The sequence below is a fragment of the Massilia sp. METH4 genome (genome assembly GCF_037094685.1).
Taxonomy (GTDB): Bacteria; Pseudomonadota; Gammaproteobacteria; order Burkholderiales; family Burkholderiaceae_D; genus Rugamonas.
The window spans coordinates 2,448,241-2,561,636 of record NZ_CP146614.1 but is presented as its reverse complement, the minus strand read 5'-3'; the positions used below and the strand labels follow the sequence as shown (position 1 = coordinate 2,561,636).

General features: G+C 66.0%; 97 protein-coding genes and 1 tRNA gene (2 of these 98 only partly in view). 43 read left to right on the top strand and 55 right to left on the bottom strand.

Annotated features, from left to right (window positions below; translation table 11 throughout):
* Positions 1 to 1,631: the 3' portion of a family 1 glycosylhydrolase gene (locus V6Z91_RS11345; RefSeq protein ID WP_338770448.1), read on the top strand. It extends 622 nt beyond the left edge of the window; only the last 1,631 of its 2,253 coding nucleotides appear in the window; the start codon falls outside the window, past its left edge; its stop codon occupies positions 1,629 to 1,631.
* 84 nt (positions 1,632 to 1,715) lie between these two features.
* Here the strand turns inward: V6Z91_RS11345 and V6Z91_RS11340 are convergent, their stop codons facing one another.
* The 3 genes from V6Z91_RS11340 to V6Z91_RS11330 form a co-directional block, all read right to left on the bottom strand.
* The gene (locus V6Z91_RS11340; RefSeq protein ID WP_338770445.1) at positions 1,716 to 3,551 is read right to left on the bottom strand and encodes a hypothetical protein; all 1,836 of its coding nucleotides are present in this window, start codon (positions 3,549 to 3,551) and stop codon (positions 1,716 to 1,718) included.
* A gap of 11 nt (positions 3,552 to 3,562) precedes the next feature.
* Positions 3,563 to 4,531 (bottom strand): glycosyltransferase family 2 protein, encoded by a 969-nt coding sequence (locus V6Z91_RS11335; RefSeq protein WP_338770443.1) that lies wholly within the window; start codon positions 4,529 to 4,531, stop codon positions 3,563 to 3,565.
* A gap of 84 nt (positions 4,532 to 4,615) precedes the next feature.
* On the bottom strand, positions 4,616 to 6,580 hold the full coding sequence (locus tag V6Z91_RS11330) for a PAS domain S-box protein (RefSeq protein WP_338770441.1): 1,965 nt from the start codon (positions 6,578 to 6,580) through the stop codon (positions 4,616 to 4,618).
* A 130-nt stretch (positions 6,581 to 6,710) separates the two neighbouring features.
* On the opposite strand from V6Z91_RS11330, the gene V6Z91_RS11325 reads away from it, so the two are divergent.
* A complete protein-coding gene (locus V6Z91_RS11325) occupies positions 6,711 to 7,721 on the top strand; it encodes a hypothetical protein (RefSeq protein ID WP_338770437.1) in 1,011 nt (336 codons plus the stop codon).
* 16 nt (positions 7,722 to 7,737) lie between these two features.
* Here V6Z91_RS11325 and V6Z91_RS11320 read toward each other — a convergent pair whose 3' ends face one another.
* On the bottom strand, positions 7,738 to 8,481 hold the full coding sequence (locus V6Z91_RS11320) for a YoaK family protein (protein ID WP_338770434.1): 744 nt from the start codon (positions 8,479 to 8,481) through the stop codon (positions 7,738 to 7,740).
* 132 nt (positions 8,482 to 8,613) lie between these two features.
* Here V6Z91_RS11320 and V6Z91_RS11315 point away from each other — a divergent pair.
* A tRNA-Phe gene (locus tag V6Z91_RS11315) sits at positions 8,614 to 8,689 on the top strand.
* Positions 8,690 to 8,758: 69 nt separating this feature from the next.
* Here the strand turns inward: V6Z91_RS11315 and V6Z91_RS11310 are convergent.
* The 6 genes from V6Z91_RS11310 to V6Z91_RS11285 all read right to left on the bottom strand — a co-directional run bounded on the left by V6Z91_RS11310 (position 8,759) and on the right by V6Z91_RS11285 (position 13,862).
* Positions 8,759 to 9,310 carry a hypothetical protein gene (locus V6Z91_RS11310; RefSeq protein WP_338770431.1) on the bottom strand — a complete coding sequence of 184 codons (552 nt, stop codon included), beginning with the start codon at positions 9,308 to 9,310 and terminating at the stop codon, positions 8,759 to 8,761.
* Positions 9,311 to 9,447: 137 nt separating this feature from the next.
* Entirely contained in the window at positions 9,448 to 10,122 is a 675-nt protein-coding gene (locus V6Z91_RS11305) for a PEP-CTERM sorting domain-containing protein (protein ID WP_338770428.1), read from the bottom strand.
* A 122-nt stretch (positions 10,123 to 10,244) separates the two neighbouring features.
* Positions 10,245 to 11,198: an MYG1 family protein gene (locus V6Z91_RS11300; protein ID WP_338770426.1), complete on the bottom strand. Its 954-nt coding sequence runs from the start codon at positions 11,196 to 11,198 to the stop codon at positions 10,245 to 10,247.
* A gap of 119 nt (positions 11,199 to 11,317) precedes the next feature.
* Positions 11,318 to 11,746, bottom strand: a complete 429-nt coding sequence (locus V6Z91_RS11295; protein ID WP_338770424.1) for a NirD/YgiW/YdeI family stress tolerance protein — start codon at positions 11,744 to 11,746, stop codon at positions 11,318 to 11,320.
* Positions 11,747 to 11,830: 84 nt separating this feature from the next.
* Positions 11,831 to 13,207 (bottom strand): ATP-binding protein, encoded by a 1,377-nt coding sequence (locus V6Z91_RS11290; RefSeq protein WP_338770422.1) that lies wholly within the window; start codon positions 13,205 to 13,207, stop codon positions 11,831 to 11,833.
* Entirely contained in the window at positions 13,197 to 13,862 is a 666-nt protein-coding gene (locus V6Z91_RS11285; protein WP_338770421.1) for a response regulator transcription factor, read from the bottom strand. Before V6Z91_RS11285 ends, V6Z91_RS11290 begins: the two co-directional genes overlap by 11 nt.
* Before the next feature lie 349 nt (positions 13,863 to 14,211).
* Between V6Z91_RS11285 and hpaI the strand changes: the two genes are divergently transcribed.
* From hpaI to V6Z91_RS11270, 3 genes are read left to right on the top strand one after another with little or no spacing between them, the layout of a single operon-like run.
* On the top strand, positions 14,212 to 14,982 hold the full coding sequence (gene hpaI, locus V6Z91_RS11280) for a 4-hydroxy-2-oxoheptanedioate aldolase (RefSeq protein ID WP_338770418.1): 771 nt from the start codon (positions 14,212 to 14,214) through the stop codon (positions 14,980 to 14,982).
* A gap of 26 nt (positions 14,983 to 15,008) precedes the next feature.
* On the top strand, positions 15,009 to 15,905 hold the full coding sequence (locus V6Z91_RS11275; RefSeq protein WP_338770416.1) for a 2-hydroxy-3-oxopropionate reductase: 897 nt from the start codon (positions 15,009 to 15,011) through the stop codon (positions 15,903 to 15,905).
* On the top strand, positions 15,902 to 17,173 hold the full coding sequence (locus tag V6Z91_RS11270; RefSeq protein ID WP_338770414.1) for a glycerate kinase: 1,272 nt from the start codon (positions 15,902 to 15,904) through the stop codon (positions 17,171 to 17,173). Before V6Z91_RS11275 ends, V6Z91_RS11270 begins: the two co-directional genes overlap by 4 nt.
* 18 nt (positions 17,174 to 17,191) lie before the next feature.
* On the opposite strand, the gene V6Z91_RS11265 is transcribed toward V6Z91_RS11270, so the two are convergent.
* Both V6Z91_RS11265 and V6Z91_RS11260 read right to left on the bottom strand, forming a co-directional pair.
* Positions 17,192 to 18,514 carry a GGDEF domain-containing protein gene (locus V6Z91_RS11265; RefSeq protein WP_338770412.1) on the bottom strand — a complete coding sequence of 441 codons (1,323 nt, stop codon included), beginning with the start codon at positions 18,512 to 18,514 and terminating at the stop codon, positions 17,192 to 17,194.
* A gap of 79 nt (positions 18,515 to 18,593) precedes the next feature.
* Complete coding sequence (locus tag V6Z91_RS11260; RefSeq protein WP_338770409.1) at positions 18,594 to 18,803, bottom strand: DUF2945 domain-containing protein; 210 nt, start codon at positions 18,801 to 18,803, stop codon at positions 18,594 to 18,596.
* Between the two features lie 141 nt (positions 18,804 to 18,944).
* Here V6Z91_RS11260 and V6Z91_RS11255 point away from each other — a divergent pair, with 141 nt between their 5' ends.
* Positions 18,945 to 19,832, top strand: a complete 888-nt coding sequence (locus tag V6Z91_RS11255; protein WP_338770407.1) for a UV damage endonuclease UvsE — start codon at positions 18,945 to 18,947, stop codon at positions 19,830 to 19,832.
* A 3-nt stretch (positions 19,833 to 19,835) separates the two neighbouring features.
* Here the strand turns inward: V6Z91_RS11255 and V6Z91_RS11250 are convergent, their stop codons facing one another.
* The 3 genes from V6Z91_RS11250 to pepN all read right to left on the bottom strand — a co-directional run bounded on the left by V6Z91_RS11250 (position 19,836) and on the right by pepN (position 24,399).
* Entirely contained in the window at positions 19,836 to 20,048 is a 213-nt protein-coding gene (locus V6Z91_RS11250) for a hypothetical protein (RefSeq protein WP_338770405.1), read from the bottom strand.
* A gap of 241 nt (positions 20,049 to 20,289) precedes the next feature.
* A complete protein-coding gene (locus tag V6Z91_RS11245; RefSeq protein ID WP_338770403.1) occupies positions 20,290 to 21,552 on the bottom strand; it encodes a hypothetical protein in 1,263 nt (420 codons plus the stop codon).
* A 255-nt stretch (positions 21,553 to 21,807) separates the two neighbouring features.
* Complete coding sequence (pepN, locus tag V6Z91_RS11240; protein ID WP_338770401.1) at positions 21,808 to 24,399, bottom strand: aminopeptidase N; 2,592 nt, start codon at positions 24,397 to 24,399, stop codon at positions 21,808 to 21,810.
* Positions 24,400 to 24,553: 154 nt separating this feature from the next.
* On the opposite strand from pepN, the gene V6Z91_RS11235 reads away from it, so the two are divergent.
* Both V6Z91_RS11235 and V6Z91_RS11230 read left to right on the top strand, forming a co-directional pair.
* Positions 24,554 to 25,009 carry a GNAT family N-acetyltransferase gene (locus V6Z91_RS11235; protein WP_338770398.1) on the top strand — a complete coding sequence of 152 codons (456 nt, stop codon included), beginning with the start codon at positions 24,554 to 24,556 and terminating at the stop codon, positions 25,007 to 25,009.
* Positions 25,006 to 25,374, top strand: coding sequence for a nucleotide pyrophosphohydrolase (locus V6Z91_RS11230; protein WP_338770395.1), 369 nt, complete (start codon positions 25,006 to 25,008; stop codon positions 25,372 to 25,374). The genes V6Z91_RS11235 and V6Z91_RS11230 overlap by 4 nt, the downstream gene beginning before the upstream one ends.
* Before the next feature lie 58 nt (positions 25,375 to 25,432).
* Here V6Z91_RS11230 and V6Z91_RS11225 read toward each other — a convergent pair whose 3' ends face one another.
* Genes V6Z91_RS11225 through tssF form a run of 6 tightly spaced genes read right to left on the bottom strand, consistent with a single transcriptional unit; the run spans position 25,433 to position 34,024 of the window.
* Positions 25,433 to 25,690, bottom strand: coding sequence for a PAAR domain-containing protein (locus V6Z91_RS11225; protein WP_338770393.1), 258 nt, complete (start codon positions 25,688 to 25,690; stop codon positions 25,433 to 25,435).
* Positions 25,687 to 26,841: a T6SS immunity protein Tli4 family protein gene (locus V6Z91_RS11220; RefSeq protein ID WP_338770390.1), complete on the bottom strand. Its 1,155-nt coding sequence runs from the start codon at positions 26,839 to 26,841 to the stop codon at positions 25,687 to 25,689. Before V6Z91_RS11220 ends, V6Z91_RS11225 begins: the two co-directional genes overlap by 4 nt.
* The gene (locus tag V6Z91_RS11215) at positions 26,795 to 28,621 is read right to left on the bottom strand and encodes a hypothetical protein (RefSeq protein WP_338770388.1); all 1,827 of its coding nucleotides are present in this window, start codon (positions 28,619 to 28,621) and stop codon (positions 26,795 to 26,797) included. Before V6Z91_RS11215 ends, V6Z91_RS11220 begins: the two co-directional genes overlap by 47 nt.
* Positions 28,618 to 31,227, bottom strand: a complete 2,610-nt coding sequence (gene tssI, locus V6Z91_RS11210) for a type VI secretion system tip protein TssI/VgrG (RefSeq protein WP_338770386.1) — start codon at positions 31,225 to 31,227, stop codon at positions 28,618 to 28,620. The genes V6Z91_RS11215 and tssI overlap by 4 nt, the downstream gene beginning before the upstream one ends.
* Positions 31,224 to 32,243 carry a type VI secretion system baseplate subunit TssG gene (gene tssG, locus V6Z91_RS11205; RefSeq protein ID WP_338770384.1) on the bottom strand — a complete coding sequence of 340 codons (1,020 nt, stop codon included), beginning with the start codon at positions 32,241 to 32,243 and terminating at the stop codon, positions 31,224 to 31,226. The genes tssI and tssG overlap by 4 nt, the downstream gene beginning before the upstream one ends.
* Positions 32,207 to 34,024, bottom strand: coding sequence for a type VI secretion system baseplate subunit TssF (gene tssF, locus V6Z91_RS11200; protein WP_338770381.1), 1,818 nt, complete (start codon positions 34,022 to 34,024; stop codon positions 32,207 to 32,209). Before tssF ends, tssG begins: the two co-directional genes overlap by 37 nt.
* Before the next feature lie 126 nt (positions 34,025 to 34,150).
* Between tssF and tssK the strand changes: the two genes are divergently transcribed.
* Complete coding sequence (gene tssK / locus V6Z91_RS11195) at positions 34,151 to 35,485, top strand: type VI secretion system baseplate subunit TssK (protein ID WP_338770378.1); 1,335 nt, start codon at positions 34,151 to 34,153, stop codon at positions 35,483 to 35,485.
* Positions 35,486 to 35,488: 3 nt separating this feature from the next.
* Here tssK and V6Z91_RS11190 read toward each other — a convergent pair whose 3' ends face one another.
* From V6Z91_RS11190 to V6Z91_RS11155, 8 genes are all read right to left on the bottom strand, one after another.
* Positions 35,489 to 36,316: an alpha/beta hydrolase gene (locus tag V6Z91_RS11190; protein WP_338770375.1), complete on the bottom strand. Its 828-nt coding sequence runs from the start codon at positions 36,314 to 36,316 to the stop codon at positions 35,489 to 35,491.
* Positions 36,317 to 36,380: 64 nt separating this feature from the next.
* Positions 36,381 to 38,852, bottom strand: coding sequence for a TonB-dependent receptor (locus V6Z91_RS11185; protein WP_338770372.1), 2,472 nt, complete (start codon positions 38,850 to 38,852; stop codon positions 36,381 to 36,383).
* Positions 38,853 to 38,984: 132 nt separating this feature from the next.
* The gene (locus tag V6Z91_RS11180; RefSeq protein WP_338770370.1) at positions 38,985 to 39,473 is read right to left on the bottom strand and encodes a RidA family protein; all 489 of its coding nucleotides are present in this window, start codon (positions 39,471 to 39,473) and stop codon (positions 38,985 to 38,987) included.
* 12 nt (positions 39,474 to 39,485) lie between these two features.
* Positions 39,486 to 39,887, bottom strand: a complete 402-nt coding sequence (locus tag V6Z91_RS11175; RefSeq protein WP_338770367.1) for a cytochrome c — start codon at positions 39,885 to 39,887, stop codon at positions 39,486 to 39,488.
* Positions 39,884 to 41,473 carry a flavin monoamine oxidase family protein gene (locus tag V6Z91_RS11170; protein WP_338770364.1) on the bottom strand — a complete coding sequence of 530 codons (1,590 nt, stop codon included), beginning with the start codon at positions 41,471 to 41,473 and terminating at the stop codon, positions 39,884 to 39,886. Before V6Z91_RS11170 ends, V6Z91_RS11175 begins: the two co-directional genes overlap by 4 nt.
* 426 nt (positions 41,474 to 41,899) lie before the next feature.
* Positions 41,900 to 42,358 (bottom strand): hypothetical protein, encoded by a 459-nt coding sequence (locus tag V6Z91_RS11165; RefSeq protein ID WP_338770361.1) that lies wholly within the window; start codon positions 42,356 to 42,358, stop codon positions 41,900 to 41,902.
* 320 nt (positions 42,359 to 42,678) lie between these two features.
* Entirely contained in the window at positions 42,679 to 44,442 is a 1,764-nt protein-coding gene (locus tag V6Z91_RS11160) for a hypothetical protein (RefSeq protein ID WP_338770358.1), read from the bottom strand.
* A gap of 207 nt (positions 44,443 to 44,649) precedes the next feature.
* A complete protein-coding gene (locus V6Z91_RS11155; RefSeq protein ID WP_338770355.1) occupies positions 44,650 to 46,848 on the bottom strand; it encodes a DEAD/DEAH box helicase in 2,199 nt (732 codons plus the stop codon).
* Positions 46,849 to 47,048: 200 nt separating this feature from the next.
* Here V6Z91_RS11155 and V6Z91_RS11150 point away from each other — a divergent pair, with 200 nt between their 5' ends.
* Complete coding sequence (locus V6Z91_RS11150; protein ID WP_338770354.1) at positions 47,049 to 48,050, top strand: alpha/beta hydrolase; 1,002 nt, start codon at positions 47,049 to 47,051, stop codon at positions 48,048 to 48,050.
* Between the two features lie 114 nt (positions 48,051 to 48,164).
* Here the strand turns inward: V6Z91_RS11150 and V6Z91_RS11145 are convergent, their stop codons facing one another.
* A complete protein-coding gene (locus V6Z91_RS11145) occupies positions 48,165 to 50,975 on the bottom strand; it encodes an EAL domain-containing protein (protein WP_338770351.1) in 2,811 nt (936 codons plus the stop codon).
* A 207-nt stretch (positions 50,976 to 51,182) separates the two neighbouring features.
* On the opposite strand from V6Z91_RS11145, the gene V6Z91_RS11140 reads away from it, so the two are divergent.
* Positions 51,183 to 51,878, top strand: coding sequence for a dienelactone hydrolase family protein (locus tag V6Z91_RS11140; protein ID WP_338770349.1), 696 nt, complete (start codon positions 51,183 to 51,185; stop codon positions 51,876 to 51,878).
* A gap of 69 nt (positions 51,879 to 51,947) precedes the next feature.
* Positions 51,948 to 52,394, top strand: a complete 447-nt coding sequence (locus tag V6Z91_RS11135; RefSeq protein ID WP_338770347.1) for a thioesterase family protein — start codon at positions 51,948 to 51,950, stop codon at positions 52,392 to 52,394.
* Between the two features lie 100 nt (positions 52,395 to 52,494).
* Here the strand turns inward: V6Z91_RS11135 and V6Z91_RS11130 are convergent, their stop codons facing one another.
* Positions 52,495 to 52,989, bottom strand: coding sequence for a DUF3016 domain-containing protein (locus V6Z91_RS11130; RefSeq protein ID WP_338770344.1), 495 nt, complete (start codon positions 52,987 to 52,989; stop codon positions 52,495 to 52,497).
* A 421-nt stretch (positions 52,990 to 53,410) separates the two neighbouring features.
* Here V6Z91_RS11130 and V6Z91_RS11125 point away from each other — a divergent pair, with 421 nt between their 5' ends.
* Positions 53,411 to 54,160: a DNA-formamidopyrimidine glycosylase family protein gene (locus V6Z91_RS11125; RefSeq protein ID WP_338770342.1), complete on the top strand. Its 750-nt coding sequence runs from the start codon at positions 53,411 to 53,413 to the stop codon at positions 54,158 to 54,160.
* Positions 54,161 to 54,302: 142 nt separating this feature from the next.
* Complete coding sequence (locus V6Z91_RS11120) at positions 54,303 to 55,802, top strand: HD domain-containing phosphohydrolase (RefSeq protein WP_338770340.1); 1,500 nt, start codon at positions 54,303 to 54,305, stop codon at positions 55,800 to 55,802.
* 160 nt (positions 55,803 to 55,962) lie between these two features.
* Here the strand turns inward: V6Z91_RS11120 and V6Z91_RS11115 are convergent, their stop codons facing one another.
* Together V6Z91_RS11115 and V6Z91_RS11110 are read right to left on the bottom strand one after the other, a co-directional pair.
* Complete coding sequence (locus V6Z91_RS11115; RefSeq protein WP_338770338.1) at positions 55,963 to 57,375, bottom strand: GAF domain-containing sensor histidine kinase; 1,413 nt, start codon at positions 57,373 to 57,375, stop codon at positions 55,963 to 55,965.
* A 95-nt stretch (positions 57,376 to 57,470) separates the two neighbouring features.
* The gene (locus V6Z91_RS11110) at positions 57,471 to 57,992 is read right to left on the bottom strand and encodes a hypothetical protein (RefSeq protein ID WP_338770337.1); all 522 of its coding nucleotides are present in this window, start codon (positions 57,990 to 57,992) and stop codon (positions 57,471 to 57,473) included.
* Positions 57,993 to 58,198: 206 nt separating this feature from the next.
* Between V6Z91_RS11110 and V6Z91_RS11105 the strand changes: the two genes are divergently transcribed.
* Positions 58,199 to 59,281, top strand: a complete 1,083-nt coding sequence (locus tag V6Z91_RS11105; protein ID WP_338770335.1) for a porin — start codon at positions 58,199 to 58,201, stop codon at positions 59,279 to 59,281.
* A gap of 253 nt (positions 59,282 to 59,534) precedes the next feature.
* Positions 59,535 to 59,924, top strand: coding sequence for a hypothetical protein (locus V6Z91_RS11100; protein WP_338770333.1), 390 nt, complete (start codon positions 59,535 to 59,537; stop codon positions 59,922 to 59,924).
* A gap of 51 nt (positions 59,925 to 59,975) precedes the next feature.
* Here the strand turns inward: V6Z91_RS11100 and queC are convergent, their stop codons facing one another.
* Entirely contained in the window at positions 59,976 to 60,686 is a 711-nt protein-coding gene (gene queC, locus V6Z91_RS11095; protein ID WP_338770331.1) for a 7-cyano-7-deazaguanine synthase QueC, read from the bottom strand.
* A gap of 118 nt (positions 60,687 to 60,804) precedes the next feature.
* Between queC and V6Z91_RS11090 the strand changes: the two genes are divergently transcribed.
* On the top strand, positions 60,805 to 62,586 hold the full coding sequence (locus tag V6Z91_RS11090) for an autotransporter assembly complex family protein (RefSeq protein ID WP_338770329.1): 1,782 nt from the start codon (positions 60,805 to 60,807) through the stop codon (positions 62,584 to 62,586).
* Positions 62,586 to 67,046: a translocation/assembly module TamB domain-containing protein gene (locus tag V6Z91_RS11085; RefSeq protein WP_338770328.1), complete on the top strand. Its 4,461-nt coding sequence runs from the start codon at positions 62,586 to 62,588 to the stop codon at positions 67,044 to 67,046. Before V6Z91_RS11090 ends, V6Z91_RS11085 begins: the two co-directional genes overlap by 1 nt.
* 168 nt (positions 67,047 to 67,214) lie before the next feature.
* Here V6Z91_RS11085 and V6Z91_RS11080 read toward each other — a convergent pair whose 3' ends face one another.
* Complete coding sequence (locus tag V6Z91_RS11080) at positions 67,215 to 67,388, bottom strand: hypothetical protein (RefSeq protein ID WP_338770326.1); 174 nt, start codon at positions 67,386 to 67,388, stop codon at positions 67,215 to 67,217.
* A 91-nt stretch (positions 67,389 to 67,479) separates the two neighbouring features.
* Between V6Z91_RS11080 and V6Z91_RS11075 the strand changes: the two genes are divergently transcribed.
* Both V6Z91_RS11075 and V6Z91_RS11070 read left to right on the top strand, forming a co-directional pair.
* Positions 67,480 to 68,004 (top strand): hypothetical protein, encoded by a 525-nt coding sequence (locus tag V6Z91_RS11075; protein ID WP_338770324.1) that lies wholly within the window; start codon positions 67,480 to 67,482, stop codon positions 68,002 to 68,004.
* A complete protein-coding gene (locus V6Z91_RS11070) occupies positions 68,001 to 68,933 on the top strand; it encodes a hypothetical protein (protein WP_338770322.1) in 933 nt (310 codons plus the stop codon). Before V6Z91_RS11075 ends, V6Z91_RS11070 begins: the two co-directional genes overlap by 4 nt.
* Positions 68,934 to 68,948: 15 nt before the next feature.
* On the opposite strand, the gene V6Z91_RS11065 is transcribed toward V6Z91_RS11070, so the two are convergent.
* On the bottom strand, positions 68,949 to 69,893 hold the full coding sequence (locus tag V6Z91_RS11065; protein ID WP_338770320.1) for a TIGR01777 family oxidoreductase: 945 nt from the start codon (positions 69,891 to 69,893) through the stop codon (positions 68,949 to 68,951).
* Positions 69,894 to 70,184: 291 nt separating this feature from the next.
* Here V6Z91_RS11065 and V6Z91_RS11060 point away from each other — a divergent pair, with 291 nt between their 5' ends.
* From V6Z91_RS11060 to crtB, 5 genes are read left to right on the top strand one after another with little or no spacing between them, the layout of a single operon-like run.
* Positions 70,185 to 71,195 (top strand): polyprenyl synthetase family protein, encoded by a 1,011-nt coding sequence (locus tag V6Z91_RS11060; protein WP_338770317.1) that lies wholly within the window; start codon positions 70,185 to 70,187, stop codon positions 71,193 to 71,195.
* 17 nt (positions 71,196 to 71,212) lie between these two features.
* Positions 71,213 to 72,502, top strand: a complete 1,290-nt coding sequence (locus V6Z91_RS11055) for a nucleotide disphospho-sugar-binding domain-containing protein (protein WP_338770314.1) — start codon at positions 71,213 to 71,215, stop codon at positions 72,500 to 72,502.
* Positions 72,499 to 73,692, top strand: a complete 1,194-nt coding sequence (gene crtY, locus V6Z91_RS11050; RefSeq protein WP_338770313.1) for a lycopene beta-cyclase CrtY — start codon at positions 72,499 to 72,501, stop codon at positions 73,690 to 73,692. Before V6Z91_RS11055 ends, crtY begins: the two co-directional genes overlap by 4 nt.
* Positions 73,689 to 75,179 carry a phytoene desaturase gene (locus V6Z91_RS11045; protein WP_338770312.1) on the top strand — a complete coding sequence of 497 codons (1,491 nt, stop codon included), beginning with the start codon at positions 73,689 to 73,691 and terminating at the stop codon, positions 75,177 to 75,179. The genes crtY and V6Z91_RS11045 overlap by 4 nt, the downstream gene beginning before the upstream one ends.
* Positions 75,176 to 76,144 carry a 15-cis-phytoene synthase CrtB gene (gene crtB, locus V6Z91_RS11040; protein ID WP_338770309.1) on the top strand — a complete coding sequence of 323 codons (969 nt, stop codon included), beginning with the start codon at positions 75,176 to 75,178 and terminating at the stop codon, positions 76,142 to 76,144. The genes V6Z91_RS11045 and crtB overlap by 4 nt, the downstream gene beginning before the upstream one ends.
* On the opposite strand, the gene V6Z91_RS11035 is transcribed toward crtB, so the two are convergent.
* Positions 76,041 to 76,574 (bottom strand): sterol desaturase family protein, encoded by a 534-nt coding sequence (locus tag V6Z91_RS11035; RefSeq protein WP_338770308.1) that lies wholly within the window; start codon positions 76,572 to 76,574, stop codon positions 76,041 to 76,043. The genes crtB and V6Z91_RS11035 overlap by 104 nt on opposite strands.
* Before the next feature lie 95 nt (positions 76,575 to 76,669).
* On the opposite strand from V6Z91_RS11035, the gene V6Z91_RS11030 reads away from it, so the two are divergent.
* On the top strand, positions 76,670 to 77,098 hold the full coding sequence (locus V6Z91_RS11030; RefSeq protein ID WP_338770307.1) for a DUF2141 domain-containing protein: 429 nt from the start codon (positions 76,670 to 76,672) through the stop codon (positions 77,096 to 77,098).
* On the opposite strand, the gene V6Z91_RS11025 is transcribed toward V6Z91_RS11030, so the two are convergent.
* The gene (locus V6Z91_RS11025; protein WP_338770305.1) at positions 77,085 to 78,002 is read right to left on the bottom strand and encodes a LysR substrate-binding domain-containing protein; all 918 of its coding nucleotides are present in this window, start codon (positions 78,000 to 78,002) and stop codon (positions 77,085 to 77,087) included. The genes V6Z91_RS11030 and V6Z91_RS11025 overlap by 14 nt on opposite strands.
* Positions 78,003 to 78,162: 160 nt before the next feature.
* Between V6Z91_RS11025 and V6Z91_RS11020 the strand changes: the two genes are divergently transcribed.
* Positions 78,163 to 78,966 (top strand): aminotransferase class IV family protein, encoded by an 804-nt coding sequence (locus V6Z91_RS11020; protein WP_338770304.1) that lies wholly within the window; start codon positions 78,163 to 78,165, stop codon positions 78,964 to 78,966.
* A gap of 393 nt (positions 78,967 to 79,359) precedes the next feature.
* On the opposite strand, the gene V6Z91_RS11015 is transcribed toward V6Z91_RS11020, so the two are convergent.
* The 5 genes from V6Z91_RS11015 to V6Z91_RS10995 form a co-directional block, all read right to left on the bottom strand.
* A complete protein-coding gene (locus V6Z91_RS11015; protein WP_338770303.1) occupies positions 79,360 to 82,191 on the bottom strand; it encodes an ATP-binding protein in 2,832 nt (943 codons plus the stop codon).
* A 3-nt stretch (positions 82,192 to 82,194) separates the two neighbouring features.
* Entirely contained in the window at positions 82,195 to 82,977 is a 783-nt protein-coding gene (locus V6Z91_RS11010) for a hypothetical protein (protein ID WP_338770301.1), read from the bottom strand.
* 3 nt (positions 82,978 to 82,980) lie between these two features.
* Complete coding sequence (locus V6Z91_RS11005) at positions 82,981 to 84,354, bottom strand: hypothetical protein (RefSeq protein ID WP_338770300.1); 1,374 nt, start codon at positions 84,352 to 84,354, stop codon at positions 82,981 to 82,983.
* A gap of 205 nt (positions 84,355 to 84,559) precedes the next feature.
* Complete coding sequence (locus V6Z91_RS11000; protein ID WP_338770299.1) at positions 84,560 to 85,303, bottom strand: DUF3108 domain-containing protein; 744 nt, start codon at positions 85,301 to 85,303, stop codon at positions 84,560 to 84,562.
* Positions 85,304 to 85,314: 11 nt separating this feature from the next.
* Positions 85,315 to 86,466 carry a DUF3108 domain-containing protein gene (locus V6Z91_RS10995; RefSeq protein WP_338770298.1) on the bottom strand — a complete coding sequence of 384 codons (1,152 nt, stop codon included), beginning with the start codon at positions 86,464 to 86,466 and terminating at the stop codon, positions 85,315 to 85,317.
* Positions 86,467 to 86,562: 96 nt separating this feature from the next.
* On the opposite strand from V6Z91_RS10995, the gene V6Z91_RS10990 reads away from it, so the two are divergent.
* Complete coding sequence (locus V6Z91_RS10990) at positions 86,563 to 87,297, top strand: PhaM family polyhydroxyalkanoate granule multifunctional regulatory protein (RefSeq protein WP_338770297.1); 735 nt, start codon at positions 86,563 to 86,565, stop codon at positions 87,295 to 87,297.
* A gap of 6 nt (positions 87,298 to 87,303) precedes the next feature.
* Here the strand turns inward: V6Z91_RS10990 and V6Z91_RS10985 are convergent, their stop codons facing one another.
* The 4 genes from V6Z91_RS10985 to V6Z91_RS10970 form a co-directional block, all read right to left on the bottom strand.
* Positions 87,304 to 89,016, bottom strand: a complete 1,713-nt coding sequence (locus V6Z91_RS10985) for a response regulator (protein WP_338770296.1) — start codon at positions 89,014 to 89,016, stop codon at positions 87,304 to 87,306.
* A 4-nt stretch (positions 89,017 to 89,020) separates the two neighbouring features.
* Positions 89,021 to 89,716 carry a HAMP domain-containing sensor histidine kinase gene (locus V6Z91_RS10980; protein ID WP_338770294.1) on the bottom strand — a complete coding sequence of 232 codons (696 nt, stop codon included), beginning with the start codon at positions 89,714 to 89,716 and terminating at the stop codon, positions 89,021 to 89,023.
* Between the two features lie 80 nt (positions 89,717 to 89,796).
* Positions 89,797 to 91,449: an FAD-dependent 5-carboxymethylaminomethyl-2-thiouridine(34) oxidoreductase MnmC gene (gene mnmC / locus V6Z91_RS10975; RefSeq protein WP_338770292.1), complete on the bottom strand. Its 1,653-nt coding sequence runs from the start codon at positions 91,447 to 91,449 to the stop codon at positions 89,797 to 89,799.
* Positions 91,442 to 92,023 (bottom strand): DNA-3-methyladenine glycosylase I, encoded by a 582-nt coding sequence (locus V6Z91_RS10970; protein WP_338770290.1) that lies wholly within the window; start codon positions 92,021 to 92,023, stop codon positions 91,442 to 91,444. The genes mnmC and V6Z91_RS10970 overlap by 8 nt, the downstream gene beginning before the upstream one ends.
* Before the next feature lie 88 nt (positions 92,024 to 92,111).
* On the opposite strand from V6Z91_RS10970, the gene V6Z91_RS10965 reads away from it, so the two are divergent.
* On the top strand, positions 92,112 to 92,585 hold the full coding sequence (locus V6Z91_RS10965) for an OsmC family protein (protein WP_338770288.1): 474 nt from the start codon (positions 92,112 to 92,114) through the stop codon (positions 92,583 to 92,585).
* Positions 92,586 to 92,642: 57 nt separating this feature from the next.
* Here the strand turns inward: V6Z91_RS10965 and V6Z91_RS10960 are convergent, their stop codons facing one another.
* Both V6Z91_RS10960 and V6Z91_RS10955 read right to left on the bottom strand, forming a co-directional pair.
* Entirely contained in the window at positions 92,643 to 93,335 is a 693-nt protein-coding gene (locus V6Z91_RS10960; protein ID WP_338770286.1) for a DUF4142 domain-containing protein, read from the bottom strand.
* Between the two features lie 268 nt (positions 93,336 to 93,603).
* Positions 93,604 to 94,152 carry a helix-turn-helix domain-containing protein gene (locus V6Z91_RS10955; protein ID WP_338770285.1) on the bottom strand — a complete coding sequence of 183 codons (549 nt, stop codon included), beginning with the start codon at positions 94,150 to 94,152 and terminating at the stop codon, positions 93,604 to 93,606.
* Between the two features lie 244 nt (positions 94,153 to 94,396).
* Between V6Z91_RS10955 and V6Z91_RS10950 the strand changes: the two genes are divergently transcribed.
* From V6Z91_RS10950 to V6Z91_RS10940, 3 genes are all read left to right on the top strand, one after another.
* Entirely contained in the window at positions 94,397 to 95,194 is a 798-nt protein-coding gene (locus V6Z91_RS10950) for a response regulator (RefSeq protein WP_338770283.1), read from the top strand.
* A 118-nt stretch (positions 95,195 to 95,312) separates the two neighbouring features.
* On the top strand, positions 95,313 to 95,696 hold the full coding sequence (locus V6Z91_RS10945; RefSeq protein WP_338770281.1) for a BlaI/MecI/CopY family transcriptional regulator: 384 nt from the start codon (positions 95,313 to 95,315) through the stop codon (positions 95,694 to 95,696).
* Positions 95,693 to 96,994 carry a M56 family metallopeptidase gene (locus V6Z91_RS10940; RefSeq protein ID WP_338770280.1) on the top strand — a complete coding sequence of 434 codons (1,302 nt, stop codon included), beginning with the start codon at positions 95,693 to 95,695 and terminating at the stop codon, positions 96,992 to 96,994. Before V6Z91_RS10945 ends, V6Z91_RS10940 begins: the two co-directional genes overlap by 4 nt.
* Before the next feature lie 18 nt (positions 96,995 to 97,012).
* Here the strand turns inward: V6Z91_RS10940 and pnuC are convergent, their stop codons facing one another.
* Together pnuC and V6Z91_RS10930 are read right to left on the bottom strand one after the other, a co-directional pair.
* The gene (gene pnuC / locus V6Z91_RS10935) at positions 97,013 to 97,579 is read right to left on the bottom strand and encodes a nicotinamide riboside transporter PnuC (RefSeq protein ID WP_338770279.1); all 567 of its coding nucleotides are present in this window, start codon (positions 97,577 to 97,579) and stop codon (positions 97,013 to 97,015) included.
* A 68-nt stretch (positions 97,580 to 97,647) separates the two neighbouring features.
* Entirely contained in the window at positions 97,648 to 99,144 is a 1,497-nt protein-coding gene (locus V6Z91_RS10930) for a tetratricopeptide repeat protein (RefSeq protein WP_338770278.1), read from the bottom strand.
* A 298-nt stretch (positions 99,145 to 99,442) separates the two neighbouring features.
* Here V6Z91_RS10930 and V6Z91_RS10925 point away from each other — a divergent pair, with 298 nt between their 5' ends.
* Positions 99,443 to 100,603, top strand: a complete 1,161-nt coding sequence (locus tag V6Z91_RS10925; RefSeq protein WP_338770277.1) for a S8 family serine peptidase — start codon at positions 99,443 to 99,445, stop codon at positions 100,601 to 100,603.
* A gap of 78 nt (positions 100,604 to 100,681) precedes the next feature.
* On the top strand, positions 100,682 to 101,278 hold the full coding sequence (locus tag V6Z91_RS10920; protein WP_338770276.1) for an O-methyltransferase: 597 nt from the start codon (positions 100,682 to 100,684) through the stop codon (positions 101,276 to 101,278).
* 169 nt (positions 101,279 to 101,447) lie between these two features.
* On the opposite strand, the gene ligK is transcribed toward V6Z91_RS10920, so the two are convergent.
* Genes ligK through V6Z91_RS10905 form a run of 3 tightly spaced genes read right to left on the bottom strand, consistent with a single transcriptional unit; the run spans position 101,448 to position 104,293 of the window.
* The gene (gene ligK, locus V6Z91_RS10915) at positions 101,448 to 102,131 is read right to left on the bottom strand and encodes a 4-carboxy-4-hydroxy-2-oxoadipate aldolase/oxaloacetate decarboxylase (protein ID WP_338771805.1); all 684 of its coding nucleotides are present in this window, start codon (positions 102,129 to 102,131) and stop codon (positions 101,448 to 101,450) included.
* Between the two features lie 16 nt (positions 102,132 to 102,147).
* Entirely contained in the window at positions 102,148 to 103,173 is a 1,026-nt protein-coding gene (locus tag V6Z91_RS10910; RefSeq protein ID WP_338771802.1) for an amidohydrolase family protein, read from the bottom strand.
* Between the two features lie 28 nt (positions 103,174 to 103,201).
* Entirely contained in the window at positions 103,202 to 104,293 is a 1,092-nt protein-coding gene (locus tag V6Z91_RS10905; RefSeq protein WP_338770275.1) for a 4-oxalomesaconate tautomerase, read from the bottom strand.
* Positions 104,294 to 104,409: 116 nt separating this feature from the next.
* Between V6Z91_RS10905 and V6Z91_RS10900 the strand changes: the two genes are divergently transcribed.
* The 5 genes from V6Z91_RS10900 to V6Z91_RS10880 all read left to right on the top strand — a co-directional run bounded on the left by V6Z91_RS10900 (position 104,410) and on the right by V6Z91_RS10880 (position 110,183).
* Entirely contained in the window at positions 104,410 to 105,636 is a 1,227-nt protein-coding gene (locus V6Z91_RS10900; RefSeq protein ID WP_338770274.1) for a LysR family transcriptional regulator, read from the top strand.
* A gap of 210 nt (positions 105,637 to 105,846) precedes the next feature.
* Positions 105,847 to 107,178, top strand: a complete 1,332-nt coding sequence (locus V6Z91_RS10895; RefSeq protein WP_338770273.1) for an aromatic acid/H+ symport family MFS transporter — start codon at positions 105,847 to 105,849, stop codon at positions 107,176 to 107,178.
* Between the two features lie 22 nt (positions 107,179 to 107,200).
* Positions 107,201 to 108,511, top strand: coding sequence for a gallate dioxygenase (locus V6Z91_RS10890; RefSeq protein WP_338770272.1), 1,311 nt, complete (start codon positions 107,201 to 107,203; stop codon positions 108,509 to 108,511).
* 118 nt (positions 108,512 to 108,629) lie between these two features.
* Complete coding sequence (locus V6Z91_RS10885; protein WP_338770271.1) at positions 108,630 to 109,724, top strand: porin; 1,095 nt, start codon at positions 108,630 to 108,632, stop codon at positions 109,722 to 109,724.
* A gap of 252 nt (positions 109,725 to 109,976) precedes the next feature.
* Positions 109,977 to 110,183, top strand: coding sequence for a hypothetical protein (locus V6Z91_RS10880; RefSeq protein ID WP_338770270.1), 207 nt, complete (start codon positions 109,977 to 109,979; stop codon positions 110,181 to 110,183).
* 8 nt (positions 110,184 to 110,191) lie between these two features.
* Here the strand turns inward: V6Z91_RS10880 and V6Z91_RS10875 are convergent, their stop codons facing one another.
* A complete protein-coding gene (locus tag V6Z91_RS10875; RefSeq protein ID WP_338770269.1) occupies positions 110,192 to 110,914 on the bottom strand; it encodes a siderophore-interacting protein in 723 nt (240 codons plus the stop codon).
* Positions 110,915 to 111,114: 200 nt separating this feature from the next.
* Between V6Z91_RS10875 and V6Z91_RS10870 the strand changes: the two genes are divergently transcribed.
* The 3 genes in view from V6Z91_RS10870 to V6Z91_RS10860 are tightly spaced (each overlapping or abutting the next) and all read left to right on the top strand, a layout consistent with a single transcriptional unit that may run on beyond the window.
* A complete protein-coding gene (locus V6Z91_RS10870) occupies positions 111,115 to 111,444 on the top strand; it encodes an iron transporter (RefSeq protein WP_338770268.1) in 330 nt (109 codons plus the stop codon).
* A complete protein-coding gene (locus V6Z91_RS10865; protein ID WP_338770267.1) occupies positions 111,441 to 113,066 on the top strand; it encodes a PepSY-associated TM helix domain-containing protein in 1,626 nt (541 codons plus the stop codon). Before V6Z91_RS10870 ends, V6Z91_RS10865 begins: the two co-directional genes overlap by 4 nt.
* A protein-coding gene (locus V6Z91_RS10860) for a DUF3325 domain-containing protein (protein ID WP_338770266.1) crosses the window boundary here: on the top strand, positions 113,063 to 113,396 show its 5' portion. It continues 29 nt past the right edge of the window; 334 of the gene's 363 nt are visible here — the first part of the coding sequence; the start codon lies at positions 113,063 to 113,065; the stop codon falls past the right edge of the window. Before V6Z91_RS10865 ends, V6Z91_RS10860 begins: the two co-directional genes overlap by 4 nt.

Sequence of the window (113,396 nt, the reverse complement as noted above, 5' to 3'; positions counted from 1 at the left end):
GGGCGGACTTCTACAATGAGCGCCGCTGGCTGGCGTGGGACCTGCTGTGCGGCATGGTCGATGAAGACCACGAGCTGTTCAAGTATTTCCTCAAGAGCGGCATCAGCGCGGAGGAAGTGCTGTGGTTCCGCGACAACCCCTGCCCGCCGGACGTGATGGGCCTGAACTACTACGTGACGAGCGAACGCTGGCTCGACCACCGGGGCGAGCGCTATCCGGCCCAGTACGTGGGCCCGCACGGCTTCGCCGACATCGAGACGGCGCGCGCCCTGGCCACGCCCACACCGGGTATCGGCCCCCTGCTGGAAGAAACGTGGGAGCGCTACGGCCTGCCGATGGCGGTGACGGAAGCGCACATCGACGCCAACCGCGAAGACCAGCTGCGCTGGCTGCTGGAGGTGTGGAATGCCGCGCACGACGTGCGCCGCAAGGGGGCGGACATGCGCGCCGTCACCGTATGGTCGCTGCTCGGCTCCTATGACTGGAATTGCCTGGTGACGGAATGCCGCGGCTATTACGAGAACGGCGCCTACGACCTGCGCTCGCCCGAGCCGCGCCCCACGGCGCTGGCGCGCCTGATGCGCGAACTGGCGAGCGGCCGCGCGCCCTCCTCGCCCGTGCTGCAAGGCCTGGGCTGGTGGCGCCGGCCCGGCCGCTTCCTGTGCCCGCCGGTGGCCACCAGCGCCACCGTGGCCGCGCTGCCGGCCGAACGCCACCAGGCCAACCGCCCCGTGCAGCCCATCCTGATCAGCGGCGCCACCGGCACGCTGGGCAGCGCCTTCGCCCGCATCTGCGAGGAGCGCAACCTGGCCTTCAAGGTGCTCACGCGGCAGGAAATGGATATCGCCGATCCCGCCTCGGTGGAAGCGGCGATCCGCCAGCACCGACCATGGGCGATCATCAACGCCGGCGGCTACGTGCGCGTGCACGATGCCGAGCAGGAGAGCGACCGCTGCCTGCGCGAGAATGCGCACGGCCCGGTGGTGCTGGCCAACGCCTGCGCGCGCCACGATATCCGCCTGCTGACCTTCTCCAGCGACCTCGTGTTCGACGGTTCGAAGGGCACGGCGTACGTGGAAAGCGACCCGGTGGCGCCGCTGAACGTGTATGGCCAGAGCAAGGCCGAGGCGGAACGCCGCGTGCTGGCGGTGAACCCCGACGTGCTGATGGTGCGCACCAGCGCCTTCTTCGGCCCGTGGGACCGCCACAACTTCGTCACGCTGGCGTTGCAGGCATTGCAGGAAGGCCGCAGCTTCACCGCCGCGAGCGACCTGGTGGTATCGCCCACCTACGTGCCCGACCTGGTGCAGACCTGCCTGGACCTGTTGATCGACGACGAGTGCGGCATCTGGCACCTGTCCAACGGCGAGGCCGTGTCGTGGGCCGACCTGGCGCGGCGCGTCTGCGCGCTGGCGGGGCTGGATGAATCGCTGGTCGACGCGCAGCCGGCCACCGCTCTGGAAGGCCAGGCGCCGCAGCCGCGCTACTCGGCCTTAAGCAGCGAACGGGGCAACCTGATGCCCACGCTGGACGATGCGCTGCAACGCTACCTGAAGGCGGTGGAGGAAGTACGCCGCGAGGGCGATACGCATGTCGGCGCAGCCCAGGCGGCGCATTACGGCAGCAGCTGATCGCACCGGCGCGCCACGTCGGCGCACCAACGAAAAACGCCCGGCTGGATTCCAGCCGGGCGTTTTTTCATGGGTTGCGCGCGCTCAGCGCACCGGTTGCCGCGCGCCCAGGGTGCACAGCAGGTAAGGCATCGGCTCGTCGCCCACCCAGGCGTTGAACGGCGTGCAGGTCTCGCGCCGCACGGGCAAGCCGTAGGCCGCCAGGGTCTGCGCGGTGCGCTCCACGATGGCGACATTCTGCGCGGCCAGGTCCATCCGGTGGGCCGGTTGCAGTTCCAGCACGCAGTGCTTGCCGGCGGGGACCTGCTCGCGCGGCGCCAGTTGCATCTTCATGCGTACCCGTTGCGTGAGCCATTGCAGCGCGGCGCAGCCCCGTTCCCCCGACGTCAAGCCCAGCATGTCGGCCAGCGCATTGCGCTCCTCCAGCCGCTGCTGCTGCGGGTTTTTCGCGCCAGACACGAGCACGTAATGCGGGCCGGCGCGCTCGTCCATCGCAGCCAGGATGCGGGCGACCCAGGCCGGCGTTTCGGGAAAGCCGCCCGCCAGCGCCATGAAGCGTACCTGCCTGGGGAAGAACTCGGCCATCCAGCCGGACGGCGGATTGCCCTGGGCCGTCACCACCACCGTGCGTTCCGGGTGGACGATGGCCGGCACGTCGGCGCGGAAACTCTTCGCGGCCCAGCCGGCGTGGCCCCAGGTGCCGAACGGGAAGACGACCAGGGTTCCGAGGACCAGCACCCAGCCTGCCATGTGCCGCGCGCGCTGCGCCGGCAGCAAGGCATGGAACAGCACCCAGGCGACCAGCGGCGCGAGCATCTCGATCGGCACCAGGTAACGGTGGATGCTGAACAGCTTCATCCAGGCCAGGAACGCGACGCCGAAGAAGACCAGCAGGAAGCGCTCGCGCCCAGCCGGCACCGCGGCGCGGCGCCACAATACGCGCACCAGCAGTGCGACGGCAAGCAGGTACACCACGGGCCACATCACCTGGCGGAAGAACAGTTCCGAGACGCGCTCGAACTGCACGGTGAACACCAGCGGCCAGGCCAGTGCTTCCCAGAAATTGTGCGGCAGGTGGTGGATGTCGATCACGCCGTTTTCCAGCGCCAGCGGGCTCTTGAAGATGCTGTTGAATTGCGGGAACAGCGGATTGCCGAAGTGGGTCCACATCGTGTGGAACCACCATCCCGCCGTGACCGCGATGCCGCCGAGCACGCCGAGGCCGAACACGAAGGCCAGCCGCAGCCGCCCCCACCACGCGGCCGGCACCGCCAGCAGGGCGGTGCACAAGCCCACGGCATAGGTGGCATTGGTCAGTTTCAGGCCCGTGCCCAGGCCCATCACGAAGCCTGCCGCCAGCGCGAGCGGCAGCGCGCCGCGCGCCATGGCAGCCAGCCGGTCCCATTGCCGCACAAGCAGCAACAGCGCCGACAGCACGAGCAGCGACGTCGTATTGTCGCCCATCGAGTTGCCCAGTTCCGACAGGAAGCCCACCGTGCACAGGCCGGCCAGCGCGAGCAGCAGCGGCACCCGGCAGCCCTCCGCGCCGGGCAGGCGGGGCAACACGGCCCGGCCGATCGCCAGCAGCAACGGGAAATTCAGGCCATGCAGCACGCCCATGATGAAGCCCACCACCGGTCCCGGCAGTGCCTGCGTGAGCAAGTAGTAGGGCACGTCCACCGTGGGATTGAAGTAACTCTGCCACTGGCCGGGAGCCAGGTCGAACCCGATACGTCCGTTCAGTACCGCGAACGGGTTGTACAGGTGGTAGTTGCGCATGTCCCAGCCGTTGTCCTGCCCGAGCAGCACGGACAGCAGGCCGCACAGGAGAGGCACGAGCCACGCGGCGCGGCGCGGCGCCGTGCTCGATTCGAGCGGCGCGCAGCGGCGACCGAACCAGGCTTCCAACCTGGCCAGCATCGAGCGCCCCATCATGCCACCGCGGCGCTGCCGCGCGAGGACGGATTGGGCCGCGCCGCCATCGGCACGGAAAGGTAGGCAAAGCGCTTCTGTTCGATGCGGCCCTTGGTCACCGCATCGAGGATGATGCCGCAGGCCAGCAGGATCACACCGAACAGCATGATGGCCGTGCACAGCAGCGCGGTGGGCAGGCGTGGCACGAGCCCCGTTTCGAGGTACGTCACCGCCAGCGGCGCGGCCATGCCGACCGAGGTCAGCGCGCACAGCACGAAGGCGATGGAATACGTGGCCAGCGGGCGCTCCGACTTGAACAGGCGCAGGATGGTGAGGAGGATGCGCGCGCCGTCGCGCCAGGTGGAGAGCTTGGAGACCGATCCTTCCGGCCGCGACTTGTAGCGCGTTTCCACCTCCGCGACCGGCATGCGCAGTCCCAGGGCGTGCACCGTCAGCTCGGTCTCGATCTCGAACCCGGTGGAGTGGGCGGCGAACGACTTCACATAGCGGCGCGAGAACACGCGGTAGCCGGACAGGATATCGCTGAACGTGCGGCCGAACAGCGCGGCCACGCAACCGGTCAGCAGCCGGTTGCCGAAGCGGTGCCCGAAGCGGTAGGCCTGCTCTTCCTCGGTGACACGGCTGCCCACGACCATGTCCATCCCTTCGGCGAGCAGCTTCTCGACCATGCGTGGCGCGGCCGAAGCGTCGTACGTATCGTCGCCGTCCACCATCACGTAGGCGTCGGCCTCCACATCCGAGAACATGCGGCGCACCACGGAGCCCTTGCCTTGTGCCGTCACGTGGCACACCACGGCGCCGCTGGCACTGGCGATCGCGACGGTGTCGTCCGTGCTGTTGTTATCGAACACATAGATCTGGGCCGTGGGCAACGCCACGCGGAAATCGCGGACGATGGCGGCGATGGTAGTGGCCTCGTTATAACACGGCACCAGGACGGCAACGCGTGGTTGGGACTCGATCATGACAGGCAAAGGCGAGGGCAAAACGGCCATTATAACCAGACAGCTTTTGCCGGAGAGCCCGGCCGGCTCGCCGGCAAAGCCTGATCAGCTCGGCGCACGCAGATGCCGCGCCAGGTCGGCCAGCCGGTATGGCTTGCCGACAAAGTCGAATTCATCCAGGTCCGCCGGCTGGTCCTGCGCCGCCTGCTGCGGGTAGCCGGAAGCGATGATGATCTTCACCTGGGGCCAGCGGCGGCGCACCTCGCGAGCCAGGTCGAGGCCCGTCATCCCATTCGGCATCATCAGGTCGGTGAACAGCACGTCGACGCCCACCTCCGTGCCGTGCTGCTCCAGCAGGCGCAGCGCGGCCACGCCGTCCGGCGCAGTGTGCACTTCATAACCCATCGTTTCGAACAGGTCGCAGGCCACCGCCATCACCAGCTGGTCGTCCTCCACGATCAGCACGCGCTCGGCGTGCGCATTGCCCTCGCCGCCCGATTCGACGACACACTCGTGCGCCGGCAGGAACAGGCTGATCGCCGTGCCCTTGCCCATCTCGGTGCGGATCTGCACGTCGCCGCCCGATTGGGTGATGAAGCCATAGACCTGCGACAGGCCCAGGCCCGTGCCCTTGCCGACCGGCTTGGTGGTGAAGAACGGCTCGAAGGCGCGGGAGACCACTTCCGGCGTCATGCCCGTGCCGGTGTCGCGCACCATCACGCGCACGTAGTCGCCGGCCGGCAGCGTGCCCACCTCCTTGTCGCGCAGTTGCACATTGCGCGTTTCGAGCGTCAGCGAACCGCCGCCGGGCATCGCGTCGCGCGCGTTGACGACGAGGTTCAGCAGCGTGGCCTCGAAGCGGGCTTCGTCGACGAAGATGCTGGCCAGCCGCGGCGCCAGGTCGAACACGAACGACACCTGCGGCCCGCTGGCGCGGCGCAGCACCTGTTCGAAACTGCCGATCAAGGCATTGGCCTGGTGCAGCGCCGCCGACAACGGCTGCTGGCGCGCGAAGGACAGCAATTGCTGCGTGAGCAGCGCGCCGCGGTCGATCGCGCGGCGCATGCTGTTCAGCACCCGCAGCGTGGTGCTGCCCGGGTTTTGCGCATGCAGGATGTCGACACCGGAAGACAGCACGGCCAGCAGGTTGTTGAAGTCGTGCGCCACGCCGCCCGTCAGCTGGCCGATCGCTTCCATCTTCTGGGCCTGGAACAGCGCGTTGCGGGTCTGCTCCAGCGATTCTGCCGTGGCGCGCTGCTCGGTCACATCGCGCGTGATCTTGGCGAAGCCGATCAGGGTGCCGTTCTCGTCGCGGATCGCATCGAGCACGGCGTGGGCAAAGAAGCGCGTGCCGTCGCGGCGCACGCGCCACCCTTCGCTCTCGAAGCGGCCTTCGCGCGCCGCCGTTTCGATCGCCCGTTGCGGCACGCCGGCCTCCCGGTCCTCGTCCGTGAAGAAGCGGCTGAAATGGGTGCCCAGCACTTCTTCCTGCGTGTAGCCCTTGATGCGCTGCGCGCCCACGTTCCAGTTGGTGATCTCCCCCTTCGGCGACAGCATGTAGATCGCGTAATCGGTCACCCCTTGCACCAGCAGGCGGAAATGCTGCTCGCTCTGGCGCAGCGCTTCCTGGGCGGCGCGGCGGTCGGTGATGTCGCGCGTAATCTTCGCAAAGCCGAGCAGCACGCCGTCGGCATTGCGGATCGGGTCGATGACCACGCTGGCCCAGAAGCGCGTGCCGTCGTTGCGCACGCGCCAGCCCTCGCCTTCGAAGCGGCCTTCGTGGCGCGCGGCGTTCAGTGCCCGCTCGGGCAGGCCGGCGGCACGGTCCTCCTCCGTGTAGAAACGGGAGAAGTGCTGGCCCATGATCTCGTGGGCCTTGTACCCCTTGAAACGCTCAGCCCCGGCGTTCCAGCTGCTCACATAACCTTCGGAATCGAGCATGTAGATCGCATAGTCGCTGATGCTCGCCACCAGCAGCTCGTAACGTTGCTGGAAGTCGGGCAAGGCCGGCTTGGTCGTGAAAGGCACGGTCTGGGGCAGCGACGGGCTGTGGTCTGAGTTTTCGCTCATCGTGTCCTTCGCTGAGGATGATTGTCGCGAAATTGTACCGCCAACCGTGCGCGCGCACGGCTCGCCCAGGGCGTACCATCGCCCTGTTCAGGACATGGTCACTTTTATGTTGCAATTTGGTAACATCCTGATGTCAATCGTGCTAATTCCCGCGCTGGCAGCCTTGGCCGGCCCGGCTGCCGCGCAGGCGGAATCGGAGGCCATGCCCCGCGTTTCGGTGACGTCGACGCGCGACCCGGTCGACAAGTCCTACCGCCGCATGGTGCGCGGCATGGACCGCTTCGCGCGCGAGGCGCCGGTCATGGCACCGGGTGCCACATTGCGCTTTCGCCTGCTGCCGCGGCGGCCCGGCACGCACATGGAAGGCATCGAGCTGAAAGTGGTGGGCGACACGCTGAGCCTGCCGGTACCCGTCGCCCCCGACAATGGCTTCACCCTGGAGCGCGACGAGCAGGCCTGGCGCGAGGATGGGGCCCTGGTGGCGAACCGCCGCACGGCCAGCATGACCTGGCGCGCGGACGTGCGCAGCCCCGGCGTAGCCGAGGGCATGCGCCGGCTGGGCGACCTGCGCCTGGAATGCCGGGTGGGCATGGAAGCGGGGCTCGTGTCGAACAACACCCACCTGTTCGCCTGGCTGGGCGACCTGCTGACGAACCCGGACAAAGTGTGCGACGACCCGGACGGCCGCTACCTGTTCTTCACCGAGCGCCCCGTGTTCGCGGTAACGCTGCATGCGCACGGGCGCGCCGTGCCGGCGCCCCTGCGCTTCCTGTACGCCGGGGGCCGCGTGCAATCGCCGGACCTGCCTTACTGCGACTGCGAGGTACTGCTCGACCGCAGCTACCACGCGCCGATCTGGGACCGCGGCTGGCCGGACGACACGCTGCTCTCCTTCGAGTACATGGACGATCCCGCTCCGCCCGGCGCGCCCGCCGTGCCCGGCGTGGAACGGGGCCAGACGCGCGAACAGGTGCAAGCCCTGCTGGGGCCGGGCACCGCGGTGCCGTTCCGCGACGGCCGCGAAGCCTGGCTGTACCCGCGCACCGACGACCGCCGCGCCGAGGGCAAGCCGGAATACCTGGTGCTGTTCGATGCAGGCGGGCGCGTGGTCAAGAGCCGCCTGCGCGCGGGCGACAAGTAAGTTCGAATCCGGCGCGCTAGTTCATGCGCAGCCGGCGGAGGTCGTCCACCACCGGCACGATGGCCAGCAGCACGAGCATCGTTGCGAGCGGCACCGTGGCCGCGTAACCGAGCCGGGCAAAACCCGTGGCCCCCACGATGCCGCCGACGAAGAAGCACAGCGCAAGCATGGCCAGCAGGCACAGCCGGCCGCGGTTCGCCACCACGGGCGGCGCCGCGCCATCGCGGTTCGGATACAGCGCCTTGCCCAGTTCGATGCCGATATCGGTCACCACGCCCGTGATATGCGTGGTGCGGATTTCCGCGTTGGACAGCTTGGTGATCACGGCGTTCTGCAAGCCCATCATGAAGCACAGCAACGTGACCGTGGCGGGCACGATGAGCACCTCGACCGAAGCCAGCCACGTTCCCAGCATGCCGAACGACAGCAGCAGCACCGCTTCGAACAAGAGCGGCAGCGCATAGACGCTGTGCAGCGCGCGCCGGCGCGCATAGTTGACCATCAGCGCGCAGCAGGCGGCGCCGCCAATGAAGGCAAGCAGTGCGGCAAGGCCGGCGGCGGCCAGCTCGAAGGCGCCGGCGGCCGCGTGATCGGCCATTGCCGACACGATGCCGGTCATGTGCGACGTGTACTGGTGCACGGCGACGAAGCCTCCGGCATTGGCGGCACCGGCCACGAACGCCAATACCATGCCGAGCTGCCGGTTGCCGCCGGGCTCGCGCTGGCGGCCGGTGAGGCGGCGGGCATAGTTGATAGGCATCCTGACTCCAGGGCGTGATTGCCCAAATAAAAGTCAAGTTACACCCGCGCCGCTCGGCCGGTCAACGGCTGACGGGCTCACGCACAGGGGACTAGGCAAAGCCGCAACAGGGCTGCTATAATTGCGCGCCTTGGCCTGGTAGCTCAGTTGGTAGAGCAGAGGACTGAAAATCCTTGTGTCGGTGGTTCGATTCCGCCCCGGGCCACCAAGATTCGATAAAAACGCCACCTTCGGGTGGCGTTTTGTTTGCGTGGCCGATTTTTGCGCCGCCGATTGCTCATGTCGGCGGCCGCCCTTCCCCCGCGGTGAGCTTCTCGATCACCTTGACAGCCGTTCCACCGCCGGGCACGAGCGCGCCGGCGAGCTCCGAGTCCATCTCGAACAGCATTTCCCGCGTGGTGATGGATTGCAGCGTGTCCTTGAACCACTGGCCGTTCTCGATCACGTCGCCCGTCAGGCCATCGACTTCGATGACGCCGGCCTTGTCCTCCGTCGTCCAGGTGAATTCGAAGGCGAACACCGGCCGGTAGTACAGGTGCAGCTTGTCGAGGGTGAGCACGTCGTCCTGGAATTCGTGCGCATTGATTTCATCGGCGGACAGCGTTTGGCCTATCCTTTGCAGCAGCATCGGCAGACGCAGTTGCGGCACGATCGCCTCGGGCAGTTCCAGCACCGTTCTTTCCTGCGCCGGGTATTTGCTGATGTACCTGGCCAGCACCCCAGGCTCGAGCTCGCGAAGCAGGCCGTCGAGATAATCCTCGTAGACGATATCGCGGTGCGAGTACTCGACGGCCGGCAGGTTGATGATCCGCCTCTTCCCCTGGTCCACGACATCGGCATCGGATGATTCCTCCGCGAGCCGCCAGCGAATGCGCGGCGGTCGGAATGCTACTGTGCTTTCCGCGCCGCCGGCATCACGGATCCGGCAGTTTCGATGCCCCATCGACGGCGGCCTGCGGACGCAGGTCAGGCCTTGTGCCGCTTCGCGTGCACGCCCAGGCCCAGCAGGCCCAGGCCCATCATGAGCCACGCCGATGGCTCCGGCACCGGCGTCACGGCGGTGACATCGAGATTATCCAGCGTGACCATGCCCCACGCGTTCGGCGTGATACGGGCGATCTCGACTGCGCGCAGATCGGTAAAACCGGCAAAGTCGAAGTGGTTCAGCGATGCACCGGAACCGTACGTCGCGCTGTTCGGCAGATCGTCCAGCGTGACGGTAGTGCTGATGGTCGTGCCATCGGCCTTGTAGCCGATGACGGCAAAGGAAGCCTCGGCTGCTTCGCCAAACCCCTCATGCGTGTTGCCCAGATCGAACGCGTTCAGCGAGAACGGATTGCCGTCCGCACGGCGCACGGCCAGCACGGGGGAGGCGATCAGATGGTCGGTGCCGTCGAAGGCGCAGTTGACGCGCGAGCCACCGCAGAACACCATCGTGTTCATCTCCCCCGCATACCAGTGGCCTTCGGCAGTGAACGTGTACCCCTGGTAGACGGAGCTGTCGCGGAAATAGGTATACACGCCACTGACAACGTGGCTGGCGCCGGCCAAGTCGGTTCCCGCGGTGCCATCGAACGTCACGACCTCGGCCTGTGCGGCCGCCGCAAGGGACAGCGTGGATGCGAGCGCTAACTTAACCAATGGTGATTTGAACATGCATTTCTCTCGGTTATTGTGGGCCTTCGATTATAGCCAAGAGATTTGCCAAAAAGACATGCCTTTTTGGCATGCAATATCAATCGTGGTAGCCCTGCAACGTCGCGCTACCGTTGCCCCGAGTCGACCGCCTCCAGCGCCAGCCTCGCCATCGACAGCGCCCCGTCGAACGACCTCGCCGCCGCGATAAACCGCCCGTTGTGGCAGAACGTTGCATCCGGCACGCCGGTCACGGCCGCCAGCTCCGCATCGCGCAGGCCCGCCCAGGCCGCCGGCAGGTCTGCCCGGGCCGTGAAGTTCTCGGGGCTCACGGGCACCGTGTGCAGCATGTAGCGCTTCTCGGATTGATTGTGGCTCAGTACAAACAGCACTTTGGGCATTTCCCTGCGCACCACCTGCGTCCACGGCAGCGCGCTGTTACGCAGGAACAACAGGCGCCCCCCTTCCAGCACTTCGGAGTCGCGCACCTGGTCCACGGCCAGCATGGCGCCGACGCGGTACTTGACGGCATTGACGAGGATGTCGGTCAGGATGCCCATCGCGCGGCGGAACTGCTCGAGCCGGTAGGCTTCGGCGGCCTCGCCGTAGCCCAGCCTTTCCTCGTCCAGCCAGTTCGGGTTGTAGCCGGAGATCACGGCCGACAGCCCGTAGCCGCCGGGCGCGTTCTTGGCCGCGCCCACGTCCGACAGGTCCAGGTATTGCACGATGTCGGCATCGATCGCGTAGGCGATCTCGCGCGCCGTATCGTCCGGCAGGCGCTGGCCCGTGTGGCTGGCCGCCAGCGCGCTCACGCAGCGGGCGCCGTATTCACGCCACACCAGCCCTGCGCTGGCGTACGGCACGCCGGTCTGCCGTGCGCCGTCGAACCCCTTCTGGTGATGATCGAAGCGGCCGGTGGCCGGGTTCCAGATGCCGCCGACGTCGATGGCGAAGTCGGCCGCCTCGATCGTGGCCGGATCGCGCGTGCGGACCAGTTGCGCATCGGGAAACAGGACGAACAGGACGGCCACGGCCCACGCGTCGTCCGCGTGGAACTTGCCGTTGTGGGTGACGATCACCATGACGATCTCCGGGAAGGTAGCGGATCGGGTACTGCTCTCGCCAGATGATACCGGCTTCGCCGGCCTCCGCCCCGTCCCGGAGTGCCGGATCCCCGGCCTGGCCGCCTTGCTCGGCGACCTTACTTGCCGACGACCTTCAGCTGGTCCACGTCCAGCTTCGATTCGCCGATCAGTTCCTTGTCGAATTCGCCGACAAGCTCGACTTCGTTCGTGTGGTCGACCTTCACGCCGGCCGGGAAGCGCTTGTCGTCGATCTCCACGGTGATCTTGCCGCTGGCGTCGGCGAATTCGTACTCCTCGTCGCCCTTGTGGCTCAGCAGCTTGCCTTTCAGGCGCACGCGCTGGTCGTCCTTGCCGTTGGCCAGCAAGTCCTTCGCCGTCATCAGCGGCACGCTCGACGGGCCGGTATAGCCGCCCGGTGCCGCCTTCGCTTCGGCTGCGGGCGCGGCGGCGGCCGAGGGGCCGGAATAGCCGCCGGTCTGGGCGACGGCGACGGCCGACACGGCCAGCACGGCGGTGATGCAGGAAAGTTGGATAAAGCGTTTCATGGTCTGTCCTCCAATGTGGTTGAGTGGAAGCCGCCAACGGTGGCGGGCATGGACGCATTACATCGACGGCACATTAATGGGATCTTAAAGTCCCATCTCAAGGGGCTGCTCCGGAAACTCCAGCGTCACCCCGAGCCCGCGCCCATCGAGCCCGCCACCGAACGCCAGCGTGGCGCCATGCAGGTCGGCGATGCGCCGCACGATCGACAGGCCAAGGCCGCTGCCGCCCTGCCCCTGTCCCAGCACACGGAAGAAGCGCTCGGTCAAGCGGTCCATGGCGGCGGCATCGACGCCCGGCCCGTTGTCGCGCACGGCGATGCGGGCCCACCCGCCGACACGTACCGCTTCGACTTCGACACGGCTGCCGTCCGGGCAATAGCGCAAGGCATTGTCGACCAGGTTGCGCAAGGCGATCTCCAGCATCTGGGGGTTCGCGTCCACCACATCGAGCGTGCAGCGCATCGTCAACGTGATGCCGCGCTGCGCGGCAATCGGCGCGTGCGTGGCTTGCAGCTGCTCCAGCAGCGGCACCAGCGCCACGCCCTGGCGCGCCAGCTGTTCGCGCGACAGCGGGTCCATGCGGGCGAGCGTGAGCAGGCTGTCCACCAGCGCCGTCACCCGCCCGATATCGTCGCGCAACTTGCGGAACGGGCCGGCCAGGTCGGGGTGCTGGCGCTGCAGCAGTTGCACGTGCATGTGCAGGCCGGCCAGCGGCGTGCGCAATTCATGCGCCGCGTCCGCCGTGAAGCGGCGCTCCGCCTGCAGCGCCGTGTCCAGGCGCCCGAGCACGCCGTTCAGCGCCTGCACGATCGGCAGCAATTCGCGCGGTTGGCCGTCTATGGGCACCAGCGCGAGGTCTTGCGGCGTCTTGGCGGCGATGGCGGAGGCGGTGCGCCCCAGCGGTTGCAGTACGCGCCCGGTCAACAGCCAACACACCAGCGCCAGCAGCACGAGGATCCCGAGCACGGGCAGCCACAGGTGCTCGGCCAGCTCCTCCAGGATATCGAAGCGTTTCGACTGCTTCTGGCCCACCTGCACTTCCACACCGCGCCGCGCGTCGCGCACCACGAACACACGCCAGGCGTCGCCATCCACCTCGGCGTCGGCAAAGCCGTCGTCATCGTCGAAGCCGGCCATGAAGGGCCGCGCCGGCGCGCCGCCGGTGCGCTGGATCACGCGACCATCGACCACGACCTGGTACTGCATGTCCACCTTGTGCTCCCGCGCATCGCGCGGCCCCTGCTGCGCCAGCAAACCGCGCTCGGCCCAGTCGGTGGTGGCGGCCATCAGCATGTAGCCGGATTCCTCCAGCGCATCGTCGAACACCTCCTCCGTTTCCTGCCAGGCGATCAGCGTGACGGTGCCCAGGCTGGCCAGCCAAAGCACGGTGGTCGCGGCCACGATCGCCGCCAGCAGCCGGCGCCGCAGCGACCATGAGGGACGCGGCGCTTCAGTCGCCATCGTTCTTCAGCCGGTAGCCCAGGCCCCGCACCGTCACGATGCTGTCGCTGCCCAGCTTCTTGCGCAGGTTGTGGATATACACCTCGATGGCGTTGCTTTCCACTTCGTCGCCCCAGCCGTACAGGGTTTCCTCGATCTGGGCGCGCGTGACGATGCTGTTCCGGCGCAGCAGCAGCGCATACAGCACGTGGTATTCGCGGGCCGTTAGCGCCACCGGCTGGCCGGCCAGCGTGGCTTGCCGGGTGTCGAGGTTGATCGCGATATCGCCGTGCGCCAGCTGGTTGCTGACCTGGTCGGCGCCACGCCGCACGGCGGCGCGGATGCGTGCCGACATCTCTTCGAGCTCGAACGGCTTGACCAGGTAATCGTCCGCGCCCAGGTCCAGCCCCTCTACCCGGTCCGCCAGCGCATTGAAGGCGGTGATCAGGATGACGGGCACGCGGTTGCCTTCCGCGCGCAGCCTGGCGAGCAGCGCGTCGCCGGAAAGACCCGGCAAGCCGCGATCGAGCAGCACGCAATCGTAGCGGTGGGTCATGAGCGCGGTTTGCGCGGAATCGCCGCGTTGCACCCAGTCGACCGCGTGCCGGTCCAGGCGCAGCCAGGACTGGATGGTTTCGCCAAGCGAGGTGTCGTCTTCGACCAGCAGGATGCGCATGGGAACCTTAACGTGAAATGGCAGCAAGTATGCCGGAAGTGACGACACTGCGACGGCAAGGTGAAGGGGATCTTAAGTGCGCCAACCCGGGCGGAAGCGTAAAAACGGGCTCGACGCTTTGAGCCAGCTCAAATTACCATTAAATTAAGTTGTATGACGTCGTACAAATAAATGCTATCTTAGCGGTAAGGCAACAGCGGAGCTATCGGTACGTTACGCCATGACCCGCTTAGTCGTTGCTTATTAAGCATCTTATGTCTTATAGATGACTCACCAAGCGCATTTCCACACATCAAGTCGTACGACGTCCACTATATAAGTCCTGAAACGTCCTTCATCGGAGGTAGACATGAACGTGCCCGTGAATCCCTTTAAACAAGCGCTGCGCAACCGGCGGATGCAGCTCGGCCTGTGGTCGGGCCTGTCCAGCCACGTGACGGTCGAGGTGTTGGCCAACGCCGGCTTCGACTGGCTGCTGATCGATACCGAGCATTCCCCCAATGAGTTGCCGATGGTGCACGCGCAATTGCAGGCCGTGGCACGCGGCGCCACGCACCCGATCGTGCGCCCCACGTGGAACGACACCGTCGTCATCAAGCGCCTGCTCGATATCGGCGCGCAGACGCTGCTGATCCCGTTCGTGGAAAACGCGGATGAAGCGCGCCAGGCGGTGGCGGCCACCCGCTATCCGCCGCTGGGCGTACGCGGCTATGCCGCCGCGGCGCGCGCCTCGGACTTCGGCCGCATCAAGGATTACCCGCATGCCTGCGAGGAGCAGCTGTGCGTGCTGGTGCAGGTGGAAACGCCTGCGGCGCTCGCCAATATCGAGGCGATTGCCGAAGTCGACGGCGTGGACGGCATCTTCATCGGGCCGGGCGACCTGGCGGCCAGCATGGGCCACATCGGCCAGATCGGCCACCCGGACGTGGTAACCGCCATCGACGATGCGCTGGCCCGCATTCGCGCCAGCGGAAAACCGGCCGGCATTCTCGCCTCCGACGAAAAGCTGGCGCGCCACTGGATCGAAGTGGGCGTGGACTTCATCGCCGTCGGCAGCGACACGGGGCTGCTGGCGCGCGGCGCCGAGCAACTGGCGGCCAAGTTCAGGAACGCCGCCTGACCCCACTACACTACAGAGGAGAAAATATGAGCAAAGTCGGATTCATTGGCCTGGGCATCATGGGAACGCCGATGGCGGGCCACCTGCTGCGCGGCGGCCATGATCTGTTCGTGCATGACGTGAAACCCGTGCCGGCCGAACTGGTGGAAGCGGGCGCGCAAGTGCGCAATTCCGGGCGCGAGGTGGCCCAGGAAGCCGAGATCGTGATCGTGATGGTGCCGGACACGCCGCACGTGGCCGCCGTGCTGTTCGACGAAGGCGGCGTGGCCGAGGGCCTGGCGGCCGGCAAGGTGGTGGTGGACATGAGCTCGATCTCGCCGATCGAGACGAAGCAGTTCGCCGCACGCATCAACGCGCTCGATTGCGATTACCTGGACGCGCCGGTCTCGGGCGGCGAGGTGGGCGCGCGCGCCGCCAGCCTGACGATCATGGTGGGCGGCACGCACGAAGCGTTCGAGCGCGTCAAACCCCTGTTCGAGCTGATGGGCAAGAACATCACGCTGGTGGGCGGCAACGGCGATGGGCAGACGACCAAGGTGGCCAACCAGATCATCGTGGCGCTCAATATCGAGGCGGTGGGCGAGGCGCTGCTGTTCGCCGCGCGCATGGGCGCCGATGCCGGCAAGGTGCGCCAGGCGCTGATGGGTGGTTTCGCGGCCTCGCGCGTGCTGGAAGTGCACGGCGATCGGATGGTCAAGCGCACCTTCGACCCGGGCTTTCGCATCGAGCTGCACCAGAAGGACTTGAACCTGGCCCTGGCCAGCGCGCGCCAACTGGGGCTCTCGCTGCCGAACACGGCCACCGCGCAACAGCTGTTCAGCGCCTGCGCCGCCCATGGCGGCAAGGGCTGGGACCACTCGGCGCTCGTACGGGCGCTGGAAACGCTGGCCAATTTCCAGATCGGCGACACCGCTGCGCAATGATGGCCGCTTCCGTTCCCCGCGCGCTGTTGCGCGCCATGTTCGATGCCGCCGTGGCGGCGGCGCAACCCGCGCTGTGCCTGCCGCCGCACCTGCCGCCGCCGCCGCGCGGCCGCACGCTGGTGATCGGCGCGGGCAAGGCTTCCGCCGAGATGGCGCGGGTGCTCGAGCGGCATTGGCCGGGCGAGCTTACGGGCCTGGTGGTCACGCGCTACGGCTATGCGGTGCCGTGCGAACGGATCGAGATCGTGGAGGCGGCCCACCCCGTGCCGGATGCGGCGGGCCTCGCCGCCGCGCGTCGCATGCTGGACTGCGTGGCGGGATTGACGGCGGACGACTTGGTGATCTGCCTGATCTCCGGCGGCGGTTCCGCCCTGTTGCCGCTGCCGGCCGAAGGCCTGGCGCTGGCGGACAAGCAGGCGCTCAACACCGCCCTGCTGACCAGCGGCGCCACGATCAGCGAAATGAATTGCGTGCGGCGCCACCTTTCCGCCATCAAGGGCGGCCGGCTGGCGGCGGCCTGCCACCCGGCGCGCGTGCTCACGCTGCTGGTCTCCGATGTGCCGGGCGACGATCCGGCGGACATCGCCAGCGGCCCCACCTGCGCCGATGCCACGACGTGCGAGGATGCGCTGGCCGTGCTGCGGCGCTACGGCATCGAGGTGCCGGCCCACGTGCGGGCCGTGCTGGAAAGCGGCCGCGGAGAATCCGTGAAGCCGGGCGACCCGCGCCTGGCGGGCAGTGAGCTCCGCTTCGTCGCCACGCCGCAGATGGCTTTGGAAGCCGCCGCCGCGGTGGCGGCAAAGGCTGGCGTGCCGGCCCATGTACTGGGCGACGGCATCGAGGGCGAGGCGCGAGAGGTCGGCATCGTGATGGCCGGGATCGCGCGGCAGGTCGCCACGCGGGGGCAGCCGTTCACGCCGCCGTGCATCCTGCTGTCCGGCGGCGAAACGACGGTGACGGTGCGGGGCAAGGGCCGTGGCGGGCGCAACGTGGAATTCCTGCTGTCGCTGGCCGTGGCGTTGAACGGCCTCGAAGGCGTGCATGCGATCGCCTGCGATACCGACGGCGTGGACGGGCAGGAAGAGATCGCCGGCGCTTACGCCGGACCGCGCACGCTCGAGCGCGCGCGCGAACTGGGCATCCGCCCCCGCGACAGCCTGGCCGACAACGATGGCCACGGTTTCTTCCAGTCGCTGGACGACTCGGTGGTATGCGGGCCCACGCTCACCAACGTCAACGACTTCCGGGCGATTCTGGTGGAACGTTAGGAGCCTACGGGCGCCGCATCACTTTCCCATGCGGATCTGGTTGCGGCCGCCCTGCTTCGCCTCGTACAGCATCGCATCGGCGCGCAGGAACATTTCGTTGCCGGTCTTGTATTCCGGGTAGGCCGCGAGGCCGCCGCTGAACGAAAACTGGCGCACGGTGCCGGGCGTGACCTCGAACGCGATCGCGCCGAAAGCCTGGCGGATCGCATCGAGCCGGCGCCAGCCTTCCTCCAGGGCGCAATCCCAGAACACGATCACGAATTCCTCGCCGCCGAAGCGGCTCAGCAAGTCGCGCTCGCCCACGTGCGAGGCCAGCGTGAGCGACAGCCGCTTGATGACGATATCGCCGAAATAATGACCCCAGGTGTCGTTGATGGTCTTGAACTTGTCGATGTCGACCACGCCCAGCGCAAGGGGCCGATTGTCGCGCGCGGCATCGCAGATCAGGTCCTGCGTCTTGCGTTGCAGGCCTACCTTGTTCAACAGGCCCGTGGCCCGGTCCTTGCCGATCAGGTCCTTGCTGACGCGGATCTTGTTGGCGCGGTTGACCAGATGCGCCGTCAGCAGCTCGCGCGTAATTAGCGGCATAATGCCGTCGAAGCCGCTGGCCAGCGCGCGGCGCGTCAGCTCCACGTCGACACGGCGTTGCAGCATCATGATTTCGCGCACGGGGTCGGCCTCGATATTCTTCTTGAGCACGCGCACGATCGCTTCCGTGCGTTCGTATTCGTCGTCGGCGATCAGCACCATATCCGGCTGCTGGTCCTTCACGCGCAGGTGCAGCGTTTGCACGTCGCTATAGCAGATCACCTCGACCCGCTGTTCCAGCAGCGCGGCCGCGTCGATGTGCCCGGCATCGCCCAGGTAGATCAGGCGCATCAGGTCGCCGCGCTTCTTTTGCACGAACAGGTTGAACAGCTTGTCCACCAGCACGTCGTTGGCGATCGGCTTTTCCGCGTAGGCCAGGCAATCGCTGTCCACCAGCCGCTGTTGCAACAGGAAGCGGCCGCCCTGCCGCGCCGATTGCAGGTAGACGTAACTGTGCCCGCCCGGCAGGCGCGCCAGCAATTCGCCGAGCATCAGTGTCTTGCGCGACGATTGCATATCCGACTGCATATTGTGCAGCGCATCCAGGTCGATCACGAACAGGTCGTTCTCGCCAGCCGCCTCCACGGCGCTGGCGAAGGCGCTCAGTTCGCTGAAGAAGGCGATGTCGAAGTCGTACTTGTGGGCGTGCAGCAGCAATTCACCGCGGTTGTCCTTGATGAAAAAGCTCTGCGACAGGAAAAGTACGTGGTTCTTGTAGAGCGTGATAGTGCCGGGTGATGCCGCGCTGGTCATGTCCGTCGGTTGCTTGGTGGGCGATAGGCATCACCTTACACAAGAACCGGATTATCCGTTGCAAAAACGTCCGCGGCGGTCACGCTTTTTTCAACGCGCTGCCCTTGTGCGCCGCTTCGGCCCCGGTCTTGTCGCTGACGACCAGGTATTCCGGGTTGTCCTGCGACGCCGCCACGTGATGCCCCTTGATATCGGTGGGCGACATCAGCTTCTTTTTCACGGTGCCGTGCACGACGCCTTGCGAGGAATGCCACTGCACCTTGTCGCCAGCCTTGAACTCATCCGCCATGATCGATCCTCCGCGATTTGACCAGGACAAGTATTGAATCATGGATTGCCGGTATTTCCCGCACGTTACATCCAGTGGCGCGCCGCCCGCCACGCCGCCTTGGCTAGAATCGCTGGAACGTCAGCCACCATCCATCCGGTCATGCCTCCACACCTCGGCCTCGTCTGCATCACCGTCTCGAATGCCGTGCGCTACCGCACCATTACGCGCAAGCGCCTGCTCGACCAGTCGCTGGACGGCCAGCGCAAACTCCTGGACGACCTGTACCGCAGCAACATCCAGGTCCTGGACAACGCGCTGCGCTATTGCGAGCAAGAAAATATTCGGCTGTACCGCATGCCCTCTTCCCTGTTCCCGTTTTCGGACGAGGACATCGGCCGTGAAGTGCTGGCGCCGTTCGCCGACACGCTCGCGCGCACCGGTGCCCGGGCGCTGGAGCGCGGCATCCGCCTGGTGATGCACCCCGACCAGTTCGTGGTGCTGAGCTCGGATTCAGTTGGCGTGGTGGAAAACAGCATCAAGATCCTGCAAATGCATGCGGACATCATGGATCTGCTGGCCCAGCCGCGCACACCCTGGGCGCTGCTGGAAATCCATGGCGGCAAGGCCGACCGCGCCGACGCGCTGGTGGGCTGCATCGCCCGCCTGCCCGAGGCGATCCGCTGCCGCCTGGGCCTGGAGAACGACGAATATGCGTACAGCGCCAGCGAAATCCACGAGATCTGCCTGCGCAGCGGCGTGCCGATGGTGTTCGATGCCCACCACCACATCGTGCACGAGGGGCTGGACAGCTACGACGATCCGAGCGTGGGCGAAATGCTGGACAAGGCGCGCGGCACCTGGGCCGTGCCCGAGCACCAGCTCGTGCATATCTCGAACGGCCGCACGTCGTTCAACGACCGCCAGCATTCGGACCTGATCACGGTGATGCCATCGTCGTATGCGCGCGCCCCGTGGATCGAGATCGAAGCCAAGGCGAAGGAAGATGCGATCAACGGGCTTGCCGGCTGGCACGCCGCGGCCGGCTGACCTTTATTTCGCCGGTTTTTTCTGCGCGGCGGTGAACAGCGTCTTGGCGTCCTTGTGCGCCTGGTCGACGTTGCGCAGCTTGGCATCCTCGTCGTGCGGCACGAAGAATTCGCTGTCCTGCGCGGCCATCACGATGCGCACGGCTTGCTTTTCGGGCACGTTGTATTTCTCGAAGATCAGCGTGGTGACTTCGTCCAGGTATTCTTCGTAGGTCATTGGAGGCTCCGTTGAAGGCGGCATTGTAGCGGCTCCATGGATCGAAGGCGCTCGCGCCGATGTCTTGCAGAGGATCAGAGGCAAGGCAGGCCATGCATGGGAGTATTGATTTCCTATCGCTAATTTCCGGCGATCAACATGACCAATACTGCTGCCTCGCCTGCCAAGGCGCGATCGACGGCCATGACGCCATGGAGATGTGACCGGACGCCGGCTCTCGCCGGCGTTCTCCTTCGAGCGCTCAGAAATAGATCATCTCCCCTTCCCGCCGCGCCTGCGCCTTCGAGTAGCTGACCCGGTGCGCCACCGCCCCGCTGGGAGTGAGCAATGTGATTTCGCCCCCCTTGTTCGACAACTGCATCGACCCGCGCGGCAAGGTGACGGTGACGGCACCGCGGGCCGGCACGCTGCCGAATTCATCCGGTATCGGCAGCCGGTTCCGGTTTGCATCGCGCAGCACATAGCCTTCCAGCGACACCGCCTGCCCGCCGCCATTGGCGAGCATGACACGCTCGCCGCCAACGTCGTCCCCTTCCGGGTTGACGAGTGCGGCGAGGATGCGCAGCTTGCCCGGCTCGACCGGGTCGGGCGCCGGCCCGGGCGGCGGCGTGACTTCCGAAGCCGGCCCCAGGTAGATCGGATAGAACGTGCGGATATGCTGGTTGTTCTCGCTGCGGAACACCTTCAGTTCATAGCGCGCGCCATTGATGACGGCTTCCTTCGGCGCCCGCGCGCCCAGGTGAGCGCGCACGGTGCCGATGGCCATCAGGCCTTCCACGCTGCAGCCGACGAAGAAGCCGCCGGTGGGCTTCGTCAACGGGCGCAGCACTTTCGCATCGTAGTCCGGCGCCAGCCATTTGTACGAAATGGTGACCGATTCCGGGAACGCTTCCTGGCCATCCTTGTACTGGCCGCGCAGGTAGACGATGCGGTCGTCCGCAAGGCCGGGGAACATGGAACGGGTGCCCTCGCGCTGCACCATGCCATCGTCCAGGTAATACTTGTACCAGAAATGGTAGCCCTGAACTTTCGGCCCCTGCTGCTCGCCGACGAACACGTGCTCGAAGCCGGACAGCGCCGGATCGCCGCCGCCCCGGAAGGTACGGAACCACATCTCCAGCAAGGTCGAGTACCAGCGCGCGCTGCTGATGGCCGTGCCGGTCGCTTCTTCCAGATACTGGCGGGCTACCAGCATGGGCGGGCTGTCCACCACGGCCGTCAGCAGGTCGTGAATTTCTTCCCTCTCCTCGGGGGTCTCCAGCTCGGTATGCTGCTCGTCCAGCGCATAGTTGTCGAACAGCGCCTGCACGAGATCGTAGGTGGTGCGCTTGTGGACCGGCAGGGCGAGATCGAACAGGATGTTCGGGTCTTGCAGCGTTTCGGTGCGGGTCAGCACGCGGATATAGCCATGCTCTTCCTGCCCCGCCTCGCTGGACGATGCCAGCAGGGGGCGGATGCCGCTGCCGGCCTGGTCCGCATCCCAGATCGCCTGGTAGATATTCATTGCAGTCTCCTTACAGTGATCCCTTCCGCTGCCAGCGCGCGGCTTGTTGTAGTACCCGGCCGTGATGGAAGGGAGCGAACCGGCGGGTGGAAGTGATGTGGGAAGGAGCCGGCAACGCCCGGCTGCCGTGGATGGGACTGCCTGTGCCGCCTGAAGGGCTGGCACCCGAAGTGACTTGCAAAAATATATCGCCGCGCCGGGCAAAGCGTCAATCAAAAACGCCGGCTTGCGCCGGCGTCGTGGGGAAGACCGTACTCAGCCGAGCGGCACCGTCATCGCCTTGCGGATGGCCACGCAGCGCGCATCCTCCTGCTGGGTTTCCAGCAGCGCACGGCGCGTGCCGGCCGACAGATCCTTCTGCTGGGCGGCGGCGTCCGCCAGGCGCTGCACGCTTTGCGGCGTGCACGTGGCCGGAATCATCGATTCCGCGAAACTGCGCATGAAGACCGGACCGGCCGTCTTGTCGAGCTCCGGCAGTTGCGTGAGCCGCTGGGCGGCGCTTTGCTCGCTCAGCGAGGCTTGCGCGGACGGGTACAGGTTTTCCATCGCCGTGCGGATGCGCGAGAACGGCAGCTTCGTCTGCGTATCGGCGATCTTCGCCAGCCACTCGGCCTTCACCGCCGGATCGGGCCGCACCACCTGCGCCGCCAGCGCGGCAGCCTGGCCGCTGTCGGACTTGTCGCGCGCGGCTTCCGCGGCGACCAGCTTTTCCACGCCTGGGTAGTTCTGCTCGGAGAGCTGCTTGACGATCGCCCAGCGCACGTCCTGGCTGATGGTCACGCCTTTCGGCACACCACGGTTGTGCAGCATGCCCGCCAGGCGGTCCAGCGCGGGCTTGCTGCCGGCGAAGTCCACGTAGGTGGCCAGCCAGCGGCGGCGGAAGTTTTCATCCTTTGCGTCGAGGATGCCCTGCCACGCCATTTTCTCCAGCGCCCCGACGGTCTTGTTCGTGTACGCGCCATTCGGCGACATCTTCTGCAGGTAACCGATGCCGGCCCGGACATTCGTGAGCACGGTGCCGAGCAGCGCGTAATCCGTCTCGCGCGGCGCGTTGTCCAGGGCCGTTTGCAGGAAGTCGTTCAGCGGCAACTCGCCATCGCGCACGCCATCCCACATGCTCTGCCACAGCATGGCACGCAGCAGCGGTTCCTCGACCTTACTGACGTTCGCGCGCGCCGCGGCGGAAGACCGCCCATCCAGCTTGACCTTGGCATAGCCCCAATCCTCGTAGTTCGGGTAGACCAGGTCCGGGCAGGCAGCGCCGTTCAGTTCCGGCACCGGCGTGCTGGCGCCCTTGTAGGTGACGGCCAGCTTGCGGTCCAGGTTCAGCGCCTTGCCCCCGTTGCGGAACAGCGCCACCTGCACGCGCTGCTCGCGCAGTACCGGATGCTCGGCCGGCGCCGTCTGCGCCAGGCTGAAGGAATCGATCTTGCCGCCCTTGCACGTGTAGTTCGCCGTCACCGTGTTCACGCCGGGCTGGTACAGCCAGTCCTGCGTCCACTGCGACAGATCACGGCCGGCCGCTTCGCCCAGGCTGCCGATGAAGTCGTCGAGCTTCGCGTTCTGGTACTGGTACTTGACGAGGTAATTGTGCACGCCGCGGCGGAAGGTTTCCTCGCCCAGCAGGTGACGCAATTGCTTGAGCGTGGAGGCGCCCTTCGAGTACGTGATCGCATCGATATTGTCGAAGGCGTTGGCGGTGGTGGCCACGGGCACCTCGATCGGGTGCGTGCCCAGCGACTGGTCCTGCCGGTAGGCGGCCGCTTTACCCTGCGTGTAGAAGTACTGCCACGCGTTCTTGAATTCCGTGGACTCGGCGGTACCCAGCGTGCCCATGAACGAGGCAAAGCTCTCGTTCAGCCACAAGCCATTCCACCACTTCATGGTGACGAGATCGCCGAACCACTGGTGAGCCATCTCGTGCATGATGACCGATGCCAGCGAGTGGCGCTGGTCCGTCGTCATCTTGTCCTTGTGGAGGAAGCGGTTTTCGGCAAAGGTGATCGCGCCGGCGTTCTCCATGGCGCCGTACAGGAAATCCGGCACCAGCAGCTGGTCGTATTTCTCGAACTGGTAAGGGATGCCGAAGTACTCGTCGAAGAAGGCCAGACCCTGCTTCGTGAACGTGAACCAATCCTTCGGATCGACCTGCGCAGCCACCGACTGGCGCGCGAACAGCCGCATCGGATACTTCGCGCTGTTGTCTTCCCATATCTTGTACGGCCCGGCGTGCAGCGAGAAGTTATAGGGCGACAGCTTCTTCGTGACGGGGAAGGTCCAGCGCTTGCCGCCGGCTGCATCCTCGACCTTCGCTTCGCGCGTGGTGGACACCACGACCCAGTCGGCCGGCGCGGTGACGTTGACCTGGTAGGTGGCCTTCAGGTCGGGCTGGTCGAACAGGGCGAACATCTGCTGCGCGGCGGCCGGCTCGAAGTGCGAGTAGGTGTACACGCGACCATCGACCGGGTCGATCATGCGGTGCAGGCCCTCGCCGTTCGTGCTGTGCAGCCGCTCGAAACCGACGACGACCGTATTGCGGCCCTGCTTCAGGTCCGCGGCGGCAATCGTGATGAACCAGTTGTTGTATTGCGGCGCGATGGTCTTGCCATTGACGGTGAGCGACTTGACGGTAGCCTTGTTCAGGTCGATCGTCAGCGGCGCCGACGCATCGTTCAGGTCGAAGTTCAGCGTGGTCGTGTTGGCGAAGGTTTCCGCGCCGGTGAGCGTGAAGTCGAGCTGGTAGGCGACGTTCGACACGCGCGCGGAACGCGCTTCGGCATCGGCTTGCGACAGCCACTCCTTTTCCGCGCGGGGCGCGCTGGCGGCCAGCACCACAGGCGCTGCCATCAACATCGAGGAGCCAAGAGTCAGGGCGACGGCTTTCCTTAAAAGCGGTTTCATCATTATCCTTGTGAGATGTCGTGCCCCCAGTCGACCACCGATCGGGCGGCGCGGGGAATGATAACATCGCCATTTCCCTTAAAACATCATCGAATTGTCCATGCAGATCACCTTTGAAACCCCGGACCAGCCGGATGTGCACGCACTGATCGCCGAACTGGATGCCTACCTGTATTCGCTGTATCCGCCTGAGAATGTCTACGCGCTGGACATCGCTTCGCTGCTGGCGCCGAATGTGGCATTCGCTGTGGCACGCGACGCTTCCAACGGCACCGCGCTGGGCTGCGCTGCTGTCGTAGTGACGCCAGAATATGCTGAACTCAAGCGGATGTATGTGCGGCCTGAGGCCCGGGGCCAGGGACTGGCTCGACGGTTGATTTCCGCGCTGGAGGAGAAGGCGCTGGCACAGGGGTGCTCGGTGTGCATGCTGGAGACGGGACCGACGATGCCGGAAGCCCTGGCGCTGTACGAGCGCATGGGGTACAAGCACCGCGGGGCGTTCGGGGAATATCCCGAGGATCCGCTGTCGGTCTTCATGCAGAAGGAGTTGGTGTGAGTTCTTCTTCCTCGCCTCAGGATTCGCTCGAGGAATTGCGCGAATTGACCCGGGCGTTCGCGGCCGAACGGGATTGGGGACAGTTTCATACGCCCAAGAACCTGGTCATGGCGTTGTCCGTGGAGGTGGCGGAGCTGGTCGAGCATTTCCAGTGGCTTCGGACCGGGGCGCTCGATGAACTGGATGAGCGAAAGCTGGAGGGAGTACGGCATGAGATGGCCGATGTGCTGCTGTATCTGGTACAGCTGGCGGATCGTACCGGCGTGGATTTGCGGGCGGCTGCGCTGGAGAAGTTGAGGCTGAATGGGGAGAAGTATCCAGCCTCGAAGGTGCGCGGGGATGCGCGGAAGTATGATGAGTATTGATTTCGTTGAGTTACCGCTCCTTTTGGCTCTTGCTTGCACCGACTGGCTCGTCGCTACGTCATACTAAAGAAGTGATCAGTTTGGCGCCGCACTCGGTCATGTCACCGTCGTACGCATAGGATTTGCCCTTATGTTTTGCGCCCTTGCCGTCGGGCTTGATGGCAAAGGATCCTTTGCACTTCGGGCAGATGGTCATATCACCCTCAAGCGCAGCAGACTTGCCCATCGCAATTGTTGTCGAGGTGGCAGTCAGTACGAGTCCGCCATGGTCCGTCTTGTCGCCAATGCGTATGACGCCGCGGCCTTCGTGCTTCATGGCTTTGCTCCTCGGTCGGTTTTCTCTCCGGGCAGAAAGTAGTAAGACCCTTCTGGCGCGCCCGGTACCTTTACGCGAAATTTTAGGCTAGAGAGTAGTTTGTCCCATAGGGCGACTGCTTCGTCGTCGGTAAGTGAGGCTTTTTCGGCAGCCCCAATCATGTTATTGGCTACCTTCGTGAACATTTGCACACTGAACTCTGGTGGGTAAGCCACGTCCCCAGGTCGACCGACATAGGCCCACTCGAAGTCATGAGTTCCGTCAGCTCGCCTAATCAACGATTCCTCCCCTTTCCAGTGATTTACGTTTCGGGGGCCCTCGCGTAATACTACTCGTGCCGGATAATTACTTCCCTGTTCGTCTTTGGCGTGCTTAATCCTGGAGAGCAAAGACAACTCTTCCCTGATGCGTCCATCAAACTCTTCAGGAGAGTAGTCAGCATATGCATCCTTGTTAGAAGTGATAGAGAACTTAACATCCGGGTAGCTTGGCAGATGCAAACCTATCGCAACAATTTCTTGGTGATCGTATGTGTTTTGTCTAATGAATCCGTGCTCTACGCAGAATCCAGGATCAGCATGGATATCGTGATCAGCAAGAACAATACTCTTCGCCCGTCGAAATTGTCTTTCTAAAAAAAGAACCTCCGATTCACTTTTCGCTTTGGCGGCACTCAGCAGAAAGATATTATTTCCAAGCTCTATATAACTCCGAGAATAGAGGGCTCCATCCCTCTTCGCGTACTTATCCTCATAATAGTCCAGCCGCCAACCCAAGCCATCTCGACCGGGGCCTGAAAATATCACTTCAGCAGTATCGTTGGCACGTCGAATTCTCGCCACATCTTCCAAGACAAGCTGCTCCATTGTGCTTCGACTTGAACTAATCACACTGATCCTTGACGGGAATGACGTTGCGCCCCATACAATTTGAGAAATTTTTGGTATGTAGAAAGCATAACGACCAAAACACGACAGTTTCCTTTCGTTGAATAAGACACTGATCTTTTGCGGTTCCCGATAGATTTTATCCACCATATCCTCCTCAGAAGTAAAAGTAGAGGCAAAGAAAATTGCCAAAACCAATAGCAGAATCAGGCAACTTCTATTTACCCTTCCAATCCGCGGTAAGTGCAATGCTTGCAACAGCATATAGCATCGCGTCCAGCACTTCCTTCTGAGAATAGCTATCTTGGTGCTCATACCCATCGGATTCTCCAGTCCCGTGTACAAACCTCATACCGCCCACCATTCGTGCGGAACGCTCAGCCGGAACTGTTTCGTCTCCGCTGCTACTCGGAGGCTGCAGGGAAAGCGTAAGGATACGGTTACCTGCCTTTACTGTTAGGTTACCCCTGGCATCATCAGATACCGGAACCCAAGTAGTCACCGGGGCCAGGTTTGTTTTTGAGGTATCAAAAAGGTCCTTGTCCATTATTTTGAATACTACCTCACCAAAGCATTGGCGCTTTTTACTATTACAGTAGCTCGCATAGGTTTGAGATGGGTGGAACGTTGAACAGATAGACTCAATAAAATCTATAGCGTTCTCGATCCTCCGGTGAACTTTAGCTATTCCGCCTCCTTCATCTTCCGTGAGCCGAGCTGGGTTAACCCATTTAGGATTAATTAGCCTCCACCAAATTGTCTCTGGCTGCAAATAGACGTACTTCAATGCACTATAATCTTCTTTTGGCCAGCTATCGAGAACATTCCCAGCTCCGTCTACTACTTTCAACCAACCTGTGCCGTACCAAGTACTGGGAAGCAACTCAAGCGGCCCCTGGGCATTCGCCAAAATAGCTGTGGCGTGTTCGCCATTTATGCTGAGGACACGCGCAGCGAACCCGGCCAATATACCGGGCCGGTCCTGAAACCCGAAACGCATTCGCTTATACGTCGCCGCCGCGCCAGATGATGGCATTACATTGTGATAAACGCCGAGTATCTTGAAGACTGAGCTATTCAGTAAATTACCGTATCGCGGATGCAGCAGAGCTCTCGCTACGAGCCCCCCCATACTGTGCGTCACCAAAATTACCTCATTGCATTGAAAGCCACGCTTTTGATAACCTTTGACTAGCCCAGCGATACGCTCAGCGAGAACTCTAGCAGACTCACCATTCCCCTTCAGGAAGTTATATCCCATAGAATGCACTGGATACCAACACTTTGATATAGATTGTATTTGTTCTTCAGTTAGTGCTGCACCATCCTTTGCACCCATAGTGCGTGGATCACCTAGTACCGTCCGCCAAATTTTATTCAATCCTCCTTCGTGCACCATATTATTCAGGTAATGTTCCGCGTGTCGAAGCATTTTTCCATAGGCGCCTCCGAACAATACCTCGCTCCAGCCGCGCCATCGAGCAATCTGCGCTGGACTAGCTGCCTTCCCTTTTGACGAATCAGCCTTACGAGAGAATGACCATGTTCTCCCCAATAGTGGAGGAATGGCGTCCAACCCATCCGGGACATTACGATGACGCATGTCGGATTCAATAGTTTCTTTACCCTGAGGGTCGAACTTCGATTTACTCTCGGTATATCGATAAAGATCAACTTCAGTCTCGTTCGGATCGAAATTCAGCTGGCGCTGGGCAGGTGTAGCGTTCTTGAACCATCCACCTAAACCTGTGCCAGTGACAACATTTGCCTTCCCTCCAGCATCAGTTATCTCATCCGGCCTCCATGCATAGTTTTCTGAACGATTAAGCCGCTCTCGTCGCCCCACGCTCATTCTCAGATTACTGCCCATCACTCCTGGTATAAAGATTACTGGAATTAACTTCTTAGGCGGCAATTTCACATCGTGTCTAGCAATATCACTCGTTAGTGTCATTGACACAGTATACTCAGCCCAACCACCAACACCTTGGGTAAAATCTTCCTGATGATTTCCTCGTTCGTTCAAATTTGACTTTTCATTCATGGTAAATCTCCCTTCCAACGCACAGTGTAGTATTCGATCTCGCAACCTCTTTGAATTCCTGTGCTCCCTTCTATAGAACTCTTTCCCGAGACTACGCCTTCGTCATCTCTTGTTATTTCAAACTCAACGTTAGGCACTGGCTTCCCTTCTGAGTCCAAAAAGTTGACTTCTTGGTCGAACCTGCAGTCCTCCGGTCTTTCGTTGAACGCCTGCGACATGCTCTTCGCCGCCAACGTTTCTAGATTTCCGTTAAATCGCACGGGCGACTCGGTAAAAAACTGTACTGTTTCACCAATTTCCAGGAAATTGTTAAAACCATGCAGCCGCACCCCCTTCTTCCCTCTTATCTCAACCCAGTCCGTATCACTAAGGATTTTTGCCACTTTGTGTGCAATGACTTCCACATTATCGCTTTGCGCTTCAATTTCTATTTTTCCTGCAGCGGCAATAAGCTTCATTCCGGCAGTATGCACAAACAACCGCAGAGTCTTGCCGATACTCGCAAATAAGCCGCCGTTACTTGCAATAGACACATTATTTCCACTGCTGACCGCGACGTCCCTGTCGCTAGCAATATGGGTGCATCCTGCTGACGTAACGGCTAACCCCGCTGGACTGGACAGCACAAGGTGAGGCTGGGTCAGCTTGGAGGAAGCACTACTCTCACCGTGGTGGATAGCACTATTCTGTGAACGAAGCTCTTCAACAGTGTGATCTTGCTGAGATTCTTCTTGTGCACCATAGTGCTGCGAAAGCGAGGCCAACCGCTCTTGATTCTCGGTTGCCCGTCGCAGCCGTTGGATAGTTTCGGACATATCGCTTGCGGAACCAGCAGCGGCTTGTCGTGCGTCGGTACTAAGTAACATGCCCTGTGCAGCCCGCAGTACACCGTGTCCGTCGGAGCGCAATTCGAAGCCATCTCCCCTGTGCTCACCTCGCCCCTCTATTTGCTCAAGCCGATGTATTTTCCCCAAAGACAATTGACTATGTAGATGATCACAGCGCAATTGGGCTTGAATCTCATCTTTTGTGTCGTCGAGTACCAACTGACTACCTCGGGTACCACCTACCTCACGCGAACGCAAGCCCGACAAGGCACGCTGGGCAGATAGTTGCCAGGGCACCTCATGCTCAGCGTTATAGACTACCCCGGTAACAATCGGCCTATCCGGGTTCTCGCCCAAAAACTGCACCACGACCTCCTGCCCAACCCGCGGCAAACCGATTTGCCCGAACTGCCTGCCCGCCATCGGCATCGCCACTCTCACCCATGCGGAACTGTTCTCGTCCCGCTTGCCCTGCCGGTCCCAGTGAAACTGGATCGTGATCCTCCCCAGGCCATCGGTATGGATTTCTTCCCCCTGCGGTCCGGTGACGATCGCGGTTTGCACGCCAGGCGAAGGAGGTGGATTGCTGTGAAAGTGGCGACCCGGCCGCCATGGGACCGTCTTGCGCAGGCAGGTGAAATCATTCCTGTAATATGAAGGCTCGCGCTTGGCCGAATTGAGGTTGTTCCCGGCCCAATGGCGGACGGAGACGATCAGGTATTCCCGCTTGCCGATCGGCTCGCTGAGCATCGCCTGCCGGAAGGGCCAGTTCATCGAACCGCTGTGATGGTCGGCCAGCATGAAGCTGCGGCCGGGTAGTGCGCTGCGGTCGTTGCCCTCCGCCTCGAAGTACTGCGTCATGCGGTCCGCTTCTTCCATCCGGCGCTTCGCCAGCGGTTCGCCGTCCTGCCAGTCGCGATAGCCGTAGGCTCCCGTGTTCTCATAGACGTCGAACGACGGCAAATCACCCTGCCGGTTCATCGACTCGGAGCTGACGGCTTGCGGCATCGGGTTCTTGTAGTCGAAGCTGCCCAGTGCCATGCTGGACGGGCCGACCCGGCGGACGGCCTGCCATTGCCGGATGCCGTCGCTTTCGGCGGAACCCGCGAAAGCGCGATAAGGAATCGTGCCGGGTTCCATATCCCGTGCGCCACATTCGTCGATGGGATCGGCGATCGTGCTGTCGTCGGACAAATGCAGCGTGTGCCCATCCAGGCGGTGCTCATACCAATAATACAAGCCGGCGGCTTCCCAGCGGCGGTGCAGATGGTTGTAGTCCGTCTCGTTGTACTGGTTCATGCAGGTGATCTTCGCGTCTTCCCCCCGCATCTGCGGCTTCCAGTCATGTTCCTTGTAGTGCGCGAATGTCTTTTCAGTCATCTCCAGGACGCTGCAAGCGAGGAACGACACGCAATCCTTGCGCAGCTTCGCGAAAGCCAGCCATGGTTCGAGCACCGCGTAGTAGTACACGAAGCCGCCATCGGTCTTCATGTAGCGGAATTCCGTGATGTAGCCGTTGAAGTGGCGTTCGGTGCCGTTGTCCCGGACCAGAGAGACCGTCATCATCTTTCCGATCATCGACTTCAGCGGAATCGATACATCGTCCGACAACAGTTCCACATCGAAGCGGAAGCTGCGCGACAGCTCTTCCTGCGCGCATAGCGTGTTCACGACCAGGTTGGCTTCAGGCCCGTCATCATTGGGAAAGTGCGACCGCAGCAGCCGGCCCGTCTGCTGCAGGCGGTCGAACGACACCACGGTCGGGGGTATCAGGCTCATTGATCATCTCCATAGAGTTCGGGTTTCAGCAGATAGCGGATTTCGCGTTGGCGGGAGCTACCCGGTGCATCGGCAATGAAAGTGTCCCAACCCAGCCGGCGCCCTTCGCCGGGTTTTGCCGTCAGCACGAGCGGGCGGATGCATTCGGGACCGGGCAGCAGGCAGACTTCGTATTCCACCAGGACTTCGGCCATCACGAGCGCCACCAGCCTGGAGAGCATGCGCGCGCCTTCGCCGCGGGGCAGCAGCCAGTCGAACTGCGCACGCTTCAGGGGCCCGATCACGATGCGCACGCGCTGGTCCAGCCGCCACTGGCGCCGCCCGACCATGGCACCAGCGCCGAGCTTTGGAGTCGGGGTGCCCAGCCTGCTGCGTTGTGAAGGCTTGACGATGTCCCAGCTTCCCACCATCGATTCGACCCGCACCGGCAGTCCCAGCTCGCCGGCCAGGATGCACTCCAGTGTCGCGGCAGAAACGGGGCGGGTCCGCAGCAGCCCGGCATACCACGCCTCCCGTTCGCTGGCGGATTCCTTCCTGCCGCCAAGGGCCTGCAGGCGTACACGCCAGGCATCGCGACCCTGGGTATCGATGACGACCTCCGGTCGGTGCATGGCCCAGGCCTGCCAGAATAAGCTGACCATGCGAGTCGACAGGAAGTCCATGAACGCACGGCCGCCCTTCTCGCCGGATGCCGCCGCGTGCGCACAGCGATCTGTGTCGTGCGCCGGCAGCGTGCCGGAAGTGCCCAGCAGCCCAAAGCAGGTCGGCGTCATGACGACGCGCGGCCCATCCGGCTGCTCCTCGACTCGCAGCGCTTCGATTTCACTGGCGGGGAAAGCCAGGGAAACGCTGTTTTCGAAGCGCAGTGACTTCGTCAAGGCGTCGTCGGTCGGCACACCGCGCCGTGCCAGCCACCGCAAGGTCAGCGTGATCGCGGGAAGAAACCCGAATCGCCAGGGTTCCGCGAAGAGCCGGCCGATCAGGCCGGGCTCGCGCTGCCGTTGCGTCGTTTGCATCGCCAAATCTCCCTCTGATTGCGCTGCGACAGCAGCACCAGTTCCACATAGTTATTGACCTGCACATATAGCCCCAGGAGGTGGTCCATCACCTGCGCGAACAGATGAATGCCGCTGCCGACGAATGCTTCCTCGTCCACCGTGATGTGGACTTCCAGGCCTTTCACCAGCGAGCAGCCGCGCTTGTGCTTGATCCAGGCGGTAGTGATCTCGTGGTCGAGATTCACGATCCCCTCGATCATCCGTCGCGTGACAGGCGACGCAGGAAGGTCATGGAGCGTGAGGAGTTCCTTGAAGGTGGGCAGGCCTTTCGGCACCAGGGCGTGGTGATTCAGCGTCAAGTGGGAAATCAACCGCCAGTGGTTCTGCCCTGCCGCGAAGTGTTGCGTCAGGCTGGGCTTGGCCAGCAGGCGCACCACCGGCCCGCCCACCGCGCCTGGCAATGCAAGGTCGCCACTGGATGCGCCATGACTCAACTGGTGCGGCAGGTCCCGGTTGGTGCACGTGACGTGGACGGACAACGAGCTGCGCTCCACCTTCAACGCCGCCGCGTTGATGTCCACCAGCGCCATGCGCTTTTCATGCCCTGGACTGGTCGCCTCCAGAACTTCGTCGTGGCGCAATATCCAGTGGCGGCCCCGGCCCGACACGCCATGCCCCCTTGCATACAGGGGCGTGAATTCGACAAGGTCGCCGTCCTTCGGTTGCTGGTGCACAGCATCGACTGAATACACCTCGAAAGCCTGCGGGCGGGGTGCGTCAGCCACCAGCGAGTACTCCGCCGCCATGCTGGTGACGGCGACAGGTCGGACTGGCTGCTTGAACAAGTTGACGACCGTGGTGCAGAACAGCCGCAGGTGGGACGCTTGCAGCAAGCGCAACATGCGCGCCGCATTACCGTCCGGTGGCATGCGCGACAGCGCAAGATGCAACGTCACGCTGCGATTGTTCGACGGCAGCACCGTGTGCAGCGCTGCCAGGTCGATATCGAAGAACCGGAACTTGTCGGGGAAGCAGAAGTACTCCGTCAGTATCCGCCATGCGCGGTGTGAGCGGTCGCCGAACGGTATCAGCGCTTCGTCATCCGCGCAGCCAACCGGCAGCAGCGGGCTCTCCGGCAACGGTAGCCAATTGCCCGTCGGTGACTCGATGAATGCACCGGTGACGTGCATGAACAATGTATCGTGCAGGGCCGCGCAGAACGACGGATCGCCATCGGCGAACACGCGCAGCGTGTCCAGCGGTATCTGCGACAGCGCGAGCTTGGAGGACACGGAAGCGATAGTGATCGACAACGAGGCCGTTGCATCCGCTGCCAGCTTCGTACCCGACGGTGCACGGAGCAAAGGTTCGAACTGCGCTGCCGTGATTGCCAGTGGTGCCATTGCCACATCCGTCGCGGTCTGGAACTTGCATCGCGTGCCTTGGACTGGCTGGGATTCAAGGATGGTGCCGCGCTTGATGACGCGCACGCCGGACATCTCTTCCAGCCCCTTGTCCATCAGGGTGAAAGAAGCGATGGCACAGGAGGGAAAGCGTCGCAGGTAGTGCGGAAACAACGAATTGAGCAGCGCTTCGGTAAATTGCGGAAAACCGTCGTCGATCCGCGTGACGATGCGCGCCGCCAGTAGGGCCAACGCCTGCAACAGGCGCTCGAACTGGGCGTCACCGTCGCCTATGCGTAGCCGATCGGCTACACGGGGGAACCTGGCGGCAAATTCGGCGGCATAGCCGCGCAACACCACCAGTTCGCGTTCGAAATAAGGAAGCAAGTCTTTCATGTTCGGGAGCGGTAGTGTCGGGAAGGCTCATTATCGGGAGCTTCTCGACTGGCAAATTGCGCCCGATCAAAGGAATGCCGGTGCGAAACATTCATGCTCTCTCTCATTCTTTGCGAAAGGAGAACCATGAGCATTCCATTGAAATTGTTATGGGGCGAAGGCCTCATCATCGCGCCCCAGCAGATGCAACGGCAGGACCTGTATCACGAGGCGCGGCTCCAACAACTTGCGCAGATGATCAGCCCAAGCCTGTGGGGCGTGCGCAAGGCGGAATGGAATTCGGACATGCTCGGCAACAACATGCTGAAGGCAGAGGAACTGTCCCTGTTGTTCCAGGATGGCGAGATTTTCGATGCGCCGATTTCCGACCCGGCGCCACCGGCCGTGAACCTGGCGGCACTGGACCCCGACGAGCAGGTGTTCACGTTCTATGCCGCCATGCCGTTGCTCAACCAGCATGGTGGAAATGCTGAAAGGTCGGGGCGCTACAGGAGGAAAGATGTCGAAGCCGCCGACCTGTTCACCAGCGACCTGTCGCTCGATGTCGAGTACCTGACAAAGAACGTGACGCTCATCCCCCACACCGAGGCGCGCACCGGCTACATCTCCTTCCCCGTCATCCGCATCAAGCGCTCCCCCACCGGCGGCTTCGAACCCGACCCCACCTTCATGCCCCCGTCGGTCACCCTGGCCACCGCCGCCGGCCTGCCAGGCATGCTCGACGCCCTGCTGGCCAAGCTCAACGCCAAGATCGCGGCGCTGTACGAGCGCCACCGCCTGAACGGCCGCCAGGCGTTCGAGGTGCATGCCGGCGACGCCTCGTCGTTCTGGATGCTGAACGTGATCTGCACGGCGGCGGCGCCGCTCACGCACACGGCGCGCTACCGCCAGCACCACCCGGAAACCGTGTTCGACAAGCTGACGGCGCTGGCCGGCGGGCTGATGACGTTCTCGCCGAAATATGCGCTGTGCGACCTGCCGGCTTACCAGCACGACGATCCAGGCCCCGGCTTCGGGCGGCTCGATGCCATCATCCGCGACCTGATCGATACCGTGATCTCCTCGCGCTACTTCACGGTGCCGCTCACGGCCGATCCGGTGAAGATCACGCACCACCACGGCGTGCTGGACCCGGCGCGCGTGGAGCGACGCACGGAGCTGTGCCTGGCGGTGAGTGCCGACATGCCGGCCCTGGAACTGGTCGCCGCGGTGCCGGTACGCTTCAAGATCGGTTCGCCGGACGACGTGGAACGCCTGATCGGAATCGCCATGCCCGGCGTGGAGCTGGTGCACATGGCGCAGGTGCCCGGCGAGGTGCCGGTCCGGCCGAACACGTACTACTTCTCGCTGACCGCGAAGGGCAACCTGTACGAGAACATGCTGAAGGCGCAGGCCATCACGATTTATGCGCCGGCCGGCATGAAGGGCTTGCGGATGGAGTTGTTCGGCATAGCGCCGTAAGCGTCACTGCAATCCCAGCGCGCGCAGGATCGGGCCATTGACGAGCGGCCAGCACGGCGCACCGGCCGCTACTTCGTCGTAGTGGCCGGCGCCCGGCAGCACGATCACCTCGGCCGTATCGCCGGCCGCGCGGGCACGCCGTGCGTAGGCCTCGGCTACGGACGGTGGCGAGACGATGTCGAGTTCTCCATGGATCAGCACCGTGTGGATCCCGGCCGGCAGCATCTCGGCCGGGGACGTGTCCGCAAACACGTCCGGCCGCCCGGCACTGGGCAAGCCGGCCAATTGCACCGTCTCGCGCTCGCAGCTGGAGCGGATCAATGCCGCCTGGTCGCGCAGGTCGGCCAGGCCGCCCAGGCTGATCACCGTGGGAATGCGCACCGGGTCCGGCACCCAGGCCGGGCTCGATGGCGGCAGCTTGTGGCGCGACGCGGCCCACTGCGCCAGGTGCCCGCCGGCCGAATGGCCGACAGCCACGATGCGCTGCAAATCGATGCGCGGTTCGTCGCGCAGCCGCTCGATGGCCATGGTCACGTCGAGGTACGTGCCGGGATAGCCGCCGCCTTCCTCGTCGTGCCGCCGGTATTCCACGTTCCACACGGCGATACCCTGCGCAATGAGTGCGCCGGCCATGCTGCGCATTTGTGTGATGCCGCCATACTGCGCGGTCCAGCAGCCGCCGTGGACCAGCACCACGCAGGGGAACGGCCCGACGCCGGGCGGCAGGAACAGTTCCACGTATTGCGAGGGCGCGCTGCCGTAGGCGAAGCTCGCGTCGGGCCCGGGGCCGGTCAACGCGAGATAGTCCTGCAAGGTCATCGGAGCGGTCATGGCGTTCAATGATAAAAGGGCAAGCCGCAGTATAGCGCCCTGCCCTTGCCTGCGGCGCCGCGGATCAGTACTTGAAGCTGGCGCGCACGTAGTAGTAGCCGCCGTTGATGCCGAACGGCGAGAACGAGGGGTACTTCGTCACGCCCGCGTTGTCCAGGTTGGCGCGGTACACGGCCATCAGCTCCGGGTTCACCTCGTCCGGGTACTCGTTGAACAGGTTGTTGGCACCTGCCGACAGCGTCCAGTTCGGGGTCAGCTTGTAGCTCACTTCCAGGTCCGTGATCGCGGTGGTGCCGATCTCGTTCTTGTAGTACGTGCCGCCGTTCGGCGATTCCCACGTGTGCGACTTGCCGTAGATCGCTTCGCGCAGGTTCACCGTCCACGCGCCCGAGCGCCACAGCGCGCCGATGTTCACGCGGGTCTTCGGCGACGCGGTTTCCAGGTTCGAGATCGCCGTGCGGTCCAGCAGCGTCTGCGGTTGCAGTTGCGCCGGGGCCTGGTTGATCTTCGTGACGCGCACCTGGTTCCAGTTCGCCGCCAGCGACCAGTCGACACGGCCGTACTGGCCATAGTTGCTGTTCAGCGTGGCCACCAGCTCCAGCCCGCGCGAACGGGTGTTGACGGCGTTGGTGAAGATGTTGATGCCCGTCTCGCTCACGGTCGGGTCGAGGACGTTGCCGTTGGCGAGGATCGCGGCCACCACCGCCGGCGAGTTTACCGCGCCGCCCGAGCCGTAGACCGAGCCGGAACCCACGATGCGGTCGCGGATCTTGATCTGGTACGCGTCCACCGTTACCGACAGATTGTTCGCCGGGTTCAGCACGATGCCCGCCGAGATATTGGTCGATGCTTCCGGCTTCAGGCCATCCACGCCCACCAGTTTCGCGCCCGCCGAATTCGGCGCCAGCTGCACGAAGGCGCTGGTCGGGCCCACGTTGGTGGCCGAGTAGTACGACTCGGCCAGCGTCGGGGCGCGGAAGCCGTTCGAGTACGTGCCGCGCAGCGCGAACATGGGCGTGAAGTCGTAGCGGCTCGTCAGCTTGCCGACCTTGGCGTTGCCGAAGTCGGAGAAGTGTTCATAGCGCGCCGCCAGGTCGACCGTCAGGCCCGCGATCGGGAAGGTGATGAAGTTCGCGTAGATTGCCTTGTTGTTGCGGTCATGCTTGCCGGCGTCCGTCAGCGAGAAGCCGGGGTAGGATTGCGAACCTTCCTTGTAGCGCGAGTATTCGTCGCCGGCCTGGATTTCGTATTCGTCCACGCGGTGCTCGAGACCCATCGCGAACGTCGACGGTTTCGCCCAGCCCATGTCGAATTCGCGGGAGATGTCGACGTTGTTGGTCCACTGGCTGGCGATGAAGGTACCGGCGTGGAAGACGGTCGGCGTGAAGCCGGTATCGCGGTACAGCGACACGTTGGCCGAATCGATCACGCCGATCTCCGCCTTGTCGCGGCCATAGGTGGTCGACAGCTCCCAGTTCCATGCGCCGCCGAACTTGCCGCGGGCGCCGGCAGTGAATGCGTAGTCGATCTCCTTCATCGTTTCCTTCGGGCTGAAGCCGAGCGGGTAGACTTCCGGCAGCCGGTTCGGCATACGGTAGTTCTCGTAGGCGCGCGCTTCCTTCTTGCCCCAGGTGGCGAAGGCATACAGCGACGTGTCGTCGTCGATGTCATAGCCGGCGTTCAGCGCCAGCGTGTTCAGGTGATATTGCGCGTCGCCGGCGATCTTGTTCAGGTGCGGGTAGCCGGGCGCCTGCAGCAGGGGCATCGAGGCGATGTTTTGCGGGGCCGTCACGCGCGGGTCGAGATTGCCGCGGTCGCTGTAACCATGGTAGCGCGACTCGCCCGTCAGGCTGAGGAAGCCCTTGTCGGTCAGCTTGAAGCCGATGTTGGCCGTGCCGTCGCCCGTGTGGCCGCCGCCGTCGACATAGCCGCCGCCATTGACGTTGCCCGACAACCCCTGGTTGTTCGACTTGAGGATGATGTTGACCACGCCGGCGATCGCATCGGTGCCGTACTGCGCGGCCGCACCATCCTGCAGCACTTCGATATGGTCGATCGCGGCCACCGGAATGTAGTTCAGGTCGGCCGCCGCGCCACCCTGGTACGGGCCGCCCAGCACGGCCAGGTTCGAGGTGCCGTGCCGCCGCTTGCCATTCACCAGCACAAGCGTGTTGTTCGGCGACAGGCCGCGCAGCCGGGCCGACAGCGTGAGGTTCGCCGTGTCGCCGCCGAAGGCCTGCGCGGTAAACGACGGGATGTTTTGCGCGATGGCCTGGATCAGGTCCGGCTGGCCGGTACGTTGCAGCGAGCCGGCGTCCAGCACCTGGATCGGCGAGGCGCTGTTTTCCGCTTTCAGGCCGCTGGCGCGGGTGCCGGTGACGATCACGGCGCCCACCGAAACTGGTGCGCCGGCGGCGCCGGCCACGTTTTCCGCTTGCGGTTCGGGCTCCGGTGCGCCGCCCGGCTCGGCGGCGAGCGACAATCCGGTGTGCAGCAGCATCGCGGCAGCGCCCGATGTGATGATGGCCTTGTGCATTGTGATTCCTTTTCTTGTAGTGAAGATGGAAAAACCGGTGCAGCAAAAAACAGGCGAAAAAGGGTCCCCCTGCCGACGCGCATGCCGGCAGTTTCCCCGGGCCCTTCCAGCCCTTACAGCGTATTCAGTGAATTACTTCTTGGCGGCGACCACCTCGATCTCGACCAGCCAGCCGGCGGAGTTCAGCCCCGCCACCTGCATCACCGCGCGAGCCGGCAGGTTCGGTTGCGGGCCGCCGAAGAATTGCGTGTAGCCTTCCATGAAGCCCTTCGTGTCGGCGCGGCCGCCCTTGGCCGGGTCGCCCACCAGGAACACCTGCATCTTCACCACGTCGCCCATCGTCAGGCCCATGCCCTTCAGGATTTCCTCGATCTTCTTCAGCACGCCCACGGTCTGCGTCTTCGTGTCGCCATAGGCGGCGATCGTGTCCGGATTGGCCGACTTGTCGATCATCGGCGGCACCTGGCCGCTGATGAAGTGGATCGTGGCATTCGGCGGAATCGTCACGGCTTGCGCGATCGGGAAGTCCGAGCCGGGGATCTTGTGACGAACGATGTCCTGCGCGCTGGCGGTGACCGCGGCGGCGGCCATCAGCAGGGTGGCGGCGATGTGCTGTTTCATGAAGCCTCTCTTTCAGTGTTTGTTGGACATCTGGCCGGCCGAGAAAGCCTCGGCCGAAATCTCGGTGCGCAGCGCGGCCACGTCCTGTTCGGACAGGGCCGGCGCCGTGTTGCCCCAGCTGGAGCGGGCATATGTGAGCACGGCGGCGATATCGCCGTCGTTGAGGTTCTGCGAAAAGTCGGGCATGCCGCCGCGGCCCCTCAAGAGCACGGTGGCCGGGTCCTTGGCGGGGCCCTGCACGAACGCGCTACCGGCCAGCGCGGGAAACGCGCCGGGAATGCCCTTGCCGGTCGCCTGGTGGCAGGCCGCGCAATTCTTCTGGTACACGGCCTTGCCGTCGGCGGCCGATGCGGGCAGCGGCACCGCGCTGACGAAGCCCGCCAATGCCACCAGGGCAGTGAAGTTGTACGTCATGCCATCGCCCTTTCATGAATGCGGGCCATCTGCTGCCAGGCCGATTCGATCGCCCCGGCCTGCCAGCCGGTGAGGTAGGACAGGTGTTCGCCCGCCAGCAGCACGCGGCCCTCGCCTTCCAGCAGCTTCGGATAGGCGCTCTTGCGGCTTTCGTCGTTCCATTCGGCCCAGCCGCCCAGGTTGTATTGCACGCGGTGCCAGGCCACCGAGAAGGCGCTGTCGAACGAGTCCCGATAGGCCGGGAAGATCTTTTCGCCGGCAGCGAGCGCGAACTCGGCGCGTTCGGCGGGCGTCAGGCCGCTGACTTCGATCGCCGCCGTCTGGTAGTTGTAGTAGCCGAGCACCACACCCTTCTTCTTCTGCCAGCTGGCCGAGGGCAGCGAGATCGTGTTGATGCCCTTCATGTCGGTCAGCACGTGGCCGCCATAGATGTGATCATCCTCCTCCCAGAAGCGGCGCTTCATCTGCAGGCCGATCTTGCCGACCGGCGCGTAGGCCACGGACTTGATGGCGGTCTTGAAACCGTCGGAGAAATCGGTGTCGACCATGCGCAGGGTTGAGAGCGGCATCGTGCACAGGCAGTAGTCGGCCGTGACGATGCCCTCCTTGCCCGTCTTCGTGTCCTTGAACGCGATCGTGACATGGTTCTCGCCGTGGCTGATCTTCTGCACCTCGGCGTTGTAGCGGATGTGGCGGCCCACGCGCTTTTCGAACGCCTTGGCGATGGCATCCATGCCGCCCACCGGCTGGAACATCGTGTTCTGCATCGGGTAATCCTGCACCGCGCTGTACACCTTGCCCACGCCGGATGCCAGCAGGTCGTGGAAAGCGAGCGGATCGGAGAACGAACCGGGACCGGGGGTGACGCCGGCGCCAGGGTTGACGGCAAAGCCGCGGCCGCTGCGGCCCTTGTAACTTAGATCCCCCGCCGCCAGGTGGCCCTCGTGCTTCAGGTAGTCGAGCAGCGCGCGCTGGTCATCGGTCGAGAGGGCCTTGTCGAGCTGGTGGTCCTGCACCGACTTGGCCAGCAGCTCGGCCACATGGCCGCGCATGTCGGCCTTGATCTGCGCGGGGCGCAGCCGCTGCTTCGACAGCGGGCCGCCGTTTTCCAGGTAGACGAAGGCGTGATCGTTATCGTTGACCATCACTTCCAGCGGCACCTCGAACAGCCGCGTGTAGTGCAGCGTGGACTGGTGGTGCAGCGGAATGCGCCACGGGCCGTGGTTGATGTACTGGCCCTTGTCGAACGCGCAGCGTTGCGTTTCGCCGCCCAGCTCCGTGAGCTCGAAGCCGCTCCTCGCCGTCTGGCAGCGGCCGCCGGCGAAGCCACGCGCTTCCAGCACCTGCACGCGATAGCCCAGCTTTGCCATCTCGTAGGCGGCCGTCATGCCGGCCAGGCCGGCGCCCAGGATCACCACCGACTTGCCCTTGCCGCTGCCCGTCAAGGCTGGCGGACCGGACATCGTGGAACCGATGCCCATGCCCCATGCGTTCATCGCGTTCAGCAGCAAGCCCGTACCGCCCACCGCCGCGGCGCGGTAGAGAAAATCGCGCCGCGTTACCGCCTTCATCAACCCTTGCTTCATTGCTGCCCCTTTGTGTTGGTGAACATGCTTGCACATGGGTATCTAAGCAATCGGCGTGCCATTTCTTGTCACGTAAGCACTCTTTTTGACGAGGCGAATGAAGTGGTTTCGGCTTTGCTGGCCTTTCTGGCACGTTGGTGCATGTTGCAGGCTCAGCCCGACACGAGCGCCGAACTTTGTTTGAAAGTCACCGCAGTGTAGAAGTGCTTGCGGTGTCGCAAGGCGCACCAGTGCGACGCACCGGGATGCAAGTTACTCCTTGAAGCAGCGCAGTGCCGCTCGGCGGACCCATGCTCGTTGCCGGGCGAATAGGACGGCGAGCTGGCGCTGCGCCGTGGAGGAATCGCACGCTCACGGCCGTGGCTTCTGCAATATGCGTGGCAGTGGTCGCGTGGAGGAGGTGAGCCGGTCAAGGCCGGCTGGTGCTCACGCCGGCGGCTGGGGGCGCAGGCGGTTCTCGTAGTCGGCCAGCAAGCGCGCCAGCAACGCGTGGTCTGCCTCGGTCATGCTGGCACTCCGATCCGATGCGAGGCCGGCCAGCATATAGTAGTCGTCCTCCGTGTCGATGACGCCACGCTTGAGTACTTTCCGCATGCGCTTGCCTAAGCGGTACCGGAGCTCGCTCAGTGTGGGCAACCCTGCCCCGCGCAGGCGTTCGTCGACCAGCCGCACGAAGTCCGGTGGCCAGTCGTACGACTGCTCGGTGAAGTCGGCAAGCGTCATGCGCAATGCCTTGCGGGCGGCGGCAGGCGACGATGCCTCGATGGACTCGAGAACATGCATGGGGTGCGACTGCGGCGACAGCTTGGCAAAGCGCTCGTGAAAGATCTCGTCGCAGAACCAGGCCAGGACGCGGCGGTCGGTCGAATAATCCTCTGTCACCATGGTCCTCGTATATTCATTTGCATTGACACGGCACGCCTGGCTTGGCGATCGGTTCTCCGAGGAACTCGCGCCGCGCCTCGGCCATCATATGCGAGAGCTCTGTTTTTCCTGACCCTGACCGACATTTCCATGAATCAACATACCTGCCGTCATCGCGAAAGTCAACAACTCAGGAAATATGTCGCAATCATGGATATTGGAGGTTTTTTCGACGCGAAAATGTGCCGATCGTGTTCCATCGCGAGCAGAATTGACTTGCCAATATCAATAAAAAAGCGCGCCGGGCGGCGCGCATCAAGATACAACGAGGGTGAAGGAAATCAGTTCACGAAGCCGGCGACGATGCGTTCGAAGCTGCCGTAGGGCGCGGCCGTTTGAGGGCGCCGCGCCGGCGCTTCGGGGCGGGCGAACGGCTGCGCCGCGATGACGCCGCGCTGCACCGGCTGGCAAGCGTGGAAGCGCATCGGGGCGGCCGGGTCGGGCAGGTAGACGCACTCGGGCTCCTGCTCGTCGCATGCCAGGCGCACGACCCAGCGGCCGCGCTGGCGCGCGCGATCGAACCAGCGCTCCTCCACCGCCTTGGCGCAGGTGTACAGCTGGCCGTTCAGGCTGATGCCCTCCTCGGTCACCAGCGCATCCTGCAGCGGCAGCAGCGCGCAGCGCACCAGGTCTTCCGCATACTGCTTCAGCGCGGCGCCGCGTTCGCGCATGCCCCAATCCCACAGCTGCAGCGGGGCCGCGCCCCTGCCGTCGCCCTGCAGATTGTGTTCGAGGATCGCGTCGATCACCAGGCGGCGCAGCTGGTGGAGTTCCAGCGCCCCGTCGAGCGGCCCCAGTTCGGCCGACAGGGCCGGCGCATCCGCGCGCAGCAGGCCGAAGCGGCGCTCCAGCGCCGTCCGTGCCGGCACCTCGGCCGGGATACCCGTCAGGCAGCGCACGCCGAAATTGTCCTGCAGGGCCCGGCCGCCGTCGCCGCCGCCGGCCAGCGCGCCCGGCACCAGCAGGCGTTCCGGCAGGTGGCGGCACGGCCAATCCTGCGCGGCGATGGCGCGGCCGTGCCGCAAGGCCTGGCGCGGCTTGTCCGCCGCGCAGTTGGCCAGCGCCAGCAAGGCATGGCGCCAGGCGGGCGCCTCCAGGCTGACGTGGAAGCCCGTGACCATGCCGGAAAACATATCGCTGACGAGGTAGATGACGGGCCGGCCGGCCAGCCGGCGCCGGTCGCTGCCCAGCAGTTGCACGTCGGCCCGCACCGCGGCGACCTGGAAAGCGGCACCCGGCCGGCCTTCGGCATCCACCAGCGCATGGGGCGGCAGGGGCAATGGGCGTGGCGTGCCGCGCAGGATGCGGCACTGGTCGAGCCAGTAGCTGAACTGGCCGAAACTGGGCACCGCCTCGCGGGCGGCGCCACGCACCACCTGCAAGGTCTCGGGCAGTACGCGGCGCTCGCTGAAGAACTCGCGCAGCATCGACTCGTACGCGCCGCGGCGCGAGAATCGCGTGCCAGCGTAGGTGGCGGCGGCGACGCGGAACACGCGCCGCATCGGCTCGTCGACATTGATGCCGGGCGAGGCGCCGTCGCGGCGCGGGCGGCCGCGCTTGATGCCGGCCGTGGAGGAGCGCGTCTTGCCGCGCGCGCCGCTGTTCGAGTAGTCCGGCAGCAGTGCATTCGGCGTCTGCCCGCGCTGCCAGTAGCGGCGCAGGTAGCGGTAGATCGTGGGGTGAGACACGCCATGGCGCGCCGTGTAGTCGGCGATCATCTGCCCGCGCCGGCGTGCTTCGTAGATGCCCGGCTCGTCGGCCGTCAGTGCCGAGACGATGGCCCAGGCGCGGTCGCGCAGGGCCAGGTGGCCGGGCTTGACGGCTCCCTGGTCGGCCACGACCAGCCAGGGGTCGTCGGCCATGCGGCGTGCGCGGCCCGAGGCCAGGTCGGCCTCCAGGTCCTGTATCCGCGCGGACTCCACATCGCAGCCCTTGCCATCCATGTCGAACAGCCAGGCCATCGTGCGCGCGGGATCGATCCACAGCACACGCATCGTGCGCCGCCGCGGCGCGTTATATTGAAGTAAATCGTTTCGCAGGAACATCCGGCCTCCCCGTTGAAGAGAAGTAAATACGGATGTCTATGCAATTAGCGGGCCAGCTCAAATATCAGGCATTTCAGCCCTGAAATGCCTGGCGCGGGCGCCTCCGCCGCCCCGCGCGAACGCGGGCGGCATTATCGTGGTGCAAGCACGGCACCGCGGGCGTGCACCAGCCTGACATGGCGCTTACAGCTCCACGCCCATCCCCGATCAGCGCTTCGCCTTCGGCTTGGCGCCCTTGGCGGCCGGCTTCTTCGGCGGCGTGTGCTTGGCTGACAGGGGCGGCATCGCATCGGCCAGGCTGATCTTCAATTGCTGGCCGCCGACCCACACCTTGCCCAGGTGGCGGAAGATCTCGTCCGGCATGCCGTCCGGCATTTCCAGCACCGTGTGGTCGTCGAAGATCTCGATGCGGCCGATGTAGCGCGCTTCCAGCCCGCTTTCGTTGGCGATCGCGCCCACGATATTGGCCGGGGTGGCCTCGTGCTGGCTGCCCACCTCGATGCGGTAGGCGCGCATCGCCAGGCCATCCTGGGCGCGCTTGCGCTCCTTCTTCTTCGGCGCTTCGTCATCGGTCGCGGCTTCGGCCACCACGGCGTCCAGGCCCTTCGGCGCCGCCTCTCGCGCTGGCTTCGGTGCCGCCTCGCGCGCTGGCTTCGGCGCGGCTTTCGCCGGCGCCGGCGCGGCCGCCGGGGCAGCCTCGCCATCGCGGCGGATGCGCAGCGGCCGGCCGGCCACGCGCACCTGGGTCAGCGTATCGAGCACGTCGGCCGGCAGGTCGTCCGGCATGTCGAGCACCGTGTAGTCCTCGAAAATCTCGATGCGGCCGATGAATTTCGAGTCGACGCCGCCCTCGTTGGCGATGGCGCCCACGATATTGCCCGGCTTGACGCCATCCTCGTAGCCCACTTCGATGCGGTAGGTGGCCATGCCCGGCTCCGGCTCGCGATGGATGCGCTCCTTCTTCGGGAAGGCCGGCCGTTCGGCGCGCTCCGGCCGGTCGAACCGGTCGCCGCGCTCGGCACGCGGGCTCCGCTCATCGCGCTGCGGCGCCGCCGGCCGGCCGTCTTCGTGCCAGCCCTTCTCGGCCTTCTTGTCCAGCAGCAGCGGCGTGCCGCCGCGTGCCATCATGGCCAGCGCCGCCGCGATCTCGATCGCCGGCACGTCGTGCTCGCGCTCGTAATCGGCGACCAGCGACAGGAATTGTTCCAGACCGCCGCCGGCCAGCGTTTCCGTGATCTGGTCCTTGAACTTCGCGATCCGAACGTCGTTCACGGCCTGCAGCGTGGGCAATTCCATCTGCTTGATCGGCTGGCGGGTGGCACGCTCGATCGTCTTGAGCAGGTTGCGCTCGCGCGGCGTGATGAACAGGATCGCCTCGCCGCTGCGGCCGGCACGGCCGGTGCGGCCGATGCGGTGGGTGTAGCTCTCGGCGTCATACGGCACGTCGTAGTTCACCACGTGGCTGATGCGCTCCACGTCCAGCCCGCGCGCCGCCACGTCGGTGGCGACCAGGATGTCGATTTTGCCCTCCTTGAGCTGGCCGATGGTGCGCTCGCGCGCGGCCTGCTGCATGTCGCCATTGATCGCCGCGGCCGAGAAACCGCGCGCCTGCAGGCGTTCGGCCAGCTCCTCGGTGCCCAGCTTGGTGCGGGAAAAGATGATCATGCCGTCGAACGGCTCCGCTTCCAGGATGCGCGTGAGCGCATCGAGCTTGTGCATGCCCGACACCAGCCAGTAGCGCTGGCGGATGTTTTCCGAAGTCGTCGTCTTGGCGGCCACCGTGATCTCGGCCGGGTCGCGCAGGTAGGTGTTGGCGATGCGGCGGATCGGCGCCGGCATGGTGGCCGAGAACAGCGCCGTCTGGCGCGATTCCGGCGTCTCCTGCAGGATGCGCTCCACGTCGTCGATGAAGCCCATGCGCAGCATTTCGTCCGCCTCGTCCAGCACCAGCGTCTTCAGCTTCGACAGGTCCAGCGAACCCTTGTCCAGGTGATCGATCACGCGCCCGGGCGTGCCCACCACGACATGCACGCCGCGGCGCAGCGCGGACAGTTGCGGGCCGTAGCTCTGCCCGCCATAGATCGGCAGCACGTGGAAGTTCGGGATGTGCGCGGCATAGCGCTGGAACGCCTCGGCCACCTGGATCGCCAGCTCGCGCGTGGGCGCCAGCACCAGCGCCTGGGGCGCGCTCTGGCGGATGTCGAGACGCGACAGGATGGGCAGCGCGAAGGCGGCCGTCTTGCCGGTGCCGGTCTGCGCCGTGCCCAGCACGTCGCGGTTGGCCAGCAGCGGCGGGATGGTCTGCGCCTGGATCGGGGACGGCGCTTCGTAGCCGACCTCCTTCAGGGCCTTCAGGATCGGGTTGGAGAGTTGCAGGTCGGTGAAAAGTGGAGCTGTGGCAGTCATGGCGGCACTCGCGAGAAGTTATTGTTCGAATCGCCCAATGCGACAGGAAAGGGCGTAGTTTACCCTGTCCGCGCCGCCGTCGCTTCACGAAAGGAAGCACCGGCGCGTCGGCTCGACCGTTTTTCCGCTATATTGGCCGGTTGCCGGCCCCGCCGACGGCAGGGTCGCGCATCCACCCATTCACCTAGCAGGAATCACGCATGACCAAACTGTCGACTTCGATCCTCCTGGCGCTGGCATTCGGCGCAAGCGGCACCGCCGGCGCGGCGGGCGCGGCCTACGGCCCCGAGCTGCAGGGCTTCAAGTATCCATATCCGGTGCAGCACTTCCGTTTCAATTCGCAGGGCCAGACGATGCAGATGGCCTATATGGACGTGAAACCGGCCGGCAAGGGCAACGGGCGGACGGCGGTCCTCATGCATGGCAAGAACTTTTGCGGCGCCACGTGGGAAGGCACCATCGCCGCGCTGACCCAGGCGGGCTGGCGGGTCGTGGTGCCGGACCAGGTGGGCTTTTGCGCGTCGACCAAGCCGCCGCACTACCAGTACAGCTTCCAGCAGCTGGCGGCGAACACGATGGAACTGCTGAAGAAGGTCAATGTCGACAAGGCGGTGCTGGTGGGCCACTCGACGGGCGGCATGCTCGCCACCCGCTTCGCGCTGATGTACCCGCAGAACGTGGCGCACCTGGTGATGGTCAACCCCATCGGCCTGGAGGACTGGAAGCAGCTCGGCGTGCCCTACCGCACGGTGGACCAGTGGTTCGAGCGCGAATTGAAACTCACGGCGGACGGCGTGCGCACCTACGAGAAGAACACGTATTACATGGGCCGCTGGAAGCCCGAGTATGAAAAATGGGTGGACATGCTGGCCGGCCTGAACGCCGGCTCCGGGCAGCGGCTGGTGGCATGGAATTCGGCGCTGATCTACGACATGATCTATACCCAGCCCGTGGTGCACGAATTCCCGCAGCTGAAGGTGCCCGTTACCCTGATGAACGGCGACGGCGACACCACCGCCATCGGCAGCGACATCGCGCCGCCGGAAGTGAAGGCGAAGATCGGCAACTACAAGGTATTGGGCAAGGAGACCGTCAAGCGCATTCCGAACGCGAAGCTCATCGAGTTCCCCGGCATGGGGCATGCGCCGCAGATCGAGGATCCGGCGGGGTTTCACAAGGCGTTGTTGCAGGCGTTGCAGTAAGGGGCCCAAGCGGGCGACTGTCAACGATGCATGTCCGGGAAAACCGGTGTCCGACACCATTTCCCGACGGGAAATGGTGTCGGACACCGATGCTCGGCAGCCAAATGCTGCGATTCACGTCTCCACCCCCAGCGGCGCCCCGCTCCCCGCCGCTATCTGCGCCTCGTTTTCGTCGAGCACCGTGCAGATGGCAGTGGCCGGTACCGGCCGGCTGAAGTAATAGCCCTGCATCTGCGAGCAGCCATGTTCGCGCAGGAAGGACAGCTGGTCCAGCGTTTCCACGCCTTCCGAGATCACCTGCAGGTTCAGGTTGGCCGCCAGCGCGATGATGGTGGTGACGATTGCCGCATCGTCCGGGTCCACCGTCAGGTCGCGCACGAAGGCCTGGTCGATCTTGAGCACGTCTACCGCGAAGCGTTTCAGGTGAGCCAGGCTCGAGTAGCCGGTGCCGAAGTCGTCGATCGCCAGCTTCACCCCCAGCGCCTTCAGGTCGCGCATCACGGCAATGGCATGCTCCACGTCGTTCATCACCGCGCTTTCCGTCAGTTCCAGTTCCAGCGTTGCGGGATCGAGCCCCGTCTCGGCCAGCACGCGCGCCACGCCCTGCACGAAGTCCTGCTCCGCCATCTGCCGGGCCGACACGTTAACGGCCACCCGCAGGTAGGCGCGGCCCTCGCGCTGCCAGTCGACCAGCTGGCGGCAGGCGCATTCCAGCGCCCAGCCCCCCAGCGGCAGGATCATGCCCGTTTCCTCGGCCAGCGGAATGAAGCGACCGGGCGCCACCATGCCCATTTCCGGGTGCTGCCAGCGCACCAGCGCTTCCATGGCCACGATACGGCCGCTGGCGATATCGACCTGTGGCTGGTAGTACAGCACGAACTCGCGGCGCTCCAGCGCACGGCGCATCGCCGTTTCCAGCTGCACGCGCTCGCCCAGCCGTTCGCGCATGGCGGTCGTGTAGAACTGGTAATTGTTGCCGCCCATTTCCTTGGCGCGGAACATGGCGATGTCGGCCCGCTCCATCAGCATGCCGGCGTCGGTGCCGTCGTCCGGGCACACGGCCACGCCGGCGCTGCCGGAGATGAATTGCTCCTTGTCGTCCAGCACCAGCGGCGCGGCCAGCGCGGCCAGCAGGCGCTGCACCTGTTCGGGGCGTGGCTGGCGCTCGCCGGCCTCGGGCAGCAGGGTCAGCGCGAACTCGTCGCCGCCCAGCCGGGCCAGCGAGTCGCGCGGGTGCAGCGCGTCGCGCAGCCGTTCCGCCACCACCTGCAGCAGGCGGTCGCCGCCGCGGTGGCCCACGCGGCTGTTGGCGAACTTGAAGCGGTCCAGGTCCAGCGACACCACCCACAGCGTGTAACCGTCGTGCATCGCCTGGCCGATCGCGCTGTGCAGCCGGTCGTGCAGCAACTGGCGGTTCGGCAGCCCGGTCAGCGCGTCGTGCGTGGACTGGTGGTGCAGCTCCGTCTCGTAGGCCTTCATCGCCGTGATGTCGTAGTGGATCGACACGAAGTGGGTGACCGTACCGCGCTCGTCGCGCACCGGCGATACATAGCTCTCCACCCAGAACAGCGTGCCATCCTTGCGGTAGTTGCGCAGCACAGCGTGGCCATCGCGCTGTTCGCGGACGGCGTTGCGAATCGTTTGCGCGCCCGGCTGGGCGGTATCGTCGCGGTAGAGCAGGCGCGGGCTCTTGCCCAGCACTTCGTCGCGCGTGTAGCCGGTCTGCTGCTCGAACGCCGGGTTGACATACACGATCGGGTTGCCGGCCCCCGCTTCGACGATCATGATCATGTTGGTGGACGATTCGATCGCCCGGTCGCGCAGCAGCAGCGAGCGGTTCGCCTCGGCCAGCTGGGCGGTGCGCTCCTGCACCTGGTCGCGGATCGTGCGGCTGCGCGTGGCCAGCGTGTGCACCCAGGCGGCGCCCAGCAAGGTCATCACCGTACCCAGCGCCAGCGCGGAGAGCGAGGCGAGGTGGTCGGAGAGCCCTACTGTGCCATCCATGTCGGCGACCACGCGCCACGGGCGGCCGGCCACGTCGATCGTCACTTCCACGGGCGCGGGCGGCTTCGGGTACAGCCATGCCAGCGGCGGCGGCACGGCCGGCTGGTCCAGCTCCGGGGGCGGCGTGTAGTAGACGAGGTTTGCCGGTGTACCGCGCGCGTCGGCGTAGACGTGCAGGCCGACGCGCTGCACGCGGCGGTCGCGGGCCTGCAGCGTGTGCTGCAGCCCGTCCGGCTGCAGCACGTGGGCGACCATGGCGGCGGCGTCGAGGGCAACCGACGTTTCGCCCGTCAGCGCGGTGCGCCGCGCGGCCACGCTGTCCAGCGTTGCGCCGAAGCGGTACACGGGCATGGCAACCACCATGCCCGACAACGGCCCGGGCAATTGCGCCAGCGGCGTGAGCGGTCCCGCCGCGGGAACGCCGGTATCGTAGGCGCGCTGCCGGCTGGCCTCGTCGCCGGAGAACATGGTGTCCAGCCCCAGCGCCGACGCATTGGTGCCGAACGGTTCCACATACTCGATCACGCGGTAGCGAGGGCGCCGTGCGGCCGGTTGCAGGCGGTCGCCACGCAGTTCCGTGATCCGGGCACCGGGCAACACCTGGCGCAGGCCAGCCTCGAAGGCATCGCGCTCGGCATCGGTGATGAAGCGCAGATAGCTCACGCCCACCACGAAGGGATAACGCCCGGTCAGGGGTTCGACGAAGCGGCGGAATTCGTCGCGGGTAACGACGGGCTGGCTGACGAACAGCTGGTTCACGCTGCGCAGGCTGTCGATCACATTGTTGATGCCTTCGGACAATGCGAAGACCCGCACGTGCGCGCGTTGCGTGAACGTGAGTACGAGGCGGTCCTGTTCCAGCCGGCTAATGCCGGTGAAGAGCAGCGCCGTCAGGCCAAGCCCACACAGCAATGCCAGCATGGCCGGCGCGTATTGCCGTGCATTCCTGGCCCGCCTGGATACTTGCCTGTCGCTAATTCGGGCCACCTTGAAAACAGGTTGGACGGGGTACAAGAGTAGCACGTATATAGCCGCGAATACGCTCGAGTGTGGCGCGACGCGCAACGTGTTGCCGGCTTATACTGAGCGGCTGATGAATACGAGGCTGACATCTCACAGGAGGATATATTGGACAGCGATACCAGATGGATCGACATACAGGGCGATGACGGCACTTTCCAGGCTTACCAGGCGCTGCCGCGCGGTGGCAAGGGCCCCGGCATCGTGCTGATCCAGGAGATCTTCGGCGTCAACGCGCATATCCGCGGCGTGGCCGAACAGTACGCGGCCGACGGCTACGTAGTGCTGGCGCCCGACCTGTTCTGGCGCCAGGGCGCCCACATCGAGCTGACCTACGACGAGACCGACTGGAAGAAGGCGGTGGCCCTGAAGGGCGCGACGGACACGAACAAGGCGGTGGCCGACGTGGCCGCCACGATCCGCGCGCTGCGCGGCCTGCCGGGCGTGGACAGGGTGGCGTCGATCGGCTATTGCTTCGGCGGCTTGCTGTCCTACCTGACGGCGGCGGCCGGCAACGTGGATGCGGCGGTGGCCTACTACGGCGGCGGCATCCAGAACCAGCTCGACCAGGCCGACAAGGTGACGGCGCCCCTGCTGATGCATTTTGGCGGCAAGGACAGCCATATCCCGAGCGAGGCGGTGAAGAGCATTGCCGAACGCTTCGGCGACCGCGACCACGTGGAAATCCACGTTTACCCCGAGGCCGAGCATGGCTTCAACTGCTCGCATCGCGGCAGCTTCCACCAGCGCTCGGCGGTGGAAGCGCACGGGCATACGCTGCTGTTCCTGTCCGAAAACCTGTGATCCGGCCGGCGGCGCCCGCGCTACAATAGATTTTTCAATCCCGGGCGCCCGGCGCCGGCGCCGTCCACCATGGCCAGACTCAAGCTTTCGTTTCCCGAAGACCAGTTTCTCTATTCGACCCAGATGTCGGTGCGCGTCACCGACATCAACCAGGGCAACCACCTCTCCAACGACTCGATGATCTCCATGATCTCCGAGGCGCGCGCGCGGTTCCTGTACGAATACGGCGTGCGGGAAACGGAAAGCGACGGCAGCGGCATCATCGTCACCGACCTGGCCACCACCTACCGGGCCGAAGCGCATGCGCGCGACCAGCTGCTGTTCGAGGTCGGGGTGATGGACTTCAACAAGTACGGCGGCGACATCATTTTCCGTATCACCCGGCCCGCCGATGGCGCGCTGGTCGCGATGGCCAAATACGGTTTCGTGTTCTTTAATTACCGGCTGAGGGAAGTGGTGCCGATGCCCGACGATTTCCGCGGCAAGTTCCCGCGCGTGAACTGGGTCGACCAATAAGGCCGGCCGGGGCGGCCGGTTGCGGCCGGCCGCCCAAGTCCTACTTCCGGCCCCAATTCCGGCCCTGATTTCGGCGCTGAATTCGGCCCTGATTTCGGCCCTACTTCCGGCTCACCTGCGAGCCCGTGACAGTCTTCTGGAACCAGTCGTCGATCATCTGCTTTTCATAGCGCAGCGCATCGCTGGAAAAGTACCGGTTGATGCGTTGCTGGTACATCATGTTCTTCAGCGAATCCTCGCCGCTGCGAACGACCTGGCCGTTCTGCTCCAGCGTATAGCTGAGCTTCATCGTGGGCCAGTCGGCGCCGCCGCGCATGATGCGGATATCGTCCATGGCCCAGCGGCGCGGCTCTTCCCGGCCCGCCAGGTCGATATCGGTGACGGTGACCTTCAGGTCCTGCCCCGCCGGCAGCTCTTCCGCCAGCTTGTTGAAGTGCCGCGTCAACTCGCGCAAGACCTGGTCGCGGTCCTGCGGTGAACGGGGCATGTCGATGTACTCATCGGGTTTCTCGTAGTTGACCGTGACGCCGGCGCTGGCGGCACCTGCCGTCGCCAGCAGCGCCGCGGCCAACCAGGTGTGTGCTTGCAGTCGCATGATGTGGTCCTTTCGTCGATCAGGCCTTGAATATACTCCGATCGCGGCGTGCGATCGTTTCAGCGGTCACGGCCTTGTAACAGATCGCAACTATGATGCTCGCATCCTGGAATTTGAATAGCAGTCCGTGTCCATTCCTCGGCGACGGGGAGCCCGCGGGCGGCCAGCCCGCAAAACGGAGTCCTGATGCGTCGTGCTCACGGCGCAGATCCTTTGCCGCACCCGGTTCACCCCGTGTGCGGCTTTTTTTTTGCCCGCGAAAGACCTGTTGCAAAAAAACCGGTGACAGGCACCGGGCATCTGGAAACATTTCTCGAAACCCGGTGCCTGTCACCGGTCTTCCGGTCTTCTGTGCGTGTCTTAACTGCTACTGTCCAGCGCTTGCGACACACTGCTCCCGTCACCGCAATGGAGCGTACCCATGCCCGAAGGCCCTTCCCTTGTCATCCTGAAAGAACTGGCGCAGCCATTCGAAGGACGGACGATCGCCGCCGCCCATGGCAACAGCAAGGCCGTGCCCTACGATCAATTGCCCGGCCAGCGCATCGTATCGCTGCGCACCTGGGGCAAGCACTTCCTCATCGAGTTGCCGATCTTTACGATCCGCATCCACTTCCTGATGTTCGGCAGTTACCGGATCGACGAACGCAAGGAGAACAGTCCCGAGCGGCTGGGCCTGGCGTTCGAGGGCGGCGGCGAATTGAATTTTTATACCTGCGCGGTGCAACTGATCGACGGGAACCTCGACAAGGCGTATGAATGGCAGGCCGACGTGATGGCCGATGCCTGGAAACCGGCCGCCGCGCTGAAGAAGCTGCGGGCGATGCCGGATACCCTCGTGTGCGACGCCTTGCTCGACCAGGCCGTGTTCTCTGGCGTGGGCAATATCATCAAGAACGAAGTGCTGTTCCGGTTGAAGATCCATCCGCTGTCGACGGTCGGCGCGCTGCCGGCAACGAAGCTGCGCGAGCTGGTGAAGCAGGCACGGCAATACAGCTTCGAGTTCCTGGAGTGGAAAAAGGCCTTCGTGCTGAAGCAGCACTGGCTCGCGCACACCAAGCGCATTTGCCCGCGCTGCAATATTGCGTTCCACAAGGCGCACCTGGGCAAAACAAAGCGGCGCACCTTCTGGTGCGAGCGGTGCCAGAAACGCTATGGCCCGGTGTTGTAAAGCCGTAGCGCAAAAGTTATTTCCTGTTGTTAATAATCAAATGGGCGCATACAATCGGATCGCCGCCACGAATAAATCAGCACTTCACTGAATGGCGGGCCGCGCTTCGCGTTTCCTATGTGCTCACTTGCGGAACGGTTATATGTCCTTTTTGTCTTCAGCAATGCCCAAGCTGCCGCCCTGGAAAATCCTGCTGGTCGACGACGAACCCGATATCCACGACATCACGAAGCTGACCCTGGCCCGCTTCCGGCTCGATGGCCGCGGCCTGTCCTTCCTGCATGCTTATAGCGGCCAGGAAGCCAAGGTGGTCCTGGCGCGCGAGAGCGATATCGCGCTCGTGTTCCTGGACGTGGTAATGGAGCGCGAGGACAGCGGCCTGGAAGTGGCGCGCTGGATGCGGCAAGACCTGGACAACCAGTTCACCCGCATCGTGCTGCGCACCGGCCAGCCGGGCCAGGCGCCCGAAGAGCGCGTGATCGTCGACTACGACATCAACGACTACAAGGAAAAGACGGAACTCGACCGCACCAAGCTGTTCACCACCACGTTCGCCGCGCTGCGCGCCTACCGCGACATCATGAAGGTGGAGGAAGCGCGCCAGCAGCAGGTGCACTACCGCGAAGGCCTGGAACGGGTGATCGCCGCGTCGACGCATATCTTCAAGCAGCGCAACCTGAAGGACTTCGCCAGCGGCCTGCTGCAGCAGGTGGTGGCGCTGTTGCGCCTGGAGCACAGCATGCTGCTGCGCCTGCGCGGCGCCACCGCGATCGCCGGCGAGGGCGACTTCGAGGTGCTGGCGCAGATCGGCGAGGAAACGCTGCTGACGCCCGGGCTGATCGCGCAATTGCACGCGGCGGAACGCAACCGCATCTCGAAGCTGGAAGGCGATACCTATGTCGGCTACTTCCCGAACCACAGCGGCAAGGCTTCTCTGCTGGTGCTGAAAGGCGTGGACGAGATTTCCGAGATCGACACCAAGCTGCTGGAAATCTTTTGCAGCGACGTGGCAATCGCCTTCGACAATATCCTGCTGAACCAGGAAATCACCGACACCCAGGCCGAGTTGATCATGCGCCTGGGCGACGTGGTGGAATCGCGTTCCAACGAAGCGGGCAACCACGTGCGCCGCATGGCCGAGGTGTGCCAACTGCTGGCCAAGGCGGCAGGCCTGCCGGAGGATGAAACCGCGGTCCTCAAGCACGCCGCGCCGATGCACGACATCGGCAAGATCGCCACGCCAGACGCCGTGCTGCTGAAACCGGGCAAGCTCGATCCCGACGAATGGGAAATCATGAAACAGCACCCGGCCGTGGGTGCCTCGATCCTCGACGGTTCGCAGCGCCCGATCCTGAAGGCGGCCGCCGTGATCGCCCACCAGCACCACGAGAAATACGACGGCACCGGCTACCCGCAAGGCTTGAAGGGCGAGGACATCCACCTGTATGCCCGCATCGTGGCCGTGGCCGACGTGTTCGACGCGCTGATGCACAAGCGCGTGTACAAGGATGCCTGGCCGGTGGACCGCGTGGTCGCCTACCTGCGCGAAGTGGCCGGCAAGCATCTCGATCCGCGCTTCGTCGAACTCCTGATCGCGAATGTGGACGAGGCGCTGGAGATCAATGCGCGCTTGCCGGATTGAGTCTGGCCCCTACCCGGCTGTTGGCACGGGAGAACCGCTGCCGTACACCTTTTCTGGATGAGGCTTGGCCACTACTTGGCTGTTGGCACGGGAAAACCAGTGTCGTACACCATTTCCCTTGGGCATGGTGTACGACACTGCGGCTTTGGTGGCTCTCCGTTTATCCGCGCCGGCGCTGGTCCCGCGGGAACCGCAGCCGGTAGTGCAAGCCCATGCCCGGCGCGCTGCTGACCTTGATCGTGCCGCCCAGCGGGCCCGTCACGAGGTTGTACAGGATGTGCGCGCCCAATCCGGAGCCGCCGCTGCCCCGCTTGGTGGTGAAGAACGGGTCGAACAACTGGGTGAGCAGGCTCTGGTCCATGCCCATGCCGTCGTCGCTGTAGTCGAACGCGACGTGGTCGCCATCGAGGCGGCCGGTGATGCGGATCGTGCCCGGCTGGTCTTCCTCGAAGCCGTGCACCAGCGAGTTCTCGATCATGTTCGTAAGGATCTGCGAGACGGCGCCGGGGAAGCTGTCCAGGTGGATATCGGCCGGGCAATCCAGTTCCACCTTGACCGGCTTGCCCTTCAATTTGGGCTGCAGCGACAGCAGCACCTCGGCCACGTATTTCGCCAGGTTGAAATGGCGGATGTTTTCCGACGACTGGTCCACCGCCACCTGCTTGAAGCTGCGCACCAGGGCGGCGGCGCGCTGGGTGTTCGTCGTCATGATGCGCAGCGACTGGTCCACGGTGTCGAAGAACGCGTTCAAGCCTTCTTCGTCGAGCCGGCCCTCGGCCAGGTCTTCGCGCGTCAGCTTCAGTTCCTGCACGAGGTGCGACGTGGCCGTCACGCAGATGCCCAGCGGGGTATTGATCTCGTGGGCCACGCCGGCCACGAGGCGGCCCAGCGACGCGAGCTTTTCCTGGCGCACCAGTTCCGACTGCGCATCCTGCAACTGCGTCAGCGCCTTGTTCAATGCCTCGTTCTGCCGTTCCAGCGATGCCTTCGCCTGGTCCAGCCGCAGCGTGCGCTCCTGCACGGCGCGCTCGAGCCGATCCATGCTTTGCCGGCCCTGCAGGGCGGACGACACCTGGCTGGCGATCAGCGCGAACAGCGCCTGGTCTTCTTCGCTGTACGTGTGTTCCTTGTCGTAGCTCTGGATCACGATGGCACCCAGCGGCTGGTGGTTCTGGTCCATCAGCGGGCAGCCGATCCAGTGCTCGGCGATCGTACCCTCGCCGAAGGCCGCCACCTTCTGGCGCGAGATGTGTTCGGCCGCCGTCATCACCAGGCAGCGGCGGTTCAGGATCACCCAGGCGGTCGGCGATTCGTCCGGCGACGCCAGGTGCGTCACCTCATCCGGGTCGGGCGGCGTGTCGGCTTCGTCCACGTAGTACACGAAGCGCACCGCGTTCGGCTCGCCGTCGCGGTCGTTGAGCGCCACGTAGAAATTGGCTGCGTACATGATGCGGCCCAGCGCGCCGTGCACGGCGCGCAGGAACTGCACGATATCCGTGCAGCGGGTGGACAGCTGGCCGATTTCCAGCAGCACGGCCTGGACGGCTTCGAGACGGCGGAGGCGTACTTCCATCGGTTTTTCCCAAAAAAGATGCAGTAGGGAAATATAACAGTCCGCCCCGCCAAGGGCCAGTGTGCCGGCGAAAATGCAACAGCCAATTGCGAGGGTTACTGCGGCTTCCGGTAACCACCTTCGATCCAGTCGGTGGCGCTGGCCACGGACAGGCGAAAGTCCGGCCGCGCGCGCACCGAGGCCAGCTCGTCGCCGTATTCATCGATGGCGGTCAGCGTGGCGTATGGCTCGTCTTCATCCGGCGTGATGGCCAGCTTCACGGTGATCGCCGTGCCATCGTCCTGCACCACGCGCACGGATTTGTGCAACCGTGCGTGCAACTGCTGCTCGTGCCGGCGGATCACTTCATTGGCCGTCTTCACCAGGGTGTGGAAGGCGGTGATATCGAGCGGCTTGGGGTTTTTCTTGTCCCGGCCCATCGTCCACGGCCCCACCAGGGCGGGCTCCGGCTCGCCATCCTTGATCATTGCGACGGCCCAGCCATCGTCGTCCTCGTTCTTGATCACGCGGGCGGTCCAGCCCTGGCCCTGCCAGACACGGTCTTCCTGGATCAGCTCGGGCTCGTCATCCTCCTGCACCGCAGGCTCGACGGAGAGCTCCTGCGACACGTGCGGCATTTGCTCCACCGGTGCGTCAACTGGTGCGTCAAACAAGGCTTCAAACGTTGCTTGCTGCGGCTCGATCCGATCTTCCATGGCTCCTCTCTGCAAATTACTGTATGAATAACCAGTACTATACCAGCTCCAGAGGGAAAAATGGGAGCCCCCGGGGCGCCACATATGGGGGATGCCCGTTGCGCCGCGGCCACTGGACAATGGCTGGCATGAAGACAACCACCCTGCCCCGACTCCTCGCGCTGGCTTGCGCCGGCGCCGCGACACCGTTCGCCCATGCCCAGCAGGTGCAGCTCTACGGCCGCCTGAACGTCTCCCTTGAAGCGGCCCGCGCCCCCGGCGCGCAGGTGGAGCGCATGGTCAACAACCGCTCGGTGCTGGGCTTTCGTGGCACCGAAGACCTGGGCGGCGCCGTGAAGGCACTATTCCAGATCGAGGGCACGCTGGCGCCCGACACCGGGGCCGGCGAAGTGGCGCGTCGCGACACCCGCGTTGGCCTGGAGGGCCCGTTCGGTACCCTGTTCGCCGGCCACTGGACCACGGCCTACAACAGGGCCACGTCCAGCCTCGATCCCTTCTACCCCACCACGGCCGGCTACATGAGCATCCTGGCCAACGGCTCGGCATCATCGGCGGACAACGTGAGCGACGTGGCCTCGTTCGACCGCCGGCAGGCCAACAGCGTGCACTGGTGGTCGCCCCGCTGGCAGGGCTGGACGCTTCGGGCCACGCACGGCCTGGCCGAAGAGCGGCCGGGCAATGGCGCGCGGCCATGGCTGCTGTCGCTGGCGCTGGTACGCGATGCTGGGCCCCTCTACGTCGCGCTGGCGCACGAACGCCACCGCGAGTACCACGGCCCCGGCACTGCCGATACCGGCACCAAGGCCGCCGTCGGCTACACCTTCGGCGCCACGCGGCTGGCGCTGATCGGCGAACGCCTGGAGTACGAGCTGCCCGCCAGCCGGCTGGCCCGCAATGCCTTGTTCGTGTCGTTGAGCCACCAGGCCGGCCGGCACGGCCTGCGCGCCAGCCTCGGCAAGGCGAACGACGGCCACGGCGGCGGCACCGTCGGCTTCGTGCGCGGCGGCGCCGACACCGGCGCCGTGCACGCCACGGCCGGCTATGAGTACACGTTCTCGCCGCGCACCACGGTGTACGCCTATCACACGCGGCTGCGCAATGACGATGAGGCGGCGTATGACTTCCCCATCAACGGTGTAGGCGCGCTGGGCGGGCCAGTGACCGGCGCGCACATCTCGGCCACGTCGTTCGGGGTGCGGCACAGCTTCTGAGAATGTTGCAAAAAAAATCTGGTGCCTGTCACCCGGGTCTGGGAAATATTTCAAAAAACCCGGTGCCTGTCACCGGTCTTCGAGAAACATTGCAAAAATCGGGGTGCCTGTCACCGGGTTTGCCACTGGCTTTTGGCGTGGCGGAACGGTGCCGTTCAGCACCCAAAATCGACAGTTCGTCGCTTTCCATCCGCATCTCCCGGCCACGGGACGTACAGTCCAATCATCGCCACACAACATGCCGGAGCCCATCATGAAAAAACTTCTCCTCGTTACCCTCGTCGTGCTGCTGTTCATCGCGACTTGCAACGCCTTCGACCATTCGTGGTGGGGGCCCGATTTCTACGTCAACGTCGATGGCGAGGAATACAATGGGCCGTTCGGCTGGCTGCTGGGCGTGCTGCTGGCTGGTGGCGGCCTGGTGATCGGGGCGGTCGTGATCGTCTGCGTCGCGCTGCTGGTGGGGCTGCTGTTTGCCGGGTTGGGCATGCTGGTCGTCGTCGGCTTGGCCGCGCTGGGCGTGGCGATCGCCGCCGCCCTGTCGCCGCTGCTGCTGCCGCTGGCGATCGTGATCGGCCTCGTGTGGTACTTCAACCGCCGCGGCAAGAGGCGCACGGCGGCCATGAAGGAAGCGGCGGTCTGACCCGCCGGGCGCATGAAGAACAAGGGCCGCGTCAGCGGCCCTTTTCACATTTTACGCCGCCTTCTTCGCAACGTAGTTCTGGTACCCGCGCGCCCGCAGCGCGCAGGCCGGGCATTCGCCGCAGCCATAGCCCCAGTCGTGCAGTTCGCCGCGCTCGCCCTTGTAGCAGGTATGCGTGTCGGCGCGGATCAGGTCCACCAGCGACTGGCCACCGAGGCGCTCGGCCAGCTCCCAGGTTTCGGCCTTGTCCAGCCACATCAGCGGCGTTTCCAGCTTGTTGCGGGTATCCATGCCCAGGTTCAGCGCCACCTGCAAGGCTTTCATCGTGTCGTCGCGGCAGTCCGGGTAGCCGGAGAAATCCGTCTCGCACATGCCGCCCACCAGCACGTTCATGCCACGGCGGTAGGCCAGCGTGGCCGCGACCATCATGAACATCAGGTTGCGGCCGGGGACGAAGGTGTTCGGCAAGCCGTTGGCCTGCATGGTGATTTCGATCTCCTCCGTCATCGCGGTATGCGACAGCTGCGAGATCAAGCCGAGATCGATCATGTGGTCCTCGCCCAGCTTGGCGTCCCAGTCAGGGCGCAATGCGCGCAGCTTCGCCAGCAGTTGCGGCCGCATCGTCAGCTCGATCGCATGGCGCTGGCCATAATCGAAGCCGATCGTTTCGACCCGCTCGTAGCGGTCCAATGCCCAGGCCAGGCAGGTGGTGGAATCCTGCCCTCCGGAGAACAGCACCAGGGCGGCATCGCGTGTCATCATTGCATCCTTCTATAAAAACCAGAAACTTATTAGTACGCCATCTTTTCTACCGATCCGGTAACATCGGCACAACAATTACCGGGGATCTCGAATTTTGGCACAACTCGTCATAAATGTAATGCGGCTGGCCTGCGCGGCGATGCTGGCGGCGCCGCTCGCCCTGTATGCCGCGGAAGGCCTGCAGTACAACGTGCGCATCAATGCCCCAGGCGAACTCGACGATCTGCTGGAAGAAAACCTCGATCTCCTGAAGTACCGCGGCAACCCGCGAACCGACATCGAACAGCTGCGCCGCATGGTGCGCACCGCGCCCGCGCAAGCGAACACGCTGCTCGCCACCGAAGGCTATTACTCGCCTACCGTCAACGTGCGGCTGGACGAAAGCGGAGCCACGCCGCAAGTCACGGTGGACGTGACGCCCGGCGAGCCCGTGCTGGTGGGCGCGGTCGAGATCGTGCTGACCGGCTTCCAGTCCAACCCGGAAAACCCCTTCGACAAGGAAGCGCTGAAGGCCAGCTGGCCGCTGGCCGAGGGCCAGGTGTTCCGGCAGGCGGACTGGGAAGGCGCGAAGCGGGCGCTCCTGCGCGCCGTGGTGCAGACCCGCTACCCGCGCGCGCAGATGACGGAAAGCGTGGCCACCGTGGACCCGGACACGAAGCGGGCGCTGCTGCGCGTGGCGCTGGACAGCGGTCCGGAAATGCGCTTCGGCGACATCCGCATCGAGGGTCTCAAGCGCTATCCGGAATCGATCATCCGCAACCTCAACAGGATCAACCCGGGCGACCTGTACAGCGAAGCGGAATTGCAGGCCTTCCAGTCGCGCCTGCAGGACACCGGCTACTTCTCCTACGTGGAAGTGACGGCGGACCTGAACGCCCTGATCGGCGAACGGCAGGAAGCGCAGGCCGAGCAGAGTGCCGGGGCGCCGCAGCCGGCCACGCTGCCGCCGCTGCCGCTGCTGGTGCACGTGGTCGAAAACAAGCGCAAGAATGCCAGCGTGGGTATCGGCTTTTCCACCAACACGGGCGCCCGCACCTCGGTCAGCTACGACGACCTGGCGATCTGGGGCCTGCGCCTGAAAAGCGCGCTCACGGTGGAACAGAAGAAGCAGAAGGCGAACGGCGACTTCTACTTTCCCACCACGGCGGACGGCTACAACGACAGCTTCGGCGGCGCGCTGGAGCGCAACGACATCGAAGGCGAGATCACCCGCACCGCTTCCGTGTACGCGAAGCGGGCCTGGGGCACGCCGCTGCTGGAGCGCAGCATCTCGGCCGAGTACCTGAACGAGAGCCGCACCATCGAAGGCGCCGAGCCGACCCATGCCATGAGCCTGCCGATCACGTATGCCGTCACGTGGCGCAAGCTGGACAACCTGGTGTTCCCCACCAGGGGCTACGTGCTGAACGCCACGGCCGGCGGCGCGCTGCTGCCCATCCTCACCGACGAAAAATTCATCCGCGTCACGGCGCGCGGCATCACGTATCGCCCGCTCAACGCGCGCAACCTGCTGATCTTCCGCGGCGAGATCGGCGCGCTGCGCTCGGGCAGCAAGGAAGGCGTGCCGGCCACCTACCTGTTCCGCGCCGGTGGCGACAATTCCGTGCGCGGCTATGCCTACCAGGAGCTGGGCGTGCAGGAAGGCGATGCCACCGTGGGCGGCCGCTACCTGGCCACGGCCAGCGCGGAATACCAGTACTGGTTCCGCCCGACCTGGGGCGCCGCCGTGTTCTACGACGCCGGCAACGCCGCCGATTCGCTGTCGGACATCCATCCGAAGTCCGGCTACGGCATCGGCGCCCGCTACAAGAGCCCGGTGGGCCCGATCAATGTCGACGTGGCCTATGGCCACGCGGTACGCAAGGCGCGCCTGCACTTCTCACTTGGATTCACGTTCTGATGGCCGACGATACCAACACCCCCGACAACCCGGCGGGCAACGAAGCGGGCAACGACGCCGGCGGCGAAGCGAACAACGCGCTGCCGCGCAAGGAGCGCCGCTGGCTGCGCCGCACCCTGATCGGCACCGGCATCACCGTCGTCATCCTGGGCGGCGCGATCTGGCTGCTGGGCCGCGAGACGACGCTGCAGCAGATCGCTGAACGCGTGGCGCGCGCCAGTGGCGGCGCGATCACGATCACCGGCGTGACCGGTTCGCTGTACGACCACATGCACATCGGCCGCGTGGTCTACAAGGGCAAGACCAGCACGATCACCGCCGACAATATCGACATCGACTGGTCGCCCCTGCAGTTCTTCTCGTCCGGCATCGAGATCAGCCAGCTGCGCGTGCAGTCGGTGCTGATGCAGACCACGGCGGAAGACGAGGAACCGTTGACGATGCCGGAAAAGATCGCGCCGCCGTTCCGCATTTCGGTGGATGACGCGCAACTGCTCAAGCTGACGATGATCGGCCTGACCGGCACCCGCAACGAAGTGACCGACGTGCGCGCGAGGCTGTACGGCGACAAGACGCAGTGGCAGCTCACCAGCGCCAGCGCCGTTACGCCGGTCGGCCGTCTCGTGGCCGACGGCACGATCGCCGCGCAAAAGCCCTACGCGCTGCAGGCCAAGGCCGCGCTGACCGAGGTGCACATCGCCCCTGGCCAACCCTCCGCACAGCTGGCGGTGGCGGCCACCGGCAATCTGGGCCTGGTGACGCTGGGGATCAAGGGCACCTCGCCGAACGCGAACGGCGACGGCACGGTGACCCTGACGCCCTTCGAGAAAATCCCGCTGCGCGCGGCGGACCTGCGGGCGCGCGGCGTCGATCCCTCGCGCTTCCAGTCGGCGTGGCCGAAGGCCAGCCTGGATTTGCGCGTGAAGGCCGATATCGGCACGCAGCAGCAGGTGAGCGGCGTGCTGGAACTGACCAACACCGCGGCCCCGGGCCCCATCGACCAGCAACTGCTGCCACTGAAGGCCGTCACGGCCCGCCTGGGCGGCAACCTCACCGTGGCCACGCTGGACAACCTCCTGATCGACCTGGGCAACGCCGGCCGCTTCACGGGGGCCGGCCGCATCGAGCGCACCGGGCCGGACGGCGGCATCGAAACGGCCGATATCCGCCTGCACACGGACCGCATCGACCTGCGCGCTATCCACGGCGCGGCGAACACCACGGCGATCGCCGGCGACATCGCGGCGAAGAGCACCGGCAACGTGCAGACCTTCGACGTGGCGCTGGCCGAGAAGAACATGCGGCTGGACGCCCACGCGAACCTGAAGGATACGCTCGTCACCATCGAGCGCGCGCGCCTGCAGGCGGGCCGCGGCAGCATCGGTGTGACGGGCCAGGCCAGCCTGGCGGACGACCGCGCCTTCAAGGCCGCGGCCACGGTCGACCATTTCGATCCGGCCGCGCTGGGCGATTTTCCCAAGGCCGACCTGAACGCGGTGGCGAACGTGGCCGGCAAGCTGGTGCCGGAATTGAACGCCGCCGTGGGTTTCACCATCCGGCCGTCGAAATTCGCCGGGCAGACCCTGTCCGGCAGCGGCAAGCTCAATGCCGACCCGCGCCACCTGAGCGGCATCGTGGCCAATGTGGCGATGGGCCGCAACACGCTCGAGGCGAAGGGCGACTTCGGCCTGCCGGCCGAGAAGCTGGCCTGGAACGTCGATGCCAAGGATCTCGCTGCCCTGCGCAGCGACCTGGCCGGAGCGGTGGCCGCCAGCGGCGTGGCCACCGGCGGCTACGACGCGCCGCGCACGAGCTTCGACGTCGATGCGCGCGGCCTGGGCATGACGGGCGCAAAGGTGCGGGCGCTGGACAGCGTGATCCGCGCCTCCGGCCAGTTCGCGCTCTCTGGCAAGGACAAGTCTCCCGAAGTGGCCGTGTCGGGCAGCGCGCGGCGCGTGAATCCGGCCGCCTTCGCCGCTGGCGCCCCGGCGGGCAACCTGAACGCCACGTTCTCGGGCAACGCCCGGCTGGCCGCCGACTGGCGCGCCAACATGAACCTGGACTTCGCGCCGTCGACGCTGGTCGACGCGCCGCTGACGGGCCATGCGAAACTCACGGCCGACCACCGCCACGTGGACAATGCGGACGTCGACCTGCGCCTGGGTCCGAACAGCGTGCAAGCCAGGGGCGCGTTCGGCGCGCCGGCCGACCGCCTGAACTGGCGGCTCGACGCACCACAGCTCTCCAGCCTCGGCGCCGGATTCGGCGGCGTGCTGCGCGGCACCGGCACGCTGGGCGGCACGATGCAAAAGCCCATGCTGTCCTTCGGCATCGAAGGCAACTCGCTGCGCTTCATGACCCAGCACCAGGTGCGCGCGATCAAGGCCACCGGCACCCTCGGCAACGTCGATGCGCTGGTGGCGGACGTGAACGTGACCGGCTACAGCTCGCCGGCGATCTCGATCGACCGCGCGCGGCTGCAATCCTCCGGCACCGGCGCCGCCCACACGATCGCCCTCTCGGCCGCCAACCCCGACTTCGACGCGGCGCTGCGCATCCGGGGCGGCTGGGCCAACGACACGTGGACCGGCAACATCGACACGCTGCAGAACCGCGGCCGCTTCGCCCTCACCCTGCAAGCCCCGGCACCGCTGACGATCGCCGCGCCGAAGGGCAGCGGCGTGGCGGGCCTGGCCAAGCCGGAGCGCATCGCCCTGTCCACCGCGGTCATCGCCCTGCCGGAAGGCAGCCTGCGCGTGGAAAACCTGGACAAGAACGGCCCGCGCTGGCGCAGCCGCGGCACGGCGGCCGGCGTGCCCGCCACCTACCTGGCGCAACTGTCCAACGCCTGGCGGGGCCGCGTCGTCAGCGACCTCACGCTGGGGGCGAACTGGGGCATCGACATGACGATGCCGGCCACTGCCGCTGGTTCTGCAACGTCTGCTCCCGCGCTGGACGGCTCGGTGCGCGTGTTCCGCGAAAAAGGCGACATCACCGTGACGGGCGGCGCGGCGCCGCTGCCGCTGGGCCTGTCGCAATTGCAGGCCGGCGTGAACGTTTCCGGCAATACGCTGAAGGTGCAGGCCGCCATGGTGGGCACGCGTGCCGGCCGCATCGGCCTCGATGCGACGGCGCAGCTGCGCAACGGCCGCATCCCCGGCGACAGTCCGCTGGCCGTGACGGCGAACCTGGACGTGCCGTCGATCGCGTGGATGTCGCCGCTGGCCGGCATGGAAGGCCTGGAGCTGGAAGGCGCCCTGAAGGCGGCGATCGCCGGCAGCGGCACCGTGGCCAACCCGGCGCTGAACGGCGACGTGACAGGCAACGGCCTGGTGATCAACTGGGCCGACCAGGGCGTGCGCCTGCGTAACGGCCAGCTGCAGGCGCAGGTGGCCGGCGACCGCCTCACGCTGCAGAAGCTGCACCTGGAAGGCCGCACGGGGCGCGCCGATGCGGAAGGGTGGGCGCGGCTGGCCGGCAACGAGATGACGATGAACCTGAAGCTGACGGCAGACAAGCTCGAGGCGCTGTCGCGGCCGGACCGCACGCTCGTACTGTCCGGCTCCAGCGAACTGGTGCGCGATGCCCGGCGCTTCCAGCTGAACGGCAATTTCCGCGCCGACCGGGCCGACATCGAGCTGCCGGACGAGAATTCGCCCACCATCAGCGACGACGTGGTGATCCTCGGCCGCACCAAGCCCACGATCAAGGAAACGGCCCAGTCGATGCCGCTGAACGTGGACCTGGAAGCGGATCTGGGCAACGACTTCCGCCTGAAGGGCAAGGGCCTGGACGCCACGCTGAAGGGTGCCGTGCGCGTGCGCATCGCCGACCGCCGGCCGCCGCGCATCAACGGCAGCATCAGCGTGGCCAACGGCACCTATGCGGCCTACGGCCAGAAACTGGCGATCGAGCGCGGCGTGATCAATTTCACGGGCGCCTACGACAACCCCGGCCTGAACATCCTTGCCGTGCGCAAGCGGCCGGAGGGCACCGAGCTGTCCGACACCAATGTGGAAGCGGGCGTCGAGGTCCGCGGCACCGCGCTGGCGCCGACCGCGCGGCTCGTCTCCACACCATCGGTGCCGGACAGCGAAAAGCTTTCCTGGCTGGTGCTGGGCCACGGCATGGACGATATGCAGGGCAACGAGATGGGCTTGCTGGGCACGGCCGCCGGCGCCCTGTTCGGCGGCAAGGGCGGCGGCAGTTTCGCCAACAAGATCGGGCTGGACGAGCTGGGCGTCTCGCAGGGCAGCGGCAACGCGACGGGGCTGGAAAACACCGTGGTCACGGTGGGCAAGAAGCTGTCCTCGCGCGCCTACCTCGGTTTCGAACAGGGGGCCGGCACCGCCACCTCGCTCGTCAAGCTGCGCTACAAGGTGAACCAGCGCATCACGCTGCAGTTCCAGACGGGCACGAACAATGCGCTCGATGTGCTGTACACGTGGGCGTTCGATTGAGCCCGCGGCAGTGGCGTGCAGGGGTCTGTCCCCGGTAAGGGTGGCATGTCGAGGTTTCCGTTGACGCGTCGAGGGGACTGACCCCGGCTTTTGCAAGTGGCGCGCGAACGCCCGCAAGCACCGGGGGCCAGTTCCCCTGAGCCGCCGGCCGCTGTTGCTGGCCTTCCGTCACTCCGGCTTCCGGTCCGGCACCGGATCCTCCTGCTCCACCGGCGCATCCGGATGATGCGGGTGGTTCGGATGCGGTTCCGGCACGGGTTCGTCGACCGGCACCGGCAGGTCCGGCGCGCGGTGCGCGTGGATTGGCGATCGCCCGTTCAACTCCTCCATGAAACGCTCCATGTTTCCTCCTATGGCTGGAGGGAGCACGGTACCACGCCACCCGGAATCGCGCCGCAGCGTTACAATTTCGTTTTCCCGACCATATCCCTCCATGCAACTGACCACCCTGGCCCTGCTGATCCTGATCCCGCTGCTGATCTGGCGGGTCTATATGCGCCTGAGACAGTTCTTCGTCCGGCAGGAATCGCTGATGTGGAAACACTGGACCGGTGCCGTGCTGTTTTCCTTCCTGCTGCTGGTGGCCGCCGGTTCGCTGCTGGGCGACGCCCCAGCGCTGGCCACGCTCGGCGCGGGAGCGATCGGCGGCGGCTGGCTGGGCTTCTTCACCTTGAAGAAAACGCGCTTCGAGACCGTCGGCCGGCGCTACTTCTTCAAGCCGTATGACCGCTTCGGCATCCTCGTCTGCATGCTGTTCGCCGCGCGCGTGCTGCACATCGGCGTGGAGCTGTACATGAACCGTCAATCGGAATTCCCGCAAGTGATCACGCGCGAAATGGTGCTGCGCCACCCATTGTCGTGCATCGCCTTCGGCCTGCTGGCCGGCTATCTCGCCACCTTCTCGATCGGCATGCTGCGCTGGCGCCGCGCACAGCCGCCACTGCCGGAGCTCGAATGAATTCCATGCCTGACACCCTGTTGCCGAACGAGCCCCGCATCGCGGACGCGCTCCAGCCCACCCTGACGGAACGCTTCCTGCTGCCGGCGCTGCCGGCCTTGCAAGCGCTGCTCGAAGAACTGCGCGCGCGCGTCGACCCGGTGCTGGCGGCACGCCAGGCCGTGCTGGGCCATCGCTACCCGCGCGGACAAAGCCGGGAAATCACCCAGGCGCTGCATGGCATGCTGGGCAGCCTCGATGCCGGCACGCTCTCCGGCCGCGCGGCCGACGGCTTCGCGGCCTTGGCGGCCTTCCATGCCAACGGCGGCAGCCTGCGCCAGGTGTGGGGCGCGCTGCACGGCACGCACTTCCACCATGCCTTCCTGTTCGGCACGCTCTACGTGGACGCGGCCGTGGACGCGACCGGCGGCAGCCGCAAGGTCGAGATCATGCCATTCCGCCAGGCCCGCCTCACGCCCGTGCGCGACCACCGCCATTACGCGCTGCTGGCTGCGCGCGCGTGGCAGGCCACCGTGTACCCGAACCACGTGCTGCCCGCGCTGGCGCCCTATGCGCCGCTGGTCATGCTGCTGCCCGGCGGCGCGGTGCGCATCGAAACGGATGCGCCCTACATGGGCGAGCTGGCGCTGGCCGGCGGCTTCGTCTCCAGCGCCGACGTGCTGGGCGGCCCAGCCATGCCGCCCGACCTGTTCGACCTGGTCGCCGGCACGCTGCGCGATGCCGGCATCGCCACCGCGGCCGACGCCGCCCAGGGCCGGCAGGAGGCGTTGAAACTGTGCGCGCGCTATCGCGACCAGCGCCTGCGCCCCGGCGACCTGCGCCACGTGCGCTCGCTGGACCTGCTGGCGAAGGCCAATGGGCTGCTTGCCACGCTGCAGGTCTCCCCTGAGGCGGAACGCCGCCTGACCATCACGCAGCAGGCCGCCTGAGTATTACACTGAGTATTACAGCAGGCTGCGCAGCGCTCCTTCGAGCGCCGGGTAGCGAAACGCAAACCCCTCGCGCTGCAGCCGGGCCGGCACCACGCACTGCCCTTCCAGCAGCAGGTCGGCCTGCTCGCCCAGCAGCAGCCGCACCGGCCAGGCCGGCGTGGGCAGCATGGCTGGCCGGCGCAGCAGCCGGGCCGCCGTGCCGGCGAATTCGCGCTGCGTCACGCACTGCGGTGCCGTGAAGTTCCACGCGCCCTGCACGCTTTCGCGCTCGCCGCGTTGCGCCAGCCACGCCTGCGCCCGCAGCAAGTCCTCGACGTGAATCCATGACAGTTTCTGGCGTCCGCCGCCCATCGGGCCGCCGACGCCCAGCTTTACCGGCATGAGCATGGCCGGCAATGCGCCGCCATGGCCGAGCACCAGGCCGAAGCGCGTGGTGGCCACTTGCACACCGAACCGGGCCGCCCGCTGCGCCGCCGCCTCCCACTCCTGGCACAGCTGCGACATGAAGATGGGCTGGGGCGGACTTTCCTCCGCCAGCGGCACGGCGGCATCCTGCGGCTGCACGCCGTAATAGCCGATCGCCGAGGCGGACAGCAACAGGCGCGGCTTGTGCTGTGCCTGGGCGATCCAGTCCACGAGGCGGTTCGTCAACGCCACCCGGCTGGCGCGCAGCGCCGCCTGCCGCTTCTTCGTCCAGCGCGGCCCCAGGATGCGCGCGCCGGCCAGGTTGACGATGATGTCGACCTTCTCGGCAGGCGGCAGTTCGGCGATCGTCATCACGCAGCGCACGCCGTTGCCCAGCTGGCGCGCGGCGCGGGCCGTGTCGCGGCTCATCGCGATCACGCGCTGGCCGTCGGCCAGCAGCGCGGCCACCAGCTGGTGGCCGACGAAGCCGGTGGCGCCCGTGACCAGCACGGTCTGGCCGGGGGCGCCGAAATGCAGGGGTTCAATGGCCATCGTGCGGCTCTCCATGTCAATCATCTCCCGACAGTTTAGCCACCTAGTTTAGAGCGCCTAACAAAACCCGCAGGGCAAGGCGCGGCGTCGAAGACAGTACACCTGTACGGCGAGACGCTGCAACGCAGCCATGGGGGTTTTGTTAGGCGCTCTTAGCCATCCGTTGTCCACCGTGGTCGCACTTACTTGTTGACCCGCAATTGTCCAGGACGGCCGCACGATTGCGAAAATTGCCGATTTTTTAACGCCTTCCGCTATGATGGTCCATCGGGATATGACGGAGGAGCGGGCATGACTAGTCAAAAACGACGGTTCGCCAGGCCGGAGCAGACGGCCGGCCACGAGCATGCCGCCGCCGAGCTCGAAGCAATGCGGCGCGCGGTGGACGATCGCCTGGAACACCTGCTCTCCACCGAGGGCGGGCGCGACGACCGCCTGGCCGCCGCCATGCGCGCCGCGGTACTGGGCTCGGGCAAGCGCATGCGCCCCTTGCTGCTGATGCTCGTGGCGGCCGACCTGCAATGCGCGTCGCCGGCGGTCACCGACGTGGCCTGCGCGGTGGAGATCGTGCACGCGGCCTCCCTGATCCTGGACGACATGCCTTGCATGGATGACGCCACCCTGCGCCGCGGCCAGCCCACGATCCACCGGCAGTTCGGCGAGGACGTGGCGATCCTCGCCTCCGTCGCCCTGCTGAGCCGCGCCTTCGGCATCCTCGCCACGGCACCCGGCATTCCTTCCATCACCCGCGCCCGCCTCGTGGCCACACTGGCCGAAACGGTGGGCGCCCAAGGCCTGGTGCGCGGCCAGTACGAAGACCTGCACGGCGGCGCCGGGCGGTCGGCGGAAGCGATCGCCACCACGAACGAACGCAAGACCGGCCTGCTGCTGGGTGCCGCCGTGGACATGGCGGCCGTGCTTGCCGAGGTCGACGACTGCGTGGCCCGCTCCCTGCGCGCCTTCGCGCTGGCGGCCGGCCATGCCTTCCAGATCCGCGACGATTTCCAGGACGTGCCGGGCAACGACAGCGCCGTGACCGGCAAGGACACGGGGCTGGACCTGGGCAAGGCCACGCTCCTGAACACCTTCGGTGCCGACGAAGCGCAGCGCCGCCTGGCCGACCACCTGCGCGACGTGGACCGCCACCTGGGCGACGCACTGGCGGGCGCCCAGCGCACGCGCCAGTTCGTGCAGCGCATGTTCGCCGCCCACGCGGCGCAACCGTGGCAAGCGCCCGCCGCCGTGCCGCACCTGTATGCGACCGGCGCGGCGCACGCGGGCATCGACCGCCGCGCCGGCTGATTGCGCGAGGAGGCCCGATGGCACACTTCGGCGTGGTGGCACCGGCCTTCTACAGCCACTTCAATGCGCTGGCGGCGCTCGCGCTGGAGCTCGTCGCGCGCGGCCACCGCGTCACCTATTTCCAGCAGGCCGATGCCGGCGCCCACCTGGGTGACAGCCGCCTGCACTATCACGCGCTGGGCGCCGCCAGCCACCCGCCCGGCACGCTCGCGGCGGTGATGCGCCGCGCCGCCAATCCGGGCAGCCCGCTGGGCCTCTCCCGCGTGATCGACGACATGGCCGCGAGCACGGACATGCTGTGCCGCGAACTGCCCGCCGCGCTGGAAGCCCAGCGGGTGGACGCGCTGATCTGCGACCAGATGGAAGCGGCCGGCGGGCTCGTGGCCGAGGCGCTGGGCATGCCGTTCGTTTCCGTGGCCTGCGCGCTGCCGGTGAACCGCGAACCCGGGATTCCGCTGCCCGTGATGCCTTTCGCCTACGGCACCGATGAGCGCGCACTGCGCATGGTCGAGGGCAGCACGCGCGTCTACGACTGGATGATGACGCCGCATCGCCGCACCATCCTTCGCCACGCACGGCGCTTCGGCCTGACGGCGCGCGACGGGCTGCACGAATGCCTTTCTCCGCTGGCGCAGGTGAGCCAGACCGTCGAGGGCTACGAATTCCCGCGCCGCGCCCTGCCCGCCCACTTCCACCAGGTGGGGCCGTTCCGCTCCACGGCGCGCAAGGAGATCGTGCAGCAGCCGCTGCCCGCCATCGACCCCGGCAAGCCCTTCGTGTTCGCCTCGCTCGGCACGATGCAGGGCCACCGCCTGGGCCTGTTCCTGCGCATCGCCAGGGCGTGCCGCGCGGCGGGCGTGCAACTGCTGGCGGCGCACTGCAACGGCTTGAACGAGCGGCAGGCGCGCGAACTGGAACGCGCCGGCGCGACCTGGGTGTGCGCGTTCGCGCCGCAACGCGAAGCGCTGGCGCGGGCGGACGCGGTGATCTCGCACGCGGGCGTGAACACGGTGCTCGACGCCATCGAGGCGCGCACGCCGATCCTGGCGCTGCCGATCGCGTTCGACCACCCCGGCTCGGCGGCGCGGGTGCGCCATGCGGGCGTCGGCCTGCTGGCCTCGCCCCGTTTCGCCACGGCGGGCCAGCTCGCCCGCAAGCTGCGCACGCTTCTGGAAGATCCATCGTTCACGCCACGGCTCGACGCCCTGGCGGACAATGTCGCCCGGGCCGGCGGCACGCGCCGCGCCATCGACATCATCGAAGCCGCGCTGGGCCTCGGCCACACGCAGCCGGCACGCTCGGCATGAACACCTGGGACGTGATCCTGGCCGGCGGCGGCCTCGCCAACGGACTGCTGGCCTGGCGGCTGCGCATGCGGCGCCCCGAGCTGCGCATCCTGCTGCTGGAAAGCGGCAATGCCATCGGCGGCAACCATACCTGGTCGTTCCACGACGGCGACCTGGACGCAGCCCAGCAAGCCTGGATCGCGCCGCTGGTCGGTGCGCGCTGGCCCGGCTACGACGTGATCTTCCCCGACTACTCCCGCACGCTGGACAGCGGCTACGCGAGCATTGCGTCCGGCGACTTCGCGCGCGTCATCGAACCGGCGCTGGGCCCAGCGCTGCGGCTGGGTGCGCGCATCGAGGACGTGACGCCCACCACGGTGCGCCTGGCCGGCGGCGAAGTACTGGCGGCACGCGCCGTGATCGACGGCCGCGGCATACGCGCCAGCGACTGCCTGGCGCTGGGCTACCAGACCTTCCTCGGCCAGGAAGTGCGGCTGCAAGCGCCCCACGGCCTGGCGCGGCCCGTGATCATGGATGCCGGCGTGGCCCAGCAGGGCGGCTACCGCTTCGTCTACCTGCTGCCGTTCGCGCCGGACCGGCTGCTGATCGAGGATACCCACTATGTGGACACCGCCGCCTGGGAACCCGCGCGGCTGCGCGCCAATATCGCCGCTTACGCACAGGCACGCGGCTGGCGCATCGCCGAAGTGCTGCGCGAGGAGCACGGCTCGCTGCCGATCGTGCTGGCCGGCGACGTGGAACGCTATTGGGACAGCCTGGCCGGCCAGCCCTGCACGGGCTTGCGCGCCGGCCTGTTCCACCCCACCACCGGCTACTCGCTGCCGCACGCGGTGCGGCTGGCCGACCATATCGCCGGCTTGCCGTCGCTGGACGCGCCGGCGCTGTTCGCCGCGATCCGGCACGAGGCGCGGCGCGAGTGGCGCGGCCAGCGCTTCTTCCGGCTGCTGAACCGCATGCTGTTCCTGGCCGGCGAGCCGGAAAACCGCTGGCGCGTGATGCAGCGCTTCTACCGGCTGCCGCCCGGCCTCGTCGCCCGCTTTTACGCGGGCCGGCCCACCCTGGCCGACATGGCGCGCGTATTGACGGGCAAGCCGCCGGTTCCCGTGGGCGCCGCGATGGATGCCGCCATGCGCGTCCACCCGCACCAGATCCCTTCACGAACCATCCGAGACATCAGGACATCAGCATGAACCGAACGAAAACCGCCGTGGTCGTGGGCGCCGGCTTTGGCGGCCTGGCGCTGGCCATCCGCCTGCAGGCCAGCGGCATCCAGACCACGCTGCTGGAAAAACGCGACAAACCGGGCGGCCGCGCCTACGTGTACGAAGACCAGGGCTTCGTGTTCGATGCCGGCCCCACGGTGATCACCGATCCGAGCGCGATCGAAGAACTGTTCGCCGCCGCCGGCAAGAAGATGGCGGACTACGTGGAGATGCTTCCCGTGGCGCCGTTCTACCGGCTGTGCTGGGAAGACGGCAGCCACTTCGACTATGCCAACGACCAGGAAGCGCTGGACCGCCAGATCCACGCCCGCAACCCGGCCGACGTGCAGGGTTACCAGCGCTTCCTCGCCTATTCGAAGGCCACGTTCGAGGAGGGTTACCTCAAGCTCGGCGCGGTGCCGTTCCTGTCGTTCCGCGACATGATCCAGGCCGGCCCGCAACTGGCGCGGCTGCAGGCCTGGCGCAGCGTGTACAACCTTGTCTCCCGCTTCATCCAGGACGAGCACCTGCGCCAGGCCTTCTCCTTCCATTCCCTGCTGGTGGGCGGCAATCCGTTCGCCACCTCGTCGATCTACACGCTGATTCACGCGCTGGAGCGCCAGTGGGGCGTGTGGTTTCCGCGCGGCGGCACGGGCGCGCTCGTGAAGGCGCTGGTGCGGTTGTTCCAGGATATCGGCGGGCGCATCGAACTGAACGCGCCGGTGGCGCGCATCGAAACCTCGGGCGGGCGCGCCATCGGCGTGCGGATCGAGGATGGCCGCTTCTTCCCGGCGGACGCGGTGGCGTCGAACGCGGACGTGGTCCACACGTATGCGGCCCTGCTCGGCCAGCATCCACGCGGCGCGGCGCGCGCCGAGTCACTGAAGAAGAAGCGGTTTTCCAATTCGCTGTTCGTGCTGTATTTCGGCCTGGATCACCACCACGAGCAGTTGCAGCACCACACCGTGTGCTTCGGCCCGCGCTACCGGGAACTGATCAGCGAGATCTTCGGCGGCAACACGCTGGCCGAGGATTTCTCGCTGTACCTGCACGCCCCGTGCGTCACCGATCCTTCGCTGGCGCCGCCAGGCTGCGGCAGCCATTACGTGCTGGCCCCGGTGCCGCACCTGGGCCATGCGCCGATCGACTGGACCGTGGAAGGGCCGCGCTACCGCGACCGCATCTTCGAGTACCTGGAGCGGCGCTACATGCCGGGCCTGCGCAGCCAGCTGGTGACGAGCCGCATCTTCACGCCGCTCGACTTCCGCGACGAATTGAACGCCCACCTGGGTTCCGCGTTCTCGCTCGAACCGATCCTCACGCAAAGTGCCTGGTTCCGGCCGCACAATCGCGACGCCGACCTGGCAAACCTGTACCTGGTGGGCGCCGGCACGCACCCCGGCGCGGGAGTGCCGGGCGTGATCGGCTCGGCCAAGGCGACCGCCGGCCTGATGCTGGAGGGGGTGCACCCATGAGCGGGGATCTGCTCGATCACGCGACGACCACCATCAACGTGGGCTCGAAGAGCTTTGCCGCGGCAGCGAAACTGTTCGACCCGGCCACGCGCCGCAGCGTGCTGATGCTGTACGCCTGGTGTCGCCACTGCGACGACGTGGTCGACGGCCAGGACCTCGGCTTCGGCAGCGCCGCGCCAGCCCCCGAGGAAGCGCAGCGGCTGCTCGGCACTCTCGAGGATGACACGCGGCGCGCGTACGCCGGCGAGACGATGCAGGACCCGGCGTGTGCCGCTTTCCAGGAAGTGGCGCTGCGCCACGGGATCGCTCCCCGCTTCGCGTTCGACCACCTGGCCGGCTTTGCGATGGACGCGCACCAGCAGCGCTACGAGACGATCGACGACACGCTGCGCTACTGCTACCACGTGGCCGGCGTGGTCGGGTTGATGATGGCATCGATCATGGGGGCAAAGGAGGAAGCGGTGCTGGACCGCGCCTGCGACCTGGGCCTGGCGTTCCAGCTGACGAACATCGCCCGCGACATCGTCGACGATGCCGCCATTGGCCGCGTCTACCTGCCGGCGCAATGGCTGCGCGAAGCGGGCATCCCGGCCGGGGAGATCGCCATGCCCCGGCATCGCGCGGCGCTGGCCCGCGTGGCGGCAAGGCTGGTCGAGCACGCGGAACCGTATTACGACTCGGCTGCCGACGGCATCGCCGCGCTGCCGCTGCGCTCCGCGTGGGCGATCGCCACGGCAAGGTATGTGTACCGCCAGATCGGCATCGAGGTGAAGCGGCGCGGCGCCCACGCGTGGGATGAACGGGTGGGCACGTCGAAGGCGATGAAACTGTGGCTGCTGGCCAAGGGTAGCGCCCTGGCCCTCAAGTCCCGGTTCCGGCGGCCGGCGGCTCGTCCGGCAGGGTTGTGGCAGCGCCCACGCGCGCCGGCGGCCGCCCCTGGTGCAGAGCGTGCAACTGCCGCTTGAGTTTCGCCACCGGCGGCGCATACAGGAAGCCGAACGACACGGTGCCTTCCTTGCCATGCACGGCGTGGTGCATGCGGTGCGCCTGGTACAGCCGCTTCAGGTAGCCGCGGCGCGGCACGTAGCGGAACGGCCAGCGCTGGTGCACCAGCCCATCGTGGGCGACGAAGTAAAGCAGGCCGTACGCCGTCATGCCCGCGCCGATCCATTCGAGCGGGTGGTAGCCGCGGCTGCCGGCGTAGATCAGGGCGATGGCGATGCCGGCGAAGCACACCGCGTACAGGTCGTTTTTCTCGAACCAGCCGCTCCTGGGTTCGTGATGGGATCGATGCCACTCCCAGCCGAAGCCATGCATGACGTACTTGTGCGCAAGGATGGAAAACAGCTCCATCCCGATGACGGTGGCAATGACGATGAGCGCATTGAACAGCATGGTGGTTGGGCGATCGGTTCGGGAGTTGCCAAGACTACCACAAGCCCCCCGGCGGCAGCGCCGCGGAAACGGTCGATCAGGAAAGGAAAAATAACATGACGTTGCTGAACCGGCGCACCTGGGGCGCCCTCTTCTTCGCGGCGGGGCTGTGCTGCGCCGCCCTGCCTCCCGTTGACGCGGCGACAGTCGACATCAAGGTCGAGAACGTGGCCGGCAAGGGAAAAGTCAGCGTGGCGGTGTGCGACCGCGAGCGCTTCCTGAAACAGTGTACTTACACGGCCTCGGTACCGGCCGAAGCGGGCACGGTGAAGGTCTCCGTGCCGGACGTGCCGCCGGGCACCTTCGCCGTGCTGGCCTACGAGGACGCCAATGACAACGGCCAGCTCGACCGCACGCTCGGCATCCCGACCGAGAACTGGGGCATGTCGCGCGACGCCCGGGCGAACTTCGGGCCGCCAACGTTCGAGGATGCGGCGGTCGAGGTGAAGGAAGAGCCGACGGTGGTGAGCGTCAGGCTGCGTTGAGGGAGCGGGGCATGGAGCACCCGACTTCGGCCTGCAGCCAGGCGCGCAGCGCGGCAATGCGCTCATCTTCTCCGGCGCCGGCCGGATACACCAGGTGATAGGCGAAATCGTCCCCCACCGGCACCGCCACGTCGAACAGTCTCACCAGCCTTCCCTCGGCCAGCTCCCGGGCCACCATCGGCAGCTCGGCCAGGCCGATCGCGCCGCCATCCGTGGCCGCCTGGATCACGTGGCTCGATTCTTTGAACGTTACGCAGCCCGAATCGTCGAAGTCATGGATGCCCGCGGCGGCCATCCAGTCGCGCCAGCGGGGCCAGGCACGGCCGCCCGCCTCGCAGGAGACGTGGCACAAGGTGTGCCGCGGCAGGTCGCGCGGCGTGCGCAGGGAGGCGGCCAGTGCTGGATGGCACACGGCGATGAGCACGGTCCCGAACAGGCGTACCGATTCGGCGCCCCGATAATTCCCCGCGCCGAAGCGGATCGCCACGTCGGCATCGCCCGCTTGGAGGTCGCGCACTTCGTCCGTGATATCGAAGGCCAGCTGCACGCGCGGATGCGCCGCCTGGAAGGCAGGCAGGCGAGGGAACAGCCAGTTGGTGGCGAAACGGGGGCCGATCGTCAACCGTAGTGGCCCGGCATGGCCGTGGAGCCGGCGCGCTTCCCCTGCGGCACGGTGCAGCGTTTCCAATGCCGCGCTGGTCGCGTCGAACATCCGCTCGCCCGCTGGCGTGAGACGCACGGACCGGCTGGTGCGCACGAACAGCGGCACGCCGAGCTGCTCTTCCATCTCCTTGATCTGGTGGCTGACGGCCGCCGCGGTCAGCCCGACTTCATCCGCGGCGCGGGTGAAGTTGAGGTGGCGTGCTGCCGCTTCGAAGGTACGCAGCGCGCGGGTGCCGGGCACGAAGGGGGGCAATATCGGGGGCAATAGCGGGGGCAATAGCGGGGGGATGATCCGGGGCATGATCGTCAAATGCTGTTTGATGATCCATCAAAAATTACTCGTTTCACAAGCGCCAGTCAATCCGCGATAGTGACGCCTCGATCACGACGAGGAGGATGCAATGCAAGCAGGATTCCATACGGTCCAGCGCGATGGCGAGCCGGCCGACGCGGCGGCGCTGGCGCCGCTGGCGTTCGCCGGCTATGCCCATTTCACGGCCATGCAGGTGCGGGGCGGCCGCGTACGCGGGCTCGATCTGCACCTGGACCGGCTGCGACAAGCGTCGGAAGCGATGTTCGGGCGGGCGCTGCCGGAGCAACGCATCCGCGCGCTGCTGCGCAGTGCCTTGCAGGAGGGACCGGCCGATGTGTCGCTGGTGGCCACCGTGTACGGTGCCGCCGGGGAGTTCACCGCGGCCGGCCAGGAGCCGCACGTGCTGGTGCGCACCGCCGCGCCGGCACAAGCGCCGGCCGGGCCACTGGCGCTGGCCGTGTTCGAACACGAACGCATGCTCCCGCACATCAAGCACGTGGGCGAAGTGGCCAAGACGCATTACCTGCGCGAGGCGGTGCGGCAGGGCTGCGACGACGCGGCATTCATGGACCGCCAGGGCCGCCTCAGCGAAGCGAGCATCTGGAACCTGGCGTTCTGGGATGGCCGCTCCGTCGTGTGGCCGGAAGGGCCGATGCTGGCCGGGGTCACGATGCAGATCGTGCGGCGGCGGCTGGCGGAGCTGGATATCCCGCAACGCACGCAGCCGGTGACGCTGGAGAGCCTGGCGGCTTTCACGGGCGCCGCCGTGATGAATTCCTGGACGCCCGGCGTGGCGGTGAGCCGCATTGGCACCGTTCCATTGCCCGGCGCCGAGCCGCTGCTGGCGGCGCTGCACAAGGCTTACGATATCGAACCCCTGGTGGCACCGTAACCTCCGGCGCGACAAGTCCCGGCGCTTGTGGTGAACGATCCACCGGGCACGCACATGCAGCCAGCCCTTCCGCACGCGCGTCACGCAAACCGCACCACACGAGCTGCTATTGCGGTGGCAATAAGCAAGCCTCGATCAAAAGTTTCCTAAAACCGGGGTCGGACCCCCGATTTCAGGAAATATTGCACACGCACCACCCAATCGCGGCGCCCACGCAACAAACACCGTTGTAAAAATTCGGGGACTGTCCCCGAATTTTTACAACACCTGTCGGGAATCCGGGCGATCGACAGGTAAAACTCGGGAATTTTGCTCAGCCGGATGCAAGTCATTCAGCTGAGCAAAAAATTTCCCAAAATCGGGGTCTGACCCCGGTTTTGGGCAACATTGGCGTCAGGCAGCGGCTTTGTCGTCGTCGGCTTTCTTGCGCTGCAGGACGAAGATCGGCTGGGCCCACTGCGTGTCCTTCTTTTTCTTGCTCGTGATGAGCGTGAGTTCGGAAGGGTCGTAGACGTCGGTGTTGTGCGTCAGCGGGGTCGTCATCAGGTATTGGGCGTCGGTGTTCTTCAGGAATTCGCCGACCAGCTGGATGTTGCGGATGTCCAGGTGGGCGAACGGTTCGTCGATGAACACGAAGCCGCCGGAACCTTCGTCGGATTTCAGCAGGCCGATCAGCAGCACCAGCGATTTCATCACCTGCTGGCCGCCGGAGGCTTCGCCATCGTTCATGCCGATCACGCCCTTGCCGTCGAACTTGAAGCGCACGTGCAGGCCCGCCTGGGCCAGCAGCAGGTCGTCGTTCTCCAGCTTGACGGGGTCGGCGCTCACTTCGATCTTGGCCAGCTCGCCCAGTTCCTTGATGTTCTTCGTGTACTGCCTGATCGTGTAGCGCAGCCGTTCGATATAGGCGCCGCGCGCGTTGCCGGTGGCTTCGATCGCGCGGTTGTTCTGGTAGCGGCGCTCTTCCGTCTCGCTCTTGCGCGAGGACAGCTGCTCGTTCAGCCGCGCGTACTGGTCGATGACGGTCGCGTCGAGCTCCCAGTCGTCCCGCGCCAGGCTCGCTTGCAGGCTGGCGATGCGCAGGTCGACCTGGTGCGCGTTGTGGTGCTGTTCCACCAGCGCCTGGCGGCGCGCGGGGCGGCGCCACGAAGCCGGCAGGTGCTTCCATTGCCGGCGCAGCGCCAGCAGGGCGCGCGCGTGGTCGGAGCGCTGGTCGAGCTGGCGCTTGTAGTTCAGGCGCATGCCCGCTTCCGCTTCCGACAGCGCCATGCGCGCGGCGTTCCACGCGCCATCGGCACGGGTGCGGTTGACGGTCGCGTTCTTCATCAAGCCTTGCAGCTCGCCCAGGCGCGAGCCCACTTCCAGGCGCTCGGAACGCAGCGGCACGGCGGTGCGCGCGGCTTCGTCGAACTCGTCGGCGCGGGCCGACAGTTCCTTGACCGCGTCCACGCCGGCAACGCGGGCCTTCAGCGCGCTGGTCTCGGAAGCGAGCTTGCTGATCTGGAGCGTGTACTTGTCTTCTTCCGCTTCCAGGGTCGGCAGGTTGCGGGCAATCGCCTCCTGCCGCTGCGTGCGGCCGGCCGAACCGAAGCGGTAGCGCGACACTTCCACGTACAGCGAGCGGCCGCCGCGGCGTTCCTTGTGGTAGGCGTCCGGCGTGATCCATTCCTCGATATTGCCGAGCTTCGCGCCCTCTTCCACCGAGTCCACGCGGGTGATGCGCGACAGCTGCTCGATCAGCCATTCCGGCGCGCGCGCCGTGAAGCGCACCACGGACAGCAGGCTGTCGTTCTTCGGCTCGTGCGCCTTCACGCATTCGGGAACGATGAAGTGGCGGTAGCGCTCCTTCTCGGCCAGGCGATACGCGGCGGCCGCGTCGGAGGCGTTCTCCAGCAGCACCACGGAGGCGTAGCCGCCCAGCACGCCCTCGACGGCGCCCTGCCACTTCGGATCGGTCACTTCCACGATATCGGAGAGCATGGCGTGCGGGATGTTCGCATCGCGCAGCACGCGGCGCATCTGCCGGACATTGTCCGGCTCCGGCATCGCGGTCTTGCCTTGCAGCGCGGCGATCGTGGCCTTGTCCGCCGCGATGCGCGACGACACGGCGTCGCGCGCGGCACGCAGGCGCGCCAGTTCCGCTTCCTTTTCTTCCAGCTGCTTGGCCACGTCGGCGATGTCCGCACCAGCTTCGGCGGCCAGCTTCTGCAGGCGCGACTTCTGTTCGATCAGGCTATCCAGCGGTTTCAGCTTCGCGTTCAGCGCGGAAAGGCGCGTCTGCAGCACCGTCGACTCCTGCTCGAGCAGGGTCTCCTGTTGCTGCGCTTCCTGCAGCAGCAAGGCTTGCCGTTCCACCTCGCGGCGCCTGTCGGCGATCTGCTGGTCCACCTGCGCCAGCGGCTTCTTGGCCTCGCGCAGCTGGCGGCCGATGTTGTTGGCCTTTTCGCGCGCCTCGTGGTATTCCAGCGTGGGCAGCACTTCTTCCTGCAGGTTGCGGCGTTCCTTGTGCAGCGTTTCCCACTGGTGGTAATTGGCCACGCGCAGGCGCAGCGCTTCCAGGTTCGCGCGCGAGCCTTCCAGTTCCGCCTCGAACCGTTTCAGTTCTTCTTCCGTATCGCGCTGGTGGCGCTTCGCCTCGTCGTAGGCATCCAGCACCTCCTTGTCGCCGAACACCTGGAACACCAGGTCCAGCAACTGGCGCGGCGCGTATTCGCACAGCTTGTCGGTCTCGCCCTGCTCCAGCGCCAGCACTTTCGCCATCGCCGGCGACAGGCCCGCATTGGCCAGGCGCTTGCGGTAGTTTTCCACGCCGAGCCAGTCGTTCGCCTCCGTCACTTCCTCGATCTCGACATTCCCCGGGCGCATCAGGTACTGGCGCTTCCAGTCGCCGCCGTTCTTCTGGATCTGGCAGAACAGCGTGACTTCATCCTCGGCGAAGAAACCGCTGGAACGGAACGGCCGGTTCGACAGCTGCCGGCCCTGCGGGCGGTTGTCGACGACGGCGCGCAGCCAGGCGCTCTGCTGTCCCGAGTGCCGCGCGTAGTGTTTATACGTGCGGCCCATCGAGCAATCGAGGCCGAACAGCGTGCGCAGCGCGTCCAGCAAGGTGGTCTTGCCGGAGCCGTTCTGGCCGGCGATCGTGATGATCTTCGCGTCCAGCGGAATATTCTTGATGCGCTGCCAGTAATCCCAGTGGACCAGCTCCAGCGATTTGATGTGAAACATGCGTCAGCTCCGGTTCTCGGTGTCGTTGGCGGCGGCGGCGTCGCGGATGGCGGCGGCCACTTCATCCTCGGCGGCCGGTTCGGCCACCTCGTCGTTCGCGCCGTCGTTTCTCGTGTCATTGGCGGCGGCGAGCACGGCGCGCGGGATGTGCACGACCTGCGCGGGCGCGCGCTTGAACACGTCGGCCAGGGCGCCGTTGATGATGCGTTCCTTCAGCAGGTCGGTATCCATCAGCAGGTCCAGCAGCGGGCCTTCGACGAGGATGTCGCCACGGCGCTCGATGAAGCCCAGCTTGGACAGGATGCCCAGGTTCATGTCCATGCGCGTCTTCTTGCCCAGCTTGTCGCCGAAGTCGGCCAGCAGTGCCTTGTATGGGATGCCGATCGACGTATCCTCGGCGCGCGGCACGGGCTTGTCGGTGCCGAACATGTCGTTCTGGTCGTCGTCCGCATGCTGGTGCGTCTCCTGCCGCTCGCGCTTGGGCAGGATGATCAGCGCCCACAGCACCACCAGCAGCGCCACGCCATCGCGCGCCAGGCCGAAGTTATTGTTCTGCCACGTGTCGCGCGCACCGAAGATCTTCGGCTCCATGGCGCGGTGCAGCGCCAGCGTGACATGGTCCGCATAGACGTTGTCGAGCAGCTTCAGGCCGCAAGCCAGCAGCCGGGCGTCGACCTCCTGGCGGAACTGTTCGTCGGACAGCGCGCGCTTCACGAGCCGGTCGTCGCGGCGCAGCGTCTGGTGCGTCAGCAGGCGCGCGATCAAAATTTGGGAATCGTCATTCATAAGTCAACTCGCGTGCTTGCCGCGTTCGTCCAGATCCAGTGACAGGTTCGCCAGCGTCATCGCTGCCACTTCCATATCGTTCAATTGCACCATCATGTCGGTGGGCGCGAACTGCAGCGGCAGGCGCGCCAGTTCGGCCGTGGCGCCCTGCAGGCTCGCCTCGCCTTCGTCACCCAGCAGCGGCAGCATCGACGCGCGGTACGACGCCACGGCGAAGCTGGCCGGCAGCAGCGCCTCGTGCACCTTGATCTCCTTCGGCGACTCGGCGGCGATGCTGGGGAAGTTGTTCAGCGTGGCGAAGTCCGACAGGCGGGCCAGCCAGTCGTCCAGCTCGCGCTGCATGGCCTGGTCCTCGCTCACGGTCAGCGGCGCATCCTCGCCGGACGGCAGGCCGGAGTTCTGCACCACCACCCGCTCGGCCATCAGTTCCGTCTCGGCCACGTCGATCATCTCGGCCGGCGTGATGAACAGCGGCTTCACCGGCCGCTCGATGGCGTCCTCGGCCAGCGAAGCCAGGTCCTGGTGCGCCAGCAGCCAGCGCTTGATGTCCGTCGTCGACAGGCCGGACTGCCCCAGGTGCACGCGCTGGCGTTCGATCTGGTTCAGCGCGCGCGAGAACATGCCCTGCATGTTCAGGAGCGAACTCTGGGCGCGGCCGATCGCCTGGGCGGCGCGGTGCGTGGCCGCGTCCGCGTTCTCGTCGCTGGTGATCGCGCGCAGGATCTCGGACCCCTTTTCCACCCAGTCGCACGCCGTGTGCCATTTGGCCTGCGATTCGCGCAGCCGGAACTCGGAGCCGGAGGCGATGGCGTCGCGGAATTCGTCGGTCAGGTCCGTGAGGCGGCCCAGCAGATGCTGCAACTGCTCCGCGGTGACGCCGCCCACCGCCTGCGCGCCGGCCACCTGCGACAGCAGGAAGCCCATTTCCGCCTCATCCTGGTCCTGGCCGAGGGTCAGCAAGGCGTCGATCGAGGAGAGCACGTTGCGCGCCATCGGCGTCACGCGGTAGACGCCCTGCTGCGCATCCCAGGCCAGCAGGCCGTTCGTGCGCAGGCGCATCAGCACCGTTTCCAGGCTTTCCGGCAGCAGGTAAGCCAGGCGCGTGTTGATGTCGGCGCGCGAAAAAGCCGACACGGACGTGTCGTTGGCCAGCTCGCGCAGCACCAGCAGGCGCACCAGCACGCTCTCGAAGCCGCCGTGGAACAGCGCGGTGAACACCTGCAGCAGCGGCTGGGCGCGCTTCAGGTGGAAGACCTGCTCGATCTCGTCGACGGCCACGTGCGGCTGGAAATGCGCCTGCAGGGCCTGTTCCTGCTCGTTGGGATTGTGTTCGGCAGCCGTGGCTGCGCTGGCTGTCGCTTGTGCGGTATTACTCATCGCGCTCCGGGGTTCTGGGCGCCCTGTTGCTTAAACCTCAAAGGCTTGCGGACTCAGGCGGGGACGTGAGTATACCAGTTCCGGCTTGCAAAACCGTTGCTTGCGGCCCGGCAAAAGTTGCTGGGGAAATGGGGACAGACCCCATTTTCCAGGAAATAGTTGCCGGAAAAATGGGGTACGTCCCCATTTTCATGGCAACTTTTGCTTATTTCTTGGTCACCTTGTCGAGCAATTGCTCGAAAGAATCGCCATCGTCTTCCAGGAACACGAGGCGCACCGGGTACCACTCCAGCGCGGGCGCCAGCCACAGGTCCACCTGCTGGCCCTTGCCCTTCGGCGGCGCCTTGCTGAAGTGGACGGCCTTCAGGTCGCCCATGCCGGTTTTCACCGTGTCGGTACCAACTACCTTGAAGCTCCAGGTTTCGGCGTTACGCCGGCCCACCACGTAGAAATTCCATTCCGTGCCCGGTGTGAACTTTTGCGGGGCGGCGCGGGCGACGGCGGCCAGTTGCCAGGCAGCGCTGCTGCGATCCTGCTCGCCGCCATGGATCGGCACCGTGTTCTCGCTGTCGGCCAGGTTGATCGTCTTCGCTTCGCGGCCGAACGTGGTGGTGCCGGCGCCCTTCCTGATGCGTTTTTCGTGGTACGTGTCCGGCGCCAGGCCATAGGCGTCGATCGTGCCCTCGCTGCGGTATTCGAGCACCTTGCCGAACATGCCGGAGCGCGCCTCCGTCACGAGCGTGTACTTGCCATTGCCATGCTGCCAGGTGATGGTGCCGTTGCCGGACAGCGGGATGCCATGGCTGCTGGCCTTCACCGAATAGGTCAGTTCCGCCGATGGCGGCAGGTCGAACGGGCGCTTCACGCTCGGGTGGTCGTCCTGGGCGCCAGCGGCGCCGGCCAGCATGGCCAGGCCGGAGAAGACGGCGGTTCGCAGGGTACGTTTCATAGGATTTCCTTTCAGCTTGCGGGGCGCAGGATCTTCGTGACGGTCTGCGTCGTCACGGCGCCGCTGCGCTCCGTATTGCGGATCTGCACCGGATACCAGTCCAGGCTCGGCGCGAGCCAGATATCGAGCCGGGCATTGTAGCTGCCGGGCCGCGGCGGGCGCGCCAGGCGCCACGTCACCAGCCGGCCCATCTTCGTTTCCAGTTCCTCCTCGCCCACCAGCACGAAGCGGTACACGGTTGCTTCGCGGTCCTCGCCCACCTGGATATCGATGTCGCCGCCGAACTGGTTGACGTCGCCGCGTCCGATGGCGGCCAGCTGGAACGGCACCGTGGCCTTGTCCTGCGCGCCAATCACCATGGGCACGGCGGCCGTGCTGGCCGAGAAGGTAATGCGCTTGCCCTCGTGGTCGAAGTGGGTGGCCGTCATGGAGCGGCTGCGGCGCTTTTCCGTCATCTTCACCGGGGCGATGCCGGCATCGTCGATCGTGCCCTCGCTGGCCAGCTCGAGCAGGCCCACGCGCGCCACCAGCAGGCTGATACCCACTTCCAGGCCCACCTGGTACTTGCTGCCATCGGTTTGCCAGCGCATGTCGGCGCTGCCGTTCCACTGCTTGCCGTCGGCGTCAAGGCGCTTCACTTCCAGCTCGAAGCTGGCCGAAGGCGGCACGTTGACGCGATAGCGGCGGCCCGCGACCGGCTCGGCCGCGGCCTGGGCCTGCGCTGGTTCAACGGGCGATTGTACCGGCGGCGCCTCCGGCGCGGCGCCGGCCTGCGCCGGTGCCGGCATCGGGTCCGGCGCGACCGGCGCAGGAATGAAGTCCGCCGCAGCCGACGCCGAAACCGCGGCCGGTTCCCCGATCGGTTCGAACGAGGGCTCGGGCACCGGCTGCGCGGGCGAGGCCACACGGGCCGGGGCGGGTGGCCGGCGCCGTGGCGCCGGTGCCGGGGGTGCCGCCTCGGCCTCGCCAGGCGCCGGCGCGGTGCGCACCGGCAGCGCCGGCCGGACCTGGGCACTGACCTTCATCGGCACCTGCTCGCGGGGCATGTCGCGGCTGCCGATGCGTGCCGCCAGCCAATCGATCGTCACGTAGTGCAGTGCCGCGGTGGCCACGCACAGCACCAGTACGCGGCGGTATCGCGAAAGAAAGGAAACGATCGTCATGCCCGCTAGTGTAAACCGATCCGGTTTTTCCCGGAGAAGGCGTGGAATCTGCTACGCTAAGCGCCGACGGTCCCAACCCAAGCCTTTGGAGAAGCCATGAGCACACCGCAAATGCCAAACATTCCCGGCGCTGCCGTGATGACGGACACGCTGGATTTCGTGAAATCGCTGTGGGGCAGCATGGGCGTGCCCGGCCTGGCCTCGCCCACCCTGTCGCTTGATGAACTGGACAAGAAGATCAGCGACCTGAAAGCCGTGGAATCATGGCTGAACCTGAACCAGGCGATGCTGCGCAGCAGTATCCAGGCGCTGGAAGTGCAGCGCGGCACGATTGCAACCTTGAAGTCGATGGGGCAGAGCCTGGCCGACTCGATGCAGCAAAAGCCGGGGCGGACGGAAAAATCGCTGTTCGAGGCCAACCCTTACGCCGCCGCCTTCTTCAACCACCTCGAACCGGCGAAGGTTGCGCCGAAGCCGCCCGCGCCCACGCCCACGCCGGTGCCGAAGCCCGAGGTGAAGGCCGAAGCGAAGCCGGCACAGAAGGTGGAAGCGAAACCGGCCGACGAGGCATTGCCGAAGCCGGACCTGGCCGCGGCGGCGGCCGCGCAGATGGCCAATCCGGCGATCTGGTGGAACATGCTGCAGGAACAGTTCAAGCAGGCGGTCAGCACGGCGATGACGGCGGAAACCCGCCCGGCGCCGGCGCCGGAAGCACGCCAGGAGGGCGCAGCCAACGAAGGCGCGAAAGCGGACGGGGAAGCCGATCCGAAGGCCGACGGCACGGCGGCACGCAAACCTGCTGCCCGCAAGACGACGCCGAAAAAGGAATAACCCCTCCTACTCCGCGGGCGTGGCGGGCTCCTCCTGCTGGGCCTGCGCCCCCGCCTCCTCCGCGCGACGCGGCACCAGCTCCTGCAACTGTTCCACGAGCTGGGCAAAGCGCTGCTGGCCGGGCGCCAGCGCATCGACGTGCATCAGTACCCCGTTTGCCTCGATCATCAATTCCTCGTCGTAACCCTGCTGCTGCATGCGGCTGATCAGCATCTGCGCCGAGTTGAACAGGATGCGCATATTGTCCGGCAGCCGTTCGCGCGATTCGCGCATCCATGCCACCGCCTCGTCCAGCCGGCCGGTCTTCCACAGCAGCACGCCCTGGTTCATCATCTCGGCCGCTTCCTTGCGCGCCGCGGCGATGAGGTCCACGCCCTCCTCGCTCATGCGCGCCTTGTCGAAGATCTTCTGCACCTCGTCGACGAGCACCTGGTTGTCGTGGTTGTTGCGCACGACATGGCACAGCAGTTCCACCGGCGCTTCCTTCACGCCCACGGCGAACAGCAGCGTGGCCATCTCGATGCAGGTGGCCGTATGCGGGCGCTTCCTTTCCTGCCCGAGCATCGTCTCAAGCTCGTCGCCGGACTTGCGCGCGCGGCGGTAGTCGCCGCTCTCGTGATAGACGAGGCCTTCGGTGACCTTGCTGCGCAGCTGTACCAGCTCGCCGGGAAAATCGCGCTGGGCGATGGCCAGCAGGCGCAGTGCTTCCTTGGTGTCGTTCTTCATGCCGCACACGCGGGCCATGCCCAGGTAGGCATCCACCGTGCGCCGGATCGAGTATTCGCCGATCGCCAGGCATTTGCGGAACGCGTGCTCGGCCAGCTGCACATTGCCGATGCGCAGGGCCGCGTTGCCCAGGCTGCGCTGGCGCGGCACCGAGTTCGGCGACAGCCTGGCTGCCTTCTCCAGCACGCCGCAGGCATCCTCGTGGCGGCCCAGCAGCTCCAGCACGGCGGCCAGCTGGTCGTAGGCATCGATATAGAAGCGGTTCTCGGCGATCACGCCCTGGAACATCTGGCGCGCAGCCTCGTGGTCGCCATTGGCCATCCTGATTTTCCCCAGGCCGGTGCGGGCCCAGTTGTACTCGCGCTCCTCCAGCAGCTTTTCATAGACCACGCGTGCCTTTTCCGGCTCGCCGGCCTTCAGCAGCAGCGCGGCCTTCATGCGCATCAGGTCGATCTCGTGCACCTTGTGGCGGGCGATCTGCTCATCGCACAGGCGGGCCGCGCGCAGGTAATCCTTGTCGATGTAGGCCGCGTCGATCTCGCCAAAGATCTGCTTCTTGTGCCACACCCGGTTCAGCCGCGTCAGCAGCACGCCCTCGGTGATCGGCTTGATGATGTAGGCATCGGGCTGGTGTTCGGCCGCGCCCATCACCGATTCCACGCTTTTTTCGGCGGACACCATCAGCCAGACGCTGCTGGGCACCATCAGGTTGCGCACGCGCGCTTCCTCCAGCACCTGCTGGCCGTTCTTGCCCTCGCCCAGGTTGAAGTCGCACAGCACCACGTCGTAGTGCGTGCGCCCCAGCAAGGTCATCGCCTCGCCGCCGGACGAGGCCTGGTCGATGTGGCGGGCGCCGATATTGCGCAGCGATTCGCGCAGCAGTTGCCGGATGCCGACGAAGTCGTCGACGATCAGGTAGCGCTTCTCGCTCCAGTCCACGGCCGATATCTCGGGTACCGGGGCACCGCTGGCGGTGATATAGGTGCCGCTCATGGCATCAAGGCAAGGTCAGCACGAAGCAGCCGCCGCCCAGCGGCCCGCCGTTTTCCAGGCGCACGCTGCCGCCCTGCTGGCGGCGCTTGTGCATCTTGGCCACTTCGCTGGCGAAGAACAGGCCCAGGCCGCTGCTATTGGTCAGGAAGTTCACGCCCTGCCCCACCACGGCGCCCGCCTCGATCATCGAGGGCGGGAAGCCCATGCCATTGTCCTCGACGCGGAATTCCAGCATGCCGTCGCGCTCGGCGATCGCCACCCGGATGCGGTCGCGCGTGTAGCGCACGGCGTTGTTGATCGCGTGGCACAGCACGCCGATGACGAGATCCTCGTCCAGCGTCCACAACAGGTCCTGCGGGTAATCGAGGTCGAGGCGGATTTCCTTCGCCGCCAGCAGCACCCGCGACTGGCTCGCCACCTGGTGCACGAGCTCGCCCAGCGGTACCGTGACCGGCTCGAACGGATAGGTGGGCTTGCCCACTTCCTTGTACAGCGCCAGCAGCTGCATCAGGTTGTCGGACAGCCGGCGCGTCTGGTACAGCATGTGCGCCATCTGCGGGTACGACGCTTCGTCGCTGGCCTGCCTGTCGAGCAGGCCCTCCAGCGTGCCGCCCAGCACGCTGAGCGAATTCTTCATGTCGTGCACCGTGGAAGCCAGAAACACGAACAGCTCGGGCGAGCCGCCTCGATCTTCCATCATTACCCCGCAAACGTTTCAGTACGGAAATTATAGCCGCGAAGCCGCATGAAATCAGGGTTTATGGCCGCTTATGGACCGATCTATGGCGTGGGCGCGACAATTTTCCGCCGGGATTTGAGCAAAAACCGGCCCGGATCAAGGGCGGCCGCCAGGGAGGCTTCCAGCGGCGATGACAGTCCTTCAAGCTGACAAACCAGCAACTCGGCGGCGAGCGGCGCCCAGATCAGGCCACGCGATGCGTAACCGAGCAAGGCATGCAGGTTCGGGTAGCGCGGCACGTCGCGCAAGCGCTCCGGCTGGCCGGGCGCCGCATAATCGGGCAACGCGCCCACCAGCGGCAGGCGATCGGGGGCCATGCAGCGCAGGCCCACGCGGCCGGCGAGCGGCGGCGCATCGGGGACGCGGCCCCCACCGAGAATCTCTCGCGCGCGCGACAGGTTTTCCTGCTGGCTGGCGGCGCGCAGCGCGCGGTCGGCATCCTTGTCATAGGTCGCGCCCACGCTGACGATGCCATCGACGGCCGGCGTCATATAGGCCTCGCGGCACACGACCAGCGGCAAGGGTGCGAAAGCGTCCGCGGCCAGGTGGGTAACCTGCCCGCGCATCGTGTACAGCGGCAGCGGCGCCGTCTGCGGCAGGTGCATGGCGCCGGCGCCGTTGGCGACGATCACGTGCGCGCCCTCGGCCAGCACGGTGCCATCGCTGCCGCGCGCCAGCCAGTGATCCGCCGTGCGCTCCAGGGTCAACGCTTCGGCATGGAACACGCGCCGCAACCCTTCGCCACAGGCGGCCAGCATGGCGCGGCACACGGAGGCGGGATTGGCCCAGCCGCCCTGCGGAAACAGCCAGGCGCCGTGCGGCGTGGCCGCGCCGAGCCGTGCCGACGCCTCGGCCGCATCGAGCCAGCGCACATAGGCTTCCGGATAGCGCCAGGCCTCGGCCACCTCGCGCTGCAATGCGGCGTGCTCCGCGTCGCGCGCCAGTTGCAGCACGCCGCACTGCTGGCCAAGGATGGGCACGCTGCCGTCCGGCGCCATGCCGCCCAGCGCCTGCCAGCGGCGCATCGCGTACAGATAGGCGGCGCGCGTCAGGCGCGTGGGGATATTGTCGTCGCGCGAGAGCAGCGGCATGAAGATGCCGGCCCGGTTGCCGGAGGCTTCCTGCGCCGGTTCCGCGTGGCGCTCCACCAGCGTGACCTGCCAGCCGTGCGCGCACAGGCGTTCGCAGGCGGCGGCACCGGCCACGCCGGCGCCGATGACGACGGCGCTCTTCACCGGCGGCGCCGGCCGCGGCGGCTGCGGCTTGCGGCTCGTGTAGCGGGCTTCCAGCGGCTCGGTTTCCGCCTCCCACGAAAAGCCGGCGGCGCGCAGGTTGCGGCGCCAGGCCTCGTCGCCCAGTGCCGTCAGCAGCCGGGCCCCGGGCGCGGCGAGCCGCGCCAGTGCCCGGAGCGGCGCCTGCGTGGACGGCGCGATGAACTCGTCCACGCGCGCCGCCAGTTCCGGCAGCAGCGCATCGGGCTCGCCCAGCGCGATGTCGAGGACCGTGCGGCCGCCATCGAGCTCGACGCGGTGCAGGCCCGGCACGGCCAGCGGCCAGCGGGCCGCGAGCGCTGGATCGTCCACTGCCGGCAAGGCCGCCTGCACGCAGAGGTAATGCAGCGAGCCCGCGCCCGCGCGGGCGGCATGGAAGCGCTGCTCGTCGAACGCCAGGTCGAGGATCGTGCGGTCAGCCAAGGCGCGCGCACTCCGCGTGCCGGAAGCACGCCGCATCATGGTCGTTGACGATGCCCACGCCCTGCAGGTAGGCGTACACGATGGTGGAGCCGACGAACTTGAAGCCCCGTTTCGCCAGGTCCTTCGCGATGCGGTCGGACAGTTCCGTTTTCGCGGCGCGATCGGCCGGGGTGGCGATGTGGTTGCAGATCGGCTTGCCGTCCACCCAGCCCCACAGGTAGCCGTCCAGCGTCTGGCCGCCTTCGCGCAGCCGCAGGTAGGCTTGCGCGTTCGTGACCGCCGCGGCGACCTTCAGCCGGTTGCGCACGATGCCGGGGTCGGCCAGCAGTTCGGCCACCCTTTCCGGCCCGTAGGCGGCGATCTTCACCGGGTCCCAGTCGTCGAACGCGGCGCGGTACGACTCGCGCTTGTTCAGGATCGTCTCCCACGACAGCCCGGCCTGCGCGCCTTCCAGGTTCAGCATCTCGAACAGCCGCCGCTCGTCGTGGCACGGCACGCCCCACTCTTCGTCGTGGTAGGCGATGTAGCGGGGATTGGCCGGGTTGGCCCAGGTGCAGCGGGTGCGCTCGCTCATGTCGGCTCTCGGGGTTGGACAGTCCATCAGTATAATCCCCGCCAAGCGGCTACACTGACGGGCATCGCCAACGTTCACGGGAGACCCCATGCAATTCGAAGCACGACTGGAATGGCAGCGCAACGGCCAGCCCTTCCTCGACCAGAAATACAGCCGCGGCCACGAGTGGATCTTCGACGGCGGCGCGCGCGTTCCCGCCTCGTCCTCGCCGCTGTCGGTGCCGCTGCCGATGTCGGTGGCCGACAATGTCGACCCCGAGGAAGCGCTGATCGCGGCGACCGCCAGCTGCCACATGCTGTTCTTCCTGTCGATCGCGGCCAAGCGCGGCCACGTGGTGGAAAGCTATATCGACCATGCCGTGGGCCTGCTGGAGAAGACCGCCGAGGGCCGCATGGCGATGACGAACATCACGCTGCGCCCGGAGATCGTGTTTGCCGGCGGCGACTGGCCGGGCGAGGAAGAGATCGCCGCCATGCACCACGAGGCGCACGACAAATGCTATATCGCGAACTCGCTGAAGACGGAAATCACGATCGAGCCGCCAATCGAGCCGGAAGGCTGAAACGAAACCAATGAAAAGGCCGGGCATGCGCCCGGCCTGGAACGGCTTGCCGTCAGGTCACTTCGCCGGCTGGTTGGCCGTCTGGTTGGCCGGATTCTTCGGATTGTCCGTATTGCCGCTGGACTGCTGCTGGGTCTGGGTGCCCATCTTGTCCTTACCCTGTGGCATGGCCGAGCTGCCGGTGCTGCCGGTGCCCGAGGTGCCCATGGAGGTGTCGCTCTTCATGCCCTTCATCGTGCCAGCCAGCTGCTGCACGTGGCCCATGTGCTGGTCGATCGTGGGCTGCAGCTTGGCGGCCAGGCCCTTCACGTCCGCATCCTTGGCATTGGACTGGGTCTTCATGACAAGCGCATGCGCTTCCTTGTGGCTCTTCACGCCGGCCATTTCCATGTAGGCCTTGTCGAACTTCTCGCCGGACATGGCGTGCAGCTTCTTCGCCATGGCCTTGTGCTTCGCATCCGGCTCGCTCGGCAGGGTCACGTTCTTTGCCTGCGCCACGGCCTTCACTTCATCGAGGCCCTTGGTGTGATCGTCGATCATCTGCTGGGCGAAGGCCTTCACTTCAGCGTTTTGCGACTTCTGCAGGGCGATCTTGCCCGCTTCCACTTCCGACATATTGGCGATCGCCAAGTCCTTCAGCGCCTTCTCGTCGGCTTTCGCCATCGACTGCGCATAGGCCGAGCCCATGCCCATCAGGACGGCCAGCAGCGGCACGCCCAGGTACCTCTTCCACATCCTTGCCTTGTTCATTTTCCTTCTCCTGCGGTTGTTGGGTTTGTCCAGGGTTGGTGAAACAAGAGGCCGCTTTCAGGGTTCCTTATGCCTATTATCGATTTGGATATACATTTTACGGCCGATGGCAGGAGGGAGCCGCACACTACGCGGCAGGCGGGAGGGAATGAGGCGGGAATGAGACGAGATCATCGGAAGCCCATGCAAAAAAGCGCCGGCCGCTTGCAGCGGCCGGCGCCTGGGCAAGCCCCCGGTCGGGAGGGCTCAACCGTGAATCTGCTCGGTTCTACGGCTGGTTGGCGCCCGGATTGGCACCACCGTTACCGCCCTGGTGCTTGATGAACGGCACCCGCTGGCTCACTTCGCGCAGGCGCGCCCGCATGACTTCCGGTGCCGCCGGGCCGGGGGCGAACACGTAATCCTCGTCGCTGATCGCGCGGCCGCTGCGTTTGTCCACCAGGATCTGCTCGGCCGGCTGGCCGGTTTCCCGGTTCACCACCAGGAGGCTGGCACCTTCCGGCGCCAGGTGCTCGTTCCCCCATGCCACGAATGCCAGCAGGACGGGTTTGAAGGCGCGGCCTTTTTCCGTCAGCAGGTATTCATAGCGCGGCGGCCGGGCGCTGTACTGCCGCTTCTCCATCAGCCCGCCGGCAACCAGGCCCGCCAGGCGCCGGGTCAGCATATTGGGGGCGATCTTCAAGCTCTTTTCAAACTCGTCGAACCGGGTGAGCCCGTAAAACGCGTCGCGCAGGATGAGAATGCTCCACCATTCGCCAACCTTGCCGAGGCTGCGCGCGATCGGGCAAGGCATCTGGCCAAAATCGGTATGTCTCATTATTCCTCCCACTTGTGCACATTAAAAAACGAACGAGCGCAACAGGGCTATGTTTTACCAAGAAAAGGGGGCGAACAAACTATCGAATAATCACCAACGGGATAAAAGAGCCTATTTTTTTACGATAAGCTCAGCATTATGCGCGGCGAAAGCCGGCTGACCTTTTGCAGGGTGAGAAAAAACGATTGAGCGGTGAGAAGAACGATAAATTCCTTTTAATTCGCGTCATAATGGCGGCCAGTTCGTGAGCCATTCGCCAACCATGTACCTGACCACCGACGCCACCGTGCGCAATATCCTGATCGTGGACGATTCCGCATTCGAGCAGCGCATGCTGACCGACCTGCTCAGCGAAATGCCCTACCGCGTCAGCGTCGCCCAGAACGGTGCCGAAGGCTATCGCCAGGCACTGGCCCGGCACCCCGACCTGATCCTGCTCGACGTGCGCATGCCCGACATGGACGGCTACGCCTGCTGCCGGCTGTTGAAGGCCAATCCCGCCACGCGCGACATCCCCGTGATCTTCGTGAGCGGCGCCGAATCGCCGGAAGACCGCATCCGCGGGCTGTCGATCGGCGGCGTCGATTTCGTCAGCAAGCCGTTCATGCCGGCCGAGCTGGCCGCGCGCATCCACGTGCACCTGAACCTGATGCCCCGGCCCGAGCCGCTCCCCGAACCCGCGGCGCCCCCGTCGCCGGCCGATACGGACGAGGTCACCGTACGGGCGGCGATGCGGCTGATCCGGGAAAACCTGGGGGCGCTGCCGCGCCTGGCCGACATCGCGCGCAACGTGGGCACCTATCGGGAGAAGCTCAGCACGCTGTTCCGCGAACACACGGGCAAGACCGTGTTCGCCTTCGTGCGGGAGGAAAGGCTGGCGCGCGGCATGCAGCTGTTGCGCGAAACCGACTTCGACGTGCAGCACATCGCCCAGTTGCTGGGCTTTCGCAGCGCCGCCAACTTCGCCACCGCGTTCCGCACGCGCACCGGCATGACGCCCAGCGCCTACCGCGTGGCCATGCTGGACCGCGGCGGGAGCTAGACTTTTCCGTCTAGCCCCACACACTTCTCCGCTTGAGACCTTTCCTATACGCCCTGCGAAAGCAGTATACAAGTTGGTCTAGGTCGGCTATCGTGTAAAAAACACACGAGGAACCGCGATGACCGCCTCCCCCGAACCGCCGAAACCCACGCCGGCCGAGCTGGAGTTGCTGCAGGCGCTATGGCCGCTTGGGTCCGCCACCGCGCGCCAAGTGCATGAAGCCCTGCACGCCAGCCGCCCCGACCTGGGGTACGGCGCCGTGCTGCGCCTGATGCAGGTCATGCATGGCAAGGGCCTGCTGATCCGCGACGACAGCGCCCGCTCCCATGTCTATGCGCCGGCTCAGCCTCGCGACACCCTGCAGACGAATTTGCTGAAAGACCTGTTGCAGCGCGCCTTCGCCGGGTCGGCCAAGGCGCTGGTGCTGGCGGCGCTGAAGACGGGCATCTCGCGCAAGGACCGTGAGGAAATCGAACGCATGCTCAAGGAGGAAAAGGAATGACGATGCCGCTTGCGTGGCTCGCCGGCGGCGTCGATGCGCTCGGCTGGACCCTCGTGCACTTCCTGTGGCAGGGCGCGCTCGTGGGCGTCCTGACTGCCGTGGCGCTGGCCGCGCTGCGGGGCGCGCGGCCACAGCTGCGCTATGCCGTCGCCTGCGCGGGCCTGCTCGCCTGCGTGCTGTGGCCGGCAGTCACGCTGGCACTGCGGCTGCGCATCGGCGGCATGGCCGAGGGTGCCGTCCCGGCGGCGCAATTCACCGGCCTGCCGCATGCGGCGGCGCTGGGCTCGCACATGGAGTGGATCGTGGCTGCCTGGGCCACCTGCTGCATCATGCTGCTGGCCCGCACCGCGCTCGGGATGGCGTGGATCGCCCATGCCACGCGCACGGAAGGCCGCGATGCGCACTGGCAGCGGCAGCTGGACCGGCTGGCGCAGGCGATGGGCGTGGCCCGGCAGGTACGCCTGCGCGTCGTGCGCCACCTGGCCAGCCCGGTGACGGCCGGCTGCTGGCGTCCGGTCGTGCTGGTGCCGGCCAGCCTGCTGTCCGGCATGCCGCCCGAGCTGCTGCACGCGTTGCTGGCGCACGAGCTGGCCCATATCCGCCGGCACGACTATCTGGTGAACCTGTTGCAGAACCTGGCCGAGAGCCTGCTGTTCTACCACCCGGCCGTATGGTGGCTCTCGCGCCGCATCCGTTTCGAACGCGAGCTGATCGCTGACGATCTCGCCGCCGCGCATGCCGGCGGCCCGCGCCGCCTGGCGCATGCCCTGTCCGAACTGGAAAAGCGCCAGTTCGCCCACCACGAACCGGCCCTCGCGGCCGATGGAGGAGACCTGATGAAACGCATCACCCGATTGCTGCGCCATGAAAGCCGCCCCGCTTCCGCTTCTCTCTCGGCTTCGCGCCGCGATACCGCGACCACGTTGACGGCCATGCTGGCCGCCGTCTTGCCCGCACTGGCCCTGGCGGGAGCCATGGCTGCGGGCCATGCGCAGGCCGAGGGGGATGCAGTGGTGAAACCTGACCAGGCGGGCAAGATCGTGTTCGAAGGCTGCGCCAAGCCGGTGTGGCCGGCGGCGTCGCTGGCCGCCAAGGAGAGCGGCACCGTCACGCTGGCCTTCCTGATCGGCACGGATGGCAGCGTGGACGATGCCCGGGTACGCAAGTCGAGCGGTCATCCTTCGCTGGATCAGGCGGCGCTCGAAGGCATCGGCAAGTGCCGGTTCGTGCCCGCGCACAAGGATGGCGCACCGGTCAAGGCCTGGATGATGATGCAGTACGTGTGGATGCCCGAATGAACCTCGCAACCGGGCACGTCAGGCGGATCGGGCCCTCTTCATCTGCCGATGCCACCACCACCAGGAAACCAGCGCGTTGAACCAGTAGGCGGCGTACAGCGCCGCCGTGAGGTACAGCCCGCGGCTGGCATACAGCGGCACCGAGACCGTGTTCACCAGCAGCCATGCGGGCCAGGTCTCGATGCGCCGCCCCATCAGCAGGAACTGCGCGATCACGGAAAAGGCCAGCACGGCCGAGTCGATGAACGGTGCGTAGGCATCGGTGAATTCCCGCAGCATCAGGCCATAGGCCGCGGTGGCCGCCAGGCCGGCGGCCGCCATCGCCGCCACCGTCTTCGTGCTGGCGGACGTGATCGGCAGGGGCTGGCCGCCGGCACCGCGCAGCCACTGCACCCAGCCGGCGATACAGGTGAGCACAAAGAAAACCTGCAAGGTGACGTCGGCGTACAGCCGCACGTCGTAGAACAGCACCGCGAACAGCGAGCAGCCGACGATGCCGAGCCACCACGAGTGGACGTTGTTGCGGCCGGCGAGCACGATGGAAATGGCCATCACGGCATTGGCCGCGATCTCGAGTGGGGACACGTTCGCTTCCTGGAGGCTTGAGAGCGGATCATTGTCCCGCAAGCCCGGCAGTGGTGTAAAGGCCGGGCTCAGTCCGTGCCGCGCACGAGGACGGCGAGCAGGCCGGCCACGTCGGTGCCGCTGTCCTGCCGCAGCGTGCACGGTTCCAGGGCGCGCAAGGCGAGGCCGTGCCGGGCCGCCAGCTCGCGCAGGTAGGCGCCGGAGTGCGCGTAACGGCCCGACGGGCGCAATGCGAACGTGCCCTCTTCCAGCGTCTCGACGGAAAAGGCGAACACGGCATCGGCGCGCATGGCTTGCCGCGCGGCGGCAAAGAGTGCCGCCAGGTCGCCGACGTAAACCAGCACGTCGGCCGCCACCAGCACATCCCACCGCCCGGAACCGTCGCGCAGGAACGGCACGATGTCGGCGCAGGCCAGGCCATCGTAGAGTTCCAGCGCCGCCGCCCGCTCCAGCATCGCACGGGACAGGTCGACACCTTCCAGCCGCCGCGCGAAGGGCCGCAGCAAGGGAGCGCACAGGCCGGTGCCGCAGCCCAGGTCGAGCACGTCGTTGCCGCCCTGGCGCGTCAGGTGGCGCCCCAGCAGCCCGGCCAGCGCTTCGGGCGTGCGGTAGCGCAGCTCGCCGACCAGGTGCCGCTCGAAGCGCGGTGCATAGCCATCGAACAGCGCGGCCACGTAGCCCGGTGGCGAGGCGGCGGGTGCGGCACCGGCACCGAGCGCGGCCAGCAGGTAGTCGACGGTGGCGGCATCGGCGCCCAGCTCCTTCGCCTGGCGATAGGCGGCGATGGCCGCGTCATGGCGGCCCAGCACGCGCAGCGTATTGGCGAGCCCCAGCTGGGCGCGCGCATAGCCGGGACGGGCCGCCAGCGCATGGCGGTAGCTGTCCAGCGCGGCGTCGAACTGCCCGGCGTACAGCAGCATGCCGCCGCGCCCGCACCACGCCTCGGCATAGCCGGGTTTCAGCTGCAGCGCGCGGTCGAAGCCCTGCAGCGCCTGTTCCGCCTTGCCGGTGGCCAGCAGCGACACGGCCGCGCCGTTGATCGCTTCCGCGTAGGCGGGGCGCGCCTGCAGCGCGGCGGCGAAACCATCCAGCGCCTCGTCGTGCCGGCCCAGTTCCTGCAGAGCCAGTGCGCGGTTGCACAGCGCTTCCGGGTAGCGCGGCGACAGCGCCAGCGCCGCCGCATAACTGTCCAGCGCCTCATCCGGGCGGCCAAGCCGGCGCAGCGCATTGCCGCGGTTGCACAGCGCCAGCGCATAGTCGGGCTGCAGCGCCAGCGCCCGCTCGTAGCTGGCCAGCGCATCGCTGTCGCGGCCGGCGTCCTGCAGCGCGGCGCCCAGGTTGCAGTGGGCGATCGCCCGCGTGCCGTCCAGCGCGATCGCCCGGCCGATCAGCTGCAAGGCCAGCGGCGCGTCGCCGCGCTGGCGCGCCACCACGCCGGACAGGTGCAGGGCATCGAAATTGTCGGGGTCCCGTTGCAGCACCTGCGCATACAGGGCATCGGCTTCGGCGAGCGCGCCGCGCTGGTGGTGCGCGACGGCCGCGCGCAAGAGGGTGTCGGTAGTCATGGCAGCTATTACAGCACAGGTCAAACGCTTGTCACATTCACCCGGCAGAATACGCCTGCTTCTGTGGAGAGGGGCAACCTGGCGGCGCAAGCCGCCACTACCGGCGCCGGCGGTCGGGAAATATACCGGCACCACCATCTTCCTACATCCGGTCGGGTTAGCGATCGGATGCACAAAATCCCAACAAATGCTTTGATCATTATCAAACGAGCGCCCGATTTAACTTCGGCCCGCTTGCGCGACTTCTAGACTGATACCTGCGTTCGCGCTTTGCGGGCGCCAACCTGGGGAGATGATCATGCAGAACTATATCGTGTTGCGCAGCACGGCAGGCCCGGCGCTGCGTGGGGCCGGACTGCCCGCCATCCTGCGCTCCGGCGCCACGCCCACCGTGACGGTGGAACGAGTCGAGGAGCGCCACGTGGCGCAGCTGCGCGCGGAACCGGATGTGCAGGCCGTCGCGCCATCCATGCCCACCCGGCTGATCGAGCCGTTCGCCGCCCGCCCGGCCGCGGCGGCCGACACCAGCTGGGGCATCTCGGCCGTTGGTGCCGACCGCAGCCGCTTCGCGGGCGCCGGCGTCACCGTGGCGGTGCTCGACACGGGCATCGATGCGGCGCATCCGGCCTTCGCGGGCGTCGACCTTGTGCAGAAGGACTTCAGCGGCGATGGCGATGGCGACGAATTCGGGCACGGCACGCACTGCGCCGGCACGATCTTCGGCCGCGACGTGGGCACCCGCATCGGCGTGGCGCGTGGCGTCACGCGGGCGCTGATCGGCAAGGTGCTGGGCAACGACGGCTCGGGCAGCACCGACATGCTCGTCAGCGGCATGACCTGGGCGCTGCAGAACAAGGCGAACATCATCTCGATGTCGCTGGGCTTCGACTTCCCCGGCATGGTGGCCCAGCTGGTCAACGGCGGCATGCCGGTCGATATCGCCACCTCGCAGGCGCTGGAAGCCTATCGCGACAATCTGCGCATGTTCGACGCGGTGATGGCCATGGTCAACGCCCAGGGCGGCCTCGAGACCGAACCGCTGGTCGTGGCCGCATCCGGCAACGAAAGCCGGCGCCAGGACAGCCCCGACTTCCGCGTGGCCGTTTCGCTGCCCGCCGCCGCCGCCGACGTGCTGTCGGTAGCGGCCGTCGGCCGCAGCGGCGCCACCCTGACCGTGGCCGATTTCTCGAACACGATGGCGCGCATCAGTGCGCCGGGCGTGGACATCACCAGCGCCTTCCCCGGCGGCGGCCTGCAGACCTGGAGCGGCACCAGCATGGCGTGCCCGCACGTGGCCGGCGTGGCCGCGCTGTGGTGGGAAGCACTGCGCAGCGAAGGCGTCACCCCGAATGCCGAGCGGGTCGTCGCGCGCATCTCGGCCACCGCCCGGCGCGATGTATTCGCGCCTGGCGTGCAGGAGGAAGATATCGGCGACGGATTCCTGACGGCGCCGGAGTGAGGGAACCGGCATCGCCCGCGCGTTGCAACGCCGCCGCGATTTCTGGCAACATGGCGGCACCCTTCCCGAGGAGCCGCCATGAATACCGACCTGACCCTGCTGCTGGAAGAACTCGAACGGTTCGGCAGCGACAACGATGACGCCGTCAAGCATGGCGATCCGGGCAGCGCCCAGCGCATGCTGAACATCACGCGCGACACGGGCGAATTCCTGGCCGTGCTGGTGCGCGCGACGCTTGCCCGCGACATCCTCGAGATCGGCACCTCGAACGGCTACTCCACGCTGTGGCTGGCGAACGCGCTCGATGCCGACGGCAGGGTCACGACGGTGGAGCTGCAGGATACGAAGTATGCAATGGCGCAGGAGAACTTTGCCCGCGCCGGGCTGGGCGAGCGCATCGACGCGTTGAACGCCGATGCAGGCGAGGTGCTGCGCGTGGCCGGCGACGCGGCCTACGACCTGGTGTTCCTCGATTCGGACCGCAGCCAGTACGAAGGCTGGTGGCCCGAAATCCGGCGCGTGCTGCGCCCGCGCGGCCTGCTGGTGGTCGACAACGCCATCCCGCACGCGGAGGAAATGGAATCCTTCATGCAGGCGGTGCAGGATGACGGGTTCCTGTGCAGCCTCGTTGCCGTGGGCAAGGGCGAGTTCCTCGCCACCCGCAGCGGCGTATGACACTGAAGGCCGAGTTCGTGTCACGGGGTCAGGCACCCTGACACGAGCTCATGATGCACAATGGCCGAGTTCGTGTCACGGGGTCAGGCACCCTGACACGAGCTCATGATGCACAATGGCTGAGTTCGTGTCACGGGGTCAGGCACCGTGACACGAGCTCGGCGGGAGATCAATCGATGTACTTCAGCCCGGCCGCGGCCAGCGGCTCGCGCATCTTGTACATGTCCAGCCCCAGTACGCCCGCTGCCAGCCTGGCGCGCTTCTCGCCTTCCAGGTCCTCGCGCTGTTGCGCCACGTCCGCCACGCGCGCCGCATCGAGGGCCGGCACGACCACCACGCCGTCTTCATCGGCCACGATCACGTCGCCCGGATTGACCAGCGCGCCGGCGCACAGCACGGGGATGTTCACGGAACCCAGCGTGGACTTGATGCAGCCCTTCGCGCTGATGCTCTTGCTCCACACGGGAAAGCCCATCTCGCGCAGGAATTTCACGTCGCGCACGCCGGCGTCGATCACCAGCGCCCTGGCGCCGCGCGCCTGGAAGCTGGTGGCCAGCAGGTCGCCGAAGTAGCCGTCCGTGCATTCGGCCGTGATGGCGGCCACCACGATGTCGCCCGGCTGGATCTGCTCGGCCACCACGTGCATCATCCAGTTGTCGCCCGGGTGCAGCAGCACGGTGACGGCGGTGCCGGTGGCTTCGGCACCCTGGTAGATCGGGCGCATATAGGGTTTCAGCAGGCCCACGCGGCCCATGGCCTCGTGCACGGTGGCGCTGCCCAGCGTGGACAGGCGCGCGACGGCGGCCGGATCGGCCCGCTCGATATGGCGCTTGACGATGCCCAGCTGATTCATCATTGGTGTGCTCATGTCATTGTCCCTTCTGTTTCAATTGTGCGTCCAGGCGCGGGAACACGCGGCGCGCGTTGCCCTCGAAGATCGCGAAGCGTTCCTCGTCGGTCAGCCTGGCGGCCTGGATATAGCGTTTCGTGTCGTCGTAGTAGTTGCCCGTTTCCGGGTCGATGCCGCGCACGGCTCCGATCATCTCGGAGGCGAACAGCACGTTCTTCACCGGGATCACTTTCGTGAGCAGGTCGATGCCCGGCTGGTGATACACGCAGGTGTCGAAGAAGATGTTCTCCAGCAGGTGCTCGGCCAGCGGCGGCTTCTTCATTTCCTGCGCCAGGCCGCGGAAGCGGCCCCAGTGGTAAGGCACCGCGCCGCCGCCGTGCGGAATCAGGAATTTCAACGTGGGGAAATCCTTGAACAGGTCGCTCGTCAGGCATTGCATGAAGGCCGTCGTGTCCGCGTTCAGGTAGTGCGCACCGGTCGTGTGGAAGCACGCATTGCAGCTGGTGGAGACGTGGATCATCGCCGGGATGTCGTACTCCACCATCTTTTCGTAGATCGGGTACCAGTGGCGATCGGACAGCGGCGGCGACGTCCAGTGGCCGCCGGATGGATCGGGATTCAGGTTCAGCCCCACGGCGCCGTATTCCTTCACGCATTTCTCCAGCTCACGAATGCAGCTGGACGGATCGACACCGGGCGACTGCGGCAGCATCGCGGCGGTCGCGAAGTTGTCCGGGAACAGCTGCGCCACGCGCGCGCACAGCTCGTTGCAGATCGCGGCCCACGTGGCGCTCGTGTTGAAGTCGCCGATGTGGTGGGCCATGAAGCTGGCGCGCGGCGAAAAGATGGTCAGGTCCGAACCACGCTCCTTCATCAGGCGCAGCTGGTTGGTCTCGATCGTTTCGCGCAGTTCGTCGTCCGAAATCTTCAGATCGGAGACGCGCGGGCCCTGCTCGGGCGTGTTCAGGTTGGCGATCTGCGCGTTACGCCAATCCTCCAGCGCCTTGGGCGCCGTCGTGTAGTGGCCGTGGCAATCGATGATCAATGGGTTCTTCATCTCGTATTCCTCGTTGTTACTCTGGTATCAGTACTTCGCCGCGCATGATCGGGCGGGCGGTGCGCAGCAGGGCCGCGCGGGCGACTTGCTGGCCGTCGACTTCCAGCTCGACGGAAAATTCGCCGGTCGGGTGCTCGACCGAAACGGCCTTCGTGCGGCCGGCCGGCACGGCGGCGATGCCCTGGGCGATCGATCCATCCAGCACGCAGGCGGTGGCGACGGTGACGGCCGCCAGCACGCCGATCGAGTCATGGCACACGTGCGGGATGAAGCAGCGGGTGGCGATCGCGCCGCCCGCCTTCGGTGGCGCGACGAGGCACATCTTCGGGTAGTTCTTCGCCTTCACGTCGCCCAGGCCCATCAGCGGGCCGCAGACCAGGCGCAGCGCTTCGATCTTTTCCTTCAAGGCGCCATGGGCATTGAGCTCGCCGGCCGTTTCATCGCCGGTGATACCGAAGTCGCCGGCGCGCACCAGTACCATCGGCATGCCGTTGTCGATCAGCGTGGCCTCCACGGTGCCGAGTCCCGGCACGTCCACGCGGTCCAGCGCCCGGCCGCTCGGCAGAAGCCCCGGGCACACAGAGCCGGCCGTATCCAGGAAGTTGATGCTCACGGGAGCGGCGGTACCGGGCACGCCGTCGATGCGCGTGCCGCCCGTGTATTGCAGGCGCCCGCCCGGCGTGGGCACGCTCACATCGCACTGCATATCGGTATTGAGCGTGAGGATGCGCGCCGTCGTCGTGCCGTCGCCGATCGGCAGCAGGCCGCGTTCCAGCGCGAATGGCAGCACGGCGGCCAGCATGTTGCCGCAGTTCGGCGTTACGTCCACCGTGTCGCCGTTCGGCTGCAGTTGCGCGAACAGGAAGTCGAGGTCCACGCCCGGCGTGGTGCTGCGGCGCACGATGCCGACCTTGCTGGTCAGCGGATGCGCGCCGCCCAGGCCGTCGATCTGGCGCGGGTCGGGCGAACCCATCGCGGCCAGCAGCAGCTTGTCGCGCCGGGCAGGATCGGCCGGCAGGTCGGATTCGAGGAAGAACGGGCCGCGCGACGTGCCGCCCCGCATCAGCATGCAGGGCACGGCGCGCAGGTCGGAGGGAGCGTAGTCCATGGCTCGGTCGGCGTGAGTTGACATGCGGCCAGTATCCGGCCGGGCGCTTGCCGCGTGGTTGCGTTGTCGCGCTGGTTTTGTTCTAATTCTCTTATCGACTCGTTTCGGATGCCTCCATGAGCACTGTCAGCCTGCGCCACCTGCACGCGTTTTCCGTCGTCGCCGCCACGGGCGGCATCCGCCGCTCTTCCGACGCGCTGTTCCGGGCATCGTCGGCCGTGGCGCGCTCCGTGACGGCGCTGGAAGCGAGCCTGGGCGTGCTGCTGTTCGAGCGCAAGGGGCGCGGCATGCTGCTCACGGCGGCCGGCCAGCTGGCCAAGCTGCGTGCCGACCGCATCGAGGCGGAATTGCGCGACGTGCGGGACGATGCCGTGCGCCTGCGCAAAACGGGCGACAAGAACGGTGGCAGGGAGGGGACCAACGTCGGCGGCATCGAGGCGCTGCTGAACGAACGCCGCCTGCAGGCCGCCGCGCTGCTGGCCGAGGTGCACCACATGCCGACGGTGGCGCATGCGCTGGGCACCTCGCAATCGGCCGTCAGCCAGGCCATCGCGCGGCTGGAAGACATGCTGGGCCAGCCGCTGTTCCTGCGCACCGCACACGGCATGGTCCCGACCGATGCCGGCCGCCGCTGGGTGGAGCGCTTCGAGCGCGTGCTGGCGGAACTGCGGCATATCCCCGAGGACATCGCGGCCCTGGCCGGCGTGGTGGAAGGCGTGGTCACCGTCGGCGCGTTGCCGCTGGCGCGCTCGCAGCTGCTGCCGGTGGCCATCGCGGCCGTACTGCAAAAGCACCCGCGCCTGCGCATCCGTTCACTGGAAAGCCCGTACGAGGAATTGACCGCCGGGCTGCTGTCGGGCCGCGTGGATTTCATCGTGGGCGCGCTGCGGCCTGGGGCCGGCGACGCATTCGAGGACCGCGTGCTGATCGAGGACATGGTCGCGCTGGTGGCACGCAGCGGGCATCCGCTGGCCCGCAAGCGCCGGGTGACCGATGCCGACCTGGCCGGCTGGCCGTGGGTGCTGTCGCGCGCCGGCACGCCGCTGCGCGAATCGCTGGAAAACTTTTTCCGCGCGCGCGGCGCGGTGCCGCCGCAGCCGGCCGTGGAAACGGGCGACCTGGCGCTGCTGCGCGGGCTGCTGGTGGAAAGCGACATGCTCACGGCGCTGTCGGCCCACCAGTTGCACCATGAAATCGCGACCGGCCAGCTGGCGGTGCTGCCCTACGACATGGCCGGACTGGAACGCCGGATCGGCCTGATCACGCGGCGCGGCGCCCACCTGTCGCCCGGCGCGAACGCGCTGCTGGGCGAGATCGACGCAGCCAGTGCACGCTGGCGATAGCACCCCCGCTTTACATTTCTTTACCGTTCTCTTCCCATGCCGATAAGCAGATTGCAACGCCGCGGCAGGTAAAGGCAATACTTGCCGCGACTCCAAAACGTACACTTGTTGCGTGGTGATGCCTGATATTCATGCCAGGCATTACAGGGCAGGAAAGCGTAGCCACGCGCGCTGCCCGATCAAAACAGGTGTTTACCGACTGGAGACTTAATGAATACCGTACAATCGCTCGACGTCCGGGCAACCATCAACGGCCGCGGCATGAGCGGCTACCAGTGGCTGCTGCTGGTCCTCTGCTTCCTCATCGTGGCTACCGACGGCATGGACGTGGCCATCATGGGCTTCCTCGCGCCCGCCATCACCAGGGAATGGGGCATTTCCAAGGCGGCGTTCGGCGTCGTCATGAGCGCCGCGCCGATCGGCCTGGCCATCGGCGCGCTGCTGGTCGGCCCGCTGTCGGACCGCTACGGCCGCAAGAAACTGTTGATGACGTCCATCTTCTGGTTCGGCCTGTTCAGCCTGCTGTGCGGCTTCGCGACCGATGTCATTACCTTATCGGTGCTGCGGTTCCTGACCGGCCTGGGCCTGGGCGCCGCGATGCCGACGACGACCACGCTGCTCTCCGAATACCTGCCCGAGAAACGCCGCAGCACGCTGCTGGCGATCATGTTCACCGGCTTCAACCTGGGTTCCGCCCTGGTGGGCTTCGGCGCCGCCGCGATCCTGCCCGACCACGGCTGGCGCACGGTGCTGATGATCGGCGGCGCTATCCCGCTGGCCTGCCTGCCGTTCTACCTTTGGCTGGTGCCGGAATCGACGCAATTCCTCGTGACGAAGAAATTCCCCGCCGAGCGCATTGCCCGCACGCTGCGCCGCGTATGCGGCAACGACATTCCGCAGGCCGGGGCATACACGAACAGCGAACAGGCCGTGAAGACCGCCGCGCCGGCCGCCGCCCTCGTCTCGAGCCAGTTCCGCAAGACCACGCTGTCGCTGTGGGCCACGTATTTCATGGGCCTGATGGTGATCTACCTGCTCAGCGGCTGGCTGCCCACGCTGATCAAGGATGCCGGCCTGCCGATCGAGCGCGCCGCCAACATCACGGCGCTGTTCCAGCTGGGCGGCACCGTGGGCGCGCTGTTCGTGGGCTACTTCATGGACCGCTGGGTACCCAACAAGGTCATTGCCACCGCCTACATCGGGGGCGCCGCCTTCATCCTGATGCTGGCATCCTCCGGCGTGGAATCGTCGCTGTTCGCCATGTTCGTGCTGCTGGCCGGCTTCTGCATGAGCGGCGCGCAGACGGGCATGAATGCCTTCGCTCCCTCCTGCTACCCGACCGCGGTGCGGGCGACGGGCGTTTCCTGGATGCTGGGCATCGGCCGCTTCGGCAGCATATCCGGCTCCTTCCTGGGCGGCATGCTGCTGACGATGGGCTGGGGCTTCTCGTCCGTCATCTCAATCCTGGCGATTCCGGCCACCATTGCCGCCATCGCGATCATCGCGGCCACGCTGGGAAAAAAACATCCGGCCTTGGCCTGACACTGTAATGGAATGAACCATCATGGCTAACATCATCGGCGCAATCGCGTCTTCCCACACTCCCACGATCGGCTTCGCGCTGGACGCGAACAAGCAGCACGACGCCGTCTGGGCCCCGATCTTCAAGGCCTACGAGCCGGTGCAGCAATGGCTGGCCGAAAAGAAGCCCGACGTGCTGCTGACGATCTTCAACGATCACGTCACCTCGTTCTTCTTCGACCACTACTCGGCATTCGCGCTGGGCATCGGCAGCGAATACAGGCCGGCGGACGAAGGCGGCGGCGCGCGCAACCTGCCGCCCGTCGGCGGCCACACTGGCCTGGCCCAGCATATCGGCCAGTCGCTGATGGCCGACGAATTCGACATGTCGTTCTTCCAGGACAAACCCCTGGATCACGGCTGCTTCTCGCCGCTGTCGATCATGTGGCCGCACGACGGCAAGGATGGGGTCGATGCGTGGCCGGGCAAGATCGTGCCGCTGCAGGTGGGCGTGCTGCAATTCCCCGTGCCGTCCGGCCGCCGTTGCTACAAGCTGGGCCAGGCGCTGCGCCGCGCCATCGAGAGCTTCCCCGAGGACATCAACGTGGCCATCGTGGCGACCGGCGGCCTGTCGCACCAGGTGCACGGCGAGCGCGCGGGCTTCAACAATACCGAGTGGGACAGCCGCTTCCTCGACATGTTCGAGGCCGACCCCGAAGCGCTGCTGGACCTGACGCACGCCGACTTCGCCCGCCTGGGCGGCTGGGAAAGCGCCGAGGTGGTGATGTGGATGATCATGCGCGGCGCCATGGCCGGCAAGATCGACTGCCTGCACCGCGAGTACTACCTGCCTTCGATGACGGGTATCGCCGTATCGATCTACGAGAATGCCGTGCCGGTCGACCCGGCGCTGCACCGGCGCGCCATCGAACGGCACCGCGAGCATATCGCCCTGCAAACGAAGGGGGCGGAGGAACTGGCCGGCACCTACCCGTTCACGCTGGAGACGAGCTCGCGCGCCTACCGGGTCAACAAGTACCTGCACCAGCTGATCAAGCCCGAGTTCCGCGCCCGCTTCAAGGAAGCGCCGGAAGCGACATACGACGAGGCCGGCCTGACCGACGTCGAGCGCCGGCTCATCTCGGAGCGCGACTGGCAGGGCATGATCCGCTACGGCGTGATCTTCTTCCTGCTCGAGAAGCTGGGCGCCGCGGTGGGGGTGTCGAACCTGCACATCTACGCGGCCATGCGAGGTGAAACACTGGAAGAGTTCCAGAAAACGCGCAACACGAAAGCCCTGTACTCCGTGGGCGGCGCCGCCAAGGACGCCGACTGGAACAAGCCGAAGGCCTGATTCGCCGTTGCGGGCTTGCCGCCCGCATTCCCTGTTTTAGCGCGATGCCGCCCCTTGGCCGGGCGCGGCAACGCACGCATGTCCACGCATAACGATTCGATTCACTGGAGGAGACAGCATGAAGAAGACTTTGATCGCCACTGCCATCGCAGCCGGCATGGCCGCCACGTTGCCGGCGCAGGCGCAGAGTTCCATCTCGGTCTACGGCATCATCGATGCCGCGGTCGAGCACTACACCAACGCGGACGCGGCCGGCAACGACGTGACCCGCAGCCCCAGCCTGGGCGGCGGCATGTTCCCGTCGCGCATCGGCTTCAAGGGCAGCGAAGACCTGGGCAATGGCCTGAAGGCCATCTTCACGCTGGAAAACGGCTTCGCGCCCGATTCCGGGACGCTGAACCAGGGCGGCCGCCTGTTCGGCCGGCAGGCATGGGTGGGCCTGGCCGGCAGCTGGGGCCAGGTCACCATCGGCCGCAACTACAACATGCTGTACGTGTCCTCGTTCGACGTCGACACGTTCGGCCCGTCGCAATACGGCCTGGGCGCGCTCGATCCGGCCGTGCCGAATGGCCGCAGCGACAATTCGATTGCCTACAAGGGCACCTTCAACGGCGTGACCGTGGGCGCCACGTACAGCCTGGGGCGCGACACCTCGTCGGCCGGCGGCGCTTCGGGGACCAACTGCGCCGGCGAATCGGCCACCGATGCGCAAGCATGCCGCGAATGGTCGGCGCTGCTGCGCTACGACCGCCCCACGTGGACCGTACTGGCCGCCTATGACCGCATCCACGGCAGCCCCACGGCCGCCAACGGCTTGAACACGAGCGACAAGACCGACAGCCGCCTGCACGTCGCCGGCTTGCTGAAAGGGGCCGACTGGAAGGTGGGCGGCGGCGTGCTGCTGCGCGATAACGAGGGTTCGACGACGCAGCCGAAGAGCCGCCTGTACTACGTGGGCGTCGCCTACAACGTGACGCCGCTGCTGACGATCGACGGCCAGCTCGCCAGGCTCGATTACCGCGCCACCGGCAACGACACCAAGCAAGCCCTGGTGCGCGCCACCTACCTGCTGTCGACCCGCACCGCCGTCTACATCGCCGGCGGCCGCCTGAACAACGACGGCACCGCCGCCGTCGCCATGTCCGCGGGCGGCTCCGTGGGCGCCGGCATGTCGCAAACCGGCATCATCACCGGCATCAAGCACGCGTTCTGACGCCCAGCCCCGGTGACAGGCACCGGCTTTTCTGAAACATTTTTCGAACACCGGTGACAGGCACCCGGTTTCCGGAAATATTTGCCGAAGCCGGGTGCCTGTCACCGATTTTCTTGCAACCGTTGCGCGGGTACGGCCGAGTTGCACGGGAGCGACTCAGCAAGCGCCCAAAAGTTAAAGTGATTTCTCAAGTTATCGTGCCAAGCCACGGACTTGATATGATGGTCGCAACCGGACGAAACGGAGGCTGCCATGGAATACACAGTCTGCGACGAAGCCCGTACCAACTGGCGCATGGCGCAGTGCGTGGAGACGGGCGTGAGGGTGTCGCTGGCCGACGGCGTGACGCCCGCGCTGGAGTTCATGCTCAGGTGCGGCGTGCCGCGCGAGGTCGCCATGCGCGTGCTGAGCGGCCCGCGCTTCGGGCGCCATGCGCCGGCGGGGCGTGTCGTGCGCTGAAAGCGCCGTTACAGATCCTCGTGGTGATCGGAAGCGCCTTCCTTCCAATACGCCGAAATGCGGCTCGCCGTGCGCGGGAACCCCTTCTCGCCATGGACCACGTCGCGCACCTTCGCGGCGATCGACGCCTCGCCGCCGAACCACACGAAGGCATCGTCGGGCGGCAGCGGTATCGCGCGGATTGCTTCCACCAGCGCTGCGCCATCGGCCACCTGCCACACGTCGAGCTGGGCGGCACTGGTGAGCGTTGCAACGTCTTCGCAAGCGACGACGACGATAGCGCGCACGCTTGACGGCAGCTCCTCGATGCGGCGGCGGATCGCCGGCAAAGCCGTCGCGTCGCCCGCCAGCAGGTGCCATGCGTAGTCGATAGGGACGATCATCGAGCCGCGCGGGCCGCCGATCGTCGCGCGCTGGCCCACAGCTGCCTGGCGTGCCCAGGACGATGCCTTGCCATCGCCGTGCAGCGCGAACTCGATCGTCAGTTCGCGCGCTTCCCGATCGTAGCGGCGCGGCGTGTAGTCGCGGCGCACCGGCTCCGCGCCCCCATCGTCGAAGATGAACTTCACGTGATCGTCGAACGAGGCCGAAACGAAGTCCGCCAGCTCCTCGCCGCGGAACGTGACGGCCACGAAGTGCCTGCCGAGCGGCTCCACCTTCACCACTTCGACATCGCGCCGTTTCAGTTCGTGCCGCACGCGCTGCACCCGGCTTTCCCTGACTGGATTCATTGGCCACTCCCTTAGTTGATAATGTCTCCTATTCTGCCCGCAGTTAGTTGATATGGTCAACTAAATTTACACGTGCTTCAATGTTGCATTGCTGCCGCAATATTGCCATAATTGAGAATAGTTCTCATTTCTATTTGCGAATCCACCCTGCCAAGCCTCGCATGTCCATCCCCGTCACGCCGCGCGCCACCTGACCGACCATGCAAACACACCCCACCACGGCTCCCTTGCCCACCAGGCCGCAGAAGCCGGGCCCCGGCTGGCGCTACCGCACCGGCGTGGCCGTGCGCGCGCTCGCCGCGATCCTGGGCGGCTACGCCCTGTCTGCCGCCTGGGCCGCGGCGCTGGCGCTGATGTTGCCTGCCGTGCGCGTGGAAGCGGCGCTCACCGGCACGATGATGGCGCTGGCGATCTATCCGTGCGCGGCGATGTGGTGCTTCGGCGCGCGCACGGCACTGCGCGCGATCGTCGGCCTGCTGATCGCGGGAGCGCTACCCGCCGCCGTGCTGCTGGCCAAGGGGGCGGCATGAAGGAAGGCATCCGCCAGTCGATGGCATGGCTGCATACCTGGTCCGGCCTGCTGGTCGGCTGGGTACTGTTCATGGTGTTCGCCGCTGGCACCGCCAGTTATTTCCGCGACGAGATCACGCTGTGGATGAAGCCCGAACTGCACGGCGTGGCCCATGCGGCCGTCCCGGAAGCGCTGGCCGCGACCAACGCCGTGACTACCCTGCAGGAGAAGGCACCGAAGTCGCAGCGCTGGTTCATTACCTTGCCCACCGAGCGCGAGCCGGGCCTGCGCGTCAGCTATAACGCGAAGCCGCCGCCGGGCGAAAGCACCGGCCGGCGGCGCAATATCAAGACCCTCGTGCTGGACCCGGCCACGGGTGCGGAACTGTCCGCCCCGCGCGAGACGCGCGGCGGCGATTTCTTCTACCGCCTGCATTTCGACCTGCACTACATGCCGCCGATCTGGGGGCGCTGGATCGTGGGCTTCTGCGCCATGTTCATGCTGGTGGCGATCCTGTCGGGCATCGTCACGCACAAGCGCATCTTCAAGGATTTCTTCACATTCCGGCCGAAGAAGGGCCAGCGCTCGTGGCTCGACTTCCACAACGTATCGGCCGTGCTGGCCCTGCCCTATCACCTGATGATCACGTACACGGGTTTGCTGACCTTGATGTTCATGTACTTCCCGCAGGCCATCCAGGCGGTGTATCCGGACAGGCAGGAAGCCTTCTTCTCCGAGCTGTTCAACAGCCCGCCGGCCGATGCGAGGGCCGCCCGCGTTTCGGCGGCGCTGGCTCCGCTGGGACCGATGGTGGAGCAGGCATCGGGGGCGTGGAACGGCGCCCCTGTCGGCCGCGTGACGGTGGCCTTCCCGAACGACGCCAACGCCACCGTGTCGATCACGCAGCAGACCGGCCACGCCATCAACTACGACGTGCCGACGCTCGTGTTCGACGGCGTGACGGGCAAGCTGGTATCGGCACCGGCCGGGCACGGCGGCGCCGCGAAGGATACGCGCGGCGTGATGTACGGCCTGCACGTGGCGCGCTTTGCCGACCCGTTCACGCGCTGGCTGTTCTTCGCCTGCGGCCTGGCCGGCTGCCTGATGGTTGCGACCGGCCTGCTGCTGTGGGCCGTGAAGGAGCGCCCGAAGCACCTGAAGGCCCACGCCGGCAGGATCGGCTTCGGCCTGCGGCTCGTCGATGGCTTGAACATCGGCGCGGTGGCCGGCCTGCCGCTGGCGATGGCCGTCTACTTCTGGGCCAACCGCCTCATCGAAACGGGCATCGCCCAGCGGCCGGATGCGGAGATCCGCTGGTTCTTCACCGCGTGGGCCATCGCCGCCATCGCCGCGCTGGCCAGGCCCGGCCGCCCGATGTGGCGCATCCAGCTCGTCATCGGCGGCGCCGCGTTCGCGCTGCTGCCGCTGCTCAATGGCGCGACCGGCGGCGCGCACCTGCTTACCAGCATCGCGCAGGGCCTGTGGCCGGTAGCCGGTTTCGACATCGTCACCCTGCTGCTGGGCGCCTTCCTGTTGTACAGCAGCCATTACCTTGGCAACGCCAGGGCGCCGAAGCCCGCCAGGGCGGCGCAAAAAACCGACACCGATTCCAAGCCCGAACTCGCAGGGAGCAATGCATGAGCGCCGCCATCTTCTTCACCATCGCCGCCTTGGGCGCGGCCACCGCCGGCTTCGGCGCCCTGGCCCTGGGCATGGACCGGCACTGGGAAGCCATCCATGGCCGTGGCAGCATGCCGCCCACACCGCTGCGCCGCATGCTGCAACTGGGCGGCAGCATCGGGCTGGCGATCTCGTTGTGGTGCTGCCTGGCGGTGCGCGACACCGGCCAGGCGATCGTGCTGTGGTGCGGCGTACTGTCCGTCGGCGCCTGGGCATCGGTGGCGGTGCTGACGTACGCCGCCCAGCACGCGCGGCATACGGCGGCCGGCGCCGCGTTCGTGGCCTGCGCAA

Excerpts from the sequence above, each read along its gene's own strand:
- V6Z91_RS11070 (WP_338770322.1), top strand. The coding sequence starts at position 68,001 with ATGAATTCCATGCCTGACACCCTGTTGCCGAACGAGCCCCGCATCGCG.
- V6Z91_RS11035 (WP_338770308.1), bottom strand. The coding sequence starts at position 76,574 with ATGCTGTTCAATGCGCTCATCGTCATTGCCACCGTCATCGGGATGGAG.
- V6Z91_RS10925 (WP_338770277.1), top strand. The coding sequence starts at position 99,443 with ATGCAGAACTATATCGTGTTGCGCAGCACGGCAGGCCCGGCGCTGCGT.
- V6Z91_RS10940 (WP_338770280.1), top strand. The coding sequence starts at position 95,693 with ATGACGATGCCGCTTGCGTGGCTCGCCGGCGGCGTCGATGCGCTCGGC.
- V6Z91_RS11110 (WP_338770337.1), bottom strand. The coding sequence starts at position 57,992 with ATGCCGCACGTGTCGCAGGAGCTCTCCGTCGAGCCTGCGGTGCAGGAG.
- V6Z91_RS10970 (WP_338770290.1), bottom strand. The coding sequence starts at position 92,023 with ATGAGCGAGCGCACCCGCTGCACCTGGGCCAACCCGGCCAATCCCCGC.
- V6Z91_RS11185 (WP_338770372.1), bottom strand. The coding sequence starts at position 38,852 with ATGCACAAGGCCATCATCACATCGGGCGCTGCCGCGATGCTGCTGCAC.
- V6Z91_RS11235 (WP_338770398.1), top strand. The coding sequence starts at position 24,554 with ATGCAGATCACCTTTGAAACCCCGGACCAGCCGGATGTGCACGCACTG.
- hpaI (WP_338770418.1), top strand. The coding sequence starts at position 14,212 with ATGAACGTGCCCGTGAATCCCTTTAAACAAGCGCTGCGCAACCGGCGG.
- V6Z91_RS11020 (WP_338770304.1), top strand. The coding sequence starts at position 78,163 with ATGCAAGCAGGATTCCATACGGTCCAGCGCGATGGCGAGCCGGCCGAC.
- V6Z91_RS11125 (WP_338770342.1), top strand. The coding sequence starts at position 53,411 with ATGCCCGAAGGCCCTTCCCTTGTCATCCTGAAAGAACTGGCGCAGCCA.
- V6Z91_RS10995 (WP_338770298.1), bottom strand. The coding sequence starts at position 86,466 with ATGACGATCGTTTCCTTTCTTTCGCGATACCGCCGCGTACTGGTGCTG.
- V6Z91_RS11290 (WP_338770422.1), bottom strand. The coding sequence starts at position 13,207 with ATGGCGACTGAAGCGCCGCGTCCCTCATGGTCGCTGCGGCGCCGGCTG.
- V6Z91_RS11335 (WP_338770443.1), bottom strand. The coding sequence starts at position 4,531 with ATGATCGAGTCCCAACCACGCGTTGCCGTCCTGGTGCCGTGTTATAAC.
- V6Z91_RS11085 (WP_338770328.1), top strand. The coding sequence starts at position 62,586 with ATGGCCGACGATACCAACACCCCCGACAACCCGGCGGGCAACGAAGCG.
- V6Z91_RS11100 (WP_338770333.1), top strand. The coding sequence starts at position 59,535 with ATGAAAAAACTTCTCCTCGTTACCCTCGTCGTGCTGCTGTTCATCGCG.
- V6Z91_RS11225 (WP_338770393.1), bottom strand. The coding sequence starts at position 25,690 with ATGAAGCACGAAGGCCGCGGCGTCATACGCATTGGCGACAAGACGGAC.
- V6Z91_RS11245 (WP_338770403.1), bottom strand. The coding sequence starts at position 21,552 with ATGAATATCTACCAGGCGATCTGGGATGCGGACCAGGCCGGCAGCGGC.
- V6Z91_RS11260 (WP_338770409.1), bottom strand. The coding sequence starts at position 18,803 with ATGGCGGATGAGTTCAAGGCTGGCGACAAGGTGCAGTGGCATTCCTCG.
- V6Z91_RS11000 (WP_338770299.1), bottom strand. The coding sequence starts at position 85,303 with ATGAAACGTACCCTGCGAACCGCCGTCTTCTCCGGCCTGGCCATGCTG.
- tssI (WP_338770386.1), bottom strand. The coding sequence starts at position 31,227 with ATGAGCCTGATACCCCCGACCGTGGTGTCGTTCGACCGCCTGCAGCAG.
- V6Z91_RS10960 (WP_338770286.1), bottom strand. The coding sequence starts at position 93,335 with ATGAACAAGGCAAGGATGTGGAAGAGGTACCTGGGCGTGCCGCTGCTG.
- V6Z91_RS11325 (WP_338770437.1), top strand. The coding sequence starts at position 6,711 with ATGTCAATCGTGCTAATTCCCGCGCTGGCAGCCTTGGCCGGCCCGGCT.
- ligK (WP_338771805.1), bottom strand. The coding sequence starts at position 102,131 with ATGAATCAGCTGGGCATCGTCAAGCGCCATATCGAGCGGGCCGATCCG.
- V6Z91_RS10965 (WP_338770288.1), top strand. The coding sequence starts at position 92,112 with ATGCAATTCGAAGCACGACTGGAATGGCAGCGCAACGGCCAGCCCTTC.
- V6Z91_RS11340 (WP_338770445.1), bottom strand. The coding sequence starts at position 3,551 with ATGCTGGCCAGGTTGGAAGCCTGGTTCGGTCGCCGCTGCGCGCCGCTC.
- tssG (WP_338770384.1), bottom strand. The coding sequence starts at position 32,243 with ATGCAAACGACGCAACGGCAGCGCGAGCCCGGCCTGATCGGCCGGCTC.
- V6Z91_RS11270 (WP_338770414.1), top strand. The coding sequence starts at position 15,902 with ATGATGGCCGCTTCCGTTCCCCGCGCGCTGTTGCGCGCCATGTTCGAT.
- V6Z91_RS11075 (WP_338770324.1), top strand. The coding sequence starts at position 67,480 with ATGCAACTGACCACCCTGGCCCTGCTGATCCTGATCCCGCTGCTGATC.
- V6Z91_RS11120 (WP_338770340.1), top strand. The coding sequence starts at position 54,303 with ATGTCCTTTTTGTCTTCAGCAATGCCCAAGCTGCCGCCCTGGAAAATC.
- V6Z91_RS10930 (WP_338770278.1), bottom strand. The coding sequence starts at position 99,144 with ATGACTACCGACACCCTCTTGCGCGCGGCCGTCGCGCACCACCAGCGC.
- V6Z91_RS11105 (WP_338770335.1), top strand. The coding sequence starts at position 58,199 with ATGAAGACAACCACCCTGCCCCGACTCCTCGCGCTGGCTTGCGCCGGC.
- queC (WP_338770331.1), bottom strand. The coding sequence starts at position 60,686 with ATGATGACACGCGATGCCGCCCTGGTGCTGTTCTCCGGAGGGCAGGAT.
- V6Z91_RS11015 (WP_338770303.1), bottom strand. The coding sequence starts at position 82,191 with ATGTTTCACATCAAATCGCTGGAGCTGGTCCACTGGGATTACTGGCAG.
- V6Z91_RS11180 (WP_338770370.1), bottom strand. The coding sequence starts at position 39,473 with ATGAAACAGCACATCGCCGCCACCCTGCTGATGGCCGCCGCCGCGGTC.
- V6Z91_RS11160 (WP_338770358.1), bottom strand. The coding sequence starts at position 44,442 with ATGTTCCTGCGAAACGATTTACTTCAATATAACGCGCCGCGGCGGCGC.
- V6Z91_RS11055 (WP_338770314.1), top strand. The coding sequence starts at position 71,213 with ATGGCACACTTCGGCGTGGTGGCACCGGCCTTCTACAGCCACTTCAAT.
- V6Z91_RS11215 (WP_338770388.1), bottom strand. The coding sequence starts at position 28,621 with ATGAATGAAAAGTCAAATTTGAACGAACGAGGAAATCATCAGGAAGAT.
- V6Z91_RS11255 (WP_338770407.1), top strand. The coding sequence starts at position 18,945 with ATGCCTCCACACCTCGGCCTCGTCTGCATCACCGTCTCGAATGCCGTG.
- V6Z91_RS11175 (WP_338770367.1), bottom strand. The coding sequence starts at position 39,887 with ATGACGTACAACTTCACTGCCCTGGTGGCATTGGCGGGCTTCGTCAGC.
- V6Z91_RS11220 (WP_338770390.1), bottom strand. The coding sequence starts at position 26,841 with ATGCTGTTGCAAGCATTGCACTTACCGCGGATTGGAAGGGTAAATAGA.
- V6Z91_RS11250 (WP_338770405.1), bottom strand. The coding sequence starts at position 20,048 with ATGACCTACGAAGAATACCTGGACGAAGTCACCACGCTGATCTTCGAG.
- V6Z91_RS11045 (WP_338770312.1), top strand. The coding sequence starts at position 73,689 with ATGAACCGAACGAAAACCGCCGTGGTCGTGGGCGCCGGCTTTGGCGGC.
- V6Z91_RS11285 (WP_338770421.1), bottom strand. The coding sequence starts at position 13,862 with ATGCGCATCCTGCTGGTCGAAGACGACACCTCGCTTGGCGAAACCATC.
- V6Z91_RS11030 (WP_338770307.1), top strand. The coding sequence starts at position 76,670 with ATGACGTTGCTGAACCGGCGCACCTGGGGCGCCCTCTTCTTCGCGGCG.
- V6Z91_RS10945 (WP_338770281.1), top strand. The coding sequence starts at position 95,313 with ATGACCGCCTCCCCCGAACCGCCGAAACCCACGCCGGCCGAGCTGGAG.
- V6Z91_RS10885 (WP_338770271.1), top strand. The coding sequence starts at position 108,630 with ATGAAGAAGACTTTGATCGCCACTGCCATCGCAGCCGGCATGGCCGCC.
- pepN (WP_338770401.1), bottom strand. The coding sequence starts at position 24,399 with ATGGCAGCGCCTGTGGTGCTGGCCGCCAGCGCGCCCCGCGCGGAAAAG.
- V6Z91_RS10895 (WP_338770273.1), top strand. The coding sequence starts at position 105,847 with ATGAATACCGTACAATCGCTCGACGTCCGGGCAACCATCAACGGCCGC.
- V6Z91_RS10905 (WP_338770275.1), bottom strand. The coding sequence starts at position 104,293 with ATGGACTACGCTCCCTCCGACCTGCGCGCCGTGCCCTGCATGCTGATG.
- V6Z91_RS11145 (WP_338770351.1), bottom strand. The coding sequence starts at position 50,975 with ATGCTGGCATTGCTGTGTGGGCTTGGCCTGACGGCGCTGCTCTTCACC.
- V6Z91_RS11295 (WP_338770424.1), bottom strand. The coding sequence starts at position 11,746 with ATGAAACGCTTTATCCAACTTTCCTGCATCACCGCCGTGCTGGCCGTG.
- crtB (WP_338770309.1), top strand. The coding sequence starts at position 75,176 with ATGAGCGGGGATCTGCTCGATCACGCGACGACCACCATCAACGTGGGC.
- V6Z91_RS11065 (WP_338770320.1), bottom strand. The coding sequence starts at position 69,893 with ATGGCCATTGAACCCCTGCATTTCGGCGCCCCCGGCCAGACCGTGCTG.
- crtY (WP_338770313.1), top strand. The coding sequence starts at position 72,499 with ATGAACACCTGGGACGTGATCCTGGCCGGCGGCGGCCTCGCCAACGGA.
- V6Z91_RS11135 (WP_338770347.1), top strand. The coding sequence starts at position 51,948 with ATGGCCAGACTCAAGCTTTCGTTTCCCGAAGACCAGTTTCTCTATTCG.
- V6Z91_RS10920 (WP_338770276.1), top strand. The coding sequence starts at position 100,682 with ATGAATACCGACCTGACCCTGCTGCTGGAAGAACTCGAACGGTTCGGC.
- V6Z91_RS10900 (WP_338770274.1), top strand. The coding sequence starts at position 104,410 with ATGAGCACTGTCAGCCTGCGCCACCTGCACGCGTTTTCCGTCGTCGCC.
- V6Z91_RS10870 (WP_338770268.1), top strand. The coding sequence starts at position 111,115 with ATGCAAACACACCCCACCACGGCTCCCTTGCCCACCAGGCCGCAGAAG.
- V6Z91_RS11165 (WP_338770361.1), bottom strand. The coding sequence starts at position 42,358 with ATGGTGACAGAGGATTATTCGACCGACCGCCGCGTCCTGGCCTGGTTC.
- V6Z91_RS10880 (WP_338770270.1), top strand. The coding sequence starts at position 109,977 with ATGGAATACACAGTCTGCGACGAAGCCCGTACCAACTGGCGCATGGCG.
- V6Z91_RS10955 (WP_338770285.1), bottom strand. The coding sequence starts at position 94,152 with ATGAGACATACCGATTTTGGCCAGATGCCTTGCCCGATCGCGCGCAGC.
- V6Z91_RS11190 (WP_338770375.1), bottom strand. The coding sequence starts at position 36,316 with ATGACCGCTCCGATGACCTTGCAGGACTATCTCGCGTTGACCGGCCCC.
- V6Z91_RS11090 (WP_338770329.1), top strand. The coding sequence starts at position 60,805 with ATGCGGCTGGCCTGCGCGGCGATGCTGGCGGCGCCGCTCGCCCTGTAT.
- V6Z91_RS11155 (WP_338770355.1), bottom strand. The coding sequence starts at position 46,848 with ATGACTGCCACAGCTCCACTTTTCACCGACCTGCAACTCTCCAACCCG.
- V6Z91_RS10990 (WP_338770297.1), top strand. The coding sequence starts at position 86,563 with ATGAGCACACCGCAAATGCCAAACATTCCCGGCGCTGCCGTGATGACG.
- tssK (WP_338770378.1), top strand. The coding sequence starts at position 34,151 with ATGAGCATTCCATTGAAATTGTTATGGGGCGAAGGCCTCATCATCGCG.
- V6Z91_RS11275 (WP_338770416.1), top strand. The coding sequence starts at position 15,009 with ATGAGCAAAGTCGGATTCATTGGCCTGGGCATCATGGGAACGCCGATG.
- V6Z91_RS11300 (WP_338770426.1), bottom strand. The coding sequence starts at position 11,198 with ATGGTGATCGTCACCCACAACGGCAAGTTCCACGCGGACGACGCGTGG.
- V6Z91_RS10985 (WP_338770296.1), bottom strand. The coding sequence starts at position 89,016 with ATGAGCGGCACCTATATCACCGCCAGCGGTGCCCCGGTACCCGAGATA.
- V6Z91_RS10890 (WP_338770272.1), top strand. The coding sequence starts at position 107,201 with ATGGCTAACATCATCGGCGCAATCGCGTCTTCCCACACTCCCACGATC.
- V6Z91_RS11060 (WP_338770317.1), top strand. The coding sequence starts at position 70,185 with ATGACTAGTCAAAAACGACGGTTCGCCAGGCCGGAGCAGACGGCCGGC.
- tssF (WP_338770381.1), bottom strand. The coding sequence starts at position 34,024 with ATGAAAGACTTGCTTCCTTATTTCGAACGCGAACTGGTGGTGTTGCGC.
- V6Z91_RS11010 (WP_338770301.1), bottom strand. The coding sequence starts at position 82,977 with ATGAATGACGATTCCCAAATTTTGATCGCGCGCCTGCTGACGCACCAG.
- V6Z91_RS11130 (WP_338770344.1), bottom strand. The coding sequence starts at position 52,989 with ATGCGACTGCAAGCACACACCTGGTTGGCCGCGGCGCTGCTGGCGACG.
- V6Z91_RS11265 (WP_338770412.1), bottom strand. The coding sequence starts at position 18,514 with ATGACCAGCGCGGCATCACCCGGCACTATCACGCTCTACAAGAACCAC.
- V6Z91_RS11115 (WP_338770338.1), bottom strand. The coding sequence starts at position 57,375 with ATGGAAGTACGCCTCCGCCGTCTCGAAGCCGTCCAGGCCGTGCTGCTG.
- V6Z91_RS10980 (WP_338770294.1), bottom strand. The coding sequence starts at position 89,716 with ATGATGGAAGATCGAGGCGGCTCGCCCGAGCTGTTCGTGTTTCTGGCT.
- V6Z91_RS11330 (WP_338770441.1), bottom strand. The coding sequence starts at position 6,580 with ATGAGCGAAAACTCAGACCACAGCCCGTCGCTGCCCCAGACCGTGCCT.
- V6Z91_RS11170 (WP_338770364.1), bottom strand. The coding sequence starts at position 41,473 with ATGAAGCAAGGGTTGATGAAGGCGGTAACGCGGCGCGATTTTCTCTAC.
- V6Z91_RS10865 (WP_338770267.1), top strand. The coding sequence starts at position 111,441 with ATGAAGGAAGGCATCCGCCAGTCGATGGCATGGCTGCATACCTGGTCC.
- V6Z91_RS11150 (WP_338770354.1), top strand. The coding sequence starts at position 47,049 with ATGACCAAACTGTCGACTTCGATCCTCCTGGCGCTGGCATTCGGCGCA.
- V6Z91_RS11320 (WP_338770434.1), bottom strand. The coding sequence starts at position 8,481 with ATGCCTATCAACTATGCCCGCCGCCTCACCGGCCGCCAGCGCGAGCCC.
- V6Z91_RS10875 (WP_338770269.1), bottom strand. The coding sequence starts at position 110,914 with ATGAATCCAGTCAGGGAAAGCCGGGTGCAGCGCGTGCGGCACGAACTG.
- V6Z91_RS11080 (WP_338770326.1), bottom strand. The coding sequence starts at position 67,388 with ATGGAGCGTTTCATGGAGGAGTTGAACGGGCGATCGCCAATCCACGCG.
- V6Z91_RS11005 (WP_338770300.1), bottom strand. The coding sequence starts at position 84,354 with ATGAGTAATACCGCACAAGCGACAGCCAGCGCAGCCACGGCTGCCGAA.